The sequence below is a fragment of the uncultured Aquimarina sp. genome (genome assembly GCF_947500065.1).
Classification (GTDB): Bacteria; Bacteroidota; Bacteroidia; order Flavobacteriales; family Flavobacteriaceae; genus Aquimarina.
Window position 1 is genome coordinate 403,700 of sequence record NZ_CANMQT010000002.1, and the last position, 115,343, is coordinate 519,042.

General features: G+C 32.6%; 103 protein-coding genes and 2 tRNA genes (2 of these 105 running past the window's edge). 53 read left to right on the top strand and 52 right to left on the bottom strand.

Annotated features, from left to right (window positions below; translation table 11 throughout):
• The 10 genes from Q0975_RS07180 to Q0975_RS07225 all read right to left on the bottom strand — a co-directional run.
• Positions 1 to 192, bottom strand: partial view of an NmrA family NAD(P)-binding protein gene (locus Q0975_RS07180; protein ID WP_299434818.1) — the 5' portion only. It extends 687 nt beyond the left edge of the window; the window shows 192 of its 879 coding nt (coding positions 1-192); its start codon is at positions 190 to 192; its stop codon lies off the left edge, out of view.
• Positions 193 to 222: 30 nt separating this feature from the next.
• Positions 223 to 1,068, bottom strand: a complete 846-nt coding sequence (locus tag Q0975_RS07185; RefSeq protein ID WP_299434820.1) for an alpha/beta hydrolase — start codon at positions 1,066 to 1,068, stop codon at positions 223 to 225.
• A gap of 51 nt (positions 1,069 to 1,119) precedes the next feature.
• Positions 1,120 to 1,530: an Rrf2 family transcriptional regulator gene (locus Q0975_RS07190; RefSeq protein ID WP_299434821.1), complete on the bottom strand. Its 411-nt coding sequence runs from the start codon at positions 1,528 to 1,530 to the stop codon at positions 1,120 to 1,122.
• A 225-nt stretch (positions 1,531 to 1,755) separates the two neighbouring features.
• On the bottom strand, positions 1,756 to 2,721 hold the full coding sequence (locus tag Q0975_RS07195) for an alpha/beta hydrolase (RefSeq protein ID WP_299434823.1): 966 nt from the start codon (positions 2,719 to 2,721) through the stop codon (positions 1,756 to 1,758).
• A gap of 17 nt (positions 2,722 to 2,738) precedes the next feature.
• Complete coding sequence (locus Q0975_RS07200; protein WP_299434825.1) at positions 2,739 to 3,149, bottom strand: nuclear transport factor 2 family protein; 411 nt, start codon at positions 3,147 to 3,149, stop codon at positions 2,739 to 2,741.
• Between the two features lie 53 nt (positions 3,150 to 3,202).
• Positions 3,203 to 3,763 carry a TetR/AcrR family transcriptional regulator gene (locus Q0975_RS07205; protein ID WP_299434827.1) on the bottom strand — a complete coding sequence of 187 codons (561 nt, stop codon included), beginning with the start codon at positions 3,761 to 3,763 and terminating at the stop codon, positions 3,203 to 3,205.
• 94 nt (positions 3,764 to 3,857) lie between these two features.
• The gene (locus Q0975_RS07210) at positions 3,858 to 5,069 is read right to left on the bottom strand and encodes a POTRA domain-containing protein (RefSeq protein ID WP_299434828.1); all 1,212 of its coding nucleotides are present in this window, start codon (positions 5,067 to 5,069) and stop codon (positions 3,858 to 3,860) included.
• Positions 5,070 to 5,127: 58 nt separating this feature from the next.
• Positions 5,128 to 6,126: a glycoside hydrolase gene (locus Q0975_RS07215; RefSeq protein WP_299434831.1), complete on the bottom strand. Its 999-nt coding sequence runs from the start codon at positions 6,124 to 6,126 to the stop codon at positions 5,128 to 5,130.
• Positions 6,127 to 6,175: 49 nt separating this feature from the next.
• Positions 6,176 to 7,111: a hypothetical protein gene (locus tag Q0975_RS07220; protein WP_299434833.1), complete on the bottom strand. Its 936-nt coding sequence runs from the start codon at positions 7,109 to 7,111 to the stop codon at positions 6,176 to 6,178.
• Positions 7,112 to 7,177: 66 nt separating this feature from the next.
• The gene (locus Q0975_RS07225; RefSeq protein ID WP_299434835.1) at positions 7,178 to 7,888 is read right to left on the bottom strand and encodes a DUF547 domain-containing protein; all 711 of its coding nucleotides are present in this window, start codon (positions 7,886 to 7,888) and stop codon (positions 7,178 to 7,180) included.
• A gap of 322 nt (positions 7,889 to 8,210) precedes the next feature.
• On the opposite strand from Q0975_RS07225, the gene Q0975_RS07230 reads away from it, so the two are divergent.
• Entirely contained in the window at positions 8,211 to 9,512 is a 1,302-nt protein-coding gene (locus tag Q0975_RS07230; RefSeq protein ID WP_299434837.1) for an FAD/NAD(P)-binding oxidoreductase, read from the top strand.
• 3 nt (positions 9,513 to 9,515) lie between these two features.
• Positions 9,516 to 11,153: a 4Fe-4S dicluster domain-containing protein gene (locus Q0975_RS07235; protein WP_299434839.1), complete on the top strand. Its 1,638-nt coding sequence runs from the start codon at positions 9,516 to 9,518 to the stop codon at positions 11,151 to 11,153.
• Between the two features lie 78 nt (positions 11,154 to 11,231).
• Here Q0975_RS07235 and Q0975_RS07240 read toward each other — a convergent pair whose 3' ends face one another.
• Positions 11,232 to 12,515, bottom strand: a complete 1,284-nt coding sequence (locus tag Q0975_RS07240; RefSeq protein WP_299434841.1) for a HAMP domain-containing sensor histidine kinase — start codon at positions 12,513 to 12,515, stop codon at positions 11,232 to 11,234.
• A gap of 240 nt (positions 12,516 to 12,755) precedes the next feature.
• On the opposite strand from Q0975_RS07240, the gene Q0975_RS07245 reads away from it, so the two are divergent.
• The 6 genes from Q0975_RS07245 to Q0975_RS07270 are packed head-to-tail and all read left to right on the top strand — an operon-like array spanning position 12,756 to position 18,054.
• Positions 12,756 to 13,253 carry a hypothetical protein gene (locus Q0975_RS07245; protein WP_299434843.1) on the top strand — a complete coding sequence of 166 codons (498 nt, stop codon included), beginning with the start codon at positions 12,756 to 12,758 and terminating at the stop codon, positions 13,251 to 13,253.
• Positions 13,254 to 13,946 carry a glycosyltransferase family 2 protein gene (locus Q0975_RS07250; RefSeq protein ID WP_299434845.1) on the top strand — a complete coding sequence of 231 codons (693 nt, stop codon included), beginning with the start codon at positions 13,254 to 13,256 and terminating at the stop codon, positions 13,944 to 13,946.
• The gene (locus tag Q0975_RS07255) at positions 13,946 to 15,418 is read left to right on the top strand and encodes a cellulose synthase family protein (RefSeq protein ID WP_299434847.1); all 1,473 of its coding nucleotides are present in this window, start codon (positions 13,946 to 13,948) and stop codon (positions 15,416 to 15,418) included. Before Q0975_RS07250 ends, Q0975_RS07255 begins: the two co-directional genes overlap by 1 nt.
• The gene (locus Q0975_RS07260) at positions 15,418 to 16,797 is read left to right on the top strand and encodes a mannosyltransferase (protein WP_299434849.1); all 1,380 of its coding nucleotides are present in this window, start codon (positions 15,418 to 15,420) and stop codon (positions 16,795 to 16,797) included. Before Q0975_RS07255 ends, Q0975_RS07260 begins: the two co-directional genes overlap by 1 nt.
• A complete protein-coding gene (locus Q0975_RS07265; RefSeq protein WP_299434851.1) occupies positions 16,794 to 17,237 on the top strand; it encodes a hypothetical protein in 444 nt (147 codons plus the stop codon). The genes Q0975_RS07260 and Q0975_RS07265 overlap by 4 nt, the downstream gene beginning before the upstream one ends.
• Entirely contained in the window at positions 17,227 to 18,054 is an 828-nt protein-coding gene (locus Q0975_RS07270) for an alpha/beta fold hydrolase (protein ID WP_299434853.1), read from the top strand. Before Q0975_RS07265 ends, Q0975_RS07270 begins: the two co-directional genes overlap by 11 nt.
• Positions 18,055 to 18,120: 66 nt before the next feature.
• On the opposite strand, the gene Q0975_RS07275 is transcribed toward Q0975_RS07270, so the two are convergent.
• Both Q0975_RS07275 and Q0975_RS07280 read right to left on the bottom strand, forming a co-directional pair.
• Positions 18,121 to 18,960, bottom strand: a complete 840-nt coding sequence (locus Q0975_RS07275) for a pseudouridine synthase (RefSeq protein ID WP_299434855.1) — start codon at positions 18,958 to 18,960, stop codon at positions 18,121 to 18,123.
• 48 nt (positions 18,961 to 19,008) lie between these two features.
• Positions 19,009 to 19,965: a carbon-nitrogen hydrolase family protein gene (locus Q0975_RS07280; RefSeq protein WP_299434857.1), complete on the bottom strand. Its 957-nt coding sequence runs from the start codon at positions 19,963 to 19,965 to the stop codon at positions 19,009 to 19,011.
• A 454-nt stretch (positions 19,966 to 20,419) separates the two neighbouring features.
• Between Q0975_RS07280 and Q0975_RS07285 the strand changes: the two genes are divergently transcribed.
• Positions 20,420 to 20,764 (top strand): hypothetical protein, encoded by a 345-nt coding sequence (locus tag Q0975_RS07285; protein ID WP_299434859.1) that lies wholly within the window; start codon positions 20,420 to 20,422, stop codon positions 20,762 to 20,764.
• A 70-nt stretch (positions 20,765 to 20,834) separates the two neighbouring features.
• On the opposite strand, the gene Q0975_RS07290 is transcribed toward Q0975_RS07285, so the two are convergent.
• The 3 genes from Q0975_RS07290 to Q0975_RS07300 are packed head-to-tail and all read right to left on the bottom strand — an operon-like array spanning position 20,835 to position 23,826.
• The gene (locus Q0975_RS07290) at positions 20,835 to 21,743 is read right to left on the bottom strand and encodes a geranylgeranylglycerol-phosphate geranylgeranyltransferase (RefSeq protein WP_299434861.1); all 909 of its coding nucleotides are present in this window, start codon (positions 21,741 to 21,743) and stop codon (positions 20,835 to 20,837) included.
• A gap of 14 nt (positions 21,744 to 21,757) precedes the next feature.
• On the bottom strand, positions 21,758 to 22,693 hold the full coding sequence (locus Q0975_RS07295; RefSeq protein WP_299434863.1) for a mevalonate kinase: 936 nt from the start codon (positions 22,691 to 22,693) through the stop codon (positions 21,758 to 21,760).
• A gap of 47 nt (positions 22,694 to 22,740) precedes the next feature.
• Positions 22,741 to 23,826 carry a diphosphomevalonate decarboxylase gene (locus Q0975_RS07300; protein WP_299434865.1) on the bottom strand — a complete coding sequence of 362 codons (1,086 nt, stop codon included), beginning with the start codon at positions 23,824 to 23,826 and terminating at the stop codon, positions 22,741 to 22,743.
• 98 nt (positions 23,827 to 23,924) lie between these two features.
• Between Q0975_RS07300 and Q0975_RS07305 the strand changes: the two genes are divergently transcribed.
• Positions 23,925 to 24,398: a TspO/MBR family protein gene (locus tag Q0975_RS07305; RefSeq protein WP_299434867.1), complete on the top strand. Its 474-nt coding sequence runs from the start codon at positions 23,925 to 23,927 to the stop codon at positions 24,396 to 24,398.
• Positions 24,399 to 24,424: 26 nt separating this feature from the next.
• On the top strand, positions 24,425 to 24,982 hold the full coding sequence (locus Q0975_RS07310; RefSeq protein WP_299434869.1) for a TetR/AcrR family transcriptional regulator: 558 nt from the start codon (positions 24,425 to 24,427) through the stop codon (positions 24,980 to 24,982).
• Between the two features lie 107 nt (positions 24,983 to 25,089).
• Here Q0975_RS07310 and Q0975_RS07315 read toward each other — a convergent pair whose 3' ends face one another.
• From Q0975_RS07315 to Q0975_RS07340, 6 genes are all read right to left on the bottom strand, one after another.
• Positions 25,090 to 25,872 (bottom strand): hypothetical protein, encoded by a 783-nt coding sequence (locus Q0975_RS07315; protein ID WP_299434871.1) that lies wholly within the window; start codon positions 25,870 to 25,872, stop codon positions 25,090 to 25,092.
• Between the two features lie 81 nt (positions 25,873 to 25,953).
• Positions 25,954 to 26,502: a DUF1697 domain-containing protein gene (locus tag Q0975_RS07320; protein WP_299434873.1), complete on the bottom strand. Its 549-nt coding sequence runs from the start codon at positions 26,500 to 26,502 to the stop codon at positions 25,954 to 25,956.
• On the bottom strand, positions 26,499 to 27,716 hold the full coding sequence (locus Q0975_RS07325; protein ID WP_299435894.1) for an NAD(P)/FAD-dependent oxidoreductase: 1,218 nt from the start codon (positions 27,714 to 27,716) through the stop codon (positions 26,499 to 26,501). Before Q0975_RS07325 ends, Q0975_RS07320 begins: the two co-directional genes overlap by 4 nt.
• Positions 27,713 to 28,390 (bottom strand): glycerophosphodiester phosphodiesterase family protein, encoded by a 678-nt coding sequence (locus Q0975_RS07330; RefSeq protein WP_299434875.1) that lies wholly within the window; start codon positions 28,388 to 28,390, stop codon positions 27,713 to 27,715. The genes Q0975_RS07325 and Q0975_RS07330 overlap by 4 nt, the downstream gene beginning before the upstream one ends.
• Positions 28,391 to 28,422: 32 nt before the next feature.
• On the bottom strand, positions 28,423 to 28,986 hold the full coding sequence (locus tag Q0975_RS07335; protein ID WP_299434877.1) for a DUF3575 domain-containing protein: 564 nt from the start codon (positions 28,984 to 28,986) through the stop codon (positions 28,423 to 28,425).
• Between the two features lie 83 nt (positions 28,987 to 29,069).
• On the bottom strand, positions 29,070 to 30,248 hold the full coding sequence (locus Q0975_RS07340) for an acyl-CoA dehydrogenase family protein (protein ID WP_299434879.1): 1,179 nt from the start codon (positions 30,246 to 30,248) through the stop codon (positions 29,070 to 29,072).
• A 389-nt stretch (positions 30,249 to 30,637) separates the two neighbouring features.
• Between Q0975_RS07340 and Q0975_RS07345 the strand changes: the two genes are divergently transcribed.
• A complete protein-coding gene (locus Q0975_RS07345) occupies positions 30,638 to 30,949 on the top strand; it encodes a hypothetical protein (RefSeq protein ID WP_299434881.1) in 312 nt (103 codons plus the stop codon).
• 105 nt (positions 30,950 to 31,054) lie between these two features.
• Here Q0975_RS07345 and Q0975_RS07350 read toward each other — a convergent pair whose 3' ends face one another.
• Genes Q0975_RS07350 through Q0975_RS07360 form a run of 3 tightly spaced genes read right to left on the bottom strand, consistent with a single transcriptional unit; the run spans position 31,055 to position 32,845 of the window.
• Positions 31,055 to 31,768, bottom strand: a complete 714-nt coding sequence (locus tag Q0975_RS07350; RefSeq protein WP_299434883.1) for a methyltransferase — start codon at positions 31,766 to 31,768, stop codon at positions 31,055 to 31,057.
• 4 nt (positions 31,769 to 31,772) lie between these two features.
• Positions 31,773 to 32,297, bottom strand: coding sequence for a ribosome maturation factor RimM (gene rimM, locus Q0975_RS07355; protein WP_299434885.1), 525 nt, complete (start codon positions 32,295 to 32,297; stop codon positions 31,773 to 31,775).
• A 14-nt stretch (positions 32,298 to 32,311) separates the two neighbouring features.
• Entirely contained in the window at positions 32,312 to 32,845 is a 534-nt protein-coding gene (locus tag Q0975_RS07360; protein ID WP_299434887.1) for a 30S ribosomal protein S16, read from the bottom strand.
• A gap of 363 nt (positions 32,846 to 33,208) precedes the next feature.
• On the opposite strand from Q0975_RS07360, the gene Q0975_RS07365 reads away from it, so the two are divergent.
• The 3 genes from Q0975_RS07365 (at position 33,209) to Q0975_RS07375 (ending at position 40,480) form a co-directional block, all read left to right on the top strand.
• Positions 33,209 to 34,087 (top strand): DUF6252 family protein, encoded by an 879-nt coding sequence (locus tag Q0975_RS07365; protein WP_299434889.1) that lies wholly within the window; start codon positions 33,209 to 33,211, stop codon positions 34,085 to 34,087.
• 233 nt (positions 34,088 to 34,320) lie between these two features.
• Positions 34,321 to 38,706, top strand: coding sequence for a DNA polymerase III subunit alpha (gene dnaE / locus Q0975_RS07370; protein WP_299434891.1), 4,386 nt, complete (start codon positions 34,321 to 34,323; stop codon positions 38,704 to 38,706).
• Positions 38,707 to 39,103: 397 nt separating this feature from the next.
• Positions 39,104 to 40,480, top strand: coding sequence for a hypothetical protein (locus Q0975_RS07375; RefSeq protein WP_299434893.1), 1,377 nt, complete (start codon positions 39,104 to 39,106; stop codon positions 40,478 to 40,480).
• Between the two features lie 62 nt (positions 40,481 to 40,542).
• Here the strand turns inward: Q0975_RS07375 and Q0975_RS07380 are convergent, their stop codons facing one another.
• Both Q0975_RS07380 and Q0975_RS07385 read right to left on the bottom strand, forming a co-directional pair.
• Positions 40,543 to 40,695, bottom strand: a complete 153-nt coding sequence (locus Q0975_RS07380; RefSeq protein ID WP_299434895.1) for a hypothetical protein — start codon at positions 40,693 to 40,695, stop codon at positions 40,543 to 40,545.
• Positions 40,696 to 40,811: 116 nt separating this feature from the next.
• On the bottom strand, positions 40,812 to 42,359 hold the full coding sequence (locus tag Q0975_RS07385) for a thiol-activated cytolysin family protein (RefSeq protein WP_299434897.1): 1,548 nt from the start codon (positions 42,357 to 42,359) through the stop codon (positions 40,812 to 40,814).
• 311 nt (positions 42,360 to 42,670) lie between these two features.
• Here Q0975_RS07385 and Q0975_RS07390 point away from each other — a divergent pair, with 311 nt between their 5' ends.
• From Q0975_RS07390 to Q0975_RS07405, 4 genes are all read left to right on the top strand, one after another.
• Positions 42,671 to 44,551 (top strand): tetratricopeptide repeat protein, encoded by a 1,881-nt coding sequence (locus tag Q0975_RS07390; RefSeq protein ID WP_299434899.1) that lies wholly within the window; start codon positions 42,671 to 42,673, stop codon positions 44,549 to 44,551.
• A gap of 623 nt (positions 44,552 to 45,174) precedes the next feature.
• A complete protein-coding gene (gene trxA / locus Q0975_RS07395) occupies positions 45,175 to 45,492 on the top strand; it encodes a thioredoxin (protein ID WP_024772480.1) in 318 nt (105 codons plus the stop codon).
• Between the two features lie 126 nt (positions 45,493 to 45,618).
• Positions 45,619 to 46,548, top strand: coding sequence for a DUF58 domain-containing protein (locus tag Q0975_RS07400; RefSeq protein WP_299435897.1), 930 nt, complete (start codon positions 45,619 to 45,621; stop codon positions 46,546 to 46,548).
• An 85-nt stretch (positions 46,549 to 46,633) separates the two neighbouring features.
• Positions 46,634 to 46,707, top strand: a tRNA-Asp gene (locus Q0975_RS07405).
• Positions 46,708 to 47,280: 573 nt separating this feature from the next.
• On the opposite strand, the gene Q0975_RS07410 is transcribed toward Q0975_RS07405, so the two are convergent.
• The gene (locus Q0975_RS07410; RefSeq protein WP_299434901.1) at positions 47,281 to 47,781 is read right to left on the bottom strand and encodes a DUF456 domain-containing protein; all 501 of its coding nucleotides are present in this window, start codon (positions 47,779 to 47,781) and stop codon (positions 47,281 to 47,283) included.
• Positions 47,782 to 48,262: 481 nt separating this feature from the next.
• On the opposite strand from Q0975_RS07410, the gene Q0975_RS07415 reads away from it, so the two are divergent.
• The 14 genes from Q0975_RS07415 (at position 48,263) to Q0975_RS07480 (ending at position 61,625) form a co-directional block, all read left to right on the top strand.
• Positions 48,263 to 50,212, top strand: coding sequence for a M56 family metallopeptidase (locus Q0975_RS07415; RefSeq protein WP_299434903.1), 1,950 nt, complete (start codon positions 48,263 to 48,265; stop codon positions 50,210 to 50,212).
• Between the two features lie 31 nt (positions 50,213 to 50,243).
• Positions 50,244 to 52,361 carry a peptidylprolyl isomerase gene (locus tag Q0975_RS07420; RefSeq protein ID WP_299434906.1) on the top strand — a complete coding sequence of 706 codons (2,118 nt, stop codon included), beginning with the start codon at positions 50,244 to 50,246 and terminating at the stop codon, positions 52,359 to 52,361.
• Positions 52,362 to 52,394: 33 nt separating this feature from the next.
• Positions 52,395 to 52,766: a BlaI/MecI/CopY family transcriptional regulator gene (locus tag Q0975_RS07425; RefSeq protein WP_299434908.1), complete on the top strand. Its 372-nt coding sequence runs from the start codon at positions 52,395 to 52,397 to the stop codon at positions 52,764 to 52,766.
• Positions 52,753 to 53,937, top strand: coding sequence for a tetratricopeptide repeat protein (locus Q0975_RS07430; protein ID WP_299434910.1), 1,185 nt, complete (start codon positions 52,753 to 52,755; stop codon positions 53,935 to 53,937). Before Q0975_RS07425 ends, Q0975_RS07430 begins: the two co-directional genes overlap by 14 nt.
• A gap of 212 nt (positions 53,938 to 54,149) precedes the next feature.
• The gene (locus Q0975_RS07435; RefSeq protein WP_299434912.1) at positions 54,150 to 54,533 is read left to right on the top strand and encodes a hypothetical protein; all 384 of its coding nucleotides are present in this window, start codon (positions 54,150 to 54,152) and stop codon (positions 54,531 to 54,533) included.
• A gap of 50 nt (positions 54,534 to 54,583) precedes the next feature.
• Positions 54,584 to 55,141 (top strand): crossover junction endodeoxyribonuclease RuvC, encoded by a 558-nt coding sequence (gene ruvC, locus Q0975_RS07440; RefSeq protein ID WP_299434914.1) that lies wholly within the window; start codon positions 54,584 to 54,586, stop codon positions 55,139 to 55,141.
• Positions 55,142 to 55,205: 64 nt separating this feature from the next.
• Positions 55,206 to 56,342 carry a radical SAM family heme chaperone HemW gene (hemW, locus tag Q0975_RS07445; protein ID WP_299435900.1) on the top strand — a complete coding sequence of 379 codons (1,137 nt, stop codon included), beginning with the start codon at positions 55,206 to 55,208 and terminating at the stop codon, positions 56,340 to 56,342.
• A gap of 28 nt (positions 56,343 to 56,370) precedes the next feature.
• A complete protein-coding gene (locus Q0975_RS07450; protein WP_299434916.1) occupies positions 56,371 to 57,159 on the top strand; it encodes a class I SAM-dependent methyltransferase in 789 nt (262 codons plus the stop codon).
• Positions 57,160 to 57,165: 6 nt separating this feature from the next.
• Entirely contained in the window at positions 57,166 to 57,912 is a 747-nt protein-coding gene (locus Q0975_RS07455) for a cyclase family protein (RefSeq protein WP_299434918.1), read from the top strand.
• 2 nt (positions 57,913 to 57,914) lie between these two features.
• Positions 57,915 to 58,271, top strand: a complete 357-nt coding sequence (locus Q0975_RS07460) for a DUF4260 domain-containing protein (RefSeq protein ID WP_299434920.1) — start codon at positions 57,915 to 57,917, stop codon at positions 58,269 to 58,271.
• Position 58,272: 1 nt separating this feature from the next.
• Positions 58,273 to 58,884, top strand: a complete 612-nt coding sequence (locus Q0975_RS07465; RefSeq protein ID WP_299434922.1) for a DUF4230 domain-containing protein — start codon at positions 58,273 to 58,275, stop codon at positions 58,882 to 58,884.
• 31 nt (positions 58,885 to 58,915) lie between these two features.
• Positions 58,916 to 59,320, top strand: a complete 405-nt coding sequence (locus Q0975_RS07470) for a GNAT family N-acetyltransferase (RefSeq protein WP_299434924.1) — start codon at positions 58,916 to 58,918, stop codon at positions 59,318 to 59,320.
• A gap of 9 nt (positions 59,321 to 59,329) precedes the next feature.
• Positions 59,330 to 59,686 (top strand): MmcQ/YjbR family DNA-binding protein, encoded by a 357-nt coding sequence (locus Q0975_RS07475; RefSeq protein WP_299434926.1) that lies wholly within the window; start codon positions 59,330 to 59,332, stop codon positions 59,684 to 59,686.
• A 169-nt stretch (positions 59,687 to 59,855) separates the two neighbouring features.
• Entirely contained in the window at positions 59,856 to 61,625 is a 1,770-nt protein-coding gene (locus Q0975_RS07480; protein ID WP_299434928.1) for a DNA mismatch repair protein MutS, read from the top strand.
• Here the strand turns inward: Q0975_RS07480 and Q0975_RS07485 are convergent.
• On the bottom strand, positions 61,602 to 62,462 hold the full coding sequence (locus Q0975_RS07485; RefSeq protein WP_299434930.1) for an AraC family transcriptional regulator: 861 nt from the start codon (positions 62,460 to 62,462) through the stop codon (positions 61,602 to 61,604). The genes Q0975_RS07480 and Q0975_RS07485 overlap by 24 nt on opposite strands.
• A 138-nt stretch (positions 62,463 to 62,600) precedes the next feature.
• On the opposite strand from Q0975_RS07485, the gene Q0975_RS07490 reads away from it, so the two are divergent.
• From Q0975_RS07490 to Q0975_RS07515, 7 genes are all read left to right on the top strand, one after another.
• Positions 62,601 to 63,530, top strand: a complete 930-nt coding sequence (locus tag Q0975_RS07490) for a dihydrodipicolinate synthase family protein (protein WP_299434932.1) — start codon at positions 62,601 to 62,603, stop codon at positions 63,528 to 63,530.
• Positions 63,531 to 63,653: 123 nt separating this feature from the next.
• The gene (locus Q0975_RS28490) at positions 63,654 to 63,773 is read left to right on the top strand and encodes a DUF1272 domain-containing protein (RefSeq protein ID WP_366888357.1); all 120 of its coding nucleotides are present in this window, start codon (positions 63,654 to 63,656) and stop codon (positions 63,771 to 63,773) included.
• 179 nt (positions 63,774 to 63,952) lie between these two features.
• On the top strand, positions 63,953 to 65,479 hold the full coding sequence (locus Q0975_RS07495) for an aldehyde dehydrogenase (NADP(+)) (RefSeq protein ID WP_299434934.1): 1,527 nt from the start codon (positions 63,953 to 63,955) through the stop codon (positions 65,477 to 65,479).
• A gap of 66 nt (positions 65,480 to 65,545) precedes the next feature.
• A complete protein-coding gene (locus Q0975_RS07500) occupies positions 65,546 to 67,282 on the top strand; it encodes a DUF885 family protein (RefSeq protein ID WP_299434936.1) in 1,737 nt (578 codons plus the stop codon).
• The gene (locus Q0975_RS07505) at positions 67,269 to 68,279 is read left to right on the top strand and encodes a 4-hydroxyproline epimerase (protein WP_299434938.1); all 1,011 of its coding nucleotides are present in this window, start codon (positions 67,269 to 67,271) and stop codon (positions 68,277 to 68,279) included. The genes Q0975_RS07500 and Q0975_RS07505 overlap by 14 nt, the downstream gene beginning before the upstream one ends.
• A gap of 132 nt (positions 68,280 to 68,411) precedes the next feature.
• Positions 68,412 to 69,659 carry an FAD-dependent oxidoreductase gene (locus Q0975_RS07510; RefSeq protein WP_299434940.1) on the top strand — a complete coding sequence of 416 codons (1,248 nt, stop codon included), beginning with the start codon at positions 68,412 to 68,414 and terminating at the stop codon, positions 69,657 to 69,659.
• 1 nt (position 69,660) lies between these two features.
• Positions 69,661 to 70,956 (top strand): aminopeptidase P family protein, encoded by a 1,296-nt coding sequence (locus tag Q0975_RS07515; protein ID WP_299434942.1) that lies wholly within the window; start codon positions 69,661 to 69,663, stop codon positions 70,954 to 70,956.
• On the opposite strand, the gene Q0975_RS07520 is transcribed toward Q0975_RS07515, so the two are convergent.
• From Q0975_RS07520 to Q0975_RS07555, 8 genes are all read right to left on the bottom strand, one after another.
• On the bottom strand, positions 70,953 to 71,384 hold the full coding sequence (locus Q0975_RS07520; RefSeq protein ID WP_299434944.1) for a nuclear transport factor 2 family protein: 432 nt from the start codon (positions 71,382 to 71,384) through the stop codon (positions 70,953 to 70,955). The two genes, Q0975_RS07515 and Q0975_RS07520, sit on opposite strands and share 4 nt — an antisense overlap.
• Positions 71,385 to 71,416: 32 nt before the next feature.
• Complete coding sequence (locus tag Q0975_RS07525) at positions 71,417 to 72,376, bottom strand: ornithine cyclodeaminase family protein (protein WP_299434946.1); 960 nt, start codon at positions 72,374 to 72,376, stop codon at positions 71,417 to 71,419.
• Positions 72,377 to 73,149: 773 nt separating this feature from the next.
• On the bottom strand, positions 73,150 to 74,250 hold the full coding sequence (locus Q0975_RS07530; protein ID WP_299434948.1) for a DUF4407 domain-containing protein: 1,101 nt from the start codon (positions 74,248 to 74,250) through the stop codon (positions 73,150 to 73,152).
• Between the two features lie 128 nt (positions 74,251 to 74,378).
• The gene (locus Q0975_RS07535; RefSeq protein ID WP_299434950.1) at positions 74,379 to 76,595 is read right to left on the bottom strand and encodes a M56 family metallopeptidase; all 2,217 of its coding nucleotides are present in this window, start codon (positions 76,593 to 76,595) and stop codon (positions 74,379 to 74,381) included.
• Complete coding sequence (locus tag Q0975_RS07540) at positions 76,592 to 76,963, bottom strand: BlaI/MecI/CopY family transcriptional regulator (protein ID WP_299434952.1); 372 nt, start codon at positions 76,961 to 76,963, stop codon at positions 76,592 to 76,594. Before Q0975_RS07540 ends, Q0975_RS07535 begins: the two co-directional genes overlap by 4 nt.
• Before the next feature lie 206 nt (positions 76,964 to 77,169).
• A complete protein-coding gene (locus Q0975_RS07545; RefSeq protein WP_299434954.1) occupies positions 77,170 to 77,856 on the bottom strand; it encodes a hypothetical protein in 687 nt (228 codons plus the stop codon).
• Positions 77,857 to 78,071: 215 nt separating this feature from the next.
• Positions 78,072 to 78,698, bottom strand: a complete 627-nt coding sequence (locus tag Q0975_RS07550; RefSeq protein WP_299434956.1) for a hypothetical protein — start codon at positions 78,696 to 78,698, stop codon at positions 78,072 to 78,074.
• Positions 78,699 to 78,809: 111 nt separating this feature from the next.
• Complete coding sequence (locus Q0975_RS07555) at positions 78,810 to 80,198, bottom strand: dipeptidase (RefSeq protein ID WP_299434958.1); 1,389 nt, start codon at positions 80,196 to 80,198, stop codon at positions 78,810 to 78,812.
• A gap of 217 nt (positions 80,199 to 80,415) precedes the next feature.
• Here Q0975_RS07555 and Q0975_RS07560 point away from each other — a divergent pair, with 217 nt between their 5' ends.
• Positions 80,416 to 80,913 carry a hypothetical protein gene (locus tag Q0975_RS07560; protein WP_299434960.1) on the top strand — a complete coding sequence of 166 codons (498 nt, stop codon included), beginning with the start codon at positions 80,416 to 80,418 and terminating at the stop codon, positions 80,911 to 80,913.
• Positions 80,914 to 81,020: 107 nt separating this feature from the next.
• Positions 81,021 to 81,102, top strand: a tRNA-Leu gene (locus tag Q0975_RS07565).
• A gap of 137 nt (positions 81,103 to 81,239) precedes the next feature.
• On the opposite strand, the gene Q0975_RS07570 is transcribed toward Q0975_RS07565, so the two are convergent.
• The 5 genes from Q0975_RS07570 to Q0975_RS07590 all read right to left on the bottom strand — a co-directional run bounded on the left by Q0975_RS07570 (position 81,240) and on the right by Q0975_RS07590 (position 86,450).
• On the bottom strand, positions 81,240 to 82,076 hold the full coding sequence (locus tag Q0975_RS07570) for a hypothetical protein (RefSeq protein ID WP_299434962.1): 837 nt from the start codon (positions 82,074 to 82,076) through the stop codon (positions 81,240 to 81,242).
• 13 nt (positions 82,077 to 82,089) lie between these two features.
• Positions 82,090 to 83,409: a CsgG/HfaB family protein gene (locus Q0975_RS07575; RefSeq protein WP_299434964.1), complete on the bottom strand. Its 1,320-nt coding sequence runs from the start codon at positions 83,407 to 83,409 to the stop codon at positions 82,090 to 82,092.
• Between the two features lie 110 nt (positions 83,410 to 83,519).
• Positions 83,520 to 84,188 carry a response regulator gene (locus tag Q0975_RS07580; protein WP_299434966.1) on the bottom strand — a complete coding sequence of 223 codons (669 nt, stop codon included), beginning with the start codon at positions 84,186 to 84,188 and terminating at the stop codon, positions 83,520 to 83,522.
• A gap of 15 nt (positions 84,189 to 84,203) precedes the next feature.
• Positions 84,204 to 86,192, bottom strand: coding sequence for a hypothetical protein (locus Q0975_RS07585; RefSeq protein ID WP_299434968.1), 1,989 nt, complete (start codon positions 86,190 to 86,192; stop codon positions 84,204 to 84,206).
• 93 nt (positions 86,193 to 86,285) lie between these two features.
• Positions 86,286 to 86,450: a hypothetical protein gene (locus tag Q0975_RS07590; protein ID WP_299434970.1), complete on the bottom strand. Its 165-nt coding sequence runs from the start codon at positions 86,448 to 86,450 to the stop codon at positions 86,286 to 86,288.
• Between the two features lie 202 nt (positions 86,451 to 86,652).
• Here Q0975_RS07590 and Q0975_RS07595 point away from each other — a divergent pair, with 202 nt between their 5' ends.
• The 3 genes from Q0975_RS07595 (at position 86,653) to Q0975_RS07605 (ending at position 91,699) form a co-directional block, all read left to right on the top strand.
• Positions 86,653 to 87,312, top strand: coding sequence for a hypothetical protein (locus Q0975_RS07595; RefSeq protein ID WP_299434972.1), 660 nt, complete (start codon positions 86,653 to 86,655; stop codon positions 87,310 to 87,312).
• Between the two features lie 5 nt (positions 87,313 to 87,317).
• Positions 87,318 to 88,043: a hypothetical protein gene (locus Q0975_RS07600; RefSeq protein ID WP_299434974.1), complete on the top strand. Its 726-nt coding sequence runs from the start codon at positions 87,318 to 87,320 to the stop codon at positions 88,041 to 88,043.
• 92 nt (positions 88,044 to 88,135) lie between these two features.
• On the top strand, positions 88,136 to 91,699 hold the full coding sequence (locus tag Q0975_RS07605) for a caspase family protein (protein WP_299434976.1): 3,564 nt from the start codon (positions 88,136 to 88,138) through the stop codon (positions 91,697 to 91,699).
• Between the two features lie 134 nt (positions 91,700 to 91,833).
• Here the strand turns inward: Q0975_RS07605 and Q0975_RS07610 are convergent, their stop codons facing one another.
• The 8 genes from Q0975_RS07610 to Q0975_RS07645 form a co-directional block, all read right to left on the bottom strand.
• Entirely contained in the window at positions 91,834 to 92,088 is a 255-nt protein-coding gene (locus Q0975_RS07610) for a hexameric tyrosine-coordinated heme protein (protein WP_299434978.1), read from the bottom strand.
• A 12-nt stretch (positions 92,089 to 92,100) separates the two neighbouring features.
• On the bottom strand, positions 92,101 to 93,768 hold the full coding sequence (locus Q0975_RS07615) for a YceI family protein (RefSeq protein ID WP_299434981.1): 1,668 nt from the start codon (positions 93,766 to 93,768) through the stop codon (positions 92,101 to 92,103).
• An 82-nt stretch (positions 93,769 to 93,850) separates the two neighbouring features.
• The gene (locus tag Q0975_RS07620; RefSeq protein WP_299434983.1) at positions 93,851 to 94,693 is read right to left on the bottom strand and encodes an AraC family transcriptional regulator; all 843 of its coding nucleotides are present in this window, start codon (positions 94,691 to 94,693) and stop codon (positions 93,851 to 93,853) included.
• Between the two features lie 88 nt (positions 94,694 to 94,781).
• Positions 94,782 to 95,885 (bottom strand): ferritin-like protein, encoded by a 1,104-nt coding sequence (locus tag Q0975_RS07625; protein ID WP_299434985.1) that lies wholly within the window; start codon positions 95,883 to 95,885, stop codon positions 94,782 to 94,784.
• Between the two features lie 4 nt (positions 95,886 to 95,889).
• On the bottom strand, positions 95,890 to 97,719 hold the full coding sequence (locus Q0975_RS07630; protein ID WP_299434987.1) for a GMC family oxidoreductase: 1,830 nt from the start codon (positions 97,717 to 97,719) through the stop codon (positions 95,890 to 95,892).
• Positions 97,720 to 97,751: 32 nt separating this feature from the next.
• A complete protein-coding gene (locus tag Q0975_RS07635) occupies positions 97,752 to 98,192 on the bottom strand; it encodes a hypothetical protein (protein WP_299434989.1) in 441 nt (146 codons plus the stop codon).
• A gap of 87 nt (positions 98,193 to 98,279) precedes the next feature.
• A complete protein-coding gene (locus Q0975_RS07640; protein WP_299434991.1) occupies positions 98,280 to 99,281 on the bottom strand; it encodes a heme-binding protein in 1,002 nt (333 codons plus the stop codon).
• 54 nt (positions 99,282 to 99,335) lie between these two features.
• On the bottom strand, positions 99,336 to 101,171 hold the full coding sequence (locus tag Q0975_RS07645; RefSeq protein WP_299434992.1) for an FAD-dependent oxidoreductase: 1,836 nt from the start codon (positions 101,169 to 101,171) through the stop codon (positions 99,336 to 99,338).
• A 257-nt stretch (positions 101,172 to 101,428) separates the two neighbouring features.
• On the opposite strand from Q0975_RS07645, the gene Q0975_RS07650 reads away from it, so the two are divergent.
• The 6 genes from Q0975_RS07650 to Q0975_RS07675 all read left to right on the top strand — a co-directional run bounded on the left by Q0975_RS07650 (position 101,429) and on the right by Q0975_RS07675 (position 109,704).
• A complete protein-coding gene (locus Q0975_RS07650) occupies positions 101,429 to 103,684 on the top strand; it encodes a tyrosinase family protein (protein ID WP_299434994.1) in 2,256 nt (751 codons plus the stop codon).
• Between the two features lie 16 nt (positions 103,685 to 103,700).
• Complete coding sequence (locus Q0975_RS07655; RefSeq protein WP_299434996.1) at positions 103,701 to 105,914, top strand: LodA/GoxA family CTQ-dependent oxidase; 2,214 nt, start codon at positions 103,701 to 103,703, stop codon at positions 105,912 to 105,914.
• A gap of 6 nt (positions 105,915 to 105,920) precedes the next feature.
• Positions 105,921 to 106,364: a hypothetical protein gene (locus Q0975_RS07660; RefSeq protein ID WP_299434998.1), complete on the top strand. Its 444-nt coding sequence runs from the start codon at positions 105,921 to 105,923 to the stop codon at positions 106,362 to 106,364.
• The gene (locus tag Q0975_RS07665) at positions 106,364 to 107,515 is read left to right on the top strand and encodes a tryptophan 7-halogenase (RefSeq protein ID WP_299435000.1); all 1,152 of its coding nucleotides are present in this window, start codon (positions 106,364 to 106,366) and stop codon (positions 107,513 to 107,515) included. Before Q0975_RS07660 ends, Q0975_RS07665 begins: the two co-directional genes overlap by 1 nt.
• Before the next feature lie 21 nt (positions 107,516 to 107,536).
• Positions 107,537 to 109,153, top strand: coding sequence for a hypothetical protein (locus tag Q0975_RS07670; RefSeq protein ID WP_299435002.1), 1,617 nt, complete (start codon positions 107,537 to 107,539; stop codon positions 109,151 to 109,153).
• Between the two features lie 194 nt (positions 109,154 to 109,347).
• Positions 109,348 to 109,704 (top strand): hypothetical protein, encoded by a 357-nt coding sequence (locus Q0975_RS07675; RefSeq protein ID WP_299435004.1) that lies wholly within the window; start codon positions 109,348 to 109,350, stop codon positions 109,702 to 109,704.
• Between the two features lie 3 nt (positions 109,705 to 109,707).
• Here Q0975_RS07675 and Q0975_RS07680 read toward each other — a convergent pair whose 3' ends face one another.
• Both Q0975_RS07680 and Q0975_RS07685 read right to left on the bottom strand, forming a co-directional pair.
• Entirely contained in the window at positions 109,708 to 110,541 is an 834-nt protein-coding gene (locus tag Q0975_RS07680; RefSeq protein WP_299435006.1) for a hypothetical protein, read from the bottom strand.
• Entirely contained in the window at positions 110,528 to 111,124 is a 597-nt protein-coding gene (locus Q0975_RS07685) for a sigma-70 family RNA polymerase sigma factor (RefSeq protein ID WP_299435008.1), read from the bottom strand. The genes Q0975_RS07680 and Q0975_RS07685 overlap by 14 nt, the downstream gene beginning before the upstream one ends.
• A gap of 170 nt (positions 111,125 to 111,294) precedes the next feature.
• On the opposite strand from Q0975_RS07685, the gene Q0975_RS07690 reads away from it, so the two are divergent.
• Positions 111,295 to 112,572, top strand: coding sequence for a S8 family serine peptidase (locus Q0975_RS07690; protein WP_299435009.1), 1,278 nt, complete (start codon positions 111,295 to 111,297; stop codon positions 112,570 to 112,572).
• A gap of 132 nt (positions 112,573 to 112,704) precedes the next feature.
• Positions 112,705 to 115,343 carry the 5' portion of a CHAT domain-containing protein gene (locus Q0975_RS07695; RefSeq protein ID WP_299435011.1) on the top strand. It continues 130 nt past the right edge of the window, so the window shows 2,639 of its 2,769 coding nt (coding positions 1-2,639); the start codon lies at positions 112,705 to 112,707; the stop codon falls past the right edge of the window.

Sequence of the window (115,343 nt, forward strand, 5' to 3'; positions counted from 1 at the left end):
AGCACCTTTCATAGCTTTTGCCAAAGCTTCTTGACTATCCAGGCCTCCTTTTACTACAGCTATTCCTTTCATTGGCGGAATCCCCGTATTTGGATCTCTTTTAAGGGTAGTTACTTGATGACCTTCTTTTAATAATGCCCCTGCTATATTACCTCCTTGGAACCCTGTAGCTCCGATTACAAATACTTTCATTTTTCTATTTATTTAATTGTTAAACTTGATTTATTTTGAAATGAATTTTTTTATTAATAATGCTACATCTGCATTATATTCCTCTAACATAAAGTGACCTCCATCAAAAAAATGGAGTTGTACATCCTTTAAATCTTTTGCATAAGCTTCACCTCCATGTTTATTGAAGAATTTATCATTGGTCCCCCAAACCACAAGTGTTGGTGGTTGATAGGTTCTTAGATAATTTTGCCATTCTTCATATTTTTCAAAATTGGTTCCATAATTATCAAAAAGTGTTAGAAACAATTCTTGTACACCAGATCGTTGTAAAAAGGCATAGTCCAAATAATACGATGATGGGTCAATTAAACTAGTGTCTTTAGCACCTGTTATGTACTGTTCCTTAAGTCCCGCTAAGCTTACCAAATGCTTTTTGTAAGTATTCATTTTTTCTAGATCATTGTTTTGGATATACCCTCCAATTTCAATAGCCCATTCTCCTAATCCTTCTAAATAAGTATTGGCATTTTGTATAATTAATCCCTTTATTAATTCTGGTCGTTGATTAGCAATACGAAACCCTATTGGACCTCCATAGTCTTGGACAAACAAATAAAAATTATTTAGTTTCAGGGTATCTATGAATTGATTTATTGTATGACTAATGTTATCAAAAGAATATTCATATTCATCAATACCTGGTCTTGAACTAAACCCAAAACCAGGGTAGTCTGGGGCAATAACATGATAGTCATCTTTTAACAAATTCATCAACTCTTTGTACATATGAGACGATGTCGGGTTTCCGTGCAAAAACAAAATAGTTTCTTTGTTTTGTTGACCTGCTTCTCTATAAAATAGAGATAGACCATTAATTTCTATAGTTTTATTCATAACACATTTTATAACTGTTATTTTTTTTATTACAGTTTTGATCAAAAAAAATCAAAACTGATTTTTAAAGTTTTCTAAAGTTTGAAGCTTCAAAACATCTATGATAGCATTATCTATATCATCAAACATTAACAATAACTTTTCATTAATCTGTCCTCCAATTTTACAACTCACATCTGGTACATTGTTAGAGAGGTTCAGTACATGACTGCTTCCTTTTACCGCTTCAAAAATATCTGCCAACGAAATATTTTTGGCCGATTTCCCTAATCTTACACCCCCGTTCTTCCCTTCTTTACTTTCAACTAAATCATTGCTTTTAAGTGCTATTAATTCTTTTCGCACTAATACAGGATTTATATTAATACTCTCGGCTATATTAGCAGAAGAATGCCAATCTCCTGGATAGTAAGCCAGCAATGTCATTATATGAAGCGATATGGAAAATTTACTTTTTACCATTTAGTTTTACTGTAATTTTTTTTATTACAGTACAAATATATATAATTTAATCGACTGATTGGTGAATTTTTTGTTCTTTTTTATGGATGACTTATAAATATTTAGAACAAGACACTTAAAAAGGAATTATTGTTTTTTATTAATACTGTTAAAGTTATTTAGTGAAGTACTTCCCGAAAGTATAATATTAATTATTAATTCAATAATTCCTTAGCGACTTATAAATTATATACCTTTCATAAATAGTCTAATTTTCTCTATTACGACATCTCCATATTCTTCTAACACAAAGTGGCCAGTATCATATATGTTATAATCAATTTTTTTGACATCTCTTTTAAAGGCTTCCGCTCCTATTTCGGGAAAAAACTCATCATTCTTACCCCATACAATTAATAATGGAGGTTGATTATCTCTCAAGTATTGTTGCCATTTAGGATATAATTTTAGATTGTTTTGATAGTCATCAAATAAGTCAATGTTTACTTTATGCGCATTAGGTCTTGAAAGTCTTAGGTAATCTAAATGCCAAGTATCTGGATTAACACTTTCTTTATCTTTTGTCCCATGAGTATATTGCCACTTTAGCCCTTTTAAGGAAAAGGCAGGTAATAACGCTTTTTCCGTCTGTTCGTTTCGATCTTTCCAAAGCGCCTTAATACCAGACCATGCTGGACCTAATCCCTCCTCATAAGCATTTCCGTTCTGATTGATAATCGCAGTAACTCTTTCTGGATGAGCAGTAGCAATTCTAAATCCAATAGGAGCACCGTAATCTTGTATCATTAAAGTATATGAACTTAGATTCTTTTTCTCTAAGAAAGCATCTATTGTTTTAGCAATATTATCAAAAGTATATTCATATACATCAGCTGATGGAAAATCACTATTTCCAAAACCAGGATAATCTGGTGCAATCAAGTAAAACTCATCTGATAATGCATTCAATACTTTGCGATATTGATGAGACGAAGAAGGAAATCCATGTAATAATACAATCGTCGGATTTTTTGGGTTACCTGCCTCCCTGTAAGCAACATCTACTCCTTTAATATTAATCTTCTTGTATTTAATGGTGTTTTCTATAACCACTTCATAATCCTTATTAAAGGTTAAACTATGTGCTAACATGCTCGTAGTAAAAGTAATCACAAGCATAAATATAAAACGTGTTGTTGTTCGATTTTTCATTTTTATATATATTTAAATTATAATTTTCTTTCTGACTCTAATATTTCCAAATCGTTAATACTGGCATATCTTTTTTTCATTAATCCATTTTCGTCAAACTCCCAATTTTCATTACCGTATGCCCTGAACCATTGATTGTTTTTGTTTCGATATTCATACTCAAATCGCACCGCAATCCTATTATCTCGATATGCCCATAATTCTTTTCTAAGTCTATAATTGAGTTCTTTTTCCCATTTATCTCTGAGAAATTCCTGTACTTCTTCTCGTCCATTAATGAATTGATTTCGATTGCGCCATTCAGTTTCTAGACTATAAGCCTTTGATATAGCTATTGGATCTTTAGTATTCCAGGCATCTTCTGCCATCTGAACCTTTTGTTTTGCCGTTTCTTCTGTAAAAGGAGGCAAAGGGAATTTTTTTTCCATTATTAAAATTTATTATTACCGAACGTTCGGTAAATTATTATTGTAAAAAAATATTATACTTTATACTTAAGCTTTATATCTTCTAAAGTATCCAAAAACAAGCTGTTGTCAGACATTGCATTAGATACCACAAGACTTCCTTGTATACTTATTAAACCTTGTTTTGCGATTTTAGTGGATTGATCTGTGTTAAGTCCGAACTCTAATCCAAATTCTGTGAAATTTCTTATCCATCTATCCATTTCTTCTTTTATTTGATCTCCAAAAATTTCCATTCCAGATTCCATTGATAAGGATCTTAGCACACAGGTTTCTTTTCCATCATCGTATAGTTCCTTTATTCTGGTTAAAACCATTTCCAACCTTTCCTCTTTCAAAATTTTTTTATCCATCAGTAACTCATACAGATTCTTATGCAACCAATCCGAAGAATATGATAATACCGCTAAACCAATTCCTTTTTTACCATCTGGAAAACGATGATAAAGACTTGCTTTTTTTAAACCAGCTCCTTCTGCCAGTTCATTTAAACTGGCTCCTTCATAACCTTTAGCCCTAAATACTTGATTAAGGCCTTCCATTAATTGTTTATCTTCTACTTTTACTGGTCTCATAACAAAACAAAGATATCGATAAATAGTTTTTTACCAAACGTTCGGTAATTAATTAACTTGTTTTTAACACTCCGCTTTCTATTTTAGAAATTATCTAAAAATATTGTCCGATTCCAAACACAAAACCATTGGTAGCATCTTCAGTAATTCCATATCCGTAATCTATTCTGAAAATCGCATTAAAAATGCGCTTGTGCATAAAACGAAGCCCTACACCTGGATATACTCTAAAATTTTGAGTATCCCCAAAATCTCCGAAATCTCCTCCAGGATTTCGCCAGCTACCTCCATCTACAAAAACATTGCTTTGTAATACAAACCAATCTTTATCATATAAAGTGTGTCTATATTCTGTATTAAGCACGATTACACCAGTTCCTCTATCAATAGTATTACCAACTCCTCGGATATTTAAGTTGTTATCAACCGCAAATGGCGCAAATGGTGAATCATCATTGGTTGCCAATCCAAGACGTAGTCGAGATGCCCAATTACCTTTACTACCTATTCTATGATAATACATAAAGTCATTCCAACCAATTAAAAAGTCGGGAAGTACATTTTCTGTACTAATCACATATTGAAAATTAGCTATACTTCTAAATCCAGAGACATATTGAAAATCATAATCAAGATTGTTATACTCATAGATCAACTTATATAGTAATTTATTTACATCAAAATCCAACGGAACATCGGGACCTGTTGCTCCTCTTTTGTACGTATAATCTTCATTAAAATAATTCACCCCGAGTTCTATTCTATTCTGAAAATTAAATTCATACAGCCCTAAAAGCTCATAAGATGTATTGTTGTATTTATAATCTGCTGTACCCGTATCCAAAAATACTGGTTCCTGAGTGGTGAGATTCTGATAATTAAAAGCCAGTCCTATTTTACTACTAAACAAATAAGGAGCTCTTATATTTAGCCCAAAAGAACTATATATATCATCTTGATAAAATCCTCCCAATGTTATATTCTGACCAAAAAGATTAAACTCATATACTCCAACTCTAAAAGCAAATTCGTCATCATTAGTGGTATACACATTAGCGCTAGGAATAATCGTAAAATTCTCTTCTATTGTATAAAAAACATTGTATTCGCCTTCATTTTGGGCATTAAATACCTGATAATATGCATGAGAAACAGAAGGTAACCTTTTAATCCTCTTAATATCTTCTTCTATAGCAATAGAATCCAATGTATTTCCCGCTTTTACTTTTGCAATTTTCTTGATGAATGATGCTTTAGTTTTTTTGTTTCCTTGTACTTTTAAGTCAACAATTTTTAATTCTTGCATAAACCCCTTAGTACAAAAAAGAAGGAAGCTACATAAAATCAATACTAGGCAATTGGTTTTAATCATCTTTATAAAGTGATTGTATTAATTTTTCTGATGGTTTATTTTGTATCGTAAATCTATTATTATCTTCTCCTCCAACTTCGTCATGATTATGATACCATTTCCAAAGAAATCCTCCAGCAAACCAGGATTCATTCCAAAACTCTCCGTACAAAGCTGACAATGCATTACTTTGAGCTTCTAGATTAACATTACCATTCGTTCTATTAGAATCCCAAGGTTCTTTTCCTGTATAATGAACACTTCTATATCCATATTCTGTAAACAAAACCGGTTTCCCGATTGTTCCTTGTAGCGCAACTATTTTACTTTTATGAATCTCCCAACCTTTCTTCATCTCTTCTATAGTTGGTGTCTTACTATCAGAAACAGGAAAATATGCGTCAACTCCTATGTAATCCAATTGATCCCAAAAAGGAGCATTAGCGAACTGGTCCCAATTTTCTGCATAAGTCAATTTTCCTTTATATACAGCTCTTATATCCTGTATTAACTGACTCCAATATTCTGGTCTCTTTTGTACAAAAGTGTGTAATTCCGTGCCTATGCACAAAATTGGAACTTTCATCTCCTGAGCTAACTTGGCATACAACATAATGAAATCCTCATAGGATTTTTCAAAAGTATTCCAGTCTTCTTCAGAATCCATAGAAATATTGCCTGTAAACTCTCCTCGCCAAACCCAAATCTGTGGCTTCAGCATTATTTTAATTCCTTTTTGGTTCAGTAACTCAATTGTACGTTTCGCTCCATCCGCTCGCTCTCCCCACCATTGTCTTTCTGTATTAAAAATGACAGATGGTTCTTTTAAATTCTTCACAAAGCCAAAAGGCATTACTGCTGCCCAATTTGCATTTACACGAACTACAGGGTCTATATTAGTATCATTAATTTCTTTAGGAGAAGCTACAAAACTAATTCCGTTAATTTTAGATTTCTGCCCAGAACAACTACAAAAAAATAAGCTAATCAGCAGCATAAAAAGGTTTCGCATGTTTTACTTTTTTATGCTGCTGAAAATACAATTTATATTTTATAATAGCCTAAAATATAGCTCTTAAACCTATACTAAATGTTTGACCTAAGCCTTGAAAATTATTCCCTCTAACAATTTTTCCAAAAGATGCTTCTAAATTTAAAATATCCGTCAATTGATATTTTCCTCCAAGACCTAATGATGTAGAATTCTGAGCAAAATCATTTCCTAAGTCAAGAAGAAAAGCTTGTTGGGTATTTATAAAAACCGTTGATTTTGATGTTGGAAAGTAACTCAGAAAAGCACTCAAAGGTAAAAACAAACTATTATTTGCAAACCGTTCGCTTACATTTTCTTGTGATCCATCTGCTTCACTTGACTTTTCTCCAAAATTATATTTAAAATCTACTTCAGTAAAAACCTGCCATTTATTACCTCCGAAAGTATGGTCAAAAAAGAATTTTGTTTCCCAAGCAAAACTTCTCTGATCTAAAAATGAAAAAACATCATCATTAACCGTATCAGGAGCATCTTCGAATACTGGAATAATAAAGGATGTGGTAAAAGAGAAATTAGCTATACTTCTAAATGGTTGTACTCTAATTGCTGGAGCTATTGTTGTTAATCCAGATCTTCTATCATTACCATTATCTTCAAAACTAAAGACATCTAAAGCTCCTTGACCTCCTAATGCATTTGATCTAACTTGAAAAACTGCTCCAACATTTATTCGTGAATTCTCGCTAATCCCCGTAAATATTTCTGTAGTATTGGTGAAAAATGTTTGCCTATCTATAGTAACAGAGCTTGATCTTGAGTCAGTTCGTTCTGTTTGGGTATAAATACTGTTAAAAAATTTAATATCCCACTGCCCTTTTTTTAATAATTTTGATGGTGTAAACTCTTGTATATTCGATACATCAGGATCATCATCCTGAGCAAATCCAAAAGTGATTGTTAGGCATAGAAAAAGCGTAGTTATGATATTTTTAGTTGATTTCATGATGTAAGTAAATTATATGATTAAAGCATTTTAAGGATTGGTTACCTTATTTGTATGATATTATATTTATTTGATGATATTTAAACTCCAGTTGTACGAGTAATACGATACTTTTGTCCCTGCAGGTATTTTTTCTTTTCTGAATTGATTCACATAATCTATCTCCGAACCGTTTTGTGTAAAATCACCTTTGTACCATTCAAAAATTTGAGAAAGTTGAACCTTTTTCCCTTTTACTTTGATAAAATTAGGATTGTTTAAAGCTATTGTTGTCTGACGCTGTAGTTGCTTTTCCAAAATAGATGGTTTATATGCTTCCGGAATAATAGGAGGACATCCTAATCCTGCACACACTAAAGCAAAGTGAAAACGAGCTTCGGTTGGAAAATTTTTACGTAGTATTTTATTTTCCAGGTCATTCAGCGTAGTTGTCTTACCTCCTAATGTATATTTAATTTTGTCAAAAAAACCTTTAATATCTAGAGGTGATTTTGTTGGATAATTATCTACAATTCCCTTAATAACAGCTAGATTATACGCATTAATAAAAAACGCCTGAAACGTTTTAGTGTCACTTTTAGAAACACTGATTTTAGAAGCTATAGCTAATAGTTGATCTAAGGTAGCAGGATTATTTTTTATTGTTTTATAATCTATTCTTCCATTAGATACATGTTTTTTAAAGAACGCATCAGACTTCGCAAAAAAGTCCGTAGTATCCTGTGAAAAACCAACAGTAACCATTAGAAAAGTTAGTATAAATAGTATTTTTTTCATGATTTGATGTTTTAAAAACTTCACTAAATGAAGTCGTTTTAAATATGAGTTAAAGTATTTTAAGTTTACCTCGGTAACTCGCATTGAGTCGAAGGGTTCATTTGCTACTTACATTTTTTTTGAATTTATTTAAACAGCGTATATATTCATTCTTAAAGCAGAAAGCCACGTTCGAATTGCTTATCAAAACTTACAAAAACTTGGCTTTTTAGATTAATTCTAAATTATTAATACTCTTTAAGTTCTTATATTTATGAACGACTGACAGACCGAAGCTTTATTTTTTTAAGCTAAAAATCGAATTCAACTAACACAAATCTTTATGGAACATATTGTTATTATCGGCAATGGAATTTCTGGTGTTACTGCTGCAAGGCATATCAGGAAAATGTCCGATAAAAAAATCACTATTGTCTCTGCTGAGACGGATTATTTCTTTTCTCGTACGGCTTTAATGTACGTCTATATGGGGCATATGAAATTTGAACACACGCAACCTTATGAAAATTGGTTTTGGGAAAAAAATCGAATTGAATTAAAAAAGGGGTTTGTTTCTAAAATAGATCACCAAAAAAGTCAATTAATTTTCGATAGTGGAAAAAATCTACAATATGACAAACTTATTATCGCCACAGGTTCCAAACCAAACAAGTTCGGATGGCCTGGTCAGGATCTGGATGGTGTAATGGGAATGTATCACAAACAAGATCTTGAAAATCTTGAAAAGTACGCTCCTACAAATAAAGTTTGTAAAAGAGCGGTAATTGTTGGAGGAGGACTAATAGGAATAGAATTAGCAGAAATGCTGCACTCTAGAGGCATCCCTGTTACTTTTTTAGTTAGAGAAGATAGTTTCTGGAATGGCGTTCTTCCTGCAGGAGAAAGTGGGATGATCAATAGACATATCAAGAATCACCATATTGATCTTCGTTTAGGGATGAATCTAAAGGAAATCATTGCTGATGATAACGGAAAGGTAAAAGCCGCAGTAATTCAGGAAACTGGAGAAGTAATTGATTGTGATGTTGTAGGTTTAACTGCTGGTGTATCACCAAATGTTAGTTTCTTAAAAGATTCTGGGATTGAATTAGGAAGAGGTGTAAAAGTGAATCGTTTTCTAGAAACAAACATTCCTAATATTTATGCGATTGGTGATTGTGCGGAACAACATGAAGCTATAGGAAACCGCAGACCTATCGAAGCTGTATGGTATACAGGCAGAATGATGGGTGAAACGGTTGCGCAGACTATCTGCGGTAATAAAATCGAATATAAACCTGGACATTGGTTTAATAGTGCTAAGTTTCTTGATATAGAGTATCAAACCTATGGATGGGTATTTGGTAAACCCAAAGAATATGAAGAACAATTTCATTGGATACATAAGGATGACACAAAATGTGTTACTGTATCTTACCATAAAGAAACCCGAGGATTTCTTGGTATAAATACTTTTGGAATACGAATGCGTCATGAAGTATTTAACAAATGGCTTACAGAGAAAAAAGATGTGGATTTTGTCATGAAACATCTGTTAGAAGCCAATTTTGATCCAGAGTTTTTTAAACATTTCGAAAAAGATATTTTAAATGCTTTTCAAAAGCAACAAACAATAAACGCATAAACCATGGCAGTAGAAAGAAATATGGCATTAACAGGACAACCTCCTAAAAGCCTCAACACAATTCAAAAAATTGGTGTTCTTATAGGGATATCAGGATTACTGGTATTATTATTAGCATCTTTTAATTTAAACTTACCTAACAAAGGATTGTGGCTTACACTATCCTTATCCGCCTTAACAATAGGTATTATTATTTTTTCAAAAGGAACTTATGATAAAAAATTAGAAGGAATAAAAAACGATGCGGTTTGGTTTAATTCTATGTCATCAAGAGGAGTACTAGCTTGGATGGCAGGAATAGCACTTACTGGTTTTTATATTGTTTTATATTTTTTTGCAGAACTATTAGGTTTAGGTCAAGGAGTAGACGGAACAAATACTGGATTAGTGGGATTATTTGATCCTTTAAGTCGTTTACTTAGTGGCAATCCCGCCAGCCAATGGTTTGTATATGGAACACTTTATACAGTTGCTATTCTTGGATTTGGAGTAAAGTTCTTAATGAAGTACAAACACAATCGTTATGAACAATTACGTACAGTAAGCGTTATGTTTTTTCAAACGGCATTTGCATTTGTAATACCAGAATTAATGGCGCGTTTAAACTCTGATAGTTTTTCATTACCATATAATGATTTGAAGCTTATGTGGCCTCTTAACTATTATGCTTTTGAACAATGGCGAGTAGATCAATTCATCAATGCACAAAACATAGGACTATTCTTTTTAATCCTTGCAGTATTAATGGTATTTGTAATTTCTCCGTGGCTTACTTATAAGTACGGAAAAAGATGGTATTGTTCTTGGGTTTGCGGTTGTGGAGGACTAGCTGAGACGGCTGGAGATTCTTTCCGCCATTTGTCAGATAAGAGCATGAACGCTTGGAAACTTGAACGATGGATGATAAATATCGTATTAGTGTTTTCTGTAATTATGACCGTAGCTACGATCTCTACTTTCCTAGGGTATGATGCTACCAAATATTGGTTTACTAAAAATGTATTTCTGATTAGTGTAGGTGCATTTTTAACATTGTTATTTACTGGTATTTTATATTTTAAAAGAGATCAACTTAACAACAGTGCTATTAAAGGAGCTATTGGTTTCTTTATTCTCACCATAGCCTTTCTTGTATTAATTTCTTTTGTTGATTTAAGTCAAATACAGATTCAAGCGAAATACTTCTCTTTTGGTTTAAACGATAAAAGCTATGCTGCTGATAGTGCCTTAAGAACATTTTATGGTTTTGGTATTGGATCTATCTTCTCTGGAGTTATTGGAACTGGTTTTTATCCAATTCTAGGAAACCGTGTATGGTGTCGTATGGGATGCCCAATGGCAGGTATTATGGGAATACAACAAAAGTTATTTTCTAAATTTAGAATTACTACTAATGGAGGTCAATGCATCTCCTGTGGTAATTGCTCTACATATTGCGAGCAAGGTATCGATGTGCGTGCTTATGCTCAAAAAGGTGAAAACATTGTAAGATCGAGTTGTGTAGGATGTGGTATATGTTCCGCTGTATGTCCTAGAGGTGTATTAAAACTAGAAAACGATAGTTTAGACGGAAGAATCAATTCTAATGAGATTTTATTAGGAAATGATGTAGATCTAATGGATTTTGTAAACAACAAATAAATATCAAAAAGATTGAATAATAAAAAAACAGCCTGATTGGCTGTTTTTTTTATTATTTATAACGATTAGATCGCTAGATCAAGCACTCATTCCATGTGGGAAATATAAGTTAATCGTTGTGCCTTTATTATATTCGCTTTCTATTTCTAGAATTCCATTTTGTTTTTCTACCAATTTCTTTGCAATACTAAGACCAAATCCGGTTCCTCTTTCATTCTCAGTTCCGGCTGTAGAACTATTTTTTTCTTCTGTAAAAAGATCATAGAGGTAATCGTTTTGCATTCCTATACCATTATCCTCTATTGCTATTCTTATTTGCCCTCCAATTTTTTCTGATTTCACAATAATATTAGATCCTCGATGAGAGAACTTTATCGCATTTGCAATCAAGTTTCTCATTACCGTTTCCATCATTGCAGGGTTTATAGTAACCTTAAGATCTTTAGGTAATTTATTGATTAAACTAATCTCTTTCTTCTTTCTTTTTAAATCAGAAAATGCAAAAACTTTATCTACTATAACAGATATCTCTTTTGTTTCTAATAGAATCTGTGATTGTTTTTTATAAATATTACCCCATTCTAATAAGTCTTCTAACAAATTATTTCCTTTATTAGCAGCCTCTTTTATCATGTCTTTTATCTGATCTCGTTCTTGATCATTGTCAACCTCATCCACCATATCAATAAGGGATCTTAACTGATAGAAAGGTGTTCTAAGATCATGTCCTATTATTCTAAACAGATCATCTTTTGATTGATTCATTTCTTTAAGTTCCTCATTCTTGATACTTATCAATCTATTAGCTTCCTTTACTTTTCTAGATAGTTGTACCAACATCCGCTGACAAAAGTATGCCATTAGACCACCACCACTGACGATTACTCCATAGAATCCAAATTTCTCGATAGGAAAATTTGGATAGAAAAACATACACAGCGCTATAAAAATAAAATTAATTGCCAGTAAAAAAATAATGTGTCTAAAATGCACCAACATCCCTACCGCAAAAAATAATAATGACACAATTACTTCTACTTTAAGAAAAAATGGTTCAAATTGAAAATTGGGATCTTGAATACCATAAAACAAAGAAGACATCATTCCTAAAACAATCGCATATACCGAAAGCGTTAGTAATCTGGATTTTCTTATGATAGAGGCTTTCTGTAAAAAGAATCCTACAGTAACTATTAAAAAAGTAATTACTCCTCGCTTAAAATAAAAACTAAAACCACCTTCATTAAATTCTACAATACCATCCAGTATTATTCCAGGAAGTGCTATAAACATTACAGTAAACAACACTTTATCAAATTGAAAGAATCTAGGCATTTTTTTAGATGTACTATTAATATCCATATTAACATCAATTTATTTAGCCCCGTTAAAATTTCTATAGAATAGAAATTTACAATTACGAAATATCGTTAAAGTTAACAAAAAAATCGATAAAAAGCACATTTTGTTCATTTTTTTACACAAAAGTAAGAACATTACTATATTCACACGCCCTTTATTTACTATCAAATTATCTTTTTTAATTTTTTCTTGTAGGTATCTTTAAAGGTTCTCGTCTAAGTACACACAGGTATAATATACATGATGCACAAACTCTTCATAATACTAGCGACATTTTCTTTTTTTGGCAACCAAATAAAAGCTCAAAAAGAATATCATAGAGAATATTATAGTAACGGCTCAATTAAGGCTGAAGGATGGAAAATGGATCATCAAAAGATAGATTATTGGTATACATATCACTCCAATGGAAACATTTCGGAACAAGGACATTTTAGAAATAATAAAAAAATTGGATACTGGTATTTCTATTCGGCAGAAAATAAACTTATTAAGGAAGGGCATTTTACAAACGATAAAGCAGAAAAATGGTGGATTATTTACGATATTGCCGCTGGTAATAATAAAAATCAAATTACCAGAAAGTATCAATATCAAAATAATAAAAAAAACGGGTACTGTCTATTATATAAAAATGACAAACTTTTTAAAGCAGAGAAATACATTGATGATCAAAAGACCGGAGAATGGACAGATATTTTTAGCTTCAAAAAAGATAATCCCAATGCTTCCCTATAAATGAATCCCTTAATCAAAGTTATCATACCTGCCTATAATGAAGAAGGCTCTATAGGTCACGTAATTAAAGAAATTCCTAAGGAAGTTTCTGAGATAATTGTAGTGAGTAATAATTCTACTGACAATACGGAAACTGTAGCAAAACAAGCTGGAGCTATTGTATTAAGAGAGGAAAGAATGGGATACGGATATGCCTGTCTTAAAGGATTAGAGTATATTGCTTCACAAAAAACTACTCCGGAAATTATTGTATTCCTAGATGGTGATTATAGCGATTACCCTGAGGAATTAACGAAAATTGTTGCCCCTATTATCAATCAAGATATGGATATGGTCATTGGCGCACGAGATAAAAAATTAAGAGAATCAGGTTCTATGACCGTTCCTCAGATTTTTGGAAATTGGCTTGCTACCAGTTTAATGAACTTGTTTTTTGGCGCAAAATTTACAGATCTTGGGCCTTTTAGAGCAATCAAATATGATAAACTTATGGAACTAAATATGCAGGACAAAACCTATGGATGGACAGTAGAGATGCAGTTAAAAGCCATAAAAAAACGTTTTACATATGTAGAAGTTCCTGTTCGCTATAAAAAGAGAATAGGCGTCTCAAAAGTTTCAGGAACCATAAAAGGTGCTATCTTTGCAGGCGTTAAGATTTTAAGTTGGATTTTTAAATATAGCTTTGCGTAATGGATATTGCTATCATTGTTATTTATACACTAGCGTTACTAATAATTTTCTTGTACAGTTTGGCGCAGTTGAATTTACTATTCAACTACCTAAAGTCCCGAAAAATAGAGGATAACTCTCCTATTTTTGACCTCTCTAAAGAAGAAGAAACTCCATACATTACGGTTCAGTTACCAGTTTATAATGAACTCTATGTAATGGATCGTTTACTGGATAACATTGCGTTATTAGAGTATCCTAAAGACAAATTAGAAATACAAGTATTAGATGATTCCACCGATGAATCTGTGGAAACTACTGCAAGTCATATTGAGAGATTACAAAAAGTAGGTTTAGATATTCAGCACATCCGTCGTGAAAATAGAACGGGATTTAAAGCAGGAGCATTAAAAGAAGGTTTAAAAACTGCTAAAGGTGAATTTATAGCAATTTTTGATGCTGATTTTCTTCCTGGCAAAAAATGGCTGCTTCAGACAATTCCCTATTTCAAAAAAGAAAACATTGGTGTTGTACAAACACGTTGGGGGCATATCAACAGAAATTATTCTATGTTGACCAAAATTCAGGCTTTTGCACTGGATTTTCATTTTACCATGGAACAGGTAGGTCGTAATTATAAAGACCACTTCATTAATTTTAATGGAACCGCAGGTGTATGGAGAAAGAAATGTATTGAAGATGCTGGAAACTGGCAAGGTGATACATTGACCGAAGATTTAGACTTAAGTTACAGAGCACAGCTCAAAAAATGGAAATTTAAATATCTAGAAGAGGTAGAAACTCCAGCTGAATTGCCGGTTGTCATTAGTGCCGCTCGTTCTCAGCAATTTAGATGGAACAAAGGTGCCGCAGAAAATTTCCAGAAACTATATTGGAAAATGCTGAAAGATAAGAGTGTTCCTTTTAAAACTAAATTTCATAGCTTTTTTCACTTATTGAACAGTAGTATGTTTTTACTAGTGTTACTGGTTGCAGTTTTAAGTGTTCCTGTGATGTACATTAAAAATAGTAATCCTATGTTTAGTTGGTACTTTAACGTGATCGCATTTTTTGCCTTAAGTACAGTTATATTTTTCTTCTGTTACTGGCATACCTTCAAGAAAATTCATAGCGGAGGATTTTGGAATTTCATAGAATATATAAAAATGTTCTTTACCTTCTTTTCAATAGCAATGGGATTCTCAGTGCATAATTCTATGGCGGTTTTAGAAGGCCATTTCGGAAAGAAAAGTGAATTTGTACGAACTCCTAAGTTTAATATTAATAACCTTAAGGATTCCTGGAAAGGGAACAAATACGTCAATAAAAATATCTCCGGAAACACAATTATAGAGGCATTGCTTATGTGTTATTTTGCATTTGCTCTTTATAGTGCTTTTAAGCTTCAGGACTTTGGATTGTTTTTGTTTCATATTATGTTATTCCTTGGGTTTGGGTTTGTATTCTTTAAATCTGTTACTTCTAAAATGTAATGGCTGCACTATGGAAATACAATAAACTTTCCATAATCTTCACCTTTATTTGTGCCTTATTTTATTGGAGTTTTGCGTATCAGTTAGAACGTACTGATTTCATAAAAATATTTGGTCTATGGATTGGGTTATTCTTTCTGACTTATAAAATCATCCAGACTAATCCTAATAATAGTAAACTCTTAGCTGGTATTGCGTTAGGGTTTAGAATCATATTTCTGTTAGCAACACCTAACCTTTCGCAGGATTTTTATCGCTTTATCTGGGATGGGCGAATGTTACTAGAAGGGTTTAACCCCTATCTATCATTACCAGAAACATGGATTTCACAGGGCAATTCTCCTATTCTTCAGGCACAGGAGTTATATACAGGAATGGGTACACTTAATGGTAGTCATTATACCAATTATCCTCCTATCAGTCAATTTTGTTATTTAATAGCTGGAGTTTTTTCCGGAAAAACTATTCTGGGTTCAGTAGTTGTTATGCGATTACTGATTATTTTAGCAGATGTTGGTACTTTTTTCTTTGGTAGAAAATTATTGCGAATGCTCCATATACCAGAAAATAGAATCTTTTGGTACGTACTTAATCCTTTCATCATTATAGAACTTACCGGAAACCTTCACTTTGAAGCCGTAATGATATTTTTTATCATCTGGTCTTTATATCTTTTACAAAAAGGATATTGGTATTGGGCTGCTATTGCTTTAGCACTTTCTGTATCTGTGAAATTAATTCCTTTGTTATTTTTGCCATTGTTTTTTCAGAAGTTTATTGTTGGGCTAAATCACATCAGCATTAAAAATCGATTTCTTAAACTAATAGGTTTTTATAGTATAATCATCCTAGTAACTGTGCTCCTTTTTGCTCCTTTTTTGTCTTCTGAATTTATTTCTAATTTCGGTACGACTATTGGGCTTTGGTTTCAGAATTTTGAATTTAATGCTAGTATTTATTATATCATTCGTTGGATTGGTTATCAAACTATTGGTTGGAATATCATTGGTACTGTTGGAAAAATTTTACCGTTAGTTGTGATAGGTATTCTTTTGCTATTAACTTTTTTTAGAAAAAACGGAAAAACAACTCAGTTAATTACGGTAATGGTTATTGGTATCTGCAGTTATTATTTCTTATCTACTACAGTTCATCCTTGGTATCTGGCAGTTCCTTTAGCACTTTGTGTTTTCACCAAATATACATTTCCAATTTGGTGGTCTTTTGTCATTATATTAAGCTATACAGCATACATACATCCTGATTTTAAAGAAAATTTATGGTTTGTTGCTCTCCAATATAGTATCGTATTTGGTATTTTTATTTTTGAAGTGTTTAAAAACACAAAAAGAGTTTCATTAAAATCTATTTATAATTGAGTTTTAAACTACATAGTAAAATCTCCTTAGTACTTATAACATCTCTTATATGTGGCTTTTCATTTTCTCAGGACATTAATATGATTACGAAATCACTACAAAGTGATTGGGATTTATGTAACTATAGAACCAACAAACACTTTTGTGAATCAAATGTAAGGAGACCAGATTGCAATTATCATATTAGATTTATAAAAAATCAATTTATCTTGTTTAAGGAATCTAGAGAAATTGATGCCGGCAATTTTGAAATCGAACATCACTACGATGATGTTTTCTTTATAAATTTCTATTCTTCATCGAATGATGAAATTTTAAAACTATTGAGCACTGATACTATTAAGCTTTTTAATAAAAAAGAAGAAGGTTTTATGCTTTTAATAGAATTGACGGGAAAATTATTCATACTAAAAAAACAACAACACAACCTTGACAATTAATTTCAGAAAAATAGGACGAAGATTATTACGATTCACAGCATTCATTGTTATTTTGATTCTTTGTGGATACATATTTTTATACATAAAACAAGAACGCTTCTTTTTTAACCCTAAAATCTTAGATAAGGATTACGTTTATTCTTTTGATCAACCTTTTGAAGAAATCAATATATCGGTAGAAGATGATGTGAATTTAAATGCATTATTATTTAAAACTGATTCTATTAGTAAAGGCGTGATTTTGTACTTTCATGGAAATGCAGGAGCAATCCACGAATGGGGAGAAAGAGCCTATTTATATACAGAAAACAACTTTGATGTATTATTTGTGGATTACAGAGGGTATGGTAAAAGTGACAGTTTTTATGAAGAAGAATCTGAGTTGTATAACGATGCACAAAAAATATATGATTATGTCCTTACCCGTTATAATGAAAAAGATGTTATTGTATTAGGATATTCAATAGGAACAGGATTTGCATCGTATACTGCAGCAAAGAATAATCCTAAACTTCTTATTTTAGAAGCTCCATATTATGCCTGGAATGAGTTTATAGCTAGTATGGCTCCTGTTCCACAAGCATTAATCAACTACGAAATTCCATCCTATAAATTCTTAGGAGAGGTCAATTGTCCTGTTCGGGTTTTTCATGGTTCCAGAGATTTTCTGATCAAACCAGAAGAACATTCGAAACGATTAAAAAAATTATATCCTGATAAAATCGAACTTACACTCATCAAAGGTGCTGGGCATAATGGTATTTACCTTTCTAAACAATATTATGATGAGTTGAAGGAGTTGTTGGCTAGGTATTAAACTAAAAGAAATGAGCAAGATTATTAGTCTTGCCCATTTCTTTTAGTCATTTTATAAATCTTAAGCTTACATCATTCTCAAGTTAATAACTTCTTGCTCGGTAAGTATACGCCAATGGCCTCTAGGAAGATCTTTTTTGGTTAATCCTGCAAAAATGACTCTATCTAATTTCACAACATTATAATTAAGGTGTTCAAAGAGCTTCGTTACAATTCCATTTTTAGAAGACATTAGCTGAATTCCTATTTCGCTTTTTGCTGCTCCTTCTATATAAGAAATTTCATCAACTTTTATAAACCCATCCACTAGTTTGATTCCTTTTTCTATTTTCTGAAAATCTTCAAACTTCAGGTTACGATCTAATTCTACATGAAAGATTTTACGAACTCCAGTTTTATGATGTGTTAATTTCTTTTCTAAATCTACATCATTGGTAAATAATAATAATCCTGTTGTATTACGTTCTAATCGCCCCACAGGTTTCAACAAAGATTTAGAGGCATTAGCAACTAAATCCATTACTGTTCTAGTTTTCTCAGGACTCATTGAAGTTACAAATCCTTTAGGCTTATTCAGCAGTACATACTCTTTCTTCTCTGGCGTAATAAGACGACCATCAAATTTAACCTCATCGGTCAATTTTACTTTGTAACCCATTTCAGTAATAGGCTTTCCGTTTACCCAAACACTACCTGTCTTGATATACAAATCTGCATCTCTTCTGGAACAAACTCCAGAATTAGCAACGAACTTATTTAATCGGATTTCATCAGAATCAGAAATCTTCTTAGGTGAGTTATTTTTATTTTTTATAGGAGCATTACCTTTAGTATATGTCTTCCTTTTTGGTCTTCCTCCTTGTCTTTCACTTCCTTTTCCCTTGTTGGAATTGTCACCACGACTCATATCTTACATTTTTTGCAAAGATAGTTGTTTAGTTGTTAGCAATAACAACTATTCTTCTCCAAACCAAACCGTACTTTGCCGCTCTCGATTCACACTTAACTGAGTTACATCTGGTCTAGAATAATGCCCGACTGGATCAAAGTTCTGACGTTCTTGTAATACTCGATTAAAATCCAAAGTTTCTATCAATAGTCCTTCTTTATGAAGCACAGGTTCTAAGATCCATTCGCCATCAGGTCCTGCTATACATGAACCTCCATTTCCTAACACATCGGGTGCTTTTTTTAGAATTTCATCTAAATGTGGCGTGGATGAAGGAAAATCTTCTTTACGCATCAGACTAGAAACCGAAATCACATAAGATCTTGATTCTCTAGCAATAAAACGAGTGATATCTTTGGTGTTATAATCACTTCCTGGCCAAACAGCTACATGTAAATTCTCTCCTTGCCCATATAAAGCAACTCTTGGCAACGGCATCCAGTTTTCCCAACAATTTAAACCTCCAACAGTAAATGCTTTTAATGGATGTACACGAAGCCCGTTACCGTCTCCTGGAGCCCATGTTAAACGTTCTTCATATGTTGGTTGCAATTTGCGATGTACTGATTTAATTTCTCCATTCTGATCTATATATACTAAGGAGGCATATAAACTATGACCTCCTCTATCTAATGGTCGTTCTATAATACCCAAATAGATCGCTATCGTATGTTCTTTAGCAAGGTTACAAATACTATCAAGGTCTCCATGTTCTATTACTACAGCGTTCTGCGCGTAATGCGCATGAATCTCCTTCTGTGTTTTATTATCAAATTGAGCGCCGTCTGTAAGAGAAACCCAAAAAGGATACCCTGGCAATAAGGTTTCACCAAACACAACAAGCTCTGCTTTTTTTGAAGCAGCTTCAATGATTGTTTTTTTAATTTTTTCTATGGTGGCATTTTTATCCAGCCAAACAGGGGATATCTGAGCTAATGCAACAGTAAGTAATTGATTCTCCATAAAGAATATCTAATTTTATAATTTATATACCCAGATATACTGGTGTAATTTAGAAAATTTATGAATTTGATTAACAAATAATTAACATTCAAGAAGTTGATTTTCAAATACTTAAAAACAAAAATTTGCATTACGGTTAAACCATCAGATAACGTTAAATTAACATTGGAGAGGGCTCAAAAATTCAATTATTCGCATGATAAGAAGCATAGCATTTGAGAATTTAATATCAAAAAAATCAATCCACCTTCATACTCACAAAGTAAACTTATAAAAAGTATATATCATTCAAAGTTCAATTTATGTTAAAACCTATCATTTTTTACCTAAAGGTAAACTTAGGAATACGTTCTAATAAAATTCAAACTCAAAAAAAACCATCCATCACGTCTACATTTGTCTTGTAAAATTAAAACAAACAATATTTTATAACTCAAATCAAAAACACGTAAAAATGAAAAAATTAATTGTATTAGTAGTAGCCGTTTTAGCATCAACTCAGATTTTTGCCAATGACAAAAGCACAAAAGAAACAACAGAACAAAAATTAAGAAGCGAGATTGTTCTTTTATTAGACAAGCCTCAAATCGAATTAGACGGAAATGAAATCAATGCAAATATTGAGTTCATCTTAAATGCAAAAGGTGAGATCGTAATTCTTACTGTTGATTCAGAAAAAGAGTCAGTAGAATCTTATGTAAAATCAAGATTGAACTATAAAAAAATTGATTCTTACATCACTACAACAGGAAACAAAGTGTTTAAACTAAAACTAAAGGTATTAAATCCTGAAGCTTAGTTCTTAACGCAAAACCTACAAAGAAACAGGCAGTTACATTAAAATAATGTAACTGCTTTTTTTATGTTTTCTACCAAAGTATTCTATCCAGAATCATGTTAACATCAATCAACACAATACTAAAAACACCAGACACTATAATCAGTTTTAAGATATTATGTAACCACACATAATGCGTTCTACCATCAGATTTCCATAAGGCAATCAGGAATAAAAGTAAAAGTCCTAGACAAACATAAAAATAGATGTACATAAACCCAACCTCATATCTTGTTAGCAATAGATAAATAGGAATACAAGAAGCGAACACAAATAAACTAATGATTTTTTTAGAAGTGGACTCTCCATAAATAATAGGAATAGTTTTATAATTCTGAGCAACGTCACCTCTAAGGTTACCAAGATCTTTAACCATTTCTCTCATTACCAACATTAAAAATAAAAAAGTAGCATGAACAAAAATAACCTCATCAAAATTTTTGTAGTAAATAAATACAGCAAAAAATGGTGTTATTGATAATATAGAAGCTACAAAGTTTCCTAGAAAAGGTTTTCTCTTCAACTTATGAGAATAGAACCAGATGCCAAAAACATATAAAGAAAAAAACAATACCGCTCTAAACGATACATAACTTGCAAATATTACAGAAAGGAAATTAAGCACAAAATACCCTGTTAGCTTAGTTCGCTGGCTTACCAGACGATCCAACATAGTTTTCTGCGGCCTATTTATTAAATCTTTTTCTCGATCATAAAAGTTATTGATAATATATCCCGCAGCAATTACACCTGCAGATGCCAAAACAATAACAAAAAGATTCGTATCAAAAAATACTTTTCTTAACGGAATATTTGGAGCTAAAATAAAAATGGAAGTAAGATATTGAGCCAGAACAATGATAAGAATATTATAACCTCTTACAATAGAAAACAGACTCAATAACTTAAGAAGAATGAGTTTATTTTTTCTGGAAAGCATCCGATGAAAATATATTAAAAGTTGTAAACCACCTCTAACTTATAATCTTTAAGTGCAGCCTGTGCTTTGTCTAAATCTTGGGTAAATCCTAGAATATAACCTCCTCCACCAGAACCACATAGTTTAAGATAGTAGTCATTAGTTTCAATTCCGTTTTTCCACAATGCGTGAAATTGCTTTGGAATCATGGGTTTAAAATTATCTAGCACAACGTTTGACAATTGCTTAATATTAGAAAACAAAGACTTTATATCTCCCTGAAGAAAATCATCAACACAAGCATCAGTGTGCTTTACAAACTGGTTTTTAAGCATCGTACGAAAACCTTCTTGCTTCATGTTTTCCATAAAGATACTTACCATAGGTGCAGTTTCTCCTACGATTCCGCTATCTAATAAGAATACAGCTCCTTTTTTATGATCTACACTCTGAGAAGGAATTCCTGCCGGTTCTATATTATCTTTGGAATTAATAAGTATAGGTAAACTTAAGTAACTGTTTAAAGGATCCAAACCAGAACTACTCCCATGGAAAAACGATTCCATCAGCCCGAAAATTTCTTTTAGCTTTAGTAGTTTATCACGAGTGAGGTTTTCTAAAACTGTAATCTTATCCTCTGCATATTTATCATAAATTGCAGCTACTAATGCTCCACTACTACCTACTCCATATCCTTGAGGAATACTGCTGTCAAAATACATTCCGGATATTACATCATCCTTTAATCTTTGTAAATCGAATTTCACAACATCCTTATCCTGAATTTTTTCTAAGTATTCAGCAAAGTTATTTAGATTTTTATTGGATTTAACAGCTTGTTCATCTGGATTATCAGACACCTTTAGGGCTCCTTTAAAGAAGTTATAGGGTATAGAAAGACCTTTAGAATCTTTAATAATACCGTATTCTCCAAACAAAAGTATTTTCGAGTAAAAAAGTGGTCCCTTCATCAATTTGTTTTCCTTATATCCAATTTGTCTAACTAATTAGGATAAAGTTACAACAATTTGGCACCCAATCCTATTTTGTCGCAAATATACTGCCCTTTCTGACAATATACAACTAACTCACTCTTAATGAAATCCATGACCTGATCTTTCTCAACATCTGGGTACAATACATGCACATTAGCACCAGCATCTAGTGTAAAACATACCTTGGAACCTGTTTCTTTTCTATACTCCCAAATCTTGTTGATTACGGATAACGTATTTGGCTTCATCAATATAAAATAGGGTAGCGAGGTCATCATCATAGCGTGTAACGTTAAAGCTTCGCTTTCCACAATCTCTATAAATGCATCTAAATCTCCAGATATTAGAATATCCTTGAGCGCTAGGATATTTGTATTCGCTTGATTAAATCGTTCTGAAGAAAAAGGATGGCCGTGCATTAAATCGTGGCCAACCGAACTGCTTACCTGCTTTTCACCTTTATCAACCAGAAGAATAGTATCTTGATAGTTAGTAAAATTATTGTGAACCGTATATGGAAATTTAATAGCATATGCATCATCACTACCTTCTATATCTTTATGAGATCCCCAGACTGTTATTGGTCCTTCTATACTTCTACTTGCGCTTCCCGATCCCAACCTAGACAAAAAGGAGGTTTTTTGTATACATTCCTCATCCGTCATTTCCGAATTCATTTCTTTTTCTAACTGCATTAAACAATATGCCAATGCACTCATACCACTTGCAGAAGAAGCTATTCCACTACTATGAGGAAAAGTATTACTGGTTTCAATTATGAATTTATAATCCTTAAGAAAAGGAACATATATGGCAATTCTTTGAAAAAAACTTTGGATTTTTGGTTTAAAATCTGGTTTTGGTTCATTCTCAAAAAACAATTCAAACTGAAAATCTTCTGAAATATTCTCCAGCTTCTCATACCTTAATGTTGTCTCCGTTGTACACATATCTAATGTAAAACTTATTGAAGGGTTCTCTGGTAATTGAACAGGTCTCTTTCCCCAATATTTAACCAACGCAATATTACTTGGTGATTTACAAGAAATAGATCCTTTTTCTGGTATTGTTAAAGATTTTTTAGTGATAAACTGACTATAATCACCCATAATGTAAATAATTTTGGCAAAGATAAGTTGTTATGTGGTTTTTAAAGTAAGCTAGTAAAAATAAATTGCTATTTTAGTATTTAACTAACTAATCCTAAATGAAAAAAAAGCTACTGCGTATTGGTATCGCTGTATTATTGTGCGTATTAATTGGTTTTTTGAGCAGTATTGCTACTCAAACATCCATTAGTACTTGGTACGTAACTCTAAAAAAGCCTTTCTTTACGCCACCCAATTGGCTTTTTGCTCCTGTATGGTCAATCCTATATGTCACAATGGGAATTGCAGCAGGAATTGTTTGGAGTAAAGGTTTTTATCATAAATGGGTAAAAACTGCGTTATATCATTTTGGGTTTCAACTTTTACTCAATGCTGCGTGGTCCATTTTTTTCTTTGGAATGCGCAATCCATTGATCGCACTTGTGGATATACTTGCCCTGTTTATCCTATTATTGTTTACAATCAAGTGGTTTAAAGTTGTAAACTCAACGGCCGCTTACCTACTTATCCCTTACTTGATTTGGGTTGCTTTTGCAGCTGCATTGAATTTTAGTATATGGCAACTTAACTAAACCAAGAATGAAGGAATAATTTATTTATGAACAAAAAGTCAATCGTCTTACAGACTACTTTAGAATTAATTACAAAACAAGGAATACGGGCAACTTCTCTTTCTCAAATTATCAAAGAATCTGGTGTTGCCAATGGTACTGTATACCATCATTTCAAGAATAAAGAAGAGATCATAACAGAACTTTATTTAATGCTTACACAAGATTTTGGTACTGTGGTTATGCGAAATATCCCAGAGGATGATGTTAAAAAGCAATTTTCCATAATGTGGCTGAACCTGTTTCATTATTTTGTAAATAACCCACTTGCTTTTGTGTTTTCTGAGCAAATAGCGCGATCTCCTGAGATTCCACAATCTTTAAAAGATAAAGCAAGACAATACTATGCCGAAATTGAAAATTATTTTAAAGCAGGTATCCGTAAAAAAACATTTAAATCATATAATTCTATGGTGATGGAAGAGTTATTTTTTGGAAATGTAGTCTCCATTGTAAAAATCCACGAAAACGAAAAAGTAAAACTATTAGATAAACACATTAATCAAGCTATAGAAATATCCTGGAAAGGCTTCTTAAGAGATTAAATATTCAGTTTTATCTTTAAATTTCACATAAAAAATCCCGCCAAATTATTCTTTGGCAGGATGTATTGATCTTTAGTTTTAAAATATATTATCTGGATAGTATCATCTTAATTAAATATGACATTCACACAAGAATCTTTGTATAATTTTTTAACTGCTATTTGTATTGCTTCCTTCGTTTCTTTTGTTTTCCCAATAGATTTTCCTTTATAATACAAATTGCCATTACCTTTCCAGGAAAACTCATCACTATGAGATTTTATAATTCTTAGTCCATTTTTCCTGGTTATCTGAAAAGATTCTAATTTCTGGTCATACTCTAATCCTGCCGGAAAATAAACTTCAGTCACAAATTTAGTATCTCCATTTCCATACATATAACAAACACATTCCCCAATGTCTTTTGCTTCAGAAACTCTCACCATGTTATTTTGCACAATACTCCATCGCTCATTAACCTTAATACCTACCATATCCATCAGCATAGTTCCTTTTTCTGCTAGTTTTTTATTAATAAAGGATTCGAAGGTAACAACTGCCGAGATGATTCCAGCATTTTCTTTCTGACTCTGAAAAACAACTTTATCTAACGTCAATCTGAAACTATAATTGTCATCATTTATGATATCATCTAATTGCGAAGAAACATTTTTCTTATCATAATCTTTTCTGACCAAAGCTCCTGATAAATTAACATAGACGGTATTACCGCTATATTTTTCATCAAATAGATACAAAACATCATTTTTTTTGGCTCCTCTTTCTAAATCGTTAATCTTATTTATATAATTCATCAACAACTTTTTTATAGGCTCCTCTTCATTGGCATATCCTATATTAAAGCTATTACAGATAAAAATAATAATAAATACTAGTGTAATTTTTTTCATAGTTAATAAGGTAATGGTTAAACCTTTTTAAGATACAAAAAATTACACAGATTTCCGAGAAGTATTTGGACAACTAACTTCTTAAATACTTAATTCCAATAACTTATTTAGTGTCCTAAGGTTTCTTGTAGTGGTTTGACACTTTAGTTTTTTTTCAAAAAAGTTATTGTGTAGTTTAGTTTTTCCATAACCAATGGCTGCAAATAAGTAAATTACATTTTTAGTAATTATGAATTCTTCAGGGTCAAAAGAAACTTTAGAAAGTTCTGCTACGGCTATTGGATCTGGTTGATCATATAATAGCATGAAGTACATTTTTTTATCTTCAATCTCTTCTCTTTCTAATCTTTTTGCAAAAGGATTGTTATTAAGAATTTCACTAAGATCCTTATGAGTAATAATTAAAACGGGCACATCGAAACCGAAATGTTTCTTAATTGCAGTCTTAATCTTAATTTGCAAATCATCTATATTTTCCGAAAGATCTTTAAAAACAATATTTCCACTTTGGATATATGTTACCACATCGCTAAACCCTAATTTCCCCATAATCCTCTTAAGATCAGCCATTTCAATCTTTTTATGACCCCCTACATTTATTCCTCGAAGTAATGCGATATATGTATTCATTTTTTTGATGTAATAGCCTGAGCAGCAATATAACCACCCGTCCAAGCATTCTGAAAATTAAATCCTCCTGTTATAGCATCAATATTTAACACTTCTCCAGCAAAATACAAATTCTTATGTTTCTTACTCTCAAAATTTTTAAAGTTTATCTCTTTAAGGTCTATCCCTCCAGCTGTTACAAATTCTTCCTTAAATGTACTCTTCCCATTTACCTTAAAAACACATCTAATTAGTTGTTCAGACAATTTATTAAGTTGAGATTTATTGGTGTCTGCCCATCGAGTAGTATTTTCTATACCTGAAGCAATAACTAAGCTCTGCCAAAGTCTTTTCGGTAGCTCAAACTGAGCATATTTGAACACTTGTTGTTTTGGGTTTTTATCTTTTAATACTTTAAGCATGTCTATTGCTTCTTCCTGAGAATAATCTTGTAACCAATTGACGATAACTTCAAAATTATATTCATAAGAATTCAGTTCAATAGCTCCCCAAGCAGAAAGCTTAAGAATAGCAGGACCACTCACTCCCCAATGTGTTATAAGCAATGGACCATCACTAAATAATTTAGAATCTTTTACTTGTACCGAAGCGTTCGTTGCAACACCAGCCAAACCTTTGATTCTAGTATCTTTTATATTAAATGTAAATAAAGATGGAACTGCATCAATTGTATGATGATCTAAGGCCTGTAACTTTGACCAAATTTTCGGATTGCTTCCAGTAGCAATCATTAGTTTTTCCGTTTCAAAATCTCCTTGACTTGTGACTACTTTCCAATTTTCGTTTTGCTGATAAAAATCTTTGACAGCATGATTCGTCAAAACCTGAATTCCCAATCGCTTGGTTTCAGATAAAAAACAATCTATAATGGTCTGTGATGAATCCGAAACAGGAAAAATTCTTCCATCGTCCTCTATTTTTAAAGATATTCCGCGGCTTTCAAACCATTCCATTGTATCACCTGTCATAAAAGTGTGAAAAGGGCCGATAAGTTCTTTCTCTCCTCTCGGATAGTTTTTACTCAATGCATTAGGAATGAACTCCGCATGTGTTACATTACATCTTCCTCCACCAGAAATCCGAACTTTGGATAGTACTTCTTTTCCTCTTTCGAGAATAGCTATTTTTAGACTTGGATCATTTTCTGCTACATTAATAGCTGTGAAAAAACCTGCTGCTCCACCACCGATTATTAAGAGATCATATTGCATTATGCAAAATTAGGGAAATCTGTAATGATTGCATCAACCTTCCAGGTTTTTGATGCTTCTATCATAAATGAATCATTTACTGTCCAGGTATATACTTTATAACCTTTATCCTTTGCCAAAATGACTTCTTCTTTTTGTAAAGAATAAATCGGTGGATGTACAGAAAATGCTTCTAGCGATTCAGCTACTTTTAATATGGAAGGGATATTTTTTTCCGTTAGCACCCCTAATTTAAATGCAGAAGTTCTAGATTTTATTTGGAATAACTGAGAGTGATCAAAACTAGATAAGATGAAATGATCATAATCCCATTTCGAATCTTTGATTCGTTTTTCCAAAAGCTCTACAACGGGATTAGCAGTGCCAATTCCTTTTAGCTCTATATTAAGAGTACATGTAGCATTCACAAAATCTAATACTTCATTAAGAGTCGGAATCCTATATCCTTCTCTGGTTCTATATTTTTTTAATTCTTGTAAAGTGAATTCAGAAACCTTTCCTTTACTATTGGTAGTTCTTTGTAATGTTTCATCATGGATAACCACCAGTTCTCCTGATTTACATTTATGAACGTCAATTTCTATTCCGTCTACATTATGCTTCAGAGCTTGAGCTATAGATTCTAATGTGTTTTCGGCAACCAATCCAGCTGCTCCACGATGTCCAAATATTTTCATCTATTTAAATATTTTAATCACTTCTAAATTAATTAAAAAGCGTATCCAATAGTAAATGATAGTATCGGTAATATTACATTATCTGTGCGAGTTTGTCCATAACCTATACCGCCTTCAAAACCTATATGAAGCCAATCGAAATATGTTCGTTGTATTCCATACGCTAATCCAATTACAGACAGATCACTTTCATCTGTAAAAAGATCTTCTTCATTACCTTCCAAATCCTCAAGAAAACTCTTTGTGAAATAATAAGTCCCCTTTAGTGCTATAAAATTACCACTGTTTTTGGAAATATTTTTACCTTTTTCTTCTCTTTGTTTCAGGTTGTAATAATATCTGTACTGCCCATCAATTATAGGAAGAATTGCAAAGTTAGTCTCTATATTTCCGTTAAAATCTTCGCTGGATCCAATACCCCACAAAAAACCTGCATTTAATAATATGGTAGAGTTTTTAGTAACTCCAAATTCAACTTCTGCTCCTGGAGTTAGAAAATTTATTCGAAATTGTACTGGTTCTACCTTTGCCATATCCTGAGCAAAAGATGAACACACAAATAGACCACATACTAAAATAGAAATTATTTTTTTCATTGATTTAATTTTTTTGAAGCGGCAAATATCCACAAAAAAACGCCTTAGAAAAACTAAGGCGTCATTATTTTAATAAGTCAATATTATTTAAAAGCAGGAATCCCTGTAATATCCATACCAGTAATCAATAGATGAATATCATGAGTTCCCTCATAGGTAATTACACTTTCCAGATTCATCATATGTCTCATAATGCTATACTCACCAGTAATTCCCATTCCGCCAAGAATTTGCCTTGCTTCTCTAGCTATTTTAATAGCCATATCTACATTATTACGTTTCGCCATAGAAATCTGAGCAGTAGTCGCTTTTCCTTCTTCTCTTAATACTCCCAATCGCCAGGCAAGCAGCTGCGCTTTTGTAATTTCAGTAATCATTTCCGCTAGCTTCTTTTGCTGTAATTGTGTTCCTCCGATTGGTTTGTCGAATTGAATTCTTTCTTTAGAATAACGCAAAGCTGTATCATAACAATCCATAGCAGCCCCAATTGCACCCCAAGCGATACCGAAACGAGCTGAATCCAAACAACCTAATGGAGCTCCTAGTCCACTTTTTCCTGGTAATAGGTTTTCCTTAGGTACTTTTACATTATCAAAAATAAGCTCTCCGGTTGCTGATGCACGAAGCGACCACTTATTATGAGTTTCTGGAGTAGAAAAACCTTCCATACCTCGTTCTACCACAAGTCCATGAATTCTTCCTTCTTCATTTTTTGCCCAAACCACCGCGATATCCGCAAAAGGAGCATTGGATATCCATAACTTAGCTCCGTTAAGCAAATAGTGATCACCTTTATCTTTAAAATTAGTTGTCATCCCAGCAGGATTAGATCCGTGATCCGGTTCAGTAAGACCAAAACACCCCATAAACTCTCCTGATGCTAATTTAGGAAGATATTTATTACGTTGTTCTTCACTACCATATTTCCAAATAGGATACATTACTAAAGAAGATTGTACTGAAGCAGTAGAACGTACTCCCGAGTCTCCTCTTTCTATTTCTTGCATGATCAACCCATAACTAATTTGATCCAATCCTGCTCCTCCATACTTTTCTGGAATATAAGGGCCAAATGCACCTATATCAGCTAATCCTTTAATAATTTGATTTGGGAACTCTGCACGTTGTGCATATTCTTCTATGATAGGAGAGACATCTCGTTTTACCCAACTACGAGCAGCATCTCGAACCAATTTATGTTCATCTGTTAAAAGTTCATCTAAATTATAATAATCTGGTGCTTCAAAAAGATCGGGCTTCATTGTATTTTGTATTTATATTTTATACTATTTTCAAAATTATGGTTAATAAACCGCTAACAAATGTAATTAATGAAAAAAGAGCAACCAATTTTTTTTGACTTCTTAAAATATAATATAAAACATTAAGGATACTTAATATCCGTGATCTACGAAATTCTGACTATCCAAAACCCTTGTATATTGCTCTAAATCTGATACTATTTGTGGATAATTTCCGCATTCCACAGTCAGTTTCCACACATTTTAGAAGCCTTTAACGTTATTAAGATTTTATTTAAAATATTGTATATCAGTTGCTTAAATACAAATATCTAATAGAAATTCATCTGGCACAATTATCTCTATTTACTAGATAACGAAATAAAGAATAATTAAAACCTAAGAACAAAATGAAAAATTTATTTGTATTACCAGTATTAGCTTTTGGACTTTTATTAGGAACACAAAGTATCGCTGCACAAGAAACGTCTTCTGATGAAACTGTAGAAGTTACTACTCAGGAAAAATATATTGAATTAGCTGTCGAGAATTTACCTCAACCGGTACTTGATGCTGTAGCAAAAGATTTTGCTGGTGCAACAATTAGTAAAGCAGCCGCTAAAGAAGATGCATCTGAGTTTAAGTTAGAACTTACTAAAGAAGATGGTGAAACAGTAGAAGTACATTGTGATGCTGACGGAAATTGGATTACTAAAGACTAATTTGCTGTAAAAATCTTAAGAGCGTTAATTTATAGGAATATAAATTAAACTTCGTAGAGTGATTGAATTTGGAAAAGGGGAGTTATTATAGCTCTCCTTTTTTATTTACATTTTTAGATAAAAGTCTTTGGTCAATTCAATGTACTCAGAGGTATATTGATGCCTTGCATTTTCTATAATCAGTTCGCTTGATTCAAACGCTACTTCGTTAAAACCAAATAACAACATACTTCTTTTAATTTCGGAAGAAGGATTTCCTTTGACTCTAGTAATCTTTTGAGGATACAACCCCGTTTTTTTTGCAATACCTATAGCTCTCTCTTCTTCCTTAAAAGGTAATATAACAGCAAACTTACCCTTTTCCGACAGCAAATGAGAAGCTCCTACAAAAAGATGTTCAAAAGGCAGAGCATCTTCAAATCTCGCTGTATCACGACTTATGTCTGAAGTTTTATAATTATCCGCATAAAATGGGGGATTACTTACTAATAAATCATATTCGTCTTCAATTTCCTGAAAAAACTCCTGAAAAGAGGCATGATAGCAAAACAATCGATCTCCCCAATCTGAAGCTTCAAAATTCTCTACCGCTTGCTCATATGCATTATCATCAATTTCTAGAGCATCGATAGTTTCTGCATAAGAACGTTGAGCCATCATCAACCCAATAACACCGGTTCCTGCACCTATATCCAATATAGAATTAACTTCATCAGATATTGGAACCCAAGAACCTAATAAGACTCCATCAGTTCCTATTTTCATAGCACAGCGATCCTGATGTACGGTAAATTGTTTGAATTTAAATGGCTTGGACATTCAATTAAAGATAAAGATCAATCAATCCTTCTGGAGTATTTACAAAAACTGTATTTGTTTCTCTGTCTACTTTATCTATAAATTCATCATTCATGGGTATTAAGATTTCAATACCATTACGATCGATCTCAAAAAGTGCTTGAGCGGTAGTATCATTAATATGCTTAATTACACCGACCTCACCAAAATTATTGTCTACGATCTTAAAGCCTACTACTTCATGAAAATAGAATTTATCTCCTTCAAGTTTAGGCAAAAGGTTTAGTGGCAGATATATTTCTGCTTTCATAAGATCATCTGCACCTTCTTCAGAATCAACATCTTCGAATTTTACTCTAAGCAAATCACTTTTATGAAGTGAACTTTTTTCAATAAAAAATGGAACCAGGTTTTTGTTATAATTAACAAAAACTGATTCCATTTTCACATAACTTTCAGGTTCGTCAGTGTCAAGTTTTACCAACACTTCGCCCTTAAAACTAAATTTACTTACGATTCTGCCTAGATAGAAGCAATCTTCTTTCTTCATCGTCAATAATGCAACTATTCTTCCTCGTTGCTAGCTTCTTCAGTTACTTCTGCTTCTGTAGCTTCTGCCGCTACTTCTTCTGCTTTTGCAGACGCTTCAGCTTCTGCAGCATCAGCTTCACGCTTAGCATTTACTTCTTTTTCTGCTTCAAGAATTTTTGCTTTAGCATCTGCTTCTGCTTTTGCTAAAGAATCTTTCTTAGCACCAACAGCACCATCTTTTTCCTGTAACCAAGCATTGAATTTTTCTTCAGCTTGCTCTTCAGTTAAAGCTCCTTTTCTAACTCCACCTGCAAGGTGATTTTTAAGCATTGCTCCTTTATAAGAAAGAATAGCTCTAGCCGTGTCAGTAGGTTGTGCTCCATTTTGTAACCATTGTACAGCTCCATCAACATCTAAGTCAACAGTCGCTGGATTGGTATTTGGATTGTAGGTACCTAATTTCTCTAAATATCTACCATCTCTTTTTGATCTAGCATCTGCTGCTACGATCCAGTAAAAAGGCTTTCCTTTTTTACCGTGTCTCTGTAATCTTATTTTAACAGACATATTAATTAATTTTTGGGTACTCGACCCCGTTTATAATTTAAGTGCGCAAATGTAATCATTTTTAGCAAATTAGCACTAAAATCATTAGTCTTTAATTACATATTATAAATACTCTTATTAATACAAGCTCCAAAACAGTTTTATGATCAATAAAATTTCCATCTCAAAACAAAGGTAAAAACTTACTTTACTTCTCCTAAAATTATCATTTTGTGTATTTCATCGATGTTTTTTATCATTAATCGTCAAAAATTGTGTTTTTTATCGTAAAAAAATTGTTTTCCTGAAATATTCATTATATGTTTGTACCAGAACATTTGACTATAGCTTTACTATAGTTGGATTTTTTAAAGCCCCAAGAGTATGATTAAAAAAATTACCCCACTATTGGCATTAGTATGCCTGATTTTTAATTCCTGTACTACCGATATTGAGGTGAATTCACCTGGATTACAAGCTACAGTTAACGGAAAATTATTCAGACCTGATGTCAGAAAAGCAATTATTCACGATGACGGAACATTAGTAATTGTAGGAAACACAGGAACTGAATCCATAAGCTTTACTACATCTTCTACAAATACCGGAACTTATAGAATAGAACAACAAGCTATAAACAAAGTAAGTTTTGAGAAAAACGATGTTAAATTCATCTCAGAAGACGGCGTGAGCAATGGACAAATTGTAATTACAGAAATTCATGATAATCTAATTTCTGGTAATTTCTATTTCGAAGACCTTAAAGGTAGTAATGGAAAATCTATGAGTTTTCAAAATGGTTGGTTTTATAGACTACCTATAGAGAATTTTGTTCCTGAAGTAGAAGAACCAGAACAAGAAGAGATTGTAATAAACGTTGAAGAGGAAGAAGAAGAAATCAATCCTTGTCTTCTTAATGCATCTCTAACTGCTATGATTAATGGTAATGAAATGATCACAGACGATCATGACGCTATTCCATTTGGAGTAAATACTCCATCAATTCTAATCAAAGCTAGTAACGAAACCGAAGAAATAACTATTGTTTTCCCTATTGATGTTACCGTTGGAGAACATTCTTTAACAGGATCTGGAGCATATAGCGCAACATACAGTTTAGACAATGATAAATCGTCTGCAGTCTCAGGAAGACTTACAATTACATCTCACGATACTGAATCCAAATGTATCAGTGGTAGTTTTGAATTCAATACTACAAGTGGTGCAATTGTTACAGAAGGACAATTTGATTACGGATATTAACCATAACTCAACTATAATTGGAAAGCGTTCACCAAATAATTGGTGAACGCTTTTTTTTTAAAAATTAAAGCAACAAGACTCAATTACTACCATTTTTTTAATTCCCTAAAAAAGAAGTTAATACCTAATAGTTGATAAATCTGAATAACTTTTAATCAATCAAACCTATCATTTTAGTTATTTTTGAAGATCGCTTCCATTGGAAGATTGAACCTTCTCGAAACTGATCTTTTATGTATTTAATTTTTGATACCGAAACTACAGGTTTACCTAAACGTTGGGATGCTCCAATAAGTGACACAGACAATTGGCCAAGATGTATACAAATCGCATGGCAATTGCATGATGAAATGGGTAATTGTATTGAGCATCAGGATTACTTAGTAAAACCTGAAGGATTCAATATTCCATATGATGCGGAAAAAATTCATGGAATTTCTACCGCCTTAGCCGATCAAGACGGTATTACATTAGATGAAGTTCTGGAGAAATTTAATATCGCACTATCCAAAACTAAATTCGTCGTTGGTCAGAATGTTGGTTTTGACGTTAATATTATGGGGGCTGAGTTTTACAGACTTGGTATCGAAAACCAACTGCAAGAACTACCAGTTCTGGATACTTGTACAGAAACTACCGCTAGTTTATGTCAAATTCCTGGAGGTCGTGGAGGAAAATTTAAACTTCCAACTTTAACAGAGCTACACCAGTATCTATTTGGAACCGCTTTTGGAGAAGCACATAACGCAACTGCCGATGTAGAAGCCACCACTAGATGTTTTCTGGAATTAATTCGTAAACAAGTTTTTACACTGGAAGAACTGGATGTACAACCTGATTATTTCCAGAATTTTAAAGAAATTCACAAAGAACCTATTCAGTTAATAGGTCTAAAACACATAAATCTCAAAAAAGCTTCGCAAAAAATTCAAGAAGCTCTGGATCAGCAAGGCGGCTCTAATATTTCTCAGGAAGAAATTAAAGACAATATCGCTGCACTGGATTCTGTAAACTTTGCACATCTTCATAATCATACTCAATTCTCAGTTTTACAATCTACCACTAGTGTTCCTGATTTAGTAAAAGTAGCTGCAAAACATAAAATGAAAGCTGTGGCAATGACCGACCACGCAAATATGATGGGTGCTTTTCATTTTGTTTCTGCTGTCACAAATCACAACAAAAGTGTAAAAGCTGCTAACGCAGAAGCTATAGAAAACGGTGAGGAACCTACTGAAGCAGAAATAAAACCAATCGTTGGTGTTGAATTCTTTGTTTGTGAAAATCATAAAGACAAATCCAGAAAAGATAACGGATATCAGATAGTTTTACTCGCTAAAAACAAAAACGGATATCATAACCTTGCAAAAATGTCCTCAATTGGTTTTGTAGATGGATTCTACTATTTACCTAGGATTGATAAAGAGGTTATTAAACAATACAAAGAAGATATCATAGTACTTACTGGGAACCTTTATGGTGAAGTCCCAAGTAAAGTATTAAATATAGGTGAAAAACAGGCTGAAGAAGCTTTATTGTGGTGGAAAGAAGAATTTGGTGATGATCTATACATAGAGATTATGCGTCATAATCAAGAAGATGAAAATCGTGTAAATCCGGTATTGATCGAATTCTCCAAAAAGCATAACATAAAAACTATCGCCTCTAATAACACCTATTATTGCGAGAAAAAAGATGCCAATGCTCACGATATTCTTTTGTGTGTAAAGGATGGAGAAAAGCAGGCTACACCAATTGGTAGAGGAAGAGGTTATCGCTATGGCTTACCTAATCAAGAATATTATTTTAAGTCTTCTGAAGAGATGAAAAATTTATTCAAAGACCTTCCCGAAGCTATTATCAATATACAAGAAGTTGTCGACAAGATAGAACCTTTTGTACTTGCCAGAGATGTATTATTACCAGCCTTTGATATTCCTGAAGAATTTCAATCCGAAGAAGATAAAATTGATAGCGGTAAAAGAGGTGAAAATGCTTACCTAAGACACATTACGTATGAAGGAGCAAAAATAAGATACGGAGAAATTACTCCCTCTATTGATGAACGACTTGATTTTGAACTAAAAGTAATCGAAAAAACCGGATATCCTGGATATTTCTTGATTGTAGAAGATTTTATACGTGCTGCAAGAGATATGGGAGTTTCAGTAGGTCCTGGACGTGGATCTGCAGCAGGATCCGCTGTTGCCTATTGTTTATGGATTACCAATCTCGATCCTATTAAGTATGATTTACTTTTTGAGAGATTCTTAAATCCAGATCGTGTAAGTATGCCCGATATCGATATTGATTTTGATGATGAAGGACGTGGCCGTGTTATGGATTATGTAATTGAAAAATATGGTGCTAATCAAGTAGCACAGATCATTACATATGGTACCATGGCAGCAAAATCTTCCATACGTGATACCGCTCGTGTACTTGATCTGCCTCTTGGGGATTCAGATCGTATTGCCAAGTTGATTCCTAACATGTCTAAATTAGGAAAGATATTTGGTGTAGATGAAGCTACATTAAAGAAGAAATTTAGAAGCGATGAATTAGAAAAAGTAAATGAACTTCTCAAAATTGCTGAAGGTGATGATCTGGAGGCTGAAACCTTAAATCAGGCAAGAATACTAGAAGGATCCGTAAGAAACACAGGGATTCATGCCTGCGGTGTCATTATTACTCCTGATGATATTACGAAATTCGTTCCTGTCGCCTTAGCCAAGGATTCTGACATGTACTGTACGCAGTTTGACAACTCTGTGGTAGAAGATGCAGGGCTACTAAAAATGGATTTCCTGGGATTGAAGACATTAACTTTAATCAAGGATACGGTTAAAATTGTAAAAGCGAAACATGGAGTAGAACTCGACCCTGAGAATTTTCCTTTGGATGATGAAGAAACCTATGCACTGTTCCAAAGAGGAGAAACTGTTGGTGTGTTCCAATATGAATCTCCTGGGATGCAAAAATACATGAAGGAATTAAAGCCTACAGTTTTTGCAGATCTTATTGCAATGAATGCATTATACCGTCCTGGTCCTTTAGAATATATTCCTAGTTTTATTAATCGAAAACATGGTACGGAGGAAATTATCTATGACCTTGAAGCCTGTGAAGAATACTTAAAAGAAACCTACGGAATTACAGTATATCAAGAGCAAGTAATGCTATTATCGCAAAAACTTGCAGATTTCACCAAAGGTGAGGCAGATGTACTTCGTAAAGCAATGGGTAAAAAACAGAAAGCTGTTCTGGATAAAATGAAGCCAAAATTTATTTCGCAAGCTTCAGCCAAAGGACACGCAGAAGAAAGTCTGGAAAAAATATGGAAGGATTGGGAAGCTTTTGCTGCTTATGCCTTTAACAAATCTCACTCTACCTGTTATGCCTGGATTGCTTACCAAACAGCATATCTAAAAGCACACTATCCTGCAGAATATATGGCTGCTGTACTTTCTAATAACATGAATGACATCAAGCAAGTTACTTTCTTTATGGAAGAATGTAAACGAATGAAATTAGATGTATTAGGGCCAGATGTTAATGAATCTTATAGAAAATTCTCAGTAAATGCAGATGGTGCCGTGCGATTTGGTATGGGAGCAATCAAAGGCGTTGGTACTGGTGCAGTTGCCACCATTGTAGAAAACAGAAAAGAAGATGGCCCGTATAAATCGATTTTTGACATGGCAAAACGTATTGATTTACGCGCAGCCAATAAAAAGGCATTTGAAAGCTTAGCTTTAGCAGGAGGCTTCGACTCTTTTGGAGATACCCACAGAGGTCAATATTTTTATCAGGATGGAGACAGCGTTACGTTTCTAGAAAAAGCAATGAAATATGGATCCAAGTATCAAGAAAACGAAAATTCCTCTCAAGTAAGTCTATTTGGCGAAGCCAGCGATGTTCAGATTCCTGAACCAATAGTCCCTCCTTGCGAAGAATGGGGAACGATGGAAAAACTGGCTAGAGAAAAAGAAGTAGTAGGTATTTATCTTTCCGGACACCCTTTGGATGATTTTAAATATGAAATGAAATATTTCTGTAACGGATCGCTTCTAAACTTCGTCGATTTAGAAAACAACTTAAATCGAGAAATCTCATTTGGTGGTGTGATTACAGGTGTAGAACACCGTACCTCTAAAAACGGAAAAGGTTGGGCTATTTTCACTATTGAAGATTATAATACGGCGCACGAATTCAGAATTTTTGGAGAAGACTATCTAAAACACAGACCGTTCTTAGTACAAAGTACCTTTGTATATGCTAAAGCTTTTATAAAAGAAGGTTGGGTAAATAGGGATACTGGCAAAAAAGGTGATCCGAGAATACAATTTAATAGTTTCCAGTTACTACATGATGTAATGGAAACTTATGCCAGAAAGTTAACCATACAACTAGATATCAATGACCTTTCTGATAAAAGAATCGATGCCCTAAAAGAATTATTAACTGAACATACCGGAAATCATACTTTGAATTTTGTGATATTCGAAATGGCAGAAAAATTAAAACTACATATGCCTAGCCGAAAACAGAAGGTAAATATTTCTCAAGAACTACTGATTGCTCTGGAAAATGATTCTGTGTATTATAAGTTGAATTAGGAAATGTAAAGCGCCTTATTTAATGCTTTTATTTCGACAGCCTAAATAACTAAATTTATCGACTTAACATGTTAGCTATCTAACACTTATAGGTTTTATATATCTTCTTAAAAAGTGAGAAAACAAGTTAATTATTTATTAAAAAATGCTTTTTTCAGAAACACTACTCCTAACTCAATCACCTTCTAAAACCTTCAAAATCAGATGGTTTTGAAATTAATTGAATTTTAAAATAACAATATTTATTTTATTTTGAAATTTCCCCTGTAAGTATAAAATATCGATGTCGTCTCAACATATATCAAATCTTAAAACCTTTGATATTTTAAAGACGATTGGCCGATTGTTTTTCTTTTTTTCTAAAATTTTCAGAATATAACTTTTAAAAACACAAAAAATGAAAAACTTCAAATTAACTCTTTTAAGCATATTAACAGCTTTGTTGTTAGTCGCTTGTAGTAATGATGATGCTCTAGTGTCGGAGAACCAACTAATAACAAGTGAAACAGATGAAGACAAATTAGAACTAGAAGCCAAATCAAAAGGCTTATTTCAATCACTAAAAGCTTTAAAAGAAGCTAGGGTACTATTGAAAAGTATTCGCAGAGACGGAGGAATTCCTTATAATGTATTTAATCCCGCACTTAGATTTACATCTCCTCAAAATGTTTTTCTACCTAGTGTATTAGGTATTGATTATCGAATAGACAGATCTGTTGTACCAGCTGGACCTACAGCTAGATTCCCTATGTTTCAAGGATGGGAAACCTTACCTGATGGAAATCTCAGAAAAGGATACTATGTGATAACAGAGGCTTCAGATAAATTTATGGCTAAAAAATTAGGTGTTATTTTTTCTCCTAGAATGGCTGCATCAGTAGGATCTGGAGGAGAACAAAAGGGATACTTTAATCGCAAAGGAAGATTAGTTTTTGAAGGATCGGTAGATTTTTCACCAAAAAGATCCTTAGTTGCTGGCGGAGCAGATGGTTTGTTATTTGGTTTCCCACCGGCAGCAGCTAATCCTGGTGCGATAGCAGATTCCAAATGGTCATCTTACGTAGTATTACCTAGTGGTGTAGTTATTAATGCGCAATTGGTAGCGAATAGCACTGGTATCCACGATAGAATCCCAAATCCAAATGGAAATAGCATTGAAGATCAAGATGATTTAAACAACCCAAATCTAGCTATCAATCAGGCGTCAGTTGTAATGCAACTTTTAGATGGATGGCAAGACGGTAAACCATATTACTTCCACATTGTTACGGATACCTCTGATCCAGGACCTGCCGCAATAGAACTAGGAGTTTTTGCTCCAAGATTGGCTAACTTGCCGACATTTGGCTTATTTCCTGGAGGTTCTATGTTACCTTTTAGTCCAACTGCAAATGGCAGAACTACAGACACAGATGGTTTTGGAGTACAAGGTTTAAACACTGCATCTTTGAGCGATCAACAAGTACAGGATCCAACAAACACTTTCCCGATTGACCCTAGAGACGAAAGATATGCCCCAATGTGGGATGCGCATGTTACGGAATTTACAGTTCCTGAAGCTGATCGTCCAATATTGAGAAGCTTTGATCAGGTAAATCAACTTTTAGAGGAAGGAATTTTAATCCCTTTCAGAGGAAATGCTAATCCTAATCCACTAGCAAATTCATTGTCTGATTTACTGACTGCAACTGGAGCCATCATAAACTGTCCAGTAATTACACAACCTGCAGCGAGCGTAATTGGAACTCAAATTGGATTGCCTCGTAATAATTAATTCAAAATTATATAAATTAAAAAAAGCTCAGAAGTAACAATACTTCTGAGCTTTTTTTTAAATCACCCTCCAAACATCCCAGTTCTTGGCCTCATCTGATTACCAACTGCATCTTCGTCTGATGTATTTGACGAATTATTATTACCTCCTTTAATTGTTATAAGAGTTTCTCTTTTAATTTTATAGGTCTCTAAAATAGTCTTAATAGTTTTCATATCTGGATAATTAAATTACATCTATAAATATAAGAGAAAACAAAAACATAAAGCCGGCATCAAGTTGTTGAATCACAACTTAAGATACCGACTTTGCAAAGGGATAATGCTATTTTTTATTGGCAGGTTCTTACTTTTACTTCCAAGAAATCTCGGTAAGACTCAAAACAATCTTCATAATCGTGGACGTAACCCCCAATATTATCTGTCCATTTGTTTTCATAACCTGTACCCGCTTTTGCTCGGTCTATATAATAGAAGATATCATAAGCGCCATCTGGTGGAGTAATTGTAGTATTCTCCCCATCTACTTTGTTTTCTTTCCAAACAATTTCATCATAAGTCACGTTAGCACCTTCTTTTAGCTTATACTCTATTCCTATTCTAAAATTATCAACTACTGTGTTCTTAAATACTACTCGATTATGTTCACGCTTTGCGGTAGTACAATTTAATGCTACGTAATCCGTAGTATACCCCATTTTAGCCAGACTATTGTCTTTTAAAAATCGGATCGTGTACGCAATAGGTACTCCTGGATTATTTCTACTATACACTGCATTTTCTCCTTTGATAATAGACTGTAAATCTCCAAAATTTTGCGCAGACACTGCTTCAGAAGCTACCGATGCATTCCCTCCAATTGTTACCGTGGTAATATTAGATTCATTCAATATTTCTTTATACTTAGCTTCGACATCTCCCGATGCGTTTGTTACTCCACTCGCATAATTAAAAGCTCCCGTTAACTCTGATTCTGTAGCTTCGGCAGTTGTTTCCATTCTAAACATAATAATCCTACCATAATTTACCGAATGCACATATGCGGGAGGTGTATTAGAATTAAATGCATTCTCTATTTGTGTTAAGGGCACATCTGCTCCAAAAACATCCGATGGATTATCTGGTGTATCCATAGTTATTGTATAAAAGACTTGTTTAAACACCATAATAGCAACTCTTCTCGAGGATGTAGTTTCGTAGTTGAATTGCGCAGAAACATCTCCTGTTGCCCATTCGGTATTCATTCCGACTTCCAAACTCATTTGTTTAGAGCTATAAGACGTACTTGCCGAGTACGAAGAATTAGATGCATTCACATATCCTTCTTGATATGCATTAGCATTCCAATACTCTAATGCTTCATCTATTTTGGATTGCACATTAGAATTTCTAGGGTCCTCTACTCTAATATTTCCTGCCTCACCAATACCTGGTAAATCCAATCGAATAGTCATAGGCGCTCTCCCAAGTGTAAATGCTTCGGGCAAACCGTCTCTCATGGTTTGATTTCCTATCACTAAAGCTCCTGGCCACACAATTCCATTGGTAGGACGAAGAATGGCAACATCTTCAAAATTGGCTTTAAGGTTATAATCTACACGTACACAAGTTGTTTCTACTCCAGAATCATATGATTCATCAGTACTAGTTTGTCCTGCTGTTTTTAGTAACGCTTCACCACCTGTCTCTTCTACACCTAATAACTGGTTAGCATCATAGTCAAGATTATTAATAAAATCATTGATAGTATTAGCTTCAGGATTCGTAGGTTCTGTAGGAATGGCATCTTCATCTTTACTACAAGAACCGCAAGCTATCAATGTAGTTATAATACAAATTAGAATAAACGCTTGGGGCATTTTTAAAATTGAAGTTTTCATGATTTATGTTTTAATGATTCAACGAGTCAAAACTATCGGAAAACTCACCTGTCGCCTAATTTTCGGTATGGACAAAGTATGGACAGTCATTATTAATCAATGAGTTACACAAGCATATTATCTTTTACTTAATCGCAAGTTAACTGTATACGTTTCTCAATGTTTTCAATAGTTTTCGTAATTCTTAGTAAGGGAGAAAATCGATTTTAAAGGCTTTTTAATTAAAGGAATATCTATTTCCTAAACGGACAGAATCATCTAATTACAGTATTTATTACCTAACTTAGATGAAAACTAAATGACCATATTTTATGAAGTTTTCTACTCTTATTCTGTTCATATTTCTTTTTATTCTTCAAAATATGCACGGTCAAAATGATAAAAAATTAGATAGCTTGTTAAACGTATATAACTCGCAAAAAGAGGATTCGGCCAAAGCGATTACAATTAATTCATTATTTAACCACTTCCTTTATAATAATCAAGAAAAAGCAAAAAAATATGCATTAGAACAATTGGAGCTTTCTAAAAAAATTAACTTCTCTAAAGGAATAGCTAAAGGGTTTAACAATTTAGCTGTTTATTATAGTAATACTGATAAGATAGACTCTTCAAAAACGTTCTACTTAAAGTCTCTCAAAATATATGATCGAAACCAAAATTTTGATGGTATAACAGGAGTAAATCATGGAATTGCAATTTTGGAATACTCTTCTGGAAATTATCAAAAAGCAATTGAACTTTTGAATGAAAACATTAAAATTTACACAACCAAATTAAATGATTCTTCGGGGCTAGGTATGTCTTACGATTTTATAGGTTCAATAAATTTATATCAAGGAAACTACAACATCGCACTAAGAGAAACCTTAAAAGGTTTACGAATATTTGAGCAAATTAATGATGAAATCAGAAAAGCTGATGCTTTAAATCATTTAGCCGGTATAGAAGCTTACTTAAAAAACTATGATAAATCAATAGAATACAATAAACAAGCACTTATCATTTACAAAGAAAAAAATGATAAACTATATGAATCTCAAGCATTAAATGATATTGGTAACTCATATTTCTATCTTAAAGATTATGAGAATGCAATTAAATACTTAACTAACGGTTTACCTATTTCTAAAGAAATGGGAGGAATCACCTTAGAAGCTACGATTTTAAACAATCTTGGAAAAGCCCATACCGAGACAAAACAGTTCAAAAAAGCAATTTCCTTTCTTAATCAAAGTTTGTCCATATTAGAAAAAACAGATAACAGAAATAAAATTATTGAAGTGTTAAATGATTTAGGTAAAACATATAACTCAATAAACGATCCAATTCAAGCAAAGATTTTTTTAAATAAATCTATAAAACTTGCAAAAGAAATCGGCGTAAAAGGAAACTTACAAATAGGTTATTTTAACAGATCAGAATCCTATGAAAAGCTTGGGGATTTTAAAAATTCATTAAGGGATTTTAAAAACTTAAAAACAATAAGTGACTCTATATTTAATACTAAAAAATCTCAGCAAATAGAAGAATTAAAAATTATTTACGAAACCGAAAAAAAAGAAGCTGCAATTGCTTTGCAAAAAGAAGAAATAAAAAATCTAAATCAACAGGTAGAAATAAGCAATTTACGAAAAACCCTATATGCCGGAGGAATGATCTCATTTATTGCAGTATCCGGATTATTGTTCTTTGGATTTAGACAACGAATCAAAAAAAATAGAATTGAACGAGAAAAGCAAGAAGAAATATATAAACAAGAAATCGAATTCAAAAAGAAAGAACTAACCTCACAGACACTACATCTTGTACAAAAAAACAGTTTTATTCAAGAATTAAAAGAAAACCTAGAACGCATCAAAAACTCTCCTGAACTTTTTAAAATAGAATTCAGACGCTTAGTATTATTATTAAAAAAGGAAAGTGCAGAAGATAAAGACTGGGAAGTATTTAAATCTTATTTTGCTGATGTTCATAATAATTTCGACAATAAACTTAAATCAATCTACAGCGAAATCTCTGAAAAAGAAATACGATTAGCTTCTTTCTTGCGAATGAATCTTACCACCAAAGAAATAGCAACTATGTTAAATGTGTTACCTGATAGTGTTCTAAAATCAAAGTATCGATTAAAAAAGAAATTAAATCTTGATAAGGAAACAGATTTATATGACTTTTTGGTAAGTTTATAATAGCTCTATCATTTTTCAGAACATATTCTAACACTATCAATTAAACTATAATTTAATCAAAAAAAAAATACCTCATTCCAAAGAGGTTGTTTTTCTAAGGCTCTTTTCATTTATTCAGGATTTTCGGAAACAATTGCAAAACCAATCATATTTTTCAATATTCGACCACTGTATGCATTCAGGTCTATATCACAAGGGAATTTTCTGTCCTAATACATATGAAATTCTTACCATTATAATAAGTTTCAAGATGATCTGTAATTTCTGTAACAGGAGAATCAGCATTCATAACAAATATTGCATGAGATTCCTTAAAAATAAGATTGCAATATGGTAATTGGGTTTCTTTCATTTCTTTTATATAACAGTAAATACAATTTTAATTTTAATTTCTAAACGTATTTGAACCCTATGCTGACTCTTCCATAAACTCCTAATTCAATTTTTAATATGCCAAAGATTAAAAAATTATTATTAGCCGGAATAATTTAATATTATATTTGGTATCAGGAAATTCAATGACTCTATAGTCAAAACAAATATTATGACTGTAAGCTTTCGGAGAATTATTGACTAATTTTGTGAAATTAAAAACGAATAAGAATTTTAAATAATAAATAACTATGGCATTAGAAATAACAGATGCTACTTTTGATGAAGTGGTACTTAAAAGCGATAAACCTGTATTAGTTGATTTTTGGGCAGCATGGTGTGGTCCTTGTAGAATGGTAGGTCCAATCATTGAGCAAATCAGTGAAGAATATGATGGAAAAGCTGTTGTAGGTAAAGTAGACGTTGATGCAAATCAAGAATTTGCTGCTAAATATGGAGTAAGAAATATTCCTACTGTATTGGTTTTTCAAAATGGTGAAGTAGTTGGTCGTCAGGTTGGCGTTTCTCCTAAGAATGTGTATGCAGAAGCATTAGATTCATTGATGTAATAAATAATATAACGAGTGAAAAAGGGTTGACTGATTGTCAACCCTTTTTTTTTATATAAAATAGATTAGTATCCGTATATTGTTTCCATTAATTAACATCTAATATCTTAATACCCGAAAAGGATGATGAATATCCAAAATGAAATTAACAAAACTGGAGGTTTTACTAATCTTGAGCTTTTAGCTAAGCAGGTGGTAGAGGGTTTTATTTCTGGAATGCATAAAAGTCCTTTTCATGGGTTCTCTGCAGAATTTGCAGAACACAAAGTATATAATAACGGTGAGAGCACAAAACACATAGATTGGAAACTATATGCCAAAACTGATAAGCTTTTTACCAAACGATACGAAGAAGAGACCAATCTAAGATGTCATATTATCATTGATAATTCATCCTCTATGCATTATCCTGATGTAAAGGAACATCATCTAGGGTCACTTAATAAAATTAGTTTCTCTGCCTTAGCAACTGCTTGTTTAATGAATATCTTAAAAAAGCAAAGAGACGCTATTGGTCTAAGTATTTATAGTGACACCTATGACTATTACACTCAGGAAAAAGGTAGCGAAAGACACCATCAAATGCTTTTAAGTAAGTTAAGTCAGATTGTAACTTCTACACCAGATACAAAAAACACGGACACGTACACCTTTTTGCATCAGATTGCAGAAAAGATTCATCGAAGATCCTTGATTTTTTTGTTTACAGATATGTTACAAGCTACATCAAGTCCAGAAAAATTATTTGAAGCGTTAAGACATCTTAAATACAACAAACACGAAGTCGTATTGTTCCATACATTTGATAGTACTAAGGAATTAAATTTTGATTTTAGTAATCGTCCTACCCGATTTGTAGATGTTGAAACCGGCGAACATGTAAACTTATACGCTGACAACATTAAAGAAAATTATCAAAAAGCCGTTTCTTCTTATTTTTATGACCTTAAATTAAAATGTTCTCAATACAAAATAAAGTATGTAGAGGCTGATATCACAAAAGATTTTGACAAAATTCTCACAACGTATTTAGTTGAACGGCAGAAATTTGTGTAGAAAAACCAAAATTAACTCAAAAAAAATCAAAAAAACATTTGCGAGTATTAAAATGAGGTGTATATTTGCATCCGCAATAAGCAACGGTCTGGTAGTTCAGTTGGTTAGAATACCTGCCTGTCACGCAGGGGGTCGCGGGTTCGAGTCCCGTCCAGACCGCAAAATTGCAAAAGCTTCAACTAACCTTGAAGCTTTTTTTTGCAATTAACAATGTTGTGTTGTCCCACGCCTGTTGCGTGGGTGGTTTAGTAAACCAATGAGAAGCTTTTCCTGAAAATGGAGAGGCTTTTTTTAATTTTATAAAAACCTAAACCAATTACTTCCTCTATCTACATAATCTTGTTAGTATCCGAAAAGCAAAAATTCCACATCTCATACGATAACTCTCAACTAATATTTCCCACATATCAAAGTTGATAAATTTCTAAATAAAAAATAATTGTCAAATTTGTAATACTTTACCTACATATTTATATTAAAAACGAAATAAATATGTTAAAAATGCTTTTTTAAAGGATTAAATACACAAAATGTTTGGCCATTACGAATTTTGTATTATCTTTACAAAGTGAAAATGAGTTAGTGCTTTCATTACCCCCAAGATGAAAGTTTTTATAAAAAGTGAGTTTTAATTTTAGAATAAGCCCCTAAATTAAGATGATTTGTGTGAAGAAAAAGAGCGTGGAGACGCTCTTTTTTGTTTTTTATAATTCCGGAAAAGCGACAGTCTTATTAAAACAATTCTCCCCAATATTCCCAGACTTTATTTACGTATAAAATAATAAAAGCTATAGAGACAATAAACTTTATAAAAGTTCCAGCAAGAAAGCCTAGAAAAGAACCAAAAGCAGCCTTTAACGCCTTAGAAGAATTATTATTATCTTTTATTAGTTCTCCAACAAAAGCACCAGCAAAAGGACCTATGATTATACCAAAAGGAGGAAAAAATATCAAACCTACAATAAGTCCAATAGAACTCCCTATCATCCCATATTTTGTTCCACCAAAGCGTTTTGTTCCCCAAGCAGGAACAATATAATCTAGCACCCAAACCAATATTGCTATAGCTAATGTGATACCCAGAAAAGTCCAATTTTGAGGGATAACATTAGTGAAATGAAGAATCAACAGACCAATCCATGATGTAAAAGGTCCTGGCAATACAGGTAGAAAACTACCAATAATACCCACGATACATAAAATAAAACCAATTATTACTAAAGCTATATCCATAGTACCATATTAGACTACAAACTCCCTCTTTTGTTACCAAAGCATCTATTATTATTAAAATTAGTTAAAATCCTTATAACTTAAAATAAAAAAGAACTTCTATTATTATAACCGAAAACACATACTTTTAAACTAAAAAATAACCAATCTATAGTTCATACAATGCAAAAAAAATCCAGACATAGCATTTCTAAATAGTTTAAGAATGGAATTATTTTTGGTTTCACACCTTTAGTTATCACAGCTCACATTTAATTATATGTAATTTCATAGTTCTCACCAATATTTTTTAACTAAAAATTTAGTTAAATCAAAAAAAAACATATATTTGCTATTCAACTAATGTTTTAGTTGAATAGATATCGTTATCTAAAAAATAATATTGGGGTTGTCAATCTGAGTCTACTATATTCTTTCTAAAAATTAATAACATATAGACTCAGTATTGACTTAAAACTTTATTAATTTTTAAAATAAAAATATGTTCCATTACCTACTTCAAGTCTTAATATTTCAATTACTATTTCTTTTGATATATGATGTCTTACATAAAAAGGACACCTTTTTTAATTGGAATAGATTATACCTACTTGTTGTTCCATTTTTATCCTTGATATTGCCTTTTATAGAAATTGATCTTTTAAGCTCAAGTTCAGCAGAAATGTATGTATCCAATATCGAAAGAACCATTATTGCCTCTACCGAGAATATCATATTCAATGTGAATCAAACCGAGGCTAGTTCAAAAACATCTTCTCGACCTATTAATTGGTGGGCGGTAATATATATAGCCGGAATTGCAATTAGCCTTATACATCTTATTTTAAAGTTCCATAAGCTACATATTTTAAGGAATGTCTCCAATATTTCTAAGGCCTTTAATAAAAGAATCGTGATACTCCCTAATAGCTCTCATGCATTTTCATTTTGGAACACTATTTTTTTAGGTGACTCATTAACTGAAGAAGAAAAGAAAAATATCATCTCGCATGAACTCGTTCATATAAATCACAAACACACTATTGATCAAATAGGGATAGAAACCTTAAAAGTATTGCTATGGTGGAATCCATTAATATATTTTTACCAGGCCAGAATCACCTTACTTCACGAATACATTGCCGATTCCGTTACCATTAGCAAAGTCAATCAAAGAAATTATATAGAACAGTTACTTAATGCTGCTTTTCAAACAGAAAAAATAACGTTTATAAATCAATTTTTCAATCAATCATTAATCAAAAAACGAATACTTATGCTACAAAAGTCCCAATCTAAATCTATTGCCAAATTCAAATACCTACTATTAATTCCAGTAATTACCGGAATTCTTACTTACACTTCTTGTAAAAAAGAAAATAACAAACCTACATTAGATCAGAATGAACGAGTCAAAAATGATTTCGAATCTGCTTGTATTAACCAAAATTCTCAATACAACAAAAACTTAGATAATTATTTAAAAGTCACGGTCGGAACAAATACAGATGTCATTGTCGACTTAGTTAACATAGAAACATCAGAAACTATACGAACTGCATATATACCAAAAACAACTATGCATTTTATTAGAAATATTCCAGAAGGAAAATATCGTTTGGATGTAGTCTATGGTGAAAATTATACAGAAGAAACAATTGCAGAAAAATGTAAAGGGTTCTTTAAAAACGAAAAAATATCGGAAAACGGAGAAAATATCCTTGACTATCATACAGTTACAACAGATCAAGGTAAAAATGTACCTTCTTATGCACTAGCATTAGACTTAGTTCCTCCACATGAAAAAGAAGGTCATATAAATTCTAATGATGAGAAAAGCCTTTCTTCTGAAGAAAGAGATGCACAAAGAAAAGAAGCTATTGAATTAGCACAAAAAGCGATCAAAGAGCATCAGGCTAAAATCAACAGTAATGATAAAAAGGAACAAACTCCTGATGAAAAAAGAATGGAAATTGCGCAAAAGGTAGTAGAAGCGCATCGTAATAAAGCTAACACTGCTATGAAATCTTCTTCCACAAACGAAATTTCTAAGAAGGAAGCAGAACCTTACTGTGCAAATCAAGACCCTCTAAGATATGACTACAAGGTAGATAATTATCTAAAAATGACAATTGGAGATAATGCTGAAGTAATTATTGATATCGTTTCTACTGAAACCTCAGAGAGCATAAGAACTGTACATATACCAAAAAACACTGAGTATTTTATCCGAAACATTCCAGAAGGAATTTATAATTTAAAAATTGTTTATGGAGAAGGGTATCAGGAAAATTTAGTGAACGAAAAATGCACCCTTTCGTTTGATACTAAATTAGCAAAAGAAGATGGTCAAGACATACTTGATTTCAGAGTAATCAAAACAGAACAAGGTATCAACGTTCCATCCTACTCTATGACTTTAGATATGTTAGATGAACATAATCATCAATAGAACAAATTAGAAACAATCAAAACTAAAAGATATGCTTCAATACATTATCCAAACCGTGCTATTTCAACTAATATTTTTATTAGCGTATGATCTATTTCATAAAAAGGATACTTTTTTTACTGTTAATAGGGCATATCTTTTGGTTACTCCTCTACTTTCTTTAACCTTACCGTTTATAAAGGTAAAAGGTATACAGGAAACAATTCCGGATAACTATGTAGTTAACCTACCAACCGTTTTTATAGGAGAAAACCCATTAAATAATAACGCTGTTGAAATAGCAAAATCTGCTTCTGCGCAAACCGTAGATATTAATTGGTGGTTAGTACTCTATACCATAGGGGTTTCGATTATGATAATTTTATTTATTCGAAAAATAATAATTATTCGTTCGTTAAAGAAAAACTCCATTAAAGGACACATAAATAAACATCCTGTAAGAATATTACCTGATACTAAAGATGCTTTTACTTTTTGGAATACAATCTATGTAGGTAATCAATTATCTGAAGAAGAAAAAGATCAAATTCTTGTTCATGAAATTGTACATCTTAGACAAAGACATACATTAGATCTTATATGGTTTGAGATGATTAAAATCTTTTTCTGGTTCAATCCTATGGTATATATATACCACTCCAGAATTGTCGCTTTACATGAGTATATTTCTGATGCATCTGCCATTAAATCATTAGGAAAACGAGAATACTACGAACAATTACTAAACACTAATTTCCAAACTAAGAATGTAAAATTTGCCAATAATTTCTTCAATCATAAATTACTTAAAAAAAGAATCATCATGCTTCAAAAAACAAAATCAAAAGCAAATGCTAAACTAAAGTACTTAGCCATTGTACCATTATTGGCTATTATGGTTACGTTCACTGCATTTTCGCAGAAGGCCATGTCACTTGCCAACATTTCCAGCGAAAAAATCACAGACGAAATTCAAGAACTGACTAATTTAATTTCTAATGAAGAGATTAGCAATGAGATTCCTGAGAAAAAAGAAGAAGAAATAGAAACAGTGGAAGTGATGAATAATTCAATTCAAGAAACCGATATTGAAGAAGAGACTTCTTCTAGCACACCTACACCTATTAAAGAAATCATACAGAAGCCAATTAAAACAATCGATAGAGATTCTTTGTCAAAAGTGGATCAAAAAATTGTAAACCAGCTTCTGGAAATCAAAAATGATATCATAAAAAACGGTAAAAGCTTTGCAAGCCGAGCGGTGTTATACTCAGAAGATCCAGGATCAAAAGGAAATGGAGGTTTATATTCTATGAATAAAGATACTCCTTTTCATGAAAAATTTAAAAATGTCGCTTTTAGCTTAAAAGAAGGAGAAATTTCTGAACCTTTTAGAACACCCTTTGGATGGCATATTCTAACAGTAGAAAAGATCAAAGCAGATGGAATTGATGTAAGACATATCTTAATTTTAAGAGAGCAAAACATTCCTTTTGCTAGCGTTGATGTAGTTCCTAAGACACAAAATTGTAAAGAACTCACAGATCAAAGCTTAATTAAGAAATGTGTATCTGATGAGATTAGTAAATTTGTAACCAAAAACTTCAATATCAAGATTGCAGAGGATATAGGCTTAACCGGAGTAAATCGTATTTATGTTAGATTCAAAATTGATACAGAAGGAAATATCGTTGGCGTGCAATCTAGAGGTCCAGCTATAGAATTAGAAGAAGAAGCAAATAGAGTAATCAGTTCATTACCAAAAATGATTCCAGGAGAATTCCAAGGAGAAAAAGTAAATGTACTATACTCCTTGCCCATTGTTTTTCAGGTTCATAACTCTTCAAGTGAAAATTCAGAGAACAAAAAGAAGTACATTATTACAGAAAAAAACATTCTTACCGAAACATTATCTTCTACAGAAGAGCATACTATAGAAAATGGATATTACCTAATAACAAACATTTTTAAACGCCAAAATTACTTTGAAAGAGGGATGGCTCGTTTAAAAGAAAAAAAGCTTGATCCTAAATTTTTCAAAAACCCTAAGGATAAATACATGTATGTATACCTAGAAAGATATGGTACGCTAGAAGAAGCAAAAGCAATGCTCACTTCTGATTTCGACAACCGCTATAAAGGAGATATGTATATTCTAAAAATTCAATAAAACCAACCCATATAAAAACAATATCATAAACAAATGAAGCAACTTACCAAAGCAGAAGAAGAAGTAATGCAAAATTTATGGGAGCTTACCGAAGGAAATGTAGCCGCTATTATAGATCGAATGCCAGAACCCAAACCAGCATATAATACAATCTCTACAATTATTCGAATTCTGGAAAACAAAGAATTTGTGTCTCATCGTAAAGAAGGCAAAGGATACGTGTATTTCCCACTGGTTAAAAAAGAAGAATATAGTAATCAATCATTGAACAAGTTGATGAATAATTACTTCAATGGATCTTTTAGAAATATGGTGTCCTTTTTTGTCAAAAAAAATGATATGAATCTCGAAGATCTGGAAACGATACTCAAAGAAATTAACAAAGAAGATCATGGGGATTCATAATCAAGTGAAATTTAATTTTTTAATAATTATCTCCCTGACTTTTCTACAAGTTGGGGCTCAAACTTCGGATATAAAAATTGCGGACAGTCTCTATGTCCTAGGAAATTATTCTGAAGCTATTAAAAACTATGAAAAAGTAATCCCATCTGATCAATACATTCTTTTACAAATAGCCAAAGCTCATAAAGCAAAAGGCACTTATCTTGATGCATTAAAATTTTACAAAGAAGTTATCATTGAGGATACAACATTAACCTCAGCAAAATTAGAATATGCGAAATTGCTAGTGACTACAAATAAATTGAAGAAAGCTGATAGTGTATATTCTAATTTAGTGACTGCCCATGATAAAAATCCTAATTTTCAATATCGATTAGGATCGGTAAAGAAAAAATTGAAAGATTCTACTGCAATCACCTATTTTGAAGAAGCATTTAGACTCGATAGTACACATCAGAAAAGTTGTTTTGAAATTTCTATGCATTATCTTAGAAAAAGAAAATATAACAGAGTATCTGACACTGCCAATAAAGGGTTATTATCCTATCCAGAAAACCCGGAATTGATTAATGTATTGGCTCAAAATTATCTTCTAAGAAAATATTATACAGAAGCTATCCCCTATTTCGAAAAATTATTAACTCTAAACTATAGCAATGAGTTTATACACGCATCATTAGCCTTATGTTATCATAAAAATTATGATTATGATTTGGCCATTACTCAGTATCAAGAAGCTTTAAAATATAATGACAAGGTACCTCTACGATATACACGCTTAGCTGAGGCTTACTCCTCAATAAAGGATTATGATGGCGCATTGGATAGTTATAAAGCAGCTTTAGCTTTAAAAGATCTTCCTGTAGAAGAAGATATCTTAAACATTGCTATGGCATATAGACATCAGGAACAATGGGAGAAAGCTATGAAACACGCAAAACTCGCACTAAAAGAAAACCCTAATTATGCGAGAGCACAATATCAATTAGCTGCCTTTGCAGATGCTTATTATCAAGATCCTCAAGCCAAATTAGATTACTACAAATTATTTATTAAGAAATTTGGAAACGATACCAGTAAAAAGAATTACTTCAATTTTATAGTCAAAAAAAGAATCACTCAACTCGAAGAAGAAATCGAAGCCAATAAGAAAACAACTGAGAAAAAATAATCGCATCATTCTCTGAAATAATGTTTTCTAATTACTATTAAGCCAACCTTCTAAATAAAAAACTTTAATTTTACACAGTAAAGATCACATTATGTCATCTTTACCGAATAAAATTATCGATGATTAAAAAGATTTACTACATATCTATATTAATTTGCACGTTATACTCTTGTGATAACTTAATAGATAAAAAAGAAAATAGTGAAAAAATCTTGCAGGATAAGTGGAGTGAAATTGATAAAAACCAAGTTGATAAGCCACCTTCATTTGATGCTTGCGTAGATGAGCCCGAAGAATCCGATATTTGTTTTCAAACTATAATTACACAACATATCAAAACATACTTAGCAGCAAATATAATTTCAGTAAAAGAATCAATTAACGATACAATCTGGGTACCTCTTCTAATTACTAAGGACAAAAAAATTATTCTAGAAGACTTTGCTGTGCCCCAAATTATTACTTCTCAGATTGAAGGTTTTGAAAATATCTTAGCCGAAAGTATTAAAAGTCTTCCAGCTGTTAAGCCTGCTATTGTACGAAGTACTCCTGTAACTACACGTTATAGACTACCTATTGTTATTCATATGAATTAAACTCCTTTTCTTAGAGCGAATTCCTTAGTTTTGTAAAAATTCACGAGTAGTTGGAAAATGAAAAAGTAATATTAGGTATTGACCCAGGAACCACCATTATGGGATTTGGATTGATTAAAGTGGTGAAGAAAAAAATGTCTTTTTTGCAACTTAATGAACTACAACTTGGTAAATATGATGATCATTACCTAAAATTAAAACTAATCTTTGAACGAACAATTGAACTTATAGATACATATCATCCAGATGAAATAGCAATTGAAGCTCCTTTCTTTGGTAAGAATGTACAATCGATGCTTAAATTAGGTCGAGCTCAAGGAGTAGCTATGGCAGCAGGATTAAGTAGAGAAGTACCAATCACAGAATACTCTCCAAAAAAAATAAAGATGGCAATTACCGGTAATGGTAATGCCAGCAAGGAACAAGTTGCTAAAATGTTGCAAAGTCTTTTGCAGCTCAAAACATTACCTAAAAATCTGGATTCTACAGATGGATTAGCAGCTGCAGTTTGTCATTTTTATAATATGGGTAGAGCAGATATTGTAGGTAAAAGCTATACAGGTTGGGCCGCTTTTGTGAAACAAAATGAGAAAAGAGTGAAAAAGTAATTAAGAATTACGAATTTTGATTTCAGAATTAGAATCGTAAATCATAACTCTAAAATCTAAAACTATTAGCGGTATCTATATCCATATCCCATTTTGCAAACAAGCTTGTCACTATTGTGATTTCCATTTCTCTACTTCATTAAAGAAGAAAGATCAAATGATTTTTGCACTATGTAATGAAATCAAATTAAGAAGACCAGAAATAGATGATTATGAAGTTATAGAGACCATTTACTTTGGAGGAGGAACACCAAGTCTACTATCCACATCAGCTTTAAAATTCATTATCGATACGATTTATGAAAATTATTTGGTTTCTGATGATGTAGAAATTACTATAGAAGCCAATCCAGATGATCTTACCAAAGAAAAAATAGAATCACTTGCAAAAACTGAGGTAAATCGACTAAGTATTGGTATTCAATCTTTCTTTGAAGAAGATCTAAAACTCATGAATCGCGCTCACAACGCTCAGGAAGCTCTCGATTGTTTATCTATAGCAACTCAGGAGTTTGATAATATATCGATCGATCTGATTTACGGAATTCCCGGTATGTCTGCAGAACGATGGAAAGAAAATCTAAAAATTGCTTTAAATTCTGGAGTACCACATATTTCTAGCTATGCCTTAACAGTAGAACCAAATACAGCCTTATCTTCCTTCATTGAGAAAGGAGTCATTGCCCCTGTAGAAGATAAATTGGCTCAAGAACATTTCGACATTCTTGTGGATACTATGGAAAATGCTGGATTCGAATATTATGAGTTTTCTAATTTTGGAAAAACAGGATATTTCAGCAAAAACAACACTGCCTATTGGCAAGGCAAACATTATCTTGGCATTGGTCCCTCTGCACATTCTTATAACGGGAAAGAAAGAAGTTGGAACATTAAAAATAATAGCAAGTACATTAAAGCACTTGAGCAAAATGAACTCCCTAGAGAGATTGAAGAACTAACCACTACAGACAAATATAATGAGTATATAATGACTGGATTAAGAACTATTTGGGGTGTTTCATTAAAAAAAATTGAAGATGATTTTGGGCTTACCTATAAAAATTACTGCTTGAAACAAATACAAAAACATTTAGATGAACACCTTTTATTTCTTGATGGAGATACACTATTAGTCACTAAAAAGGGAAAGTTTTTAAGTGATGGTATAGCAAGTGATCTTTTCTTATTAAATTTAGGGTAATCTATCTTTTTAAGTCAGAATCAGGGTAATGCAAGAAAAATATGATCTTATAGGGACCAATTATAACAGCACACGTAAAGCAGATCCTTACCTTTTTAACCGATTGCTCGCACTGCTCAATCCTTCAGCAGAAGGTAATTATTTGGATATCGGCTGTGGCACAGGAAATTACACCAAACAATTCGATAAAGAAGGATATCGTTTTATCGGAATAGATCCTTCTACGGAAATGCTTGAAAAAGCAAAAGAATCGAAGAGTTCTATCAACTGGATGATTGGAAAAGTCGAAACTTTAAAGCTACCAGAAAACAGTGTGGATGGTGTCATCGCTAGTTTAACGCTTCATCATTGGCAGAGCCTGAATCGTGGCTTTGCATCACTTCATAAAGTTTTAAAACCAGGAGGGAAAATTATAATTTTTACAGCTACTCCCGAACAAATGAGAGGATATTGGTTATGTCATTATTTTCCAAAAATGTTGCAATATTCTATGATTCAAATGCCTTCTTTAGAAACCATTGAAAAGAGCTTACTTAAAAACAGACTGGCTATAGAGAAAACGGAAAAGTATTTTATTAAATCTGATTTAGAAGATCTTTTTCTATACTCAGGAAAACACAATCCAGAACTATATTTTCAGACAAAAGTAAGACAGGGCATATCTTCTTTCTCTTCACTTTCTAATACTTTAGAGGTAGAAAAGGGCCTAAATTCTTTAGAAAAAGATATAAATTCCGGTAAAATAAACGATATTATCAAAAACTACGAAAATAAGGATGGAGATTATCTTTTTTTAGTAGTCAAATCTGTAGAATAAAATTTAATGATTACTAGTATACATTACCAAAATCATACATACCAAGTTGATCTATCCCAACCTCTTGATATTTCTATACCGCTAAGAGCGACGGATCAAAATATCAATGCTTGGTATATCTCTGCTCCAAAAATTGAACCAGTTAGGGATGGAGATTGGGTAGGGAAAGTTTCTGAAGGCGCATCTACAAATTTTAATAACATCTACTTTAATCCTCACGGACATGGAACACATACCGAATGTGTAGGTCATATTACATCTGAGTTTTATAGTATCAATACTATATTGAAACAATTCTTTTTTACAGCTGAACTGATTACAATACATCCAGAAAAACAAGGAGATGATTTTGTGATCACTAAAAATCAAATAAAAAAAGGTCTAAAATCTAATCCGAAAGCATTGATTGTTCGGACACTTCCTAATCAGGACGAAAAATGTAATAAACAATACTCGCATACCAATTGGCCATATCTATCAGAAGAGGCAGCAATATATATTCGAGAAATAGGAATTGATCATTTACTGATTGACTTACCATCTATCGATAAAGAAAAAGATGAAGGTAAATTGTTAGCTCATAAAGCTTTTTGGAATTATCCCAAAGCTACCAGATTTGAGGCTACTATTACCGAAATGATATTTGCGAAAGACGAAATAGAAGATGGTAATTATGTGCTGAACCTACAGATCGCATCCTTCGAAAATGATGCATCACCGAGTAAACCAATATTGTATAAAATTCTGAATTGATAATGAGAACCACCTTACAACTTGAAGAACTTGCCATGCTGGGGTTAGGAATTTATTTGTTTAGCCTGACCTCCTTTTCCTGGTGGTTATTTTTGGCTTTATTTTTGGTACCGGATATAGGAATGTTAGGCTATCTTATAAATAATAAAACTGGAGCACTCACGTATAATATATTTCATCATAAAGGTTTGGCCGTTTTACTATTTTTAGCTGGAATATATGTATCAAATGAACTTGTACAACTTTCAGGTATTATTTTATTTTCGCACGCTTCATTTGACAGAATTCTTGGTTATGGGTTAAAATTAGAGAAAGGTTTTAAATTTACACACCTTGGCGAAATAGGCAAAAAAGATTGATATGGAATTATTATTTATTGGGTTATTAATAGGTGCTGTTTTGGCATATTTTACTTTTGCCAGATTTAGTGCAGTAAAAAAAAGAGCCAGTATACAAACACAATCCACTATCCTGATGGAAAAAATAAGAAATGTTTGTAAACTAGTTACTGTTGAAGGTGATTTTGCAGAGATCTATCACTATGAAAGTGTAAAAGAAAAGTTTTTTAAAACCATTAAAGGAAAGAAAAAAGCACTAATACTTATCGATGCTAAAGCACATGTAGGTTTTGATCTTTCTAAAATAAAACTAGAGAGTGATAAAAAAAATAAAACGATTATTTTAACTCAATTTCCAAAACCAAAACTTTTAACAATCGAAACCGATTTTAAATATTATGACAAAAAAGAAGGTTGGCTCAATCCAATGACCTCTAATGATCTTACAGAAATTAATCAAGATGCTAAGCAATTTATTATTGATAAAATTCCTGAAAGCGGCTTATTAGAATCTGCAGGAAAAGAACTCCTAACTGTTATATCACTTATGGAAACTGTAGCAGAATCTATTGGTTGGACAATAGATTTTTCTGCTTTGGAATTGAATACTGATCCAGATCAAAAACTTTTATAATAAAACAAAAAAATAACCAGATAATTTTAAAATGAATATCATAATCTCTACAGAAAATTCAAGGCTGGATATCGACTTGATTCATCAATTTTTGACTAATTCATATTGGGCAAAAGGGAGAACAAAAGAAGAAGTAATCACTACCATAGAACATTGTCTTAATTTTGGCGTTTATTTAGATGATAAGCAGATTGGTTTTGCTAGATTACTTACTGATTATACTGTTTTTGGATATTTAATGGATGTTTTTATTATCGATGAACATAGAGGAAATGGATATGCTAAAGAATTAGTAAAAACGATCATAGAGCATGAAAAATTACAAAAAATTAAGAAATGGATGTTATTAACCGCTGATGCTCACGGATTATATAAACAATTTGGATTTGATTCTTTAGAAGATCCTACGATGGCAATGGGTAAATTTAACCAATAATTCTGCACTATGAATATTGAAGCATTCAGAGATTATTGTCTTTCAAAAAAAGGAGTAACGGAAGAATTTCCTTTTGACGAAACTACATTGGTTTTTAAGGTAATGGGAAAAATGTTTGCATTGACAGGATTGGATAGAATTCCTTTTAGTGTGAACCTAAAATGTGATCCTGATAAATCTCTAGAACTTCGAGAATATCATTCAGAAATCCAACCCGGATATCACATGAGTAAAAAACATTGGAATACTGTTAACTTTTCTGGTAGTTTAGCTACTAATATGTTATGCGAATTGATTGATCACTCGTATGATTTAGTAGTAAGTGGTCTAACCAAAAGAATAAAACAAGAATTAGAAAATTTATAAATCATAATAAAAGGAGAATTAAGAGAAAGACAAGGAGCGTGAAATAATAAAAACTATTGTTGCATCTAGTGTAATTGAAATGTTTTTACATCTTTAAATAGCCATTTCTCGAATTCGCTCTAGATGATATAAAATTACATTTTTTGCATTCTCTTTTACAATATAATACATGGACAATCCACAACAATTTTATAGATCACAAATAGATCTTCATAATATATCATTAAAAAAAGTAAAGAAACAGCTTGCTGTTTCCAGTACAATTCGACTATTTATTTTTCTAAGTATTATAGCAGGTATTTATTTTGGGTATCCTAATACCCAAATCATTATAGGAAGTATCGTAATAGGCCTCGTAATTTTTATTATTATGGTGAATCGCCATAGTGATCTTTCGTACATAAAAAATAAACTTCAAAAATTGATTGCTCTTAATCAGCTGGAACTTGACGTTTTTGATGGCGATTTCAGTAAATTACCAACAGGAAAAAAACACATAGATCCATCACATCCATACAGTCACGATATTGATCTATTCGGAAATCATTCTTTTTTTCAATATACCAACAGAACTAAAACCGCTGCGGGGAAAAGCAAACTGGCTGCTATACTACAAAGTAATAATATTGAAAATATAGAGCGCAAACAAGAGGCTATTAAAAACCTATCTCAATTGCCTAAATGGCGTCAGGAATTCAGTGCAGTTGCATCTCTGGTTGATGTATCTATTTCAGTATCTACTATCCGACAATGGTTACAGAATTACACTCCCTTTGTGCCAAAAATAATGCGTATACTTCCTGCAATAGTATCTGGAATTTCAGTACTAATGATTGTGCTATTATTTTTGAACATTATTACTTTCAACACCCTCTTAATATGGTTTTTTATTGGCTTAGGGATTACGGGATCTCAGCTTAAAAAAATCAACGTCTTATATAGTAAATCTAATAAAGTAAAAGATACTTTCGAACAATATTATAAATTGGTAGATCAGATTGAAAAAAGCAATTTCGAATCTACTTTACTTCAAGAAAAACAACAAGATGTTATTAATGAAAAAGAAAAAGCATCTGTAATACTGAAACAGTTTGCCACTATCCTCAGTGCTTTGGATCAACGAAATAATATGATGTTTGGGGTATTGGCTAATGGTTTATTTCTTTGGGATATCATTCAGTGTTATCGTATAGAAAAATGGATTGCAGCTCATCATGATAAAGTAGACCAATGGTTTGATGTTATTGCTTTCTTTGATTCGTATAACTCATTAGGAAATTTTGCTTTTAACAACCCTACGTATGTATATCCTGAATTAACTACTAAGGATACGATTCTTGCCGCCTCAGATTTAGGACACCCTATGCTCAAGACAGAAAAACGAGTAGATAATGATATTACTATTAACAAAGAAGAGTTTTTTATTATTACCGGAGCCAATATGGCAGGTAAAAGTACTTTTCTAAGAACTGTAGCATTACAGATTGTAATGTCTAATATTGGGCTACCTATTTGTGCAAAAACCTGTACATATCGCCCTATCAAATTGATCACTAGTATGAGAACATCCGATTCACTAAGCGATGATGCTTCTTATTTCTTTTCAGAATTAACTCAACTTAAAAAGATTGTGGATGCCCTGCAAAATGATGAATATTTTATCATTCTTGATGAAATCTTAAAAGGAACAAACAGCAAAGATAAAGCAGCGGGATCTCGCAAATTCGTAGAGAAATTGGTGAAAGCTCAAGCTACTGGAATTATTGCGACACACGATTTAAGTTTATGTGAAATCGCGTCAGAATTAGATCAAGTAAAAAATAGATTTTTTGATGCACAAATTATAAACGATGAACTATATTTTGATTATAAATTCAAAGATGGAGTTTGTCAAAACATGAATGCTTCCTTTCTATTAAACAAAATGGGCATCGTGTAATCTCTTTTTATAGTTTGAAGGAGTAATTCCTTTTATTTCCTTAAACTTTCTATTAAAGTTGGATAAATTTTTAAAACCGCTATTATAAGAAGCCTCGGATATTGTGATCTCAGGTTCTTTAGATAATAATCTGCAAACATTTTCAATTCTAACTTCAATTAAAAATTGGAAAAACGTTTTGTTTGTACGTTGTTTAAAATAACGACAAAATGCATTTGGTGTCATATTAGCAAGATCCGCAACTTCTTTGAGCGAAAAATCTTTATTGAAATCATTCATCACTGCCTGAAAAACTTTAGCCATACGCTTTCCTTCATTATCAGTATATGCTCTTTTGGAGATAAATGAAGATATTGTCTCCACCTGTGCCGTTTGTAGTAATTTTAAAATCTTAAGAAAAACCATAAACCGATCTAGTCGTTCCTCTTTCTTAATGATTTTAAGGAATTGACTTTTTAGTTTTAGCTTTTTTGACAGTACTCTAATCCCGTATGCAGAACTTCTTAAAAAACTTGATAAATCTTCAAATTCAGGAAGTTCAAAAAATAAATTACCAAAAGATTCTTTCGTAAAAAAGAGAGAAATCATATAAGACTCTTTATCCGAGATAGCACTTTGTAAAACATGTGGTACATTACTACCAAAAACCAAAATGTCATCTGGTTTATAATCGGTAATGGTATCACCCACAATTAAGCTACCCTCTCCGGATATGATGATAGAAATTTGTATTTCTTCATGCTGATGGAATTTATCATATAAGACAATTTCCTTATCTTCTTGAACAATTAAAGTATCTGTTGAAGATTTTGGTATTTTAAACGGTAAAACTTTCATTTATAGCAATATCTACTTCAATATTAATCATAATCGGATAAACTAATGCGATATGAGGTAATATAGTATTACCATAGGATAATTTATAAATATCCTTACATTTAAATTGACAATATATTTGAACTAAAATTATAAAGAATGATTATAGATTGGAAAGGCGTTATGCCAGCAGTTACAACAAAGTTTACAGATGAGGATATTTTAGACCTAGAAATGTTTAAGGTAAATATTAAGGCACAACTGGACGCAGGTGTTCATGGTATTATTTTAGGAGGGACTTTGGGAGAAGCGAGTACGCTAAGTAATAATGAAAAAAGTGTCCTAGTAAAAACTACTGTTAATTTTGTTGAAAACAGAGTTCCAGTAATTATTAATATTGCAGAACAGAGTACTAAAGGAGCAATAGAAGCTGCTTGTAAAGCTCAAGAAGATAGAGCATCCGGGTTAATGATGTTACCTCCAATGCGTTATAAAGCAGATGCGAGAGAAACGGTTACTTACTTTAAAAAAGTAGCAAAAAGTACGAGCTTACCTATTATGATATACAACAATCCTGTAGATTATGGTATTGAAGTAACTTTAGATATGTTCGAAGAGTTACTACGTGATTGTCCAAATATTCAAGCAGTAAAGGAATCTACAAGAGATTTATCTAATATAACCCGTATTAAAAATCGTTTTGGAGATCGATTAAAAATTCTTTCGGGAGTAGACACCTTAGCCTTAGAAAGTTTATTAATGGGAGCAGATGGATGGGTTGCAGGTTTAGTTTGTGCATTTCCAGCAGAAACGGTAGCAATCTTTAATTTAGCAAAAGCAGGCAGAACAGAAGAAGCTCTTGAAATTTATCGTTGGTTTTTACCATTGTTAGAGTTAGATATAAACAGTAAATTAGTACAGAATATTAAACTTGCCGAAGTTGCAACTGGTATAGGAACAGAAAATGTGCGTGAACCTCGTTTACCATTAATAGGTGAAGAAAGAGAAAGAGTATTAGCAATAATAGAAAATGGATTAAAAACCAGACCTACATTACCAGAATATAGAGACTTAAAGGTTTTTGCCTAATATAATTAATTCAGGTGTTCTCGCTTTTAGTGAAAAATAAAATGGTCAGGTTTTTCGGAAGGCTTTTTTAAGAAAGGAAAAAGAGTTAAAGACAAATACAGAATAATTTTTATAAAATATAAAATGTTAGAAGTAAGACTGACTTTAGAACATTGTAACAAATCATTGTCATTTGATTATCAAAAGGCAATGATTTGTAAGTTTGAATACATTTTTTATAAAATTGCAAAGAAATCGTTTTGAAAAACGTTTGCTCAAATTACAAAGTTGATATCTAGATCTATTTAGACCAAAAACATTGTTAAAAACACTCAGTATCTTAAGAAAAAACACACAAATCTGTGGATATTGAAGAGCATATAAAACAAATTACTAATTAATTTTAAAAATATCTTTCTTTATAGGGAGATGCAGAATAGAAAATGATTACAGGAAAAAATTATATAGGAAATCAATTATCAGCTAAAGGGACCACAACTCACAAAACCATAAACCCGAAGTTAAACGTAGAAAATCCAACACCTTTTTTTCAAGCAACTTTAGAAGAGGTAAATGAGGCTGCGGAATTAGCAGATAATGCATTTAAGGTATATAGAAATATACCTGGAAAGCAAAGAGCCGCATTTTTGAATGCTATTGCTGACGAAATATTAGCTTTAGACTCAGAATTAACAGACATGTATGTCTCAGAATCTGGTTTGCCAGAAGGTAGAGCACAAGGAGAGCGTGGCAGAACAGTTGGTCAATTACGGGCCTTCGCAGATTTAATTTTAACAGAAGATTGGAGAAACAATACAATTGACCAAGCAATTCCAACTAGACAACCATTACCAAAATCAGATATTAGAAAAACATCCATTCCATTAGGACCTGTTGTAGTATTTGCAGCAAGTAATTTTCCACTGGCATTTTCCACTGCAGGAGGAGACACGGCAAGTGCATTAGCATCTGGTTGCCCTGTAATTGTAAAATCTCATGCAATGCATTCTGGAACAGGTGAACTGGTAGCTTCTGCAATTATAAAAGCAGCCGAAAAAACAGGTATGCCTAATGGTGTATTTTCAAATATTACAGGAAGCGGTAGAGTTGTAGGTACAGCATTAGTTAAACATCCTAAAGTAAAAGCTGTTGGTTTTACAGGAAGTATTGCCGGAGGTAGAGCTTTATATAATTTAGCTGCGGAACGAAAAGAGCCAATTCCAGTATTTGCTGAAATGGGGAGCATCAATCCGGTTATTGTTATGCCAAATGTAATTGCAAAGAAATCAGAAGAAACAGCATCTACATACGCTGGGTCTATTACATTAGGAACCGGTCAATTTTGTACAAATCCAGGATTGTTACTAACTGTAGATGGAGAAAAAACAGAGGCTTTCATAAAAGATTTAGCACAAAAAACTGTAGCAATAGCACCACAATGTATGTTACACCCAAACATTAAAGATGGTTTTATAACAAACGGAGAAGTAGTAACATCTCAACCAGGAGTTGAGATAGTAGGGCAAGTAAAAGAAGATGTAGAAGCCAATTTTGCAGCCTCAAAAATATGTGCTGTGCCCGGTTCAGATTTCTTAGCGAACCCTAAAATGCATACAGAAGTCTTTGGACCATTCTCTTTGGTTGTAAAAGCAAAAGATCAGAAAGAATTAGTGCAAGTTATAGATAGCTTAGAAGGGCAATTAACAGGTACTATTTTAGCTGAAAAAGAAGATTTTGATGATTTAAATGACGTAGTTGATTCACTACAAACGAAAGTGGGTAGAATTATTTTTAATGGTGTACCAACTGGAGTAGAAGTGTGTGAATCAATGACACATGGAGGTCCTTATCCTGCATCTTCAGATTCAAGATTCACTGCTGTAGGTTTAGGTGCTATTAAAAGATGGGTAAGACCATTTAGTTACCAAGATTGGCCAACAGAATTATTACCTGAAGGGCTGAAGAACTAATCACTTTTTGAAGTTTTAAAAGTAGTAAATTGACCAAAAGTCAAATAAAACTGAATATAAAAACTAATGAATTATTTAAAAAGCTTTGCAGTTTTATTGTTACTACTGATCGTTAGTTGTAAACAAGACGAATCGATAAATTCATCTAATGTATTGCAACAAATAATTGATGACTATCAAGATCACAAAGGATATGATGAAAAATCATATCCTTTGGGTCTTTTCACAAAAGAATACTTCGAAGCAGAGGCTAATTTTGCACGAAAAAAAACACAAGAGTTAGAAGGTATTGATGGAAGCCAACTCAAAGAGACTGACCAGATATCTTTAAATTTATTAAAATTCGTTTTACAGCAGAATATAGATTATTACGAGTTCGAAAGCTACTTAAATCCACTGTTATCTGATTCTGGTTTTCATACCAACCTCAATTTTATGGTTAGACCACTAACCAGTTACGAACAGATTAAAAAATATCTAAACAAACTCAATGCAATACCCTTATTTGTAGATCAACATTTTGTAAATCTAAGAGAAGGGTTGGAAAAAGGAGTATCTCAACCCAAAGTTATTTTTAAGGGTTATGAATCGACTTATAATGATCATATTGTAAAGAACATTGAGGATAGTTACTTTTATTCTCCTTTTAAGGATTTACCGGAGTCCTTAAACCAAACCCAAAAAGATTCTATAATTACAGTGGTAAAGGTGGCTATAGAGAATAAAGTTATTCCTCAATTCAAAAGAATAAAAACATTTTTTGAAGAGGAATACTTACCAAAAACCAGAACACCTATTGGAGTATCCCAAACTCCAAATGGTAAAGCATATTATCAGAACAGAATAAACTTTTATACAACGAGTTCAAAATACTCGGCAGATGATATTCACAATATAGGGTTAAAGGAAGTTTTTCGTATAAAGGCTCAAATGAAAGAAATCATAAAGGAGCTTAATTTTCAGGGAAGCTTTGCAGATTTTCTAGAGTTCCTTCGTACCGATGAGCAATTCTACGCTAAAACACCTAAAGAATTATTAATGATTGCCAGAGATATGGCAAAACGAGCAGATGAGCAATTACCCAGGTTTTTTAAAACTTTACCCCGAAAACCTTATGGCGTAGCTCCAGTTCCTGATGCTATAGCTCCTAAATATACTGGCGGTCGATATGTTGGAACAGATGCAGATAGTGACAAACCAGGTTACTATTGGGTAAACACTTATGACTTACCTAGTCGAACACTCTATACATTACCTTCACTAACAGTACATGAAGCAGTTCCCGGACATCATTTACAGGGTAGTTTAAATAATGAATTAGGAGATAGTATTCCGCAATTCAGAAAGAATCTATATCTATCAGCTTATGGAGAAGGATGGGGATTATATTCAGAATTTCTGGCGGAAGAAATGGGTATGTACACTACTCCTTATGAACATTTTGGCAAACTAACTTATGAAATGTGGAGAGCCTGTCGATTAGTAGTAGACACAGGAATACATGCTAAAAGCTGGACAAGAGAACAAGTTGTTGATTTCATGGCTTCCAACACAGCATTGTCATTACACGAAATAAATACTGAAACGGATAGGTATATTTCATGGCCGGGACAAGCTTTATCATATAAAATCGGAGAATTAAAAATTAGAGAACTTCGTAAAAAAGCTAAAAAAGAACTAGGAAGTGAATTTGATATCCGAGAGTTTCATGAAGTCATTCTGGAACAAGGAACAGTTACACTTTCGATTTTAGAAAACAGAATTAACGCTTACATTGAAAAAATAAAAAATGGCTCAAAATAAATTTATATGCATTGATGCACATACTTGCGGGAACCCAGTAAGAGTTGTCACTACAGGGCGCCCTAATTTAAAAGGTAGTTCAATGAGTGAAAAACGTCAACATTTTCTCAAAGAATACGATTGGATAAGAAAAGGGTTAATGTTCGAACCTCGTGGACATGACATGATGAGTGGTAGTTTCTTATTTGAACCTCACAATCCGGAAAATGATTTTGCCATTTTATTTATTGAGACATCAGGTTGTTTACCAATGTGTGGACACGGTACTATTGGAACTATCACTATTGCAATTGAAGAAGGCTTGATACAACCTAAAACTCCAGGAAAAATAAGAATGGAAGCCCCAGCTGGATTGGTAGAGATTGAATATCAACAAACTGGCAAAAAAGTAGATTGGGTAAAACTAAAAAATGTAAAATCTTATCTCGCCGCAGAAGGTTTGACAATCGATTGCCCTGAATTGGGTGAGATAACTTTTGACGTAGCTTATGGAGGAAATTATTATGCTATTGTAGATCCCCAGAAAAATTTTAGCGGAGTACAAGATTTTACTGCCGGAAAGCTTATACAATACTCTCAAGTAGTACGAGAACGCATCAACAAAAAATATCCTAACTATTTTATTCACCCAGAGAACAACACCATACGAGATGTCAGTCATATGCTTTGGACCGGAGAACCTCTGGATCCTACCTCTTCTGGAAGAAATGCTGTCTTTTATGGAGAAAAAGCAATCGATAGATCTCCCTGTGGAACTGGTACTTCTGCGCGAATTGCACAATTGTATGCCAAAGGAAAATTAAAAAAAGGCGAAGAATTTATACATGAAAGTTTTATAGGTAGCAAATTTATAGGAAGAATTGAAGAAGAAACCGAATTAGACGGTAAAAAGGCTATTATACCGAGCATTCAGGGTTGGGCAAAAGTATTTGGATATAATACTATTCTCATTGATACTGAAGATGATCCATATGCTCACGGGTTTCAGGTAATTTGATCTATTAATTCTTCCTGACCAAAGACATTGCTATCAGGGAAAACATAAAAACTATTTTATTAAAAAACGTTGGAATTATTTTGTTCAACATCTGGAAGGGAATAAAGCTATTTGGGATTTTAAATGGAATTAATGAGTAAAAATATTATTATAATTGGCGGCGGAATTATAGGACTGAGTTCCGCATATTACCTTCAAAAAGAAGGGCACCAAGTTACCGTTGTTGATAAATCTAATTTTTCTAGTGGAGCATCGTATGTAAATGCTGGATATATCACACCCAGTCATATTATATCCCTAGCAGCTCCTGGAATGATTAATAAAGGAATTAAATGGATGTTTGATGCGGCTAGTCCTTTTTATGTAAAACCAAGATTAGATATTGATTTCCTAAAGTGGGCTTGGGCTTTTAAGAAATCTTCTACAGCCGCGAAAGTAGAAAAAGCAATTCCCGTTATAAAAGATATCAATTTATACAGTAGAGATCTATATGAAGAGATCAAAGCATCTAATGATTTTGATTTTCATTACGAAAGGAAAGGGTTATTGATGTGCTATAAAACTGATAAGGTGGGAGAAGAAGAATGGGAAGTTGGGCAACGAGGAATAAAAGAAGGTTTAGGTGTTAAGAATTTATCAGCCAAAGAAGTTGAAAAAATTGAACCGAATGCAAATTTAGACATTAAAGGAGCCGTTTATTTCGATTCTGATGCGCATATGACTCCAAGTGATTTCATGTCCCAAATGGTAACCTATTTAAAATCTAAAGGAGTTACTTTTTATGCCAACGAAAAAGTAGAAGACATTGAGATTACATCAGGTACTATATCAAAAATAATAACCGACAAACAAGAACTGAATGCTGATGAAGTGGTGTTGGCAGCAGGGAGTTGGAGCCCATTAATGACCAAAAAATTAGGTTTAAAAATTCCCATTCAAGCAGGAAAGGGATATCGAATAAATGTAGAAAGAACTACCAATATTACCATTCCGGCAATTTTATGTGAAGCCAAAGTGGCAGTAACTCCAATGGATGGTTTTACACGTTTTGCAGGAACCATGGAAGTTGCTGGAATCAATCATAACATAAATCCAGTAAGAGTCAATGCTATTGCGAACGCAGCCAAAAATTATTACACAGGCCTGGAAATAAGTGAATCAGAAAAATCCAACGCAGAATGTGGTTTGCGCCCTTGTACACCAGATGGCTTGCCGTATATCGGTAAATCTTCAAAGTGTAAAAATTTGACAATCGCAACAGGACACGCAATGATGGGATGGAGTTTAGGACCTGCTACTGGCAAATTGGTTGCAGAAGTTATTTCTGATCAAAAAACTTCGCTAGATTTAACTCCTTTTCATCCTGATAGAACTTTTTAATATGCGTTACGAAATTATCCCAAATACACTGTTTATAGAAAATAGAGTCAATTTTACATCGCTGATGAAAGAGAATACTATCGCTATTCTTTCTTCTAATTCGATAAAACATACTAATGCGGATGATGTATTGGGATTTGCTCAGAATAATGATCTATTTTATCTCTCTGGAATAGATCAGGAAGAAACTATATTGGTACTATATCCTAACGCTCATAAAGCAGGAAATAGAGAGATATTATTCATTAAAGAGACTAATGAACATATTAAGATTTGGGATGGAGATAAGTTAACCCAACAACAGGCTAAAGAGATTTCAGGAGTGCAACGGATAGAATGGCTTCATGATTTTGAAAAAACACTACAGCTCATGGCTTTTGAAGCTGATGGTCTGTATCTTGGGCATAATGAGCATATAAAACGCGCCACTTTCAATCAACAAACGGAGCAAGATAAAATGATTTCCTGGTGCAAAGAGAAATATCCTTTACACGAGTATCACAGGGCAGCAAAAATTACAAGAGCGTTACGACCTGTTAAATCTACCCAAGAAATTGCTTTGATGCAAAAAGCAGCTGATATTAGTGTAGAAGGGTTTCATAGGGTATTAAAGACTATCAAACCAGGAATTAAAGAATACGAATTAGAGGCAGAATTAACTTACTCATTGCTAAAAAACGGAGGAACCAGACATGCCTTTAAACCTATTATAGCTTCAGGTAAAAACGCTTGTGCATTGCATTACAATACTAATGATGCTATCTGTAAGGATGGGGATATGATTTTAATGGACTTTGGGGTTTGTTATGCGAATTATAATAGCGACACCACTCGTTGTTTTCCTGTAAATGGAAAATTTTCTCCCAGACAAAGAGAGGTCTACACTTCGGTATTGCATTGCCTAAAGGAAGGGAGTAAATTATTAAAACCAGGAGTAATTTCTGCAGATTATGAAAAGAAAATGGCAAATCTGATTGAAGAACAATTGATCAAACTAGGATTATTAGATCCAAAAGAAGTTGCAAATCAAAATCCAGAAAAACCATTGTATAAAAAATATTTTATGCACGGTACCGCCCACCATTTAGGTTTAGATGTTCATGATGTTGGATTATACTCCAGACCCTTCGAAGCTGGCATGATATTAACTTGTGAACCTGGAATTTACATCCCTGAAGAAGGAATAGGGTGTCGATTGGAAAATGATTATTTACTTACCGATACAGGAAATATTAATCTCACAGAAGCCATGCCCATTGAAATTGATGAAATTGAACAGTTAATTCAAAATTATTAACTAGAAGTATCCGCTACAATTTTCCATTCTCCGTTGATCTTTTTAAATATAATCATAAAAACACCGTCAGCATCATCAACTTTTCTGGTTAAATGATATTCTCCCATTACCCAATAGGAATTCTCTTCAATTTTGGAGATATCATTTATTTTAAAATTAAGTGTTCCCGAATGGTCTTTAGTTGGATATCCTTTTTTATAATTATCCAGTGTTTGTTGCCACCCTAATGTAAGTCCCTTACTACCATAAAACTTTAATGAATCACTTTTCCAATAGCCTTTCATAAAACCTTCCAGGTCATTATTAGACCAGGCTTTTTCTTGCAATTTCATCACCGAAAGTATGGTTTCTTTATCTTCTTTTTCTGTGGTTTGTTTTGTGCAACTCATTACTGCGAGTATACATACCAGGTATATTAGTTTATTCATCTATTTCGATTTTAGTAATACTATGATAAGTATTACTCATTTATAAATTTATTATAAAAATATGTTGCTGCTACTAAATCTTCTAGGGCATGACCTACAGATTTAAAAACGGTTATTTCATTATTATCTATTCTTCCCGATTTTTTATTAGAACATAGTTCAAATAAATCTGCTTTGATATCTTCTTCTTTTAGAATTCCTTCTTGAAGTGGAATGACAATATCTCCGCTTTCCTTGAGTCCTCCTTGAAATGTATCTACGTATACCGATGCTTTTGTTACAACATCGTTATCAGCTTCTCGGGTATCTTTTCTATATGCTCCAACCAAATCTATGTGTTGACCTTGTTTCAGAAATTTCCCTAGAACTAAAGGTGTTTTTGACAAAGTTGCACAAGAAATAATATCTACTTCCCTAATTTTATCATTTATTTTCTTTATTGGTATAACCCTAAAGTTCTCTTCTCGTAATTCGTTTGCAATTGCTTCTGCTTTATTATAATTCCTGCCCCATATGAACACAGTTTTTATCGGACGAACACTTGCATGAGCTTTAATCAAATTAATCGAAAGTGCTCCTGTACCTATCATTAATAATTCAGATGCATTTTTCTTTGACAAGAAGGAAGAAGCCAATGCCGACGCAGCAGCAGTTCGCTTCGCTGTTAAGCTTTTTGCTTCTAAAACAGCTCTAATAGTTCCTTTGGTTGCGTCTAAATAAATATAAGTTCCTTGAATTGATGGTAAATCAAATTTTGCGTTTTCAGGACTAACCGTAACAATTTTAACACCTGCTTCCTTTCCTGGATTCCATGCTGGCATTAAAAGCAGTGTTGAATCCGAGTTTGTTTCAGGATTCGGAAAATCATGATGGTGTCGCATTGGAACAATGCTTATATTAGACGCAAAACTTTGTTTTAATTCAGAAATCAGTTCTGAAAAATTAGTATTAGCTTCAATAAAGGTGTTATCTATTTGGATAATATCATTCATCTTCTAAAAATAATTAAATCTTAATGTATAGCTACATATTAACTTGTATTTCGCGAATATCATATTACCCTTAAATAGAATAGTATAGTTTTTACAATAAATCGTGAGCTATGTTTATAGTTTCAAAAAAGTCATTTCGATGAATTTCTTTAGATATACTCTATTATTACTACTGACCAGCATGTCAATATTTTCTTGTAAAACACCGATAACCAAGGTAAAAAGTTCAACTTTTGAACAACAATTAAGTGTTTTATTTCCTAACGCATAGATACGTTCAATAGAAGTTAAAGACCATTACACTAAAGCCTTTCAAATAGTTTTAAAACAACCATTAGATCATAGTAATCCCAATGCAAGAACTTTTTTAAACCACTATGATTATTTATCACCTTCCTACTACCAATATATGACTGAATTAAGATACTGTGGTTTTAACATTACCCCTGTCTGTAAAAGATCTTATCAAAGTAGTACATCTCCCAACCAATATGAGATTTACTCCTAAGAATATAACTTTTAGTTTCAGTCCTGACTATATCAAAAAAGTAAAGACATATGTCTAAAATAAAAGGATCCTATTTTAGACATCTATAGAGCATATGATACCTGGAGAGCTTGTGCTTCGACACTGCAATCTCAAGTAGATGTTTTAAAAGGTAGTCATCACGGAACAAGAATTAAAAATTTCCAAGAAAAGATCAAGAAAAGATCAAGAAAAGATTCTGAAAAAACTTCAAAGCTGGTTAAGTGATGTCGTCAAATTTTATCCTTTATAAAATATCTGTTTGTCTCTTATAAAAAGCATCTTGCTGTTTCTGCATTAATTCTCTTGCAACTTTCTTCTTATATTGATACAATTCATCTTCTTCTGCAATATCACCATATACTCGATCATTAATAGTATGATCAGTTGCTAACAAGATTTTACGTTGCTCAGCCTTCTGTGCTGTCCAGGTTTTCACCTCTCCTTCAACATCTTCTATTTTAAAATCATACTCCCCTTTTGGTGAAAGTAGCTTTGCAAAAATCGGAGAAGTTTCGATGGCTAAAAACAATAAAAAGATAAAAAATGAAGGTAACCAAGGTAATTCATTTAGCGCATTCACTCTGGCCATTAACCCATCAAAATTATCGATAATAGGCTGAGAACTTTCAATTTGCTTATCATAATCTGCAGCCAATTCGGTTTTTTGCGCTTCTAAACCAGTAATTTTTTCTGCATTTGTTTTCTTTAACTCTACAAGATCTGCGAGCATTGCATCATGCTTTTCTCTTTTTTCTTTGTATACAGGTCCTTTGCCTACAAGCTCTGTTCCTTTTCTACCTTCTGCTTCTGCAATGTAGGTTTCATACAACTCATTTACCTCTGTTTCTTTTGTTGTTATTTCTTGTTTTAATGCAGCTATTTCGGCATCAATTCCTTCTACAATTGGAGTATATTGTGTAGCTATTTGTTCTTGATTTGCTAATGTTAAATCATTTTTTTGTTCCAGAAGAACCTGATCAATTTCTTTTTCAAAAATCTTTAATTCTAATGGTTTTGAGATAACTACCGCAATAATAACTGCCAAAATAATTCTGGGAGCTGCTTGTAATAATTCATCTAGAAAATTATCTTTTTTCTTGATGGTAGACACTATAAATCGATCCAGATTAAAGATCAGTAACCCCCACACTAATCCAAAGAAAATTGCAGTAAAATAATTATCGAACACAGTGTATAAAGCATAACTAGCTGCTAAAAATGCCATAAGTGCCGTAAAAAATACGGTTGCACCGATACCTGCATACTTGTTTTGTTCTCCATTAGAACTATCCGCCAAAATATCGGCGTCGGCTCCAGAGCACATAATAAAAAATCGTTTTAACATAATCTAAGGGTGTTTTTTGATTGACAATAGATCTATAACGCTGATTTCTAACCAAATGTTGCCCAAAAAACCCCACCGAAGTGAGGTTTTAGCTAATTCTTATAATTTGTGATAATTGAAATATACTATCAATCTTTGAGTGTCACTTTAGATTTACCATTTTTTGTAGATGCATTTATAGAAAGGTTGTCATTAGAATTCTCTACTAGTTCTAATGCCTGTTTTGCAGAGATTTGTTTTCCTTCATAATAAAACTCCGCATTTTTTTTAGCCATTCTTTCTATAAACTCATTACGAGAAGGAGGATCATCAACCATCATTGCTCGTTGCTGTGCCTTTCGCGCCTTCATTTCTGCTTCTAACATATTTCTTCTAGCTTCCATTTCCGCCTTACGAGCTTCTTTTTCAACTTTTTTCATGGCTTTTCTAGACTTAGCTTCTGCTTTTAGCATCGCTGATCTTGATTTCATTTCAGCTTTTCTAGCAGCTCTCTCCGCTTCAATAGCTGCTTTTCTAGCAGCTCTCTCAGCTCTTAACGCCTCTTGTTCTTCTGAATTTCTAGTTTCTTTTCTTGCCAATTCTCTAGCAATTTGAGCTTCTTCACGAGCAATAGCCCTCGCTTCACGAGTTTGTCCAGCAGCAAGTACTCTCGCTTTTTCTGCTTGTTCTCTTGCTAATTGAATTTGCTCCATCGCCAATGTCCTTTGTATTTCAGCTTGTTCAATCCCTGCAATGGCATCTTTTCTATTTTCTCGCTCTTCATGTTCCGCTTCTGCTATTAATCTCTTTGCCTCTGCTAGCACGGTCATTTCTTCCGTCCTAATCTGTTCCAATTCTCTTTCTTGCTCTTCTCGCTGTTTAGCTAATTTTTCTTCTACTCTTTCTATATATGCTTCCTTCTCATCTTCGCTTAAGTTAGCTTGTTCTGAAAACTTCACATCAATATAACTTCCATTATTCGGAGAAGGTGCTTCTGGAGCAGGCGGCGGAGGTGGTGGAATGTCACTTTTTTCTCCTTTTTTTACTTTTGGTGGCGGAGGCGGTGGAATATTACTCTTCTCTCCTTTTTTCACTTTTGGAGCTTCTGGTGGCGGAGGTGGCGGTGGAATATCACTTTTTTGTCCTTTCATTACTTTTGGAGCTTCTGGCACAGGAGGTGGCGGTGGAATATCAGGGAACTTCTCTGATCCTTTACGCTGCTCAGCTGTCATGCTCCTGTAAATATTTATCATACGATAAATCTCGCTCTCTTCGACGATAATCGGTTTATTCCCTTTAATTTTAGCGTGTAAATCTTTTGCCCAGACATTATATTCTTTTACCATTTCCTCAGTCACTCCTTCCTGGAAACTATTTAGATTTTCATCTAGGGAACTATACTCTTCTTTATCTTTTAAAACAATAATTGAAGATTTTTCGAGCGGATTCAATACTTCAACATCAGGGTACGTAATTTCATCAAGTGGTAGCTCTACTTCTTTAGCCACTATTTCGTTATTAAAAAATAATACGCATAGTGATAGAACAGGCGCTAAAGTGACTAGCTTTAGCATCGTTCTTTTTTTCGAAAATTCTTTTGTCATCATCTGTAATCGTTTTTTTGTTAATGAATAATTAATAGGACTCGATAATACAGCCTGATCAGAGCTGTTGGGGTAATTAAGGAGTAACTCAAAGTAGTTTTGTATCGAAAATTGATGTTTCAATACGCTGTGGTCTGCAAGAAACTCGTGGTTTAGCTTTATAGATCTTTTGATAAAAATAAATAAAGGATTAAACCAGAAGAATACTTGAAGAATTTCTACAAACAGTATATCTAGTGTATGTTTTTGTAATACATGTGTTTTTTCGTGAAGTAATACTTCTTCAGGAATATTTTTATCTTTAAATTCTTTTTTAGGAACAAAAATATAGTCCAGAAATGTATGTGGTATGATAGAATTACTTAAAAGCACATTAATATGCGAAGATTCTTTTAGTCTTTCATTGCTTCTAATTTTTTTCAAAATATCTATGATATTCCGAGTAAATCGAAAGCCAAAAATTAGCACCCCAATTCCATATATACTCCATAAAATAATAGGTGTATAATTAATAGACTCTTCAACTATTATAGCTTCAGGTTCCATCATTATCGGAATGGTTGTTTCTGAAATCACTTCTGGTTCCGGAATCACTTCGATCTGATAGGTAAGTGTTATCAATGGTATAACAAATGCAAAAACCAAACTAAAAAGAAGGTAAAATCTCTTCACAAAATGAATATTTTCCTTTTCTAAAAACAACTTATAGAATGCCCATAAGAACATCAAACAAAGTGATGATTTAATAATATATGCTATCATTTTTGCTTCTTTAAAAGTTCTTGATCCACAATCTTTTTAAGCTCTTCTAATTCTGAAGTCGATAAATTTGTTTCAGAGGTAAAAAACGATGCAAACTGTGATGCAGAGTCATTAAAAAAGTTCTTTATCAAGCCATTTACATGTTTAGAAAAATAATCTGTCTTTTTTACCAAAGGATAATATTCTCTAGATTTACCGTATAAGGTATAATTCACAAACCCTTTATCAGTCATTCTCTTAAGCAAAGTAGCTACCGTAGTTGTTGCTGGTTTGGGCTGAGGAAAAGCATCAAGTAAATCTTTCATAAAAGCTTTCTCTAGTTTCCAGAGGTATTGCATTAATTGTTCTTCGGTTTTAGATAACTGCATTGCTCTACATTATTAGAATTAACTCTACAAATGTAGAATAAAAATTAATACTAGCAAATAATTTTTTAAAAAATCTATAAAGATGCCCCTAATCCCTTTTGGAATTATTAAAAGAAAATGCCTTCTAATATTTAAGAAGGCATTTTTATATTACTTTGATTTTTAGAATTAAAACAGTTTTTATTTCAAATAAAATAGCGGATTTATTAAATCTTCTCCATATAATCAGCTAATTTCTTAATATCGCTATAGTCCTTAAATTTGAGTCTATTCTTTTTAATAAATTCTTTGAGTTTTCCTTTTTTATCATCAGGAAAATGATCCAAAACATTTTTCTTTTTTATCTCTGTTGCTTTTAGCTTATTGGATACACCTACCACATAATAGGTTTCATTCTTAATCCTACCTGGGCGATCCTGCTCGAGGGATGTGGCAGCTTTTTCAGGCATTACTAAATTTTTTCCATATTTCATATAGATTGTTTTATCTGCCACTCTTGCTATTTCATGAAGATAACCCACAACGCTTCTTCCATCATCATTTATATAATTTTGATAATAAAAAGTCTTACCATTAAAAACAACGTATACCTCAAATGCTTTTTTAAGAAACTTTTTGTTTTTAGCTACTTTAGTATCCTTCATCTCGAATAAATCGTTAAGAGCATCATATCTTAAAAATAAATTATTTTCCTTTCCGGTAAGTCCGTCATGAACTACTCCTTTTTGAAATTCCTTATCTAGATATGGAGTTCCTTTAAAGTCTGATAACTCAATTTTTTCACCATCAGGCTTTACATAGGGTATTTGGGATTGTAAATTCTGGTATGAAAAAGTTACAAAAACGATAAAATATAGAATACGAGTTAAAATTTGATTGGTTCTTATAAACATTTGGTATTATATTTAGTTCTACTCTCTTTCATCAAAATCCATACCATATGAATATATAATTAGCTTTTATTTTAGAGAGTATTATTCTGTTATGAGTAATTGTATTACTCTATAAAAATAACATAAAATATTTCTGAATTTACGCATTCCCAAAATAAAAAAACACTCCGAAAAGAGTGTTTTTTTTATTATTATTTTGATTTAGATGTTGTCTATTAATTAGGCGTTAAATCTTTAAGTTCTCCTGAAAATGTTCCTTTTACGCATTTAGGTCCTGACCCGAAAAAACTAAGAAGGAAATCAAAGCATATTACCTCTTGTGTTCCATTCTCAGAAATGACAACTATAGCATCTCCCATCCCTATTCTAGAATCACAAGCAAGTCCATTTGTATCTATACTGCATTCGTATGATAAATCTCCCGCTAATGATATAAAAGAACTTGTTTTAGGGTCTATTGATGCCCAAGGTTCAAAAGTTCCTAGTTTAAATTCATCAGTTCCTAAGGAATATAGAAAGAATTCAACATATGCTGTTGCATTATCAGAAACGATATTTCCAAATTGATCTAAAGAAATATCCCCATCAGCAAGGATAATTTTTCTAAAGAAATGAGTAACACCATCCGTACCCGTAAATTCAGATGGACCTCCATCAATATATGCACCTTTAGTAAATGTTATATTTTGAAACTCTGAATAATCGCAGGCTAAACCTGTATTTAATCTCAATTCACAACCTTCACTATTGTTATCATCATCCGCTTCTCCATCATCAGATCCACAAGAAAAAAAGAGTAGTGTCATTATACATACTAAAGATACATTCAGAAATCTTTTCATTACTTATTATATTATTTATAAATTAAAAATAAGCAACAAAGATAGTGAGCGTTCCAACTTTTTTCCCCACCCATTTTGGGTAGTATTAAATATTTATTTTTTCCTTTAAAATTACTTACTCAACTCTGTAAAATATTTATAAAATAAAGGAATCGTTTCAATACCTTTTAGGTAATTCCAAACTCCAAAATGTTCATTAGGAGAATGAATAGCATCACTATCTAACCCGAATCCCATTAGGATTGTTTTACTTTTTAATTCTTTTTCGAATAAAGAAACGATAGGAATACTTCCTCCGCTTCTTTGTGGAATTGGAGTTTTACCAAAAGTATCCTGATATGCCATACTAGCAGCCTTATATCCAATACTATCTATTGGTGTCACATATCCTTGTCCACCGTGATGCGGAGTTACTTTTACAGATACAGCTTCTGGAGCGATACTTTCAAAATGGTTTGTAAATAATTCTGTGATTTCTTTCCAATCTTGATTAGGAACCAAACGCATAGAAATTTTAGCATACGCTTTACTTGCTATAACCGTCTTAGCGCCTTCTCCTGTATATCCACCCCAAATACCATTTACATCTAGTGTAGGGCGAATCGAATTACGTTCATTGGTTGTATACCCTTCTTCTCCATATACAGTATTAATGTCTAATGATTTTTTATAAGCATCTAGAGAAAACGGAGCTTTAGCCATTTCTGCTCGCTCCTCTTTAGAAAGTTCTTCTACTTTATCATAAAAACCAGGAATAGTAATATGATTATTCTCATCGTGCAAGGAGGCAATCATTTTGGTCAGGATATTAATTGGATTCGCTACTGCTCCACCATACAATCCACTATGCAGATCTCTATTAGGTCCTGTAACCTCTACCTCTACATAACTTAATCCACGTAATCCTGTAGTGATCGAAGGAACATCTTTAGCAATCATACCTGTATCACTAATCAGTATTACATCATTCGATAATTTATCTTGATTTCTTTCTACAAACCAGCTTAGACTATTACTTCCTACTTCTTCTTCGCCTTCGATCATAAACTTTACATTACAAGGAAGCTGATCTGTTTTAGTCATTAACTCCATAGCCTTGACATGCATATACATTTGTCCTTTATCATCACAAGAACCTCTTGCAAAAATTGCACCTTCGGGATGTAGTTCTGTTTTTTTAATGACTGGTTCAAAAGGAGGGCTATCCCAAAGATCAATTGGATCCGGTGGTTGTACATCATAATGACCATATACTAATACTGTAGGAAGATCAGGATTAATCATCTTTTCTCCATACACAATAGGATATCCAGGAGTTTCGCATATTTCTACAATATCGCAACCTGCATTTTCCAAACTTTTTTTAATTTCATTAGCTGTTTTGATAACATCTTTTTCGTATGCAGAATCTGCACTAATAGATGGTATTTTAAGAAGTTCCAGAAGTTCGTTAATAAAACGATCTTTATGTTCCTGAACGTAAGATTTAGTATTTTGCATTTGGATTGAGTTAATTTTTGCCTAAAAGTAGTAAAAATGAAGTAATTTAATCCGTTTAGAACCAAGCTTAACATCTTATGAAATAAGCCATAAAAATCAAGTTATAACAAACCTACTGAATACGATAAAATAACTACAAATAGAATGATCGAAGAATTAAAATAAAAGAATACAAATCCTTAAAAAAACTAGTTCAGCAACTAAGATCACGATCATAATGCAGCAAGACATTCAAAAAGAAGATATCCTACAGAAAATTTTTGATTTCATTACAGCTTTACAAATTCCTATTCGATTTTCTGAAATTACTACTGAGACTTTTTTACCTGGAATAAAAATTGAAAAAGGCACCTTACTAATTGATCTAGAAAAACTATTACATCCAGGAGATATTCTGCACGAGGCAGGGCATATAGCTGTGTCATTACCCGAAGAAAGAATTCATCTGAATAATAATGTAATCGAAAATAATGAATCAAAAAGTGGCGAAGAATTAGCCGTTATGTTGTGGTCATATGCAGCCATTATGGACATTGGTTTAGCTCCTGAAGTAGTTTTTCACTCTGATGGATATAAAGAAGAAAGTGATTGGATTCTAAAAAACTACAGTAATCAGAACTTTATAGGATTGCCTTTATTGCAGTGGATGGGACTCACATATACGGATACAGAAAAGTTATGTTTTCCTAAAATGAAAAAATGGTTACGCGATTAAATCACATTTTTTACAAAAAAATAATGTAAGTTCTTTGAGTTTTATACAGATTATGTATATTTGCACTCGCTTTTGCAGATAGTCCTAAGTTTTGTAAAAGTTTTAATGCGGGCGTGGTGGAATTGGTAGACACGCTAGACTTAGGATCTAGTGCCGCGAGGTGTGGGAGTTCGAGTCTCCCCGCCCGCACAGCAAAGAAAAGCCGACTTTAACGAGTCGGCTTTTTTGTTTCATACTAAATCAGCTTATCATTAGAAATTCAAAACTTGTTGGTACAATTCATTATTCATCATACTGTCTTTTAAAAGTAAGAACAATCATATTTTCTATTTAGAATTCTCATATACCCTCACGGTAGCCTTAAAATAACCTGAATTATTTCTAACATCTTTATCATTTATGTGAAAGATAATTCTACCTGAAGATTCTATTAAGTTTAGGTATTTTAAACCATAAAAAAGATATGGGTCACTACTGGTGGTAAAAAACAATTCTCCATGATTCTTTTCTTGCGTTCTATTATAATTGCGAAACATGCCATTTTTAAATCCTTCAGGACCACTATATCCGGCAAATATTCCGAAACCCACTTTTCCTGAGGCAAGTAGCTCAACAACATCTCCTTTTTGCACTACTAAATCGGTAGGTATATTTAATTGATTTCCGGGTACTGAGAAAGAATATTCTTTATAATCGAAACAATTAGAAACATATGCAATAGTAAATTTAGGATCATCGATCTTTACTTTTTTAAGAAGGGCACAGCCTTCATCAATCCGCTCTTTTTGAATATATGCTTGTCCAAGATACATTTCGAAATCTCCATCACCTGCCAATAATAGTTCTGTGTTTGACATATACGGCTCCGTATATTCTATTACTTTATCAAAATCTCTTAATTGAAAATATGCATCTATAAGATAAATATCAAATACATATTCGAATTCTGAATTATTGCTTTTATATACTTCCCCTAATTCTATTAATGCTTCATAATTCTTTGATTTTCTTAATGATATTAATGATTTCAAATTATCTTTCACTTCTTCTGGGAACTCATCAAAGTTGAGATTTTGTTGGGCCTGGAGTTCCGTTCCAAAAAGGAAAATCAAGCAACAGGTGAAGAAAAATACCCTGTTAATATTGCTATTAAAATTACTCATATTATAAAATATTTTATTTACCTGTGATTACATCCTTTTCCTTTAAATATCCTTTTCCCCCATCTGGTAATTTTACTTGTACCCATTTTCCATCATTACTGATTTCGAGTAGATCTAATTCTAATCCTCCGGGGAATTCTCCAATCGTTTTTGAGCTTTCGAAAGGATCTAGATATACAGTTTTTCGTTTGCTTCTTGATCCTTTTATTTTAACGCGTTCAGTAAGTAATTTTTCGGTGTCTTTTGCTACAATAAGTTTATGAGGCTCTATCTTTATTCCTATATCCGATAATATTTTTGTGAGTTCTATGTTTTCTTCTACTCTTTTTAGACCATTTGTATAAGCTTCATTTCTGGAGTCCATATTTAACGAAACTTCATAAAATTCTTTTGCCTTTGAATAATTGCCTGATATCTCGTTAAGCACTCCCATATTATAAACCAATTGAGGATTATAAGGGTCTACCTGATATATGGCATCATACATTTGGTATGCTTTATCTATTTCTTTAAGTTTTAAATATTTTTTAGCATCCTTTACCCTATTTTTAAGCTTTTTATGCTTCACATTTTCAAAAGTAAAGGTATGAGTATAATAATATGGTGTAATATAATTTGCCAGAGTATAACTCATGTTTTCGCAGGCAAATTCTGCTATCTTATCTGGACTCATCACTGCATTTACATTGGGGCGGGTATTTGTTGAATATGTTTTATCGAAACTACTACCTCGTCCATTAGTTTGACCTAAAACTTCTCCTGTTTCTACAGAAAGTATTTTCATTCTGGCTTCTGCGGAACACGTTCTTCTCAATCTATAAGTTCTTATCCGTTTACCTGTTTTTTTCTCTGCATATGAGTCTTCACTTCTTTCATCTTTGCAGGAATATGATACATTACCAAGAATAATGGCGTCTACATCTAATTTTTTTCCTAACTCAAGTGCCTGAGAGTCCGTAATTAAATTAGAATCAAATTGCTTCTCATCCAATATTTTTTCTAATTCTTCTCTTTCTACTATAGCATATATATCGGTACGCCCACCATCCATAAATGAATTTCCCGTTTTGCCTCTATATTCCTGTAATAATGCTGCCGATAAATAATCCGTCATTTTACTGCCTATATCTGCTCCAACAATCCTGTACTCATCGCCACTCACATTTTCAAAATTCAATATTGCTATTTTTTGTACATCTCCAATATCCTTTTCTGGAGGACTCAGTAAGGGTGTTTTTAGTGTTGTTTTAAAAAATTGTCCATAACCGATCTGTGTACATAATAATAGTATAGAAAAATAAATTAATCCATTAATTTTTGCCCTGAACTCCATGATTTGTAATTTTTTATTATCGTTTTTATAATTACTTATTGATAAAAGTATTATCAATATCACGGAATAACTTGCGGAAATGTGCAACTTTAGTATTTTTTACAAAATACCTAAATCAGGCCTACATCTTTTACAATACTAATCAAGTGAGGAAGGGTGTCGGCATCAAAAAGTATTTTAAGATCCTGCAATCGATATTCTATACTTCGCTTACTACCTGAAGGTATATTGTTCTTCTTAAAATGTTCAGAAATTTGTTTTTGATTGAGCCCTTTCGCTAATAATTCCAGAATCAATTTATCAGATGTGCTTACCTCTGATATGTTCCCCGCATTGTGAAGTAATGCTACAATATCTTCAGAAAAATATGGGACTCCGCGTAAAATCGCTTTTATTGCTTTACTCAAGTCTTCTGATTCACGCCTTCCTTTAGATATGTATCCGTTAATCCCATACACATCAATTAGTTTTTTAACGATACCTATACGGTTTTCTATGGAAAAAACAATGACATTAAGGTCTGGTTGTATTTTTTTAACCTGTTCAATAAGATCTTCTCCAGAACGTAATTTTCGCAACCTGTGATCTTCTTTAAAAGAAAGGTCTGTAATCAAAAGGTCAAACGGAACATTTTTTAGTAAAGCAGCTTTTAACTTAAGCAGCGCATTATCACAGTAATCAACGGTTTCTATAAGAGGAATATCAAGCTTTGTCAGTGTACTTTTCAGCCCTGCGCTTATACTTTGTTGGTCCTCTGCGACTAATATTTTCTTAAACATTGCTATTCACTATTTTTAGAATACTATAGTGGCTCTAAAACCCTCTCCAGAGCTTGTTTCAAAAGTAAGCTTCCCTTTGATATTATCTATGCGATTTTCCGCATTGACCAATCCATTTGTTTTCACAGTACTAATATTACATCCTACTCCATCATCAGTATATGTGATCACCCTCTTCTTTTCACTATCCCTTGCTATAAGTGTTATCCTCTTACAATCGCTATGTTTTTTGGCGTTAACAAAAAGCTCTTGCAACACTCTATACACTGCTATTTTTTTATAATCTGGTGTGGTGGTCCATTCAATTTCTGACAGGTTGGTGATTACACGTACTGCATTGGTATTGTATTGTTGTATGAGATTGAGCAGTTCTTTTTTAAAATTATCAACATCTATGGTAGCCGTTTCTATTGAAATATCCCTTGCTCTGAGATACATATTCTGCAATTTATTCCCTAACACTTCTTTTGTAGAAGGCATGGAGGCTTCTGCCGTTTTTTCCACATAACTGGCAAGATTAGAAATATCATTTGCCAATTCATCATGGATTTTTTTAGAAATCCTTTTTTCTGTTTTGTAGACTTCTTTTTCTTTTTCTTTTCTGTGTTTTCGGATTAAATAATGACCAAAAAAAGCAATAGTAACTAATAATAAAATTCCTACCAGCAAGTATATGATCTTTTGGGTTCTCTGTATAGAAACCTCTAATTGCTGCTGCTTCATAATATCTTCCAACTTTAGGATTTCTTCGATTTTAAGTTGATCATCGTATTGTATCTTGGCAAACTGAGTTTTTACTTTTAACTCCTGTTTTTGCAAGCTATCATTCAATACGATAAATCGGTCTTTTGTGATTAGATCATTAGGATAGGTAGACATCAAAAACTGCAGAGCATCTAATTCTCCTCTTGGGTTTTTTATCGCTTTAGCTGTTCGGATTGCTTTTTGAAACCAGGATTTGGCTTTGTCTTTATCCTTGTGCATAAAATACTCTCCCAGATGTGTATAACTGGCTATTAATCCAGATTGATCATGCTCCGTGATTCTGACATCAAGAGCTTTGAGAAATTCATGCTCTACATCAATACTATCCTTACGCCATTGAGCATATGCAAGATTATCCAATACTCTTGCCCTTTCTTTAGGTACTGTATAAATTAAAGAATCCTTTAAAATATTTCTGAAGGATACAATAGCTTTTCCATATTCTTCAGTTTGAATATACATTACAGATAGATTATTCGTGTAGATCAATTGATCAATATTTGATTGTGTACTTACAATTGCTTTTTTATAATATTTTATGGCATCTTCTTTATTTAATAGGTATTTATTATTTATAGCTAAAACGTTATATGCCGAAGCAATGTATTTTTTGTCTTTTTCAGGTATCAAATACCTCAAAGCATTCGTAATGGTTTCTTTACTTCCAAAAAAATCACTACTATTCTTTTGAATATATGCCATATTCAAAAGACGTCTTCCTACTTCACTACTGTCCTGAAGTACTAAAAAATTATTTTTGGATCGATTGTAGTAATAAAAAGCACTATCTCGAATAAACCTGATTTTATCTAGATAGTATCCCTTTAAATAATTTGCTTTCCCTTGATAATAATAATTTTCAATTGTATTAGCCTGAGTCCATAAAATATTAGCATAAAACCATAAACTATCAAACTCTTTTTTAGAATAGTGAATCACTCCTTTCTGATACAGCACTTTGCAATATAATGTGTCTTTTGACTGTTTAGCTAGTAATTTATAAGCTTTGTTGATTGCGTATTTTCTGTCGGATATGCTTTGTGTTTTATCTTTAGATATTTTATAATAATTAAGAATATGAGAAGATTGTTTTTCTCGGGATGAGTTATTAATTCGTCTATCCTGACAAGAATAAAATATAGAAATTAAAACAAGAATAAAAATCTTGTAATTCACTTTTTTTGAATTAACAATAAATTTTCCCTGAATCCATTCACAGCACATTTTTAACTTTTTCAAAACTTAAACATTTACAAACCAGGAAAATCAACTCAATAAAGATAAAAAAGATAAGCCACAAATAACATGTGGCTTATCAGAATTTTATTGACCTTAATCATCATCAGGTTCCTCTACTACTTCTCCTTCTTCTCCTGTAGTGCTTAAAACTTCTTGATACAATTGCTCTGTATCTGCTAGACTATTGTCTGCACATGAAATTAAACTGAAGTTAAACATCATTACCATTACGAATAAAAATTTACTTGAATTTCTCATCTTTAAAAACATTTAATTGTTAGAAAAAATGAGAGGCCTCTCAATATTTTGGCAACACTATATTGCCATGTAACTACGAGAACAAAGTAATGGGATACCTTCTGTTATGTTTTTGTCAAAGAATGGACTTGTTATGGACAATTTTTGGACACCAGTAAATACAGTACCTAAGAGATGTCTAATTAATTTGTAATTTTACCTTATGAGTCATGAGATTATCAAAAAAATAGCTCTTTTAGTTTTTGAAAAAGCTAAAAAAGAGCTTAGCAATCCTACAAAAAATGCTATTTGTAATCATATTTCAGATACTCTTGATGCTAATCCCAAAATAGAAGGTAGAATCGATAGTAAAACCATCAAGCGGGTATATGAAAAATTTATAGACGAAAAAGAAAGAGGAAACCCCACAGAGATTACTATTAATTATCTAACCCAGTATTTAGGGTATGAGAATTATTTAGATTTTATAGAAAAATCAAGAAATTCTATAAAAGATATACATATTATAAAAGAAACAACTAAAACATCAAAAAAGAGAGTATTTAAAACAACGGCTCTAATAATCTCTATATTATTTGTAGTGATATTAATCACCTTCTCTTTTTTTAGAAGAGTACCCATAACCTCCAAACAAGAAAAAGAAATTGTCGTCTTCTTAATAGATGAAAATAACCAAACTGAATTAGGAAAATTATCTAAAAAAAATGGGTATCAATTCTATACCTGGTTATCCACCGGAAAAGCAGAATTATATTATTATTCCATAGAAGATGATGATGGTAAAGAATATCCTGGTGCCGAAATGATTGAGATATTACCTTTTTGGAAAGAAATGAATCCTATTATTTTATCAAAACTATGAGATGCATGAAAAGTCTATATTTAGTGGTTATTATATTATTTTTGGTGTTATGTAGTGCACAAGCACAAAACAAAAAGGATATTCAGCTACTGGCCTCAGAACTTCATTCTGATTATTATAAAGAAGAAACATACCCTAAAAATGTTTTTGTTAGTTATGTGAAAAATGATAGTTTGTTTAAAAGGTTTCCGGATGTTATCAGAAGTTTTGAGTTTGCTCCTAAAACATCTTTAGAAGAGTACATAACCGATTGTGATCTTAGAGTTCGTAAATTAAAAAAACAATTTGACGGCCAACAAAAAAGTAAAGATTTTGAAGCTTTTTGGAAAGAAAACCTGCGTTCCTGCTATGCCAAATATATACAAACATCACCAGAGTTGCGTTTCGCTTTCGAATTACAGAAAAACAATATAGTCTACCACATCAATGAAGTTACAGTATATGTCTATAATGCCAGAATTCCTTTAAGTACTGATAAAGATTATTTTGAACATAAAAAAGATGAACGAGAAAAACTAGTTATTGACATTACTAAAATAGGTCAGAACCAAGTTTTGAAATTAAGCCAAGCTCACGCTATTAAAGATGGTGGACTTGCATTAAATCTAAGGTTGTTTTCTTCTGAGTACTGGAATGGCAGTTTTGAAAGGGTAAAAGTATTATTACACGTCAGTTTTAGATTTACTAATGGACAGATTATACAATCAGAGCCTTTTATGGTAGAAATGTGATTTCTATCGTTGCGGTTTGTCGCAAAAAATTAGTCTTAATACGTCTTATTTTTATTGTAACTCAATCAGCGTAGTAACTTAAAAAGTTAACAATGAAACCTAACTCTCTATTAGTCTTACTTTTCTCTATTACATTTCATTTATCACATATATTATGTGCCCAAAATCAGGAGATTCTTATAGCTCAGAAACCTGCTTCAGAAACCTCCAAAACCCCTCAAACTTTAGGGATTAATTTTAACCTAAGCGGAGATAAATCAAAACTTATTCTTGTAACTGATAATCAATTAGAAATATGGAATACAAATTCCAGAAGGATTTTATTAAAAAAAGAACTCGGTTCAGAAAAAAATACGAGGAAGTTTGAAATCAATTATAATGGAAATATTTACGCCATTTTAAAAAGTGACCCAAAAGTTAAAAAACACCATAGTATAGAATTTTATAGAATTCAAGATGACAAACCATTCCTCATTTTAGACTCTAAAACAGATAACTTAATAGATGGTATTACCAAAATAAGATTTAATAAACAAGGAGATAAGATTGCTGTTATACATAGAAAACATGGGATAAAATTTTACCAAATCGGAGATGGCCTATTTTCGATATTAAAACATCTTACTATACCTAAAAATCGTTTTACAAATATTAGGGGTTTTGATTTTTCAAATGATGATAAACACTTTTTTATACTTGCCGGGAATGATTTAAGACATAATTCTCCTATTACTTATCAAAAATGGAATCTAAATTCTTTCGAATTAAAAGAAGAAGTAGTTTCAAAAGATTTTGGATTGAATAGTTCATTTCTAAGCGAAGCCTATTCAAACTTAGGACATAAGATCGCTTCACCAGGATGGAATTTAGAACACGGATTATTTATTAACTGCAAGTACATGCAAACCCTTACTAAATCAAAAAGGGTAGGAACTATTAATCCAACTGATAAATCTTATTTAGAGTTATATTCAGCAACTACCAAAACGACTAGAAATATTTTGAGCCATAAATATAATTTCAATGAAGCTATTGTTGTAGACCCACAAACAGTAATTACTTCTGATGAGAGAAGAAATATTCAAGTTTGGAATATAAAAACTGGACAGCTCATTCGCAGTATGAAAACGGATAATATTATTAAAGAGGACGATTTTGATATGCCAATTTTAAAAAAATTATCTCGTATCAATATTATGAGAGTCGATCCATATAAGAAAGAAGTTTATTATAGTATTTCTTCCGTAAGAGAGATACATGTATGGAACTATAAATACGATACAGATGAGATTTTTCAATCTAATATGGTAAGTATAGCATCGCCTTTTTTCACTTCTGATTCTACTATTGTCTATAAAAAAGGAATCTATTTAGAGCATTTTGATTTTAAAAATCAAAAAACGATAAGTCTCAAAAAGGAAAATAATGAAAACAAAACTTTTCATTTTAAATACAATCGAACGAAAAATAAAGGAATTACTAAAACTGACAATTCTTTAAAATTATGGAATATTAAATCACTTTCTATAACGGATTCCATACAATTCCCCGATTCATCGTTTGATCCATATTTCATAAGTGAAAATTTAGATTATGTAGCGCTGCCTGTATCACAAGATCTAAAGAATATGTTCTCTTCATTACAAGAAAACCCTAATAAACCCATTGATAATAAAAAAGTACTGGGCGATGTAATGAAGAGTATGATAAATAAAACCCATAGAAACCAGGGAGATAAGGTGGATTCCCAAAACATCAAAATAAAATTATATCATATTAAAAATGGAGCTTTTGAGCAAATCTCTGAAATTAACGTCCCTGGATTTGCTATACAAAAAGTTAGTTTTATCCCCAAAACTAATCAGATGCTAATTTGTGCATTTAACTTACCTATTTCTACACAAACCGCAAATTACAATGCCTTTAAGAATTATATCTATGACATTCATAATAAAACTTTACGTTCTTTTCCTAATGAAATTAACGGAATCACTAAAATAATACCCGCTACAAATACCTTCCTTTCATTAAAACCTGGTAAAAACAATTTCTATGAAGCAAAAATTGTAGATATAACTACCAAAAAAATTATAAACCGGTTTACCTTTATTCAGGAAGGCATACAAAATAATGGAAAGATTGATATCCTTGATAACGACAAGGCATTATTGTATGGGAAAAAGAATAATTATGTATTAGATCTTACAGCAGGAAGTCTTACATCATTAAACAAGTCTTTTGATGATTTTGACGTTAGTGAAGATCAAAAACTACTGGTAACGGCTCATGGAAGTCTATCATTTTATCACAATTCTTTTGAAAATAAACTATATGACAAGTATTATCATATTGATAATCAAAGTAGCATTACGATTCTTCCTACTAATTATTATTTCAATAAAGGTAAAGGATATGAGCTGGTATCTCTACTAAAAAACAATAAAACATATGGTTTTGAACAATTTGATCTAAAATATCATCGGCCTGATTTAGTTATAGAATCTATAAAGGAAACCCTAGGTGATAGTATTTATAGGATGAAAGAACTTTATGAATTAGCATATAAGAAAAGATTACAACGGATTGGCAAAAAAAAAGAAGAAGAATTACAATCTGATCTCCACGCACCAGAACTGACCATCGTAAATAAGTCACGTATACCTAGTAAAACAGATAATCCGATCATCGATATAAACATAAAGGTGACAGATAATAAATACAACGTAAAGGACTTACAAATCAGTGTCAATGGTGTTTTAATCCGAAAATTGAATCATGATCTAAAAGAAAAATCGTATTCTAAAACCATACCATTAGTTTTATCCAATGGAGAAAACAAAATCTTGATATCAGCAATCAATGATCAGGGAACATCCTCTGACCAGGAAGAAATACACGTAGAATATGTTGGAAAACCAACCCCTTCTCATCTATATATCGTTTCGTTAGGAGTTTCAGAATATCAATACCTAAAAAACACTCCTAATTCTTCAAAAGATGCTATCAAAATAGTAGAAACCTTTAAACAAAATAATACTACCACAGTAAAATCTTTAGGGCTGGTAAATAAGCAGGTTACCAAAAATAACTTGAAACAAATTTCTGAATTTTTATTGCCCGCCAAAGAAAATGATGTGATTTTGTTTTTTGTTTCAGGTCATGCAATTCAAGTAGAAAACGAATATTTCTTTTGTACAAGTACTTCAAAAATCGATAATATTACTACTACTGGGATCACTTATGATGACTTTGATAACCTTCTAGGAAATACACGATCGAGAAACAGAGTGTTCATATTGAATACCTGTTACTCAGGAGAGATTTTTGATGTAAATAATATCAAAGAGATACAAGCCGTAGGTTTAATGAGAAAGGTATTTGAAGATTTAAAATTAACCAATGGAACTACTGTTATTTCTGCATCTGAGGGAACAGATAAATATTACGAAAGTACTACTAAAGGAAATGGGTTGATAACGCTTGCTATTTTAGAGCTAATTACTTTAAAAAAAGAAATTACTGTTCAGGAATTTTGTAATGGAATCATTGAATATTGTAAAATTAAAAGTGATAAAGATCCTTTTAAAAGCAAGACAAAGAAAAACACCCCTTTAATTAGATATGACAATATCTATAACAATTTTAGATTGTGGTAGTTTATTTAGTTTATTCTATACTTTATAGAAGTACAATAATCCCCATAAAACGATAAAAAAAACTTCTCATTTCTGAGAAGTTTTTTAACTATATAACTAATGTAGGTAAAGATAAATTGTACACTCTTATTTCCTTAATTAGAGTATTCTCTAGGCAATACCCAATAGTTGTTAGCAGCAGAAATCGTTTGGAAATTAATTGCAATTACTTGAGAAGCTGCAGTTAGGCTGGAGGCATTATTTGCATAGTCCTTACGTAATCGCTTTAATACTTCTATATCTGGTTGCGTAGATTTCACTCCCATTCTAGAAAGTTTTATAGCTAACTCATATCCTTCCTGAGGCGTTTCTGTAATGAGGCCTTTAAGCCAGATCTCTTTTTGTTCCATAATTTTATGTGTTTACTTATTCATGTGTTTCTTTTCTTGAAGTCTTCTAACAAAAGCAGCAGCATAGGTCGGAGATCTAAATTTTAAAATAGGATCATCTGAAGGAAGAATACCCTCTTGTAGCGCTAGTGGATCAAAATTCATTACATCACAACTACCTTCCATCATAACATCTGTAACTGTTAGCGTAGCCGCTACTATTTTTTTGTGTTCTCCGTCCCAAAACTTAGCTGCATCATTAATTGGATCATTCTCATTGGCAATAGTTACTTCCATATCCCAATGGAGTTCTTTTTGTTTTCGCAAAAGCATACTCATATCGGCATAGAAATCTACTTTTTTCGAAGTATCCATAGTGATTTCTTCATTCCTTGGAATAAAAGCCCATCGTACAGGTGTTTTCTTTCCATTAGCATCTTCAAAAAGAAAAGTGTTTACGCTGTTAAATCGATGATTTGCATAATTTTTAAGCCTTTCTTTTGGCTTGTTCTTATAATGTGTTTTATAGTTTTTAAATTCTGGATGGTCTTGCTTTAACTTTTCGAAATCTTCTGATTTACCGCTTAACTTTGCTTGCATTAATTGCATAAATCCTTCGGGAGTGCTTACAGGAAAGAAATCCAGTGTATTCATACTAAAATTATGTGTAGTGCCATCCGCCAGAGTCACTTCGAAAGCCATCCCATATTCTCCAGGTGCACTTTCATCTTTTTTTGCTCCTCCTTTATGTGAAAATCTACCCATCACCTTTAAAGGTTTTTTACTAAAAACATTACTCTTACTATAGTTTCCAATTTTAGCATCTTTTAAACTTAAATAACCTGAAAAGCAAAACCCACTAATATGATTACGTCGTTTTCCTTCGTGAATACCAAATTTCTTTTCAAAAACATCAATTATTTTAGGAGCAAGTGTTGGATCTTCTTCAGAAACAGTTGGGTTCAACGCCTCCACATTAAACCCAAGATTAACGGTATTATAAATAAATTTATCCTTAATCTTATCTGCAACCGAAGTTTCTTCTCCATAGTTAATATTGTAATCTGTTCTATCTATATTAAACTTAGCCTGGACTTTTAATTTTGTATTAAACGCTTCTATTCTTACGGGAAAAGAAATATTTTTAGTCACACCTCTAAGTGTTAAATCTCCTGTCATTATATGTGTTGGTTTAACTACGCTATTTTCGTCATTAGAAAGTGGTTTAAACTTTGAATCAAACTCTTCTTTATTTTCTTTTGATGAACTAGTATTATATGGATTTACAGCATGTATTGTAAATGTTCCCGTAGGATGATTTACTACATCTAAAAAATCTTTGGATTTTAAATGTGTTAAGAGTACATTTTTGCCTTGCGATTCTTCTTTATCATTTAGATCATCTACTGTAATACTGGTCATATCCAACGTAACAGAACCTCCAATGATATTTCCTTCTTTCACTTTAAAGTTTCCTTGTTTAATGAAAATCTTTCCGTTATGTTTACCCGTAGGTTTACTACCTATATAGGTCGTTGTGCTAGTATTTATATCTATAGCGTACGTAGATGAATTTTCTAAGGATTCATTTGTTGTAGCAGTTACTTTTAAGACAGGTTTATTTTCTTCTTTTTGAGTTGTGTTGCACGAAGTGAAACAAGACAATGTAAGAAGTAACAATAGTAAGGTATTTCGTTTCATAACTATCCATTTATAAGTTTGAAACAAAACTAAGTAGGAGACTAGCCTGTATTTAAGGAGAATTAAATCAATATATGGACAATTAAACCAATCTATTGTTTTTCAGTTGTTTTCTAAAGTCTTTTGGAGAAACTCCTGAGTATTTTTTAAAAACTCTTGTAAAATATAATGGATCATTATATCCTACTTCATAAGCGATATCTTTAATTGGGAAATTAGTAAGAAATAGTTTGTTTTTTGCCGCAGCAATTCTTTTTAAATTCAATATGGTCACAAAACTATTTTGAAAGAACTTTTTACATAATCTATTGAAGGTGGTCAAAGAAACTTCTAACTCATTAGCGTAAAACTCAGGAGATGATTGTCTGCTATAATTTTCGCCAATCAATTTCTCAATCTGATGATGCATATTATCTTTCTTAACCGTGACATCTTGTTGTTTTCCTGTTTTAACTCTTACTGCTTTAATCAGAAACATTTTTAATTGGCTAGAGACCATATCAAGTTGTCCTATGTTTTTTTGAAATAATTCGCTTTTAATAGCATGACAAGATTCTAATAACTCATTGAATTCCTGCTCTGAACATTTTAGCAATACATCATTAAAAAAATTATTAAATAAAACTCCTTGACAACCAATATCTTTTGCGTGAATATCAATACAGAAAAAATCAGGATGGAACTGAATAAAAATACCATTAAAACTTCCTTCTGAAACAATTTTCTGATACGGATAATAAAATAAAATACTAGAATTCTCAACAACTACTTCCTGTCCATCTATAGAAATTACTCCTTTTGCTTTATCAAAGAAAAAAACTCCATAAAAGTTAGGCCTATTAAAAAATGAAGAAATAGTAGTAGGATTAATAGATATAATCGTTAATATTTTTTCGTTTTTCTTGTTATGTAAGGCATGCATCATTATCGTCTAAATTATAAATTTAATTATGCATCTACTAAAAAAATAGGCTTAAAAAAAGTAATTTAAACAATCTCCTTATTTTGTACGATTATTTTATTTCTGACACCAATTCAGGTAATAACCAATCGTAAATTTTTCGTTTTTCAAGAGGAATGTATTCAAAAGGCGGACCAGCTACTTTCCCCTCTTTATTCATAGGGATTTTAATATTCAGTAATTCTGCCGCTACATATTTCATTTGATACATCATTCCTACAGCTTTTATAATAAGATTCGACTGACCATTAAAAGTAAGGTGTAATAATCGTAAGAAATGAGAATACAATTGATTAAACTCCTCTGCTTTGATACGTGCTGGTGACCCTTCAGGAAAGTGTTTGGCTTTAGGGTTTTCTATCATATCTTTTACCGCCTCCCAATCTACTGGAACACTTGCTCCCGTTGGTTCCTCATTAGGTAAATCTCCTTCCTGGTATCTACGTTCGACGTGTATCTCTTTAAATCTAAAAAAATGAGCGACTTCCTGATCTTGACCAAAATAGGTTTCATCTCCATCATATATAGATCCCGGAGCTCCTTCTCCTTGATCCACAATAATATCAATAGCAAATAAGGCTGTTTCTAAATTATGAACCTCAACAACTTCGCCTCCACCACCATAATAATCTTTTGCAGTAATTTGTAAGCTTTGATCCCCATTAAATACAGATTCCTCTCCATATTCCTCTACCAGACGTATTAATTGTTCTTTTACCGTTTCATAAAATTCTCCAATTGTACTTTCTTCCAGATCGATAGGGTGCAATAATCCTTTTAAATCTTCTCCTTTTAGTCTCAGTCTTGTTTCTGATGGTTTTTCTATTTCCATAAAGGTTTCTATAGATGCTTTCGAAAACTTTACCAATCCCACATCAAATTTGCGATCTGCAAAATTGAACTTTGCTGGATATTCTGGAATAAACTTTGGATTATCAATATAAGGTTTTCCTCCTACTGCATTCAATATATTACATGCAAGCGTCATATGCAGCATTTCTTCCATAACCACGCTTCTTACAGCTTCCCAGGAAAAAGGATTGGTATCCTGATCTATTGTAAAAAAAGCTGCCAGATAAGGCGGTATGGTAGAGTGTTCGAGTTCAATTGCTGTTTGCAAATTCTTAAACAGTTCTTCTTTGTATGTATTGAGCATTGGTTTATTTTTTTAATGAATTGAGGTCTTTACTAATATTCTCCGCAGCCCAAAACGATAGTGCTGCAATTGTTAAGGTAGGATTTGATGTTCCCATTGTTGGCATATTTCCGCAGCCTATTAGAAATAAGTTTTTGTGCTCATGACATCGTTGATCCTTATCCACTACAGAATTTTCTTTATTTGTTCCCATAATATGGGTTCCTGCCAGATGACCAGCTCCTTGCCACCATAGTTCTTCATCTTTATACAGTATAAAACCTCCTCTATCCGAACTATATTTAGTTTTGTCAGTACCTCCTAAAGCATCAAAAAACTGCTTCGAAAATTCTTTTGCTGCCAACATGCCTTCTTTCTCATGATCTGTGATGTTATAGTTTACAATGGGTCTATGATTTCCCAATTCATCTCTATAACGATCATCAATTGTAACACTATTGTTAGATAGTGCTTGTTGTTCTATTAAAAATCCTAAACGAAATTCTTTTTGAACGGTATCCAACAGAAATGTACGCAACTCTTTTCCAAATAAACCTTTAGAAAGTCCTTCCTGTAATTCGGTTGTTGGAGAACCTGTAGGCCAATTCCAACCCCAATTACCAATCTCAATTCTGAATGCTGAACGATCTCTTCTAAAGGTTCCATCTCTAAGACTCGGAATTCCGGAAGTAGATCCTGGCCCCCTAAAAGCGCCTATTGCTTCTGGTGCTAATCCCCAAGTTAATAATACAGGATGGTCCATTAAATTTTGACCTATATTCTTGTTTTTGAATCCTGAAGCTAACATCAGTTTAGCATTCTCCACTGCATGTGCTGCTAATACATACCTTTTTGCTTTGATTACTTTTTCTTTATAGCTACAAGATCTATTTGCATCTGTAAGACTATCAAAATCTTCATATTCTTTATACTTGATTCCGGTAATTTCTCCTGTATCTTTATCGTATAATATCTCTGAAGCTACACATTGAGAATAAATCACTACTCCTTTATCTACAGCCTTTTTTAACGTTTTTAGTGCATTGTATTTTGCCTGAACGGGACATATCGGTACACAGGCAGAGTTACCTTCACATCGCTGACCTAAATCAGGGTTTCCAACGGCTCCTACAGGTTGGTATCCTTCTCCATTATTATATTTTGGATTAGGATTACTATTTCTTCCTTGCGGTGTACTAACTATTTTGTATGGATATTTTTTCCCTTCATAGTCAAAAGTTGCTCCCTCAGTCCATTCTGTTAATTTTTTATCCAAATGACTTTGCGGAATCTTAGTCATAGGATATACATAATTCTCTTCGAATTCAATCCCCAAAAAAGCCTGTTCATCTACATCTGCAGAAACTCCAATTTCTCGTTCTGCCATTCTGTAGTATGGCATCAAATCATAATAATTGATAGGCCAGTTTTTTCCGGAATCATATAAATCTTTTTCCTTAAAATCACTTGGCAACATTCGTAGACAAGTACCTAACCAGTGTAATGTAGTTCCTCCTTTGGCTCTTGTATATGTACTCTGAAAAGGTGCTGGACCATATTGTTTAAAATATCCGTCTTTACTAAATTGTTGAATACCATCTTCAATATCTCCCACATCTGTTACTAATGGCTGTGGCGCATTTGGGTTCTGAGGATATGGTGAATTTGGAATTTTAATAGTATTCTGATAGTAGTGATGTAAATAAGAACGATAACTCTCGAAATCAAAACTCTTTTTTACTCCTGCTTCAAGAATTAATACTTTATGCCCTTTTTCTGCAAGTTGATTAGCAACAATTGCTCCGGTAATACCAGCTCCAACAATCACTACATCATATGTGTTTTCTATGCTCATGATTCAATAGGTTATTTTACTTTTGGTAGTTATTAAGAAGAAAAAGTAAGTGGAGGAAATCCCCATGTTCCGTATCCTGGTTGTTTCCCTCCCATAGGGTGTGCTCCAATGGCTTTCCAAACTAAACCTTCCAGATACGATTGAGAAGAAACTATATAACTTTTATCTCCATACCATTGTCCTGTGTACCATAACAGAATAACCAATTTCGTTATGGACTCATTATTTTTACTTTCTACTAATTCCTGTATATTTCCTGATTCTTCAGCAGTTAGATCTTCTTCATTCTGAATATTGATCTTCCTAAATGAATCTAATAATGTATCGATGAGGTCTTCTCCAAGATGTTGATCAATGGTATCAAGATATGTTTTAGTCAGTCCTGTTCCCAGAAGTTCGCTTAGTGAAAACCCGGTTAGAACCACACTTAATTTCTCGAACCAATCCAGTCTTTCTGATGCTGTTATTTTCATAGGTATGATGAGTTATATGAATTGTGTATCAAAATACACCATGTATTACCGGTTTTTGCGGTAATACATGGTATGAAATAATCTATATTATTTTTTAGTTAGCGTATTACAAGTTATATGTGGAAACTTAACAATAGTTCCATTAATAGGGATATTCATCAAAATCGTTTGATTATATGATAATTGTGTAAATTCTCCTCCTTGTGTAAATGCCTGTAACCAATAGTTAGCGCTATAATCTACTACATTCGCTTTTTGTTTTTCGAATGGTATATTGGTTACTGAACCTTTAGCAGCAGGGTTTTCTGTATCCACTGCCCACTGAATATACTGAGTACAGGGATTAGCCGCAACTCCATCCTGTAATGGTTGGTTAGGGTTATTATTCAAGGCTGGAAATGGATTTCCTACGGTTTTAGTAATATATGGAGTCGTATCAATTCCTGACGGAATTATATTCTGTGAATATGGACTTATACTTAAAGGACCATTATTCAAGTAAGAATTAGGATATCCTTTTATCCCGCCTTGTGCGAGGATAGAATTACCATGTGGTACAGAGATTTGTTTCGCTACATTTGTCAATACAGATTGCTCTGGAATAGGTCCGGAATGAGGGACTACTGGTTTAGTTCCATAAGGTCCCTGAGCTTCGGGTCCTGTTACCAAAAATAACCAGGAACCATTTTCTGCATGAACAAGTTTATCCTTATCGGGTCCATCAGCAAAATAGATTCTTTGCTCATAAAAAATAACATTTGCATTTTGATTGTAATCACCGCCTCTATTGGGTGCATTTCCATTAATTGGAGAAAATGTGATTTCCTCGTAATATTTGAAATTCTTAAGAATATACTTTTCCGGTACTGATGCTACCGGTAACGGCATGATATTATAAGAATATGGGGATGCTGTTCCTCCACTACCAGATGACCCTAAGATCTGATTCGTCCACGTACCAATCAAATTGCTAAGTGGTCCCAAACTTTCAATATTAGGTGCCGGATTGGTTTGTGCTGGTTCATTAATGAGTGTATCAGGGAAAACAGGAGGTGTTACTGGCTTTACTGTTGTGCTTTTTTCTGACATAATAGTATGTTTTAAAATTGAAAATATAATTTGTTTGATTTTATTGATAAATAACTACCCCCAATGTCCTCTGGAAACACGTAAAGAAGTTTTCTCTTTTGTTTCGCTCTTTGTTTCCTTAGGACTTACACAAGGATCATTATTCATTGGTTTAATAGCTCCATTCGATATTTTATCTAATGCCAAATCAGAAGATCGTAAAGATCCATTTACCCAACCTTGCATATCCGAAATAGCTTCGTTACACATATAAAATCCGGGTAAAGGATTAGATAGGTATTCGATCGTTTTCTTATCATCTACATTCAATTGCCATTGGTGATAAGCGTGTTCGAAATCATCTTCTCCATTCCACAATCTATAGCTAGTAAAAATAGGATCCGGAATATTAGTAACTCCAAACAACAATCCCATTTGTTTTCTTGCTTCAGCCACTACTGCCTGAGAAGCTGGGAATACTGTTTGAGATTTCATCTCATTATATTTTTCCTGCAATGGTGAAGTGAATTTTGGACCAACATTCTGTAATCCTTTCCAAAAATTAGTGTTGTTAAAATCACAATATAATGTCAATGCTGCTGGTTCTTCTCCACTAATAATAGAGACTGTACCTTTTTTATGGTCTACATCCAGATCTTCTACAGAGTAGAAAGGGTATATAGAATTAATTGGTAAATCAGTAAAATTAGGCCCAAATTCGATATTAGGTCTTCCTGTGGATCCTGTATACCACCATGCCTCTCTAAAATAGAAATTAATTTTCATCAAATTCATCCCTAATACTCCATTAATATTTTTCCACAATTTCATCGCATCGTGCTTCTTAGAAGGTGCATGAAGTGCAGGAGATTTAATGAATAATGCCTTAAACCCAGTTGAAGCAATTGCAGAAATAATTTGCTTGGTTTTTATCGTCTTGTGTTTTCCTCCAGGAATATCAGGTCTTGAATTTTGTCCTTCTGGAGCTTCTGTAGCATATATCCTAAAATCACCCTCATCTCCATGTATACTATCTATATTGGTACTTAAATAAATATTTACTTTACCTTTCAACTCTTTTTTAATAGCATCAGGAAGTGTACTAAATCCATATTTAAAGGTATAGTAAGTAGGATCTTTAGGAAAATCTGCCAAAATCTGCCATGCATCTCCTGCATTAGGTAGTGATTTAAAAGGACCTGCAAAACCAATAGTATTAGTAAGCATTTCTATACATTCTTCAGAATATCCCATATCTCTTAGTAATCCCCATAATTGCCATTCATTCATGGGAATCCCTTTCCATTTAAACTGCAATCTGAATTTCTGCCAATATTCTGGAGTTTGATCTTCATCCAGTATAATATCATTAGCTTCTAGAATTCTATTATAAGCGTTTGTCACAATCTGTACAGGACTTAACCCTATCTCTTGCGGTGCTAAATCATATAATTGACTCCATATCATATTACCTCCTGCATTAGCTTCTTCAAGAGAAAAACTATGACCTCTAATGCAAAATCTATTCGTATCATCTGTACTTGACATAGGAAATGGAACAATCTCATCACAGATTTTTAGTGCACCATTAAGTGTCATTAGTTCTTCCATGTTGTAATTAAAGCGCATACCTCCTTGCTCCTCTTTTACATAATCAATTTGAACTTGGTCATAAAAATTACTAATACCATTTTCATCAGAAACTGTATGGTTTCCACGAATAGGAATCAAATCTGATTGTAAGCGCCCACCTGTTCGATTAAGACGTTCATATATTGCAATTTTCTTTCCCTTATAATCTGGATGATTGACCAAGCGATAAGCACAATACAAGCCAGAAATACCTGCTCCAATAATTGCAATATCAATATCATCATGATCGGGAATTTCACTAAATGTTAAAATAGACATGTTGTTTAGAATTTAAAAGTTGTTCTTATTTTATCGGGGGTTTTCCCAAAGTTCTATTATTATTTTGTATCAAAAAAGCGTATAAACCCCTGTTTTTTAGTTTCGCAAATCGATAGTCTCTTTAAAAATAAAGCGGATGAAACCACCATAATACATTGTGTCTACACGAAAAACAGGTATTTATACCTATACCGAAATTTCCCTTATAAACATAACTTTGAGAAGCATGGTGCCAACTAAAAACACAACACACAATTATGTCTGGTAAAAAGAAAAAAATATCTCAATATGAACAGGTCAAAAAGATTCTTAATACGTTACAAGGAAAAACAGTTCCTAGTTATCAGGGATTACATGCTTTTTGGCTAGATCCCGAAACTTTTATTACAGCATCTTTATATGGGCAGCGACTAATCGCTCCAAAAGAAGATTCTGATTCTGGTCAGACATCTCATGGATGTTGTGGGTCTAAAGACTCTTCCTCAGTACCTGCAACTACCAAACAATCCACTAAAAACAGTGGAGGATGTTGTGGTTCAGAAGAGAGTTCTACTGATGCTGCTTCATTAGAACCAGCTGTCTCAGCAGTACAACAACCACCTACAACAACATCTATTGGAGATTGTTGGCCATCAGGAGGTTCTGGAGGTGGTGGAGGTGGTCCAACTCAAAAACGAAGTGATCAATCTGCAATTATTACAGGATTAAAAGGACATTACCCTTTTGATGGTAGTATTTTTCCCAAATTATTATGGGATGCCGCTGCCGTTGCTTCCGCAGACCAAATACAAATCATTGCAAATTGGATCGATGCAGATTGTCCGCTTACACTGGAAGAAGAACAAAAAAGGGCAGCAAAAGTAACTGAGGTTTCTACGAACAATTCAAGACTAGCTCTAGCTAATGGAGAATTGCTTCATCAAGTGTCTAAGAATAAAACCAATCAAGATCACCGAGATAATAAAGGTCTTACTATTAGAAAAGAAGTAAGTTCTCTAACACCTGAAGAATTAGGTACCTTTAGAGAAGCTCTGAACTGTATGTTTCAGTATACTGATTATTGGCAGGATGAAAGAAGCTTTGATTATTGGGCTAGAATTCATACCGACTCTTGTCAACATGGATGGGAACAGTTTACCACATGGCACAGGCTGTACTTATACTTTTTTGAGCAAAAATTACAAGATTATAACCAGGATATTGCCCTTCCTTATTGGTCGTGGACTGATTATGCTGATCAAAATAAAAACACCTTTAATAATAAGGAATACGATCTAGGTGTTCTTCCTAAAGCTTATGGATGTTATCTAACTCAAAAGGGGCTGGATAAATTAAAAGACAAAAAAACTTCTGAAGGCAAATCCATATTAAATAAGAAGGAAATATCGTCTTTAGAAAAAATTGTTAAAAATGGCACTATCTATAATTCTGGACTGCGTTTCTTAAAAGCTGCTGGAATTCCTTATGAGATCATTAATGTTAACAATGTAGCTGTATGGTCAGATAAAATAAAAGCTATTTATGACATTCTTAAAGAAACTAATCCTTTATGGTTTCCGAATAGATGGCCTGGATCTATGGGACCACTCTCTCAGTATCCTACTAAGGAAGATATAAACCTACTTCTCTCACTAGATAATTTTGGTGATTTTGGTGGAGGGCCTTCCTATGATCATCATTATGGATCACTAGAAAAAGTACATAACGGCATGCATAATTTTTCTGGAGGTACCAATCCCACTTATCCTGATAATAGCGATGAATGGAAAAAGATATATAAAAATTTAAAACTTACTCCTGATCCTCAAAGTAAGGAGAATCCGATTTACGGATGGATGACAGATAATCGAATAACTGCTTTTGATCCACTTTTTTGGGCGCATCATTCTAATGTAGACCGAATATGGGCACGATGGCAGGAACTTCATACAGGAACCCCTCAGGAAATGAATGCCGTTCTAGCTCCATGGTCTATGACAGTTCAGGACACCATGAGTATTCAAAAATTAGGGTACACTTATATGAAAGATTCTGTATTCTATGATGTATCGAGTAAAGTAGGGTTAGTAAAATTCAATAGTGCTCCTACTCAGGTTTCTACAAACACATTAGATACGCACCGTAAAGCTGAGATTAAAATTCATAGAGTTCAAAGAGGAAATTTGCAAAATGCTCATATTAGAGTGTTTTTAAATGCTCCTGAAGCATCTATTGATACTCCTACAAAAGGTAACGATCATTTTGTTGAAGAAATTACAACCTTTCACGGAAGTTGTTATGGAGGTCCAGGACATTGTAATTTACCTTTAGATAAAACAAGGCAGTTTGATCAAAGACAACTACATCACCATGAACCTAGAAATTATAAAATTAACGCTACAGATGCGGTACAACGGATCCTAAATAACGGCGCAAAGGACATCACCATACAATTAATAATTATAGGTATTGATGGAAATCAGATAGACAATGCTGTGTACATCGATGGTGTATCCTTAAACTTCATGGACTAAATTAAAGCAATACATAATGGACAATACATATACTACTTTTAAAATTCATCCAAGTATCGGGATTGCAAGACTTGGTAATACTGATGATGACTTTTACCTTACTCCTGAACAACCAGGAACACTACCCATTGCTTGTGATGAAATGGGAAGGGAACAGAAAGATAAAAAAGGAAACCCTATACGAGTAAGCTCTTTTAAGGATGACAATGACCTATCCAAAATAAAAAAACAGGCAGCTCGATTTAGAGTATTTGCTTATAAAAATGAAGAAGATACAGAAGGAGAAGAAATCAAGATTGGAGGTACTTATAATTTTATATATCAAACAGCTGTTACCGCGCCAAGAATGGTCGAAGGAAAAGTTACAGATATCGACTGGACCGTTCATTTGGCAAATAAGAAAGCTTCTTGGTATGAATTTCAGGAAACAGATGGACAAGAAGGATATGCTCCTAGTCATCCGCTTCGTAATCCTGAAGTAACTCAGCCAGATTTACGCAGACAACTTATTATTGATCCAGGACCACTTACTGTAAATCTTAAAAACAATAAAGGTGCCTTTGCAAAATTTGGTTCAGAGAGTAAGAAGATGGATGCCAGCAAACATAAAAAAGTATCATACCCGCAAACATTTCCTCCTTCAGATATCCAACCAAATTCTATTGAAACATTAGGAAGTTTAATGGTGAATGAACAGGAAAAAAACATTCGACTTATTGTACTAGGTGGAAATGGTAACTCTGGATCTACAAACACTCCGGTTATCGAGAGTTTTGTTAACAATGATGGCTGGTTTGATGATATTTCTGATGGACCGGTAACTGCTAAAATTGAATATACATTTACGGATATCACCTATGATGGTGACAAGGAAATAAAAACAAAAACCTCTGGAACCATGGATGTACAGGTTCCAGCTTGGGTTGTTGTTGGATATCCAAGATACGTTCCTGAAATGGAAGATATGATTACTATGGATGAAAAAATGTATGATCTTTTTGTTCGCAAAATGGCATATGATCCACAAGTATTTGGTGTACCACCTTTTACTCAAGAAAATAATAGTCCAAAAACTCAAGAAGAGTTTGACATCTGGAGAAATGAAGCACACTACAATCCTGATTATTACCCGAAATTTTATAAAGAATTATGGCCGCAATTACGTAGACCGGATGATTTTAAATACACCTTTGTTTTTGACTTTTTTGGTGGTGGTGATCCTCATAATCGCGGTACTGGCGGAAATTTAAATTATGAAACGCTTTCGATTCCTCCAAAAAATGGAGAAGATCCGTATTACAGACTTAGGCAATTTGTACTCGGAATTATGAGGCAAACAAATCAACTTAATGACTATGAAGTAGAAGGAAACTATAATTCTACATCTAATAAGCCACGTTTGATGCCTATGCTCTGTGGTAATAATCCGCTTAGTAATACCGCTCCTGAAAAATTTCTTTCTATGACGGAGACTCAATTGTTCTTTTTAAAGCAATGGGCTAATGGAAAATTTGTAAATGAGTGTGATGAGTGGGGTGAGAGTAATAAAAACTGTACAAACCCATGGGCAAACCCTCCTACAACAGGAGTTGGTATTAATCGCGGTGTTTTGAGTAATGTATTAGGAGGCGCATTTTGTCCTGGAGGAGAACTTTCTTGGATCGTAGATAATCCAGCAATTTATAGTGAACCTTATAGAATTAAACATGCTACCTATATCGCGGGAGGATTAAGTATTCCTCAACCAATTGCCAATACAGATGGCAGTGCTGCTCCTAATCTGGCAGAAGGCTTAGAACCTGGAGATCTTACTAAATATATTGGTATTCCATGGCAAGCAGATTTCCATGAATGTACTTTTCAGAATATCAATATCACTTATGAGAAATGGAACAATATTTATCCTGAATCCATCGGTGATCCAGTAGAGCAACAAATTGCATATAACATTCCTTGGTGGCCTGCTCATAGGCCTATTGTGGTTCCAGAATCCTTAAACGGATCGCAAGTATACTGGGCATCAGGAATTCCTAATAATAAAGCTGGGGATTTGCAAATGGTTCAAGCATGGAAAGACCTTGGATTTTTAATTGCTGATGGGACAGGAATTACTAGACAGTTCTATCAGGTAGAACGTAATAATGATGCACTAGGAGATCCTGTAAAACCAGGAGACCGTGTATTAGGGCAGAGTTTTGGAGAATCAAATAAAGAAAACAACAAAAATTAAATAATTATGAGCGCAACAACTAATTCAGTTCCTGAAATCCTAACTGGAATATGGACTTACAGAAGTTTTCTCAGTAATCCTGATTTAGATGCAGACTTTGATTCATTAGAGTTTGGACGAGGAAATATAAAAATAAACGACGCTCCTATGCAAACACTTGATGGTTTGATTTACGGACCTGGTTGGGAATTAAAACTAAATGGCTCAATTGGCTATGGAAACCCTTTTACCCTTCAGTTTCAGGGAAAAGGAATTGTAGGAGGTGCAGAATGGATTTATAATTATTTAGGATACTATGTACCTAACTGGATGAACGGTATTGATCAACGTCCAGCTATTGTTGGATCTATCGTTAGAGCGATACCTCATCCAACAGGACCGAACGGAAAATCTACTGCTCCTGCTGGAGTTGTAGCTCAATGGATTGCTGTAAAACAAGATCTAAGCTAATGAATCAAAATCACCATACATATGATGTAGTTATTATAGGTGCTGGTGTTGCCGGATGTGCTACTGCAATTGCTTTAAAGAATGAAGTTCCTCATCTAAAAATTGCAATTATTGAACGTACTCCAAGAATGAGTACTGAAGATTCAACACTATATAGAATAGGGGAAACATTACCTCCACAGGCTTCACAACAATTACAACGTTTAGGGATATGGAAATCTTTTTTGAACTGTAATTTTATTACCGCCTATGGAACTTCTGCCGCTTGGGGTTCTTCAGAGCTATATCATAATGAATATATGTATTCTCCCTATGGATATGGATGGCATTTAGATAGAATTGTATTTGATCAATTTATGATTAAAGAAGCGCAAATCAGAGAGGTAGATTTTCACTTTGAAACCAGTATTATATCTTCAGAAAAAAAATCTAAGCATTGGTTTTTACAAACCAATGCTAAAAAACATCAGATAGCTATAACATCAAACTTTGTAATTGATGCGACTGGCAAAAAAGCTGCATTTTCCAGTCTTCAGAACTCTAACAAGATAAGAGAAGACCAAATGGTAGGAATCTATCGTTTTTATAATACAAAAGATCTTCATAATGATACTACCGGAATAGGAAATGGAACATGTGTAGAAACTGATCACAATGGTTGGTGGTATAGCGCTACATTACCGAATGAAACAGTTGTAATTGGATATATGACTGATGCAGATATAGCTAATCAATTACAACTACGCCAAAAAAAAGCTTTTAATAATCTTTTATATAATACCAAGTACACTAACAACAGAGTTAAAGATGCTATATATCTCTCACAACCTAAGGTAGTCGCTGCGCATACACAGTATCTCTCTTCTGCTACTGGCAATTCATGGTTAGCAGTTGGTGATGCCGCATCCAGTTATGACCCAATTTCATCTTTAGGGATTTTTAAATCCTTAGCTATGAGTCAATTTGCGGCTTATGCCACTTTGGATGATCTAAAAGGAGATCAATCCGGATTACAGAAATATCAACAAATCGTTGCTCGAGATTATCTAGGGTATCAAAAAAAGAGGCAGGAGTATTATGCCCAAGAAGATCGATATACTTCATCCCTTTTTTGGAAGAGAAGACAATCCAACTACAATTATTATAACTAATTAACCTTAAATTTTCATACTATGAAACACACATTACAACTTTTAAACTATAAAACATACTATCTCACGACTATTTTATGTATTTCGCTTATACTATTTTCTTGCGATGATAAAATAACTGTAAAAGGTAATAATGATAAAGCCGAAGTAACTATTAATAATGACTATCAAAAAGTTCCTGCACCTATCCCATTTTCGGCAAACATTCCGGTAGATGTCGATCCGGTACTTCAGCAAAAACTAAAAGATAAAAAGGAAATATTCAAGCTTAACGAAAAGTTTAATGAATATAGCTGGCAAGCTTTTATAGCTATTATGTGGCCCAGAGATGATAAAGGGAAGCCAACGGAGAAATTTACTGATAAAGGAGAACCTACCTGGTTAGGTTGGAAAGAGGCATTTCAGGTATATCGTTCTGATGGAAAAACGCCTGCACCTTGGGGAAGTCCTAGAACGGCATCTGGATTAGGATTACATGATGATAAGATATCCGAAGATGCCAGATTAGTACTTTCTTCTGCTACGCCTACACACCCTAAAAACTTTGATATCGCCGATGAAGTAGATCAGGCATTTGCAGGAAAACTATTTGATCAAAACGGAAATGTAGTGGTGTATGAAGTATTAATGAATAAAGAAGAATTTGATTATATCGTTACAAACAAGTTGTATAATAAAAATGGGCAAACCAAATTTTCTGAAAGCGGCATCGCCAATTTTCCAAAAGGAAATTATCAAGAAAATAAGCTTGGAGCTATAGAAATCAAATTTGCCTGGAAAATACTAGAGGATTCGGATATTAAGGATCGGTATTATAGAGAAGAAGGATACATCATAGGTCCTGATGGCACTTCTTTAGTTAAAAAAGATTTAGGAATGATTGGTTTTCATATTAGCCAAAAAACTCCAACAGGAAAGCAATGGGTTTGGTCTACTTTTGAACATATTGATAACCTGGATCAAAATGTGATCGAAAAAGATGGAAAGACAACTGTAATTCCACCTTCGTTAACAGACCCAAATTGTGAGATTTGTCCAGTAAATATAGACGTAACCAATGGCGGTACAACCTATACACACAATAAAGGTGAACATGGAGATTTTTGGACAATTTCGAGCAGTAATACTGACAAGTACTATGCTGAAAGCGATGTAATGAAAACTCAGGCTAAACGTATGGTGGATATTCCTGTGCGAGTACAACGAGTAAATGAAAAAATGCAAACATATTTTAAGCAACAAAAAAGTGTTTGGCAATATTATCAGTTAATTGACACTCAATATCCAATAGATCAAAATGTACTTCCTGGAAATCATACAGAAAGTGGATATAAGGTTCCAAATTCTGTAGTAAATAAACCTGGTGGCAATCCTAACTTAGCCTTGCTAACCAATATTACTATGGAGACTTTTTTCCAGGCAGGAAATCAGTCAGCATCTAACCTAATGGAAGCGAATCCTGTAAGTGACATTACTATTTTCGGAACAGAAAGCTGCATGGGATGTCACTCTAGTGCAGGAATCTATGAATATAAAAAAGGAAAAGTAATATCTGGAGATCAATTATCCGGAGATTTTAGTTGGTTACTAGGTAAAGCGCAATGGGAAGAAGGGAAACCTAAAAAACCATCTAACTAATTTTCTATTACAATGGAGCGGGGTTTTCACAACAATACATCGTAAAAATTTCGCTCTTAACACATTAATACCCTTTTTTGCCCACAATCAGGTTTAATTCTAAAATACAACAGCAAATGTACTATTCAAAGAAAAACTCTTGTTCGTGTACTACCAAAAGTTCAAAAAAACAAGTTGGTAACCACACAAAGAAAATGAGCGCTCTGAACATACTATCTGCTGTTGTATTTTTTTTATTCCCAAAATGTGCTTTCTGTTGGGCAGCTTATGCTTCATTATTTAGTTTTATTGGGCTTGGACAATTAGAATACAATTCTAATTGGAAATACACTATTCTTGTTGCGTTTCTATTAGGTAGTACTATTTTAATGTGGAAACATTACAAAAACAAATCTTGGGTTAATATTGTATTGTATACTTCAGGGCTTTCTATTTTACTTATCGCTTATTATCTAGACTATCGTCAAACCTGGTGGTTGTATATAGTTGCTTTTTTAATGATACTAAGCAATTTTCATTTAAGATCTAAAAAACACAGTCTTCAGAACTAAATATTACTCTAGTTTTTCTAAAAGTTCTTGTGCCTCATTATAATTATAGTTTTTATTATTTGCTACAATCAATCTTAGTTGTTCTTTAGCTTTTATTATATCTGATTTCTTAATATACAGCAATGCTTTATACCAATAAGCTCTAGAATAATCTATCATTCCACTTTGCTGTAATCGTTCAAAATATTCTAACGCTTTTTGATAGTTTTCTAATTCGAGATGTGCAATTCCTAGGTAAGAGAAAATATATGGATTGGTTTCAATATTTTTTTCTGCGCTATTTTCTGTTATAAATGTATTAAAAATGATAATTGCCTCCTTATACTTTTGATCTTCAAATAACAATTCAGCTTTTGCCAGTTCCTGATCATCATCACCCTGAACAATTAATGAAGGTAGTTGCTCCCAATCACTATAAGTAGCGTATAAATTCTGGGTATCTTGGCCTCCTGTATATCTTAGAACTACAAAAGCTAATAAAGCTGCAGCTACCACACCTGTATAATATATCCAATTCTTATTCTTTTTATTAGGATATTTTTCATCAAAAAATTTCTTTGCTGATGATTCTATTGCTTCTTGAGCATTTATAAATTCATCACTTCTTCTATAAGATCTTATGGATGAAATTTCATCTTTCTGCACATTTTTAGGATCCATTAGGACCCAACCCTCATCTTTAACTACTGTTTTTAATGATTTATTAAGTCCAACTTCTTGCTTTAACAAATCATTAGTCTGCATCTTTTTTTCAAAAACAAGTTTTTCGTCTTTACTCATTGACTCATTCAAATATGCATCAATCTGATCATATGTTTCTTTATCAAATTCCATCATAACTTGCTATTACTTTAGTATACCTAACATCAGATTTTATCATTGTTAACAACTTGTTTCTACATTTAAAAATCCTTTGTCTAGCCGTATTAATCGTTGCATAAGACAATTCTTTTATAATCTGTTCATACGAAACATCATTGAAAAAAAGAGACAAGATTTCCTTGCAATTTTCGGATAAACTGGTAAACTTTTCACGATACAATTCCATCTGTTCTTGTTCTAACATAAACATTGCAAAATTTGTTTCTTTATCTACTAGTGTAACAACATCGTGATTCATTACCCATTTTTTTTGTAATTCTAGCTCTCTTCTCCACATATTTTTGCTAACAGTAAATAAATATGCCTCAAAACACTCTATTTTCAGCCTTCTTTCTCTAACACCTACAATAATATAAAATAGTGATTCTTGAAAAACGTCCTTAGCCTGATCTAGGGTTCCTCTATTTTGAAAAACAAATCGTAATGTTTTAGGGAAAAATCGTTCATATATTTCGGATATAACTCTATTATCTTGTTCTAATAGAGCTTTAATAAAATATTCATCAGTCTCTACTCCTTTGTGAGTGATATTATTCATACTGCTATATCTTCAAAAAATACATTACTGTTTATAAATATTAAAGGTCAAAAATCCTATATAATTTACCATTACGACCTCTAAATACAATATTTTAAATCATGTAAATGGGTAATGAATTCTTAATTTACATACCATGACATAAAAATAACACTTAAAACTCTATTCACATGAAAACCACAAAACTCTTTTTAAGCCTTATTGTTATATGTCTTTTATTAACAGATTGTACCTATGACGAAAATACTTTACTGATTGAAGATCTACCTCAAAACCAACAACAATTCAATCAAAAACAATCCAACAGTATAATGCCTGTAAAATCTAAAAATGTATTAATTATAGAGTACGGCAAAAGCACTGGAGAAAATATCAAAAGCTACTTGAGAGATAAATATGATATTGTAAAATACGAAACCTGTGACTGTAGTAATAAACGTATAGAAAAATGGGAGTTTCCCGTTGGAACGGAAATAGAAGGACGAAAAGAAGATTTAGCTCAAGAAGGTGGAGTAGAAGGAACGGAATATCAATTATTCTATCAAAATGAAAACACTACTTTATCCAATAATAACATAACTCAAAACATTTCACTTATTTCATCTTATATAAAACCTATAAATACTGATGCTACTATTGCTATCCTAGATACCGGAATCGACATAAATAAATTGCAAATAAAAGATCCTTTTTTATATAATAATTCTGCCAATACATCATTGTGCGATGATGAAGAAAATCCAGAAATAATAGGCTGGGATTTCGTGAATCATGACAACAACCCTTTTGATGATAATGGGCATGGAACCATTATAACAGATATATTAAAATCAAAACTAGATGGTGATGGTTTCTCTGACTATCAAATTCTCCCTGTAAAAGTTTTTAATGACTTAGGTAAGGGTAATACTTTTGATATACTTTGTGGATATTTATATGCTGTAGATAAACCAGAAGTATCACTTATCAATATGAGTTTTGGATGGTATCATTATCCAAGTCACCTATTATCTAAATTTATTGCAGAAAACCCAAATATACTGCATATCACATCCGCTGGGAACCACAATATCAATAATGATATAACGAAACACTTTCCTTCTTCAATTCCACATAGCAATGTACTCGCTGTTGGTAGTTACGGGATTAAGCAAGTTAACAACGATCAAAAAGTTTTTAAATCCGATTTCTCTAATTATGGTTTTACAAGTGTAGATTTCTTATCTAAAGGAGAAAATATATCATTCTATAATCCTGAAACTAATGACTATATTACTGTTGATGGTACTTCTTATGCAGCGCCAAGAGTAACGGCAATAGCTATGGAATATTTTAGTGAGGGTTATGAATTGCCCAATCAAATGATTCAACAATTATATCTAAATGCGACATTATTAGAAGACGCTAATGAATTACCTGTTAAGTTCTTTGATCGAATCATTCAATAATTCCCATTAATTATTGATATAATTTTATAAAGCCAAGCTATTTTAAGAGATTTTTAATGAATTCTCTTAACAGCTTTGCTTTTATTTTAAAAAGTTGGTTATTTTTAAGATACTCTTATACCGTCCGTAATAATGACCAATAACCACCTTTTGCCATCTACACTGAACCGTGTTTTTAGTGTATTATGTATAATTTTTACCTATATAGGAAATGCGCAATCTATTATAGATCAATATCATAAAATAGAAAACTCCGATGTCTCCTATGATACTAAAACTAATACAATTGAACAATGGATCGAATCACAAAAAAATAGTATCGATTCTATTCAATTAAGTTCTATATACAATAGTTATAGTAAACTAAATTATAATAATAAAGATTATAAAAAGGCTATTATCTATGGGCATAAAGCCCTAGAGATTCAAAAAGAATATATAGACTCTATTCCTGAATTGGTTAATAAAACATACAATAACCTTGCTTATTTTTATTACTATTCTGGAGATGAAACCAACGCTATTAAGACATTTAAAAAACTCATAAAACAAAAACATAAAGATAAATACTCCATTAAAGCATATACAGTTGGATTAGCAAATTTATTTATTGAAAGAGGAGATTATTATAAGTTATTAGATTATTTACAAGAAGCAGAACACATTATCGAAAAGCAAAATGATACTGTTTTAAATAAAGAAATGTATAGCGTATACTTAAGCTTCTCTAGAGTATATTTTCAAACGGGTAAGAGGGAAAATTACCAGAAAGCCATTGAATATCTAAAAAAAACTGAAAATTCCATTGCTCATTTATCTGATAATTCAAGAAAGAAACAAAAAATTATTATTTACAATAGATATGGAAATATTTATGATGAATTAAAAGAGAATCTTAAGGCCATTTCTTATTATAATAAAGCTTTATCTCTTATTTTAAGTCTGGAAAAAATTAACGGCTATAGAATTGCTGTTATTTATAATAATCTAGGGTATATTCATGCACGTACAAATCAGCAAGAAACAGCTTATTTTCATTACCAAAAAGGGCTACAATACGATCCTCAGCATATTTCTATATTTGATAATCTAGGAGATTATTACTTACAAAAAAAAGAATATAAAAAAGCTTTAGTGCATTATCAAAAAGCAATAAACTATAGTATTGACAACGATTTAGAATATGATAAAGTTCCTTCATTAGAAAGTTTAATTCCGTCAACTAATAAGATTGATCTGGTTAATGACCTAAAAGATAAAGCCAATGCATGGTTGCAATTTTATAATGAAACCCAAAACACAACCTATCTCCAGCATGCATTAAGTACAATTATTAGAGCAGATCAACTCATAGACATCATACGTTCCGAAAGTTCTGAGCAAAGATCCAAATTCTTTTGGCGTAAAAAAGGAGTCGATCTATATATACTAGCAACTTCTATATGTTATACCTTAAACAAACATAAAGATGCCTTTTACTTTATGGAGAAAAGTAAATCCTTATCACTATTAGAAAACTTGACCCATGAAGAAGCTAAAAATCGTGGAGGGTTACCCGATTCATTACAAGAAAAGGAATACGCCCTGAAGTACAAAATACTTCTTGCCAGCCAAAAACCCCTTAAAGAAGGATATTTCTCGGAAAGTGATAGACGATCTTTAATTTTTCAAAGAAAAAGAGATTATGAAGAGTTTTTAAAATCTCTAGAAAAAGAATACCCTAATTACTATTCTTATAAAAAGGAAATTGATATTGTTTCTTTTAAAGAAAGTGTCCAAGAGGTTACTAAAAATAATACTGCTTTAGTTCAATATATTTTATCAGATCAAGAAGGTTACGGTATGTATATTACATCAGACAAAGTATCATTCTTTAAAATAGCCGATATTTCTAAATTAGATAAAGAAATTATAACGCTAAATACATTATTACATCGGCCTTTGTTTTCTATTGAAGATCAGGAAATATATAAAAAAACTTCATTTTCTATTGCCTCTCAGCTCCTACCTTTTATTTCAGATATTAAAACTAAAGTAAATAAAAAAATAACTATTATTCCCGATCATATATTACAATACATCCCTTTTGAAGTGTTGACGATACATCCAAGTGCAAAAAACATACAAGACAGTTATCTTATAAATTTTATAGAAACCAGCTATCAATATTCAATGTCCTTATCTAAAAGTACGGATAAAACAATACGCTCTTCCAGTCAAAATATTTTAGGTTTCGCTCCTATTAATTTTGAAAACCATCAGTTATCTGATCTAAAAAAAAGTGAAGACAAAATGAACGAAATTAAAGGTTTATTTGATGGAGATTTTTTTACGGAAAAGAACGCTTCTAAAAACAACTTTATTAATAAATCTAGTGATTATAAAACTATACATTTATCCACACATGCTAGTTCTATGAGTAATCAAGAACCTTGGATTGCTTTTTATGACGAAAAGCTAACATTAAATGAATTGTATTTCATTAAGCAACAAGCCGAGTTGGTGATTCTAGACGCATGCAGAACAGGGATCGGTGAACTACAACCGGGAGAAGGAATCATGAGTTTGACTAGAGGTTTTTTTCATTCAGGTGCTAAAAGCGTTATTTCTTCTCTTTGGAACACCAATGAAAAATCAACAAATAAGATTGTTCTTAACTTTTACAAGCACTTAAAAAAAGGATTGCCCAAATCATCGGCACTACATCAATCTAAACTAGAATATTTACACAACCATCAAGGGTCAGAGACATCTCCTTACTTTTGGGGACC

What these genes read in the sequence shown, in the direction of transcription:
- Q0975_RS07195 (WP_299434823.1), bottom strand. Translation starts at nt 2,721, where the DNA reads ATGAAAAATCGAACAACAACACGTTTTATATTTATGCTTGTGATTACT.
- Q0975_RS07475 (WP_299434926.1), top strand. Translation starts at nt 59,330, where the DNA reads ATGAATATTGAAGCATTCAGAGATTATTGTCTTTCAAAAAAAGGAGTA.
- Q0975_RS07380 (WP_299434895.1), bottom strand. Translation starts at nt 40,695, where the DNA reads ATGAAAACTATTAAGACTATTTTAGAGACCTATAAAATTAAAAGAGAA.
- Q0975_RS07615 (WP_299434981.1), bottom strand. Translation starts at nt 93,768, where the DNA reads ATGAAACGAAATACCTTACTATTGTTACTTCTTACATTGTCTTGTTTC.
- Q0975_RS07315 (WP_299434871.1), bottom strand. Translation starts at nt 25,872, where the DNA reads ATGAAAAAAATTACACTAGTATTTATTATTATTTTTATCTGTAATAGC.
- Q0975_RS07630 (WP_299434987.1), bottom strand. Translation starts at nt 97,719, where the DNA reads ATGAGCATAGAAAACACATATGATGTAGTGATTGTTGGAGCTGGTATT.
- Q0975_RS07675 (WP_299435004.1), top strand. Translation starts at nt 109,348, where the DNA reads ATGAGCGCTCTGAACATACTATCTGCTGTTGTATTTTTTTTATTCCCA.
- Q0975_RS07670 (WP_299435002.1), top strand. Translation starts at nt 107,537, where the DNA reads ATGAAACACACATTACAACTTTTAAACTATAAAACATACTATCTCACG.
- Q0975_RS07515 (WP_299434942.1), top strand. Translation starts at nt 69,661, where the DNA reads ATGCGTTACGAAATTATCCCAAATACACTGTTTATAGAAAATAGAGTC.
- Q0975_RS07610 (WP_299434978.1), bottom strand. Translation starts at nt 92,088, where the DNA reads ATGGAACAAAAAGAGATCTGGCTTAAAGGCCTCATTACAGAAACGCCT.
- Q0975_RS07215 (WP_299434831.1), bottom strand. Translation starts at nt 6,126, where the DNA reads ATGCGAAACCTTTTTATGCTGCTGATTAGCTTATTTTTTTGTAGTTGT.
- Q0975_RS07240 (WP_299434841.1), bottom strand. Translation starts at nt 12,515, where the DNA reads ATGGATATTAATAGTACATCTAAAAAAATGCCTAGATTCTTTCAATTT.
- Q0975_RS07310 (WP_299434869.1), top strand. Translation starts at nt 24,425, where the DNA reads ATGAACAAAAAGTCAATCGTCTTACAGACTACTTTAGAATTAATTACA.
- Q0975_RS07260 (WP_299434849.1), top strand. Translation starts at nt 15,418, where the DNA reads ATGGCTGCACTATGGAAATACAATAAACTTTCCATAATCTTCACCTTT.
- Q0975_RS07530 (WP_299434948.1), bottom strand. Translation starts at nt 74,250, where the DNA reads ATGTTAAAACGATTTTTTATTATGTGCTCTGGAGCCGACGCCGATATT.
- Q0975_RS07480 (WP_299434928.1), top strand. Translation starts at nt 59,856, where the DNA reads ATGGACAATCCACAACAATTTTATAGATCACAAATAGATCTTCATAAT.
- Q0975_RS07510 (WP_299434940.1), top strand. Translation starts at nt 68,412, where the DNA reads ATGAGTAAAAATATTATTATAATTGGCGGCGGAATTATAGGACTGAGT.
- Q0975_RS07450 (WP_299434916.1), top strand. Translation starts at nt 56,371, where the DNA reads ATGCAAGAAAAATATGATCTTATAGGGACCAATTATAACAGCACACGT.
- Q0975_RS07660 (WP_299434998.1), top strand. Translation starts at nt 105,921, where the DNA reads ATGAGCGCAACAACTAATTCAGTTCCTGAAATCCTAACTGGAATATGG.
- Q0975_RS07575 (WP_299434964.1), bottom strand. Translation starts at nt 83,409, where the DNA reads ATGGAGTTCAGGGCAAAAATTAATGGATTAATTTATTTTTCTATACTA.
- Q0975_RS07255 (WP_299434847.1), top strand. Translation starts at nt 13,946, where the DNA reads ATGGATATTGCTATCATTGTTATTTATACACTAGCGTTACTAATAATT.
- Q0975_RS07350 (WP_299434883.1), bottom strand. Translation starts at nt 31,768, where the DNA reads ATGTCCAAGCCATTTAAATTCAAACAATTTACCGTACATCAGGATCGC.
- Q0975_RS07430 (WP_299434910.1), top strand. Translation starts at nt 52,753, where the DNA reads ATGGGGATTCATAATCAAGTGAAATTTAATTTTTTAATAATTATCTCC.
- Q0975_RS07345 (WP_299434881.1), top strand. Translation starts at nt 30,638, where the DNA reads ATGAAAAATTTATTTGTATTACCAGTATTAGCTTTTGGACTTTTATTA.
- Q0975_RS07220 (WP_299434833.1), bottom strand. Translation starts at nt 7,111, where the DNA reads ATGAAATCAACTAAAAATATCATAACTACGCTTTTTCTATGCCTAACA.
- Q0975_RS07340 (WP_299434879.1), bottom strand. Translation starts at nt 30,248, where the DNA reads ATGAAGCCCGATCTTTTTGAAGCACCAGATTATTATAATTTAGATGAA.
- Q0975_RS07375 (WP_299434893.1), top strand. Translation starts at nt 39,104, where the DNA reads ATGAAAAACTTCAAATTAACTCTTTTAAGCATATTAACAGCTTTGTTG.
- Q0975_RS07385 (WP_299434897.1), bottom strand. Translation starts at nt 42,359, where the DNA reads ATGAAAACTTCAATTTTAAAAATGCCCCAAGCGTTTATTCTAATTTGT.
- Q0975_RS07365 (WP_299434889.1), top strand. Translation starts at nt 33,209, where the DNA reads ATGATTAAAAAAATTACCCCACTATTGGCATTAGTATGCCTGATTTTT.
- dnaE (WP_299434891.1), top strand. Translation starts at nt 34,321, where the DNA reads ATGTATTTAATTTTTGATACCGAAACTACAGGTTTACCTAAACGTTGG.
- Q0975_RS07300 (WP_299434865.1), bottom strand. Translation starts at nt 23,826, where the DNA reads ATGGGTGATTATAGTCAGTTTATCACTAAAAAATCTTTAACAATACCA.
- Q0975_RS07320 (WP_299434873.1), bottom strand. Translation starts at nt 26,502, where the DNA reads ATGAATACATATATCGCATTACTTCGAGGAATAAATGTAGGGGGTCAT.
- Q0975_RS07680 (WP_299435006.1), bottom strand. Translation starts at nt 110,541, where the DNA reads ATGATGGAATTTGATAAAGAAACATATGATCAGATTGATGCATATTTG.
- Q0975_RS07245 (WP_299434843.1), top strand. Translation starts at nt 12,756, where the DNA reads ATGATGCACAAACTCTTCATAATACTAGCGACATTTTCTTTTTTTGGC.
- Q0975_RS07210 (WP_299434828.1), bottom strand. Translation starts at nt 5,069, where the DNA reads ATGCAAGAATTAAAAATTGTTGACTTAAAAGTACAAGGAAACAAAAAA.
- Q0975_RS07460 (WP_299434920.1), top strand. Translation starts at nt 57,915, where the DNA reads ATGAGAACCACCTTACAACTTGAAGAACTTGCCATGCTGGGGTTAGGA.
- Q0975_RS07495 (WP_299434934.1), top strand. Translation starts at nt 63,953, where the DNA reads ATGATTACAGGAAAAAATTATATAGGAAATCAATTATCAGCTAAAGGG.
- Q0975_RS07400 (WP_299435897.1), top strand. Translation starts at nt 45,619, where the DNA reads ATGAATATCCAAAATGAAATTAACAAAACTGGAGGTTTTACTAATCTT.
- Q0975_RS07360 (WP_299434887.1), bottom strand. Translation starts at nt 32,845, where the DNA reads ATGTCTGTTAAAATAAGATTACAGAGACACGGTAAAAAAGGAAAGCCT.
- Q0975_RS07410 (WP_299434901.1), bottom strand. Translation starts at nt 47,781, where the DNA reads ATGGATATAGCTTTAGTAATAATTGGTTTTATTTTATGTATCGTGGGT.
- Q0975_RS07295 (WP_299434863.1), bottom strand. Translation starts at nt 22,693, where the DNA reads ATGAAGGGACCACTTTTTTACTCGAAAATACTTTTGTTTGGAGAATAC.
- Q0975_RS07625 (WP_299434985.1), bottom strand. Translation starts at nt 95,885, where the DNA reads ATGCTCAATACATACAAAGAAGAACTGTTTAAGAATTTGCAAACAGCA.
- Q0975_RS07635 (WP_299434989.1), bottom strand. Translation starts at nt 98,192, where the DNA reads ATGAAAATAACAGCATCAGAAAGACTGGATTGGTTCGAGAAATTAAGT.
- Q0975_RS07690 (WP_299435009.1), top strand. Translation starts at nt 111,295, where the DNA reads ATGAAAACCACAAAACTCTTTTTAAGCCTTATTGTTATATGTCTTTTA.
- Q0975_RS07455 (WP_299434918.1), top strand. Translation starts at nt 57,166, where the DNA reads ATGATTACTAGTATACATTACCAAAATCATACATACCAAGTTGATCTA.
- Q0975_RS28490 (WP_366888357.1), top strand. Translation starts at nt 63,654, where the DNA reads ATGTTAGAAGTAAGACTGACTTTAGAACATTGTAACAAATCATTGTCA.
- Q0975_RS07280 (WP_299434857.1), bottom strand. Translation starts at nt 19,965, where the DNA reads ATGGAGAATCAATTACTTACTGTTGCATTAGCTCAGATATCCCCTGTT.
- Q0975_RS07665 (WP_299435000.1), top strand. Translation starts at nt 106,364, where the DNA reads ATGAATCAAAATCACCATACATATGATGTAGTTATTATAGGTGCTGGT.
- Q0975_RS07190 (WP_299434821.1), bottom strand. Translation starts at nt 1,530, where the DNA reads ATGGTAAAAAGTAAATTTTCCATATCGCTTCATATAATGACATTGCTG.
- Q0975_RS07640 (WP_299434991.1), bottom strand. Translation starts at nt 99,281, where the DNA reads ATGTCAGAAAAAAGCACAACAGTAAAGCCAGTAACACCTCCTGTTTTC.
- Q0975_RS07655 (WP_299434996.1), top strand. Translation starts at nt 103,701, where the DNA reads ATGGACAATACATATACTACTTTTAAAATTCATCCAAGTATCGGGATT.
- Q0975_RS07555 (WP_299434958.1), bottom strand. Translation starts at nt 80,198, where the DNA reads ATGCAAAATACTAAATCTTACGTTCAGGAACATAAAGATCGTTTTATT.
- Q0975_RS07415 (WP_299434903.1), top strand. Translation starts at nt 48,263, where the DNA reads ATGTTCCATTACCTACTTCAAGTCTTAATATTTCAATTACTATTTCTT.
- Q0975_RS07500 (WP_299434936.1), top strand. Translation starts at nt 65,546, where the DNA reads ATGAATTATTTAAAAAGCTTTGCAGTTTTATTGTTACTACTGATCGTT.
- Q0975_RS07470 (WP_299434924.1), top strand. Translation starts at nt 58,916, where the DNA reads ATGAATATCATAATCTCTACAGAAAATTCAAGGCTGGATATCGACTTG.
- Q0975_RS07225 (WP_299434835.1), bottom strand. Translation starts at nt 7,888, where the DNA reads ATGAAAAAAATACTATTTATACTAACTTTTCTAATGGTTACTGTTGGT.
- Q0975_RS07535 (WP_299434950.1), bottom strand. Translation starts at nt 76,595, where the DNA reads ATGATAGCATATATTATTAAATCATCACTTTGTTTGATGTTCTTATGG.
- Q0975_RS07185 (WP_299434820.1), bottom strand. Translation starts at nt 1,068, where the DNA reads ATGAATAAAACTATAGAAATTAATGGTCTATCTCTATTTTATAGAGAA.
- Q0975_RS07230 (WP_299434837.1), top strand. Translation starts at nt 8,211, where the DNA reads ATGGAACATATTGTTATTATCGGCAATGGAATTTCTGGTGTTACTGCT.
- Q0975_RS07540 (WP_299434952.1), bottom strand. Translation starts at nt 76,963, where the DNA reads ATGCAGTTATCTAAAACCGAAGAACAATTAATGCAATACCTCTGGAAA.
- Q0975_RS07590 (WP_299434970.1), bottom strand. Translation starts at nt 86,450, where the DNA reads ATGAGAAATTCAAGTAAATTTTTATTCGTAATGGTAATGATGTTTAAC.
- Q0975_RS07520 (WP_299434944.1), bottom strand. Translation starts at nt 71,384, where the DNA reads ATGAATAAACTAATATACCTGGTATGTATACTCGCAGTAATGAGTTGC.
- Q0975_RS07465 (WP_299434922.1), top strand. Translation starts at nt 58,273, where the DNA reads ATGGAATTATTATTTATTGGGTTATTAATAGGTGCTGTTTTGGCATAT.
- Q0975_RS07275 (WP_299434855.1), bottom strand. Translation starts at nt 18,960, where the DNA reads ATGAGTCGTGGTGACAATTCCAACAAGGGAAAAGGAAGTGAAAGACAA.
- Q0975_RS07235 (WP_299434839.1), top strand. Translation starts at nt 9,516, where the DNA reads ATGGCAGTAGAAAGAAATATGGCATTAACAGGACAACCTCCTAAAAGC.
- Q0975_RS07685 (WP_299435008.1), bottom strand. Translation starts at nt 111,124, where the DNA reads ATGAATAATATCACTCACAAAGGAGTAGAGACTGATGAATATTTTATT.
- Q0975_RS07595 (WP_299434972.1), top strand. Translation starts at nt 86,653, where the DNA reads ATGAGTCATGAGATTATCAAAAAAATAGCTCTTTTAGTTTTTGAAAAA.
- Q0975_RS07505 (WP_299434938.1), top strand. Translation starts at nt 67,269, where the DNA reads ATGGCTCAAAATAAATTTATATGCATTGATGCACATACTTGCGGGAAC.
- Q0975_RS07560 (WP_299434960.1), top strand. Translation starts at nt 80,416, where the DNA reads ATGCAGCAAGACATTCAAAAAGAAGATATCCTACAGAAAATTTTTGAT.
- Q0975_RS07485 (WP_299434930.1), bottom strand. Translation starts at nt 62,462, where the DNA reads ATGAAAGTTTTACCGTTTAAAATACCAAAATCTTCAACAGATACTTTA.
- Q0975_RS07600 (WP_299434974.1), top strand. Translation starts at nt 87,318, where the DNA reads ATGAAAAGTCTATATTTAGTGGTTATTATATTATTTTTGGTGTTATGT.
- Q0975_RS07205 (WP_299434827.1), bottom strand. Translation starts at nt 3,763, where the DNA reads ATGAGACCAGTAAAAGTAGAAGATAAACAATTAATGGAAGGCCTTAAT.
- rimM (WP_299434885.1), bottom strand. Translation starts at nt 32,297, where the DNA reads ATGAAGAAAGAAGATTGCTTCTATCTAGGCAGAATCGTAAGTAAATTT.
- Q0975_RS07285 (WP_299434859.1), top strand. Translation starts at nt 20,420, where the DNA reads ATGAAAAAATTAATTGTATTAGTAGTAGCCGTTTTAGCATCAACTCAG.
- Q0975_RS07390 (WP_299434899.1), top strand. Translation starts at nt 42,671, where the DNA reads ATGAAGTTTTCTACTCTTATTCTGTTCATATTTCTTTTTATTCTTCAA.
- Q0975_RS07250 (WP_299434845.1), top strand. Translation starts at nt 13,254, where the DNA reads ATGAATCCCTTAATCAAAGTTATCATACCTGCCTATAATGAAGAAGGC.
- Q0975_RS07545 (WP_299434954.1), bottom strand. Translation starts at nt 77,856, where the DNA reads ATGTTTATAAGAACCAATCAAATTTTAACTCGTATTCTATATTTTATC.
- Q0975_RS07580 (WP_299434966.1), bottom strand. Translation starts at nt 84,188, where the DNA reads ATGTTTAAGAAAATATTAGTCGCAGAGGACCAACAAAGTATAAGCGCA.
- Q0975_RS07550 (WP_299434956.1), bottom strand. Translation starts at nt 78,698, where the DNA reads ATGAAAAGATTTCTGAATGTATCTTTAGTATGTATAATGACACTACTC.
- Q0975_RS07525 (WP_299434946.1), bottom strand. Translation starts at nt 72,376, where the DNA reads ATGAATGATATTATCCAAATAGATAACACCTTTATTGAAGCTAATACT.
- Q0975_RS07570 (WP_299434962.1), bottom strand. Translation starts at nt 82,076, where the DNA reads ATGAGTAATTTTAATAGCAATATTAACAGGGTATTTTTCTTCACCTGT.
- Q0975_RS07605 (WP_299434976.1), top strand. Translation starts at nt 88,136, where the DNA reads ATGAAACCTAACTCTCTATTAGTCTTACTTTTCTCTATTACATTTCAT.
- Q0975_RS07645 (WP_299434992.1), bottom strand. Translation starts at nt 101,171, where the DNA reads ATGTCTATTTTAACATTTAGTGAAATTCCCGATCATGATGATATTGAT.
- Q0975_RS07290 (WP_299434861.1), bottom strand. Translation starts at nt 21,743, where the DNA reads ATGCTTTCCAGAAAAAATAAACTCATTCTTCTTAAGTTATTGAGTCTG.
- Q0975_RS07490 (WP_299434932.1), top strand. Translation starts at nt 62,601, where the DNA reads ATGATTATAGATTGGAAAGGCGTTATGCCAGCAGTTACAACAAAGTTT.
- Q0975_RS07305 (WP_299434867.1), top strand. Translation starts at nt 23,925, where the DNA reads ATGAAAAAAAAGCTACTGCGTATTGGTATCGCTGTATTATTGTGCGTA.
- Q0975_RS07650 (WP_299434994.1), top strand. Translation starts at nt 101,429, where the DNA reads ATGTCTGGTAAAAAGAAAAAAATATCTCAATATGAACAGGTCAAAAAG.
- Q0975_RS07620 (WP_299434983.1), bottom strand. Translation starts at nt 94,693, where the DNA reads ATGATGCATGCCTTACATAACAAGAAAAACGAAAAAATATTAACGATT.
- Q0975_RS07425 (WP_299434908.1), top strand. Translation starts at nt 52,395, where the DNA reads ATGAAGCAACTTACCAAAGCAGAAGAAGAAGTAATGCAAAATTTATGG.
- trxA (WP_024772480.1), top strand. Translation starts at nt 45,175, where the DNA reads ATGGCATTAGAAATAACAGATGCTACTTTTGATGAAGTGGTACTTAAA.
- Q0975_RS07335 (WP_299434877.1), bottom strand. Translation starts at nt 28,986, where the DNA reads ATGAAAAAAATAATTTCTATTTTAGTATGTGGTCTATTTGTGTGTTCA.
- Q0975_RS07420 (WP_299434906.1), top strand. Translation starts at nt 50,244, where the DNA reads ATGCTTCAATACATTATCCAAACCGTGCTATTTCAACTAATATTTTTA.
- Q0975_RS07200 (WP_299434825.1), bottom strand. Translation starts at nt 3,149, where the DNA reads ATGGAAAAAAAATTCCCTTTGCCTCCTTTTACAGAAGAAACGGCAAAA.
- Q0975_RS07330 (WP_299434875.1), bottom strand. Translation starts at nt 28,390, where the DNA reads ATGAAAATATTTGGACATCGTGGAGCAGCTGGATTGGTTGCCGAAAAC.